This window comes from Shewanella sp. GutCb (genome assembly GCF_002836135.1).
Taxonomy (GTDB): domain Bacteria; phylum Pseudomonadota; class Gammaproteobacteria; order Enterobacterales; family Shewanellaceae; genus Shewanella.
The window spans coordinates 1-115,343 of sequence record NZ_PJBL01000028.1 but is presented as its reverse complement, the minus strand read 5'-3'; the positions used below and the strand labels follow the sequence as shown (position 1 = coordinate 115,343).

At 42.3% G+C, this 115,343-nt stretch carries 97 protein-coding genes, 2 other RNA genes and 1 pseudogene (1 of these 100 running past the window's edge); 51 read left to right on the top strand and 49 right to left on the bottom strand.

All coding sequences use genetic code 11. The features are described 5' to 3' along the window. The 3 genes from lon to CXF86_RS17605 all read left to right on the top strand — a co-directional run. A protein-coding gene (gene lon, locus CXF86_RS17615; RefSeq protein ID WP_101093594.1) for an endopeptidase La crosses the window boundary here: on the top strand, positions 1 to 398 show its 3' end. It extends 1,948 nt beyond the left edge of the window; 398 of the gene's 2,346 nt are visible here — the last part of the coding sequence; its start codon lies off the left edge, out of view; its stop codon occupies positions 396 to 398. 254 nt (positions 399 to 652) lie between these two features. Continuing rightward, on the top strand, positions 653 to 940 hold the full coding sequence (gene hupB / locus CXF86_RS17610; RefSeq protein ID WP_198553577.1) for a nucleoid-associated protein HU-beta: 288 nt from the start codon (positions 653 to 655) through the stop codon (positions 938 to 940). A 213-nt stretch (positions 941 to 1,153) separates the two neighbouring features. Then, positions 1,154 to 3,013, top strand: a complete 1,860-nt coding sequence (locus CXF86_RS17605) for a SurA N-terminal domain-containing protein (RefSeq protein ID WP_101093592.1) — start codon at positions 1,154 to 1,156, stop codon at positions 3,011 to 3,013. 300 nt (positions 3,014 to 3,313) lie between these two features. Here CXF86_RS17605 and fabV read toward each other — a convergent pair whose 3' ends face one another. The 7 genes from fabV to pspF all read right to left on the bottom strand — a co-directional run bounded on the left by fabV (position 3,314) and on the right by pspF (position 11,047). Further along, on the bottom strand, positions 3,314 to 4,516 hold the full coding sequence (fabV, locus tag CXF86_RS17600; RefSeq protein ID WP_102039649.1) for an enoyl-ACP reductase FabV: 1,203 nt from the start codon (positions 4,514 to 4,516) through the stop codon (positions 3,314 to 3,316). A gap of 104 nt (positions 4,517 to 4,620) precedes the next feature. Then, positions 4,621 to 5,406: an ATP-binding cassette domain-containing protein gene (locus CXF86_RS17595; RefSeq protein WP_101093590.1), complete on the bottom strand. Its 786-nt coding sequence runs from the start codon at positions 5,404 to 5,406 to the stop codon at positions 4,621 to 4,623. Continuing rightward, complete coding sequence (locus CXF86_RS17590; RefSeq protein ID WP_101093589.1) at positions 5,387 to 6,394, bottom strand: peptide ABC transporter ATP-binding protein; 1,008 nt, start codon at positions 6,392 to 6,394, stop codon at positions 5,387 to 5,389. Before CXF86_RS17590 ends, CXF86_RS17595 begins: the two co-directional genes overlap by 20 nt. 4 nt (positions 6,395 to 6,398) lie before the next feature. Continuing rightward, positions 6,399 to 7,289, bottom strand: coding sequence for an ABC transporter permease subunit (locus tag CXF86_RS17585; RefSeq protein ID WP_101093588.1), 891 nt, complete (start codon positions 7,287 to 7,289; stop codon positions 6,399 to 6,401). Beyond that, positions 7,276 to 8,307 (bottom strand): ABC transporter permease, encoded by a 1,032-nt coding sequence (locus CXF86_RS17580; protein WP_101093587.1) that lies wholly within the window; start codon positions 8,305 to 8,307, stop codon positions 7,276 to 7,278. Before CXF86_RS17580 ends, CXF86_RS17585 begins: the two co-directional genes overlap by 14 nt. After that, a complete protein-coding gene (locus CXF86_RS17575) occupies positions 8,307 to 9,935 on the bottom strand; it encodes an ABC transporter substrate-binding protein (RefSeq protein ID WP_101093586.1) in 1,629 nt (542 codons plus the stop codon). The genes CXF86_RS17580 and CXF86_RS17575 overlap by 1 nt, the downstream gene beginning before the upstream one ends. 65 nt (positions 9,936 to 10,000) lie before the next feature. Next, complete coding sequence (pspF, locus tag CXF86_RS17570) at positions 10,001 to 11,047, bottom strand: phage shock protein operon transcriptional activator (RefSeq protein WP_102039648.1); 1,047 nt, start codon at positions 11,045 to 11,047, stop codon at positions 10,001 to 10,003. Between the two features lie 177 nt (positions 11,048 to 11,224). On the opposite strand from pspF, the gene pspA reads away from it, so the two are divergent. The 6 genes from pspA (at position 11,225) to CXF86_RS17540 (ending at position 16,749) form a co-directional block, all read left to right on the top strand. Continuing rightward, complete coding sequence (gene pspA, locus CXF86_RS17565) at positions 11,225 to 11,908, top strand: phage shock protein PspA (RefSeq protein ID WP_101093584.1); 684 nt, start codon at positions 11,225 to 11,227, stop codon at positions 11,906 to 11,908. A 20-nt stretch (positions 11,909 to 11,928) separates the two neighbouring features. After that, positions 11,929 to 12,162: an envelope stress response membrane protein PspB gene (pspB, locus tag CXF86_RS17560; protein ID WP_101093583.1), complete on the top strand. Its 234-nt coding sequence runs from the start codon at positions 11,929 to 11,931 to the stop codon at positions 12,160 to 12,162. A gap of 66 nt (positions 12,163 to 12,228) precedes the next feature. Continuing rightward, complete coding sequence (gene pspC / locus CXF86_RS17555; RefSeq protein ID WP_101093582.1) at positions 12,229 to 12,624, top strand: envelope stress response membrane protein PspC; 396 nt, start codon at positions 12,229 to 12,231, stop codon at positions 12,622 to 12,624. A gap of 68 nt (positions 12,625 to 12,692) precedes the next feature. Then, positions 12,693 to 14,138 carry a YcjX family GTP-binding protein gene (locus tag CXF86_RS17550; protein WP_101093581.1) on the top strand — a complete coding sequence of 482 codons (1,446 nt, stop codon included), beginning with the start codon at positions 12,693 to 12,695 and terminating at the stop codon, positions 14,136 to 14,138. A 6-nt stretch (positions 14,139 to 14,144) separates the two neighbouring features. Further along, positions 14,145 to 15,245 carry a TIGR01620 family protein gene (locus tag CXF86_RS17545; protein WP_102039647.1) on the top strand — a complete coding sequence of 367 codons (1,101 nt, stop codon included), beginning with the start codon at positions 14,145 to 14,147 and terminating at the stop codon, positions 15,243 to 15,245. Between the two features lie 325 nt (positions 15,246 to 15,570). After that, a complete protein-coding gene (locus CXF86_RS17540; RefSeq protein WP_101093579.1) occupies positions 15,571 to 16,749 on the top strand; it encodes a trans-sulfuration enzyme family protein in 1,179 nt (392 codons plus the stop codon). A gap of 104 nt (positions 16,750 to 16,853) precedes the next feature. On the opposite strand, the gene CXF86_RS17535 is transcribed toward CXF86_RS17540, so the two are convergent. Then, positions 16,854 to 18,248 carry an SLC13 family permease gene (locus CXF86_RS17535; protein WP_101093578.1) on the bottom strand — a complete coding sequence of 465 codons (1,395 nt, stop codon included), beginning with the start codon at positions 18,246 to 18,248 and terminating at the stop codon, positions 16,854 to 16,856. Between the two features lie 386 nt (positions 18,249 to 18,634). On the opposite strand from CXF86_RS17535, the gene CXF86_RS17530 reads away from it, so the two are divergent. The 3 genes from CXF86_RS17530 (at position 18,635) to CXF86_RS17520 (ending at position 19,770) form a co-directional block, all read left to right on the top strand. Next, complete coding sequence (locus CXF86_RS17530; protein ID WP_101093577.1) at positions 18,635 to 18,946, top strand: ComEA family DNA-binding protein; 312 nt, start codon at positions 18,635 to 18,637, stop codon at positions 18,944 to 18,946. 193 nt (positions 18,947 to 19,139) lie between these two features. Further along, positions 19,140 to 19,236: signal recognition particle sRNA small type (ffs, locus tag CXF86_RS17525), an RNA gene on the top strand. Positions 19,237 to 19,338: 102 nt separating this feature from the next. Continuing rightward, positions 19,339 to 19,770 (top strand): DUF6538 domain-containing protein, encoded by a 432-nt coding sequence (locus CXF86_RS17520; protein WP_102039646.1) that lies wholly within the window; start codon positions 19,339 to 19,341, stop codon positions 19,768 to 19,770. 185 nt (positions 19,771 to 19,955) lie between these two features. On the opposite strand, the gene CXF86_RS17515 is transcribed toward CXF86_RS17520, so the two are convergent. From CXF86_RS17515 to CXF86_RS17510, 3 genes and pseudogenes are all read right to left on the bottom strand, one after another. Continuing rightward, a complete protein-coding gene (locus CXF86_RS17515; RefSeq protein ID WP_102039645.1) occupies positions 19,956 to 21,314 on the bottom strand; it encodes an EAL domain-containing protein in 1,359 nt (452 codons plus the stop codon). A gap of 423 nt (positions 21,315 to 21,737) precedes the next feature. Beyond that, positions 21,738 to 21,878: pseudogene (locus CXF86_RS23215) on the bottom strand (IS6 family transposase); the annotation flags it as partial. Between the two features lie 188 nt (positions 21,879 to 22,066). Continuing rightward, positions 22,067 to 22,495, bottom strand: a complete 429-nt coding sequence (locus CXF86_RS17510) for a hypothetical protein (protein ID WP_102039644.1) — start codon at positions 22,493 to 22,495, stop codon at positions 22,067 to 22,069. Between the two features lie 844 nt (positions 22,496 to 23,339). Between CXF86_RS17510 and CXF86_RS17505 the strand changes: the two genes are divergently transcribed. The 5 genes from CXF86_RS17505 to CXF86_RS23095 all read left to right on the top strand — a co-directional run bounded on the left by CXF86_RS17505 (position 23,340) and on the right by CXF86_RS23095 (position 28,705). After that, a complete protein-coding gene (locus CXF86_RS17505) occupies positions 23,340 to 25,112 on the top strand; it encodes an EAL domain-containing protein (protein ID WP_102039643.1) in 1,773 nt (590 codons plus the stop codon). A gap of 930 nt (positions 25,113 to 26,042) precedes the next feature. Beyond that, complete coding sequence (locus tag CXF86_RS17500; protein WP_102039642.1) at positions 26,043 to 26,798, top strand: putative porin; 756 nt, start codon at positions 26,043 to 26,045, stop codon at positions 26,796 to 26,798. 203 nt (positions 26,799 to 27,001) lie between these two features. Then, complete coding sequence (locus CXF86_RS17495) at positions 27,002 to 27,961, top strand: hypothetical protein (RefSeq protein WP_102039641.1); 960 nt, start codon at positions 27,002 to 27,004, stop codon at positions 27,959 to 27,961. A 32-nt stretch (positions 27,962 to 27,993) separates the two neighbouring features. After that, the gene (locus tag CXF86_RS17490) at positions 27,994 to 28,326 is read left to right on the top strand and encodes a hypothetical protein (RefSeq protein ID WP_102039640.1); all 333 of its coding nucleotides are present in this window, start codon (positions 27,994 to 27,996) and stop codon (positions 28,324 to 28,326) included. A 256-nt stretch (positions 28,327 to 28,582) separates the two neighbouring features. Then, entirely contained in the window at positions 28,583 to 28,705 is a 123-nt protein-coding gene (locus tag CXF86_RS23095; RefSeq protein WP_257985412.1) for a hypothetical protein, read from the top strand. A gap of 411 nt (positions 28,706 to 29,116) precedes the next feature. Here the strand turns inward: CXF86_RS23095 and CXF86_RS17485 are convergent, their stop codons facing one another. Both CXF86_RS17485 and CXF86_RS17480 read right to left on the bottom strand, forming a co-directional pair. Then, positions 29,117 to 29,548, bottom strand: coding sequence for a hypothetical protein (locus CXF86_RS17485; protein WP_102039639.1), 432 nt, complete (start codon positions 29,546 to 29,548; stop codon positions 29,117 to 29,119). 6 nt (positions 29,549 to 29,554) lie between these two features. Continuing rightward, the gene (locus tag CXF86_RS17480) at positions 29,555 to 29,806 is read right to left on the bottom strand and encodes a hypothetical protein (protein ID WP_102039638.1); all 252 of its coding nucleotides are present in this window, start codon (positions 29,804 to 29,806) and stop codon (positions 29,555 to 29,557) included. 230 nt (positions 29,807 to 30,036) lie between these two features. Here CXF86_RS17480 and ffs (CXF86_RS17475) point away from each other — a divergent pair. Then, an RNA gene (ffs, locus tag CXF86_RS17475) (signal recognition particle sRNA small type) lies at positions 30,037 to 30,133 on the top strand. A 421-nt stretch (positions 30,134 to 30,554) separates the two neighbouring features. After that, the gene (locus tag CXF86_RS17470) at positions 30,555 to 31,892 is read left to right on the top strand and encodes a coproporphyrinogen III oxidase family protein (protein WP_308303196.1); all 1,338 of its coding nucleotides are present in this window, start codon (positions 30,555 to 30,557) and stop codon (positions 31,890 to 31,892) included. Between the two features lie 262 nt (positions 31,893 to 32,154). On the opposite strand, the gene CXF86_RS17465 is transcribed toward CXF86_RS17470, so the two are convergent. The 6 genes from CXF86_RS17465 to dinG form a co-directional block, all read right to left on the bottom strand. After that, positions 32,155 to 32,421, bottom strand: a complete 267-nt coding sequence (locus CXF86_RS17465) for a late competence development ComFB family protein (RefSeq protein WP_101093575.1) — start codon at positions 32,419 to 32,421, stop codon at positions 32,155 to 32,157. 64 nt (positions 32,422 to 32,485) lie between these two features. After that, on the bottom strand, positions 32,486 to 33,394 hold the full coding sequence (locus CXF86_RS17460) for a histone deacetylase family protein (protein WP_101093574.1): 909 nt from the start codon (positions 33,392 to 33,394) through the stop codon (positions 32,486 to 32,488). A gap of 12 nt (positions 33,395 to 33,406) precedes the next feature. Continuing rightward, positions 33,407 to 34,105 carry a DUF2057 domain-containing protein gene (locus CXF86_RS17455; protein ID WP_101093573.1) on the bottom strand — a complete coding sequence of 233 codons (699 nt, stop codon included), beginning with the start codon at positions 34,103 to 34,105 and terminating at the stop codon, positions 33,407 to 33,409. 9 nt (positions 34,106 to 34,114) lie between these two features. Next, positions 34,115 to 34,777: a primosomal replication protein gene (locus CXF86_RS17450; RefSeq protein WP_102039636.1), complete on the bottom strand. Its 663-nt coding sequence runs from the start codon at positions 34,775 to 34,777 to the stop codon at positions 34,115 to 34,117. Further along, the gene (locus tag CXF86_RS17445; RefSeq protein WP_102039635.1) at positions 34,774 to 35,547 is read right to left on the bottom strand and encodes a sulfite exporter TauE/SafE family protein; all 774 of its coding nucleotides are present in this window, start codon (positions 35,545 to 35,547) and stop codon (positions 34,774 to 34,776) included. Before CXF86_RS17445 ends, CXF86_RS17450 begins: the two co-directional genes overlap by 4 nt. An 8-nt stretch (positions 35,548 to 35,555) precedes the next feature. Beyond that, positions 35,556 to 37,628, bottom strand: coding sequence for an ATP-dependent DNA helicase DinG (gene dinG, locus CXF86_RS17440; RefSeq protein ID WP_102039662.1), 2,073 nt, complete (start codon positions 37,626 to 37,628; stop codon positions 35,556 to 35,558). Between the two features lie 101 nt (positions 37,629 to 37,729). On the opposite strand from dinG, the gene CXF86_RS17435 reads away from it, so the two are divergent. The 9 genes from CXF86_RS17435 to CXF86_RS17385 all read left to right on the top strand — a co-directional run bounded on the left by CXF86_RS17435 (position 37,730) and on the right by CXF86_RS17385 (position 51,662). Beyond that, positions 37,730 to 40,114, top strand: a complete 2,385-nt coding sequence (locus tag CXF86_RS17435) for a DNA polymerase II (RefSeq protein ID WP_102039634.1) — start codon at positions 37,730 to 37,732, stop codon at positions 40,112 to 40,114. A 232-nt stretch (positions 40,115 to 40,346) separates the two neighbouring features. After that, positions 40,347 to 41,552 (top strand): porin, encoded by a 1,206-nt coding sequence (locus CXF86_RS17430; protein WP_102039633.1) that lies wholly within the window; start codon positions 40,347 to 40,349, stop codon positions 41,550 to 41,552. A 942-nt stretch (positions 41,553 to 42,494) separates the two neighbouring features. Beyond that, positions 42,495 to 45,389, top strand: coding sequence for a TonB-dependent receptor domain-containing protein (locus tag CXF86_RS17425; protein ID WP_102039632.1), 2,895 nt, complete (start codon positions 42,495 to 42,497; stop codon positions 45,387 to 45,389). Positions 45,390 to 46,710: 1,321 nt separating this feature from the next. Then, entirely contained in the window at positions 46,711 to 47,493 is a 783-nt protein-coding gene (locus tag CXF86_RS17410) for a DUF3450 domain-containing protein (protein WP_101093567.1), read from the top strand. Continuing rightward, positions 47,493 to 48,848: a MotA/TolQ/ExbB proton channel family protein gene (locus tag CXF86_RS17405; RefSeq protein ID WP_101093566.1), complete on the top strand. Its 1,356-nt coding sequence runs from the start codon at positions 47,493 to 47,495 to the stop codon at positions 48,846 to 48,848. Before CXF86_RS17410 ends, CXF86_RS17405 begins: the two co-directional genes overlap by 1 nt. Further along, a complete protein-coding gene (locus CXF86_RS17400) occupies positions 48,848 to 49,372 on the top strand; it encodes a MotA/TolQ/ExbB proton channel family protein (RefSeq protein ID WP_101093565.1) in 525 nt (174 codons plus the stop codon). Before CXF86_RS17405 ends, CXF86_RS17400 begins: the two co-directional genes overlap by 1 nt. Positions 49,373 to 49,385: 13 nt before the next feature. Further along, positions 49,386 to 49,790 carry an ExbD/TolR family protein gene (locus tag CXF86_RS17395; RefSeq protein WP_101093564.1) on the top strand — a complete coding sequence of 135 codons (405 nt, stop codon included), beginning with the start codon at positions 49,386 to 49,388 and terminating at the stop codon, positions 49,788 to 49,790. Position 49,791: 1 nt separating this feature from the next. After that, positions 49,792 to 50,412, top strand: coding sequence for an energy transducer TonB (locus CXF86_RS17390; RefSeq protein ID WP_102039630.1), 621 nt, complete (start codon positions 49,792 to 49,794; stop codon positions 50,410 to 50,412). Positions 50,413 to 50,414: 2 nt separating this feature from the next. After that, entirely contained in the window at positions 50,415 to 51,662 is a 1,248-nt protein-coding gene (locus tag CXF86_RS17385; RefSeq protein ID WP_102039629.1) for a tetratricopeptide repeat protein, read from the top strand. Between the two features lie 76 nt (positions 51,663 to 51,738). Here the strand turns inward: CXF86_RS17385 and CXF86_RS17380 are convergent, their stop codons facing one another. Further along, positions 51,739 to 52,251, bottom strand: coding sequence for a diguanylate cyclase domain-containing protein (locus CXF86_RS17380; protein WP_101093561.1), 513 nt, complete (start codon positions 52,249 to 52,251; stop codon positions 51,739 to 51,741). 75 nt (positions 52,252 to 52,326) lie between these two features. Here CXF86_RS17380 and CXF86_RS17375 point away from each other — a divergent pair, with 75 nt between their 5' ends. The 6 genes from CXF86_RS17375 to CXF86_RS17350 all read left to right on the top strand — a co-directional run bounded on the left by CXF86_RS17375 (position 52,327) and on the right by CXF86_RS17350 (position 57,922). Further along, on the top strand, positions 52,327 to 54,150 hold the full coding sequence (locus CXF86_RS17375) for a DUF885 domain-containing protein (protein ID WP_102039628.1): 1,824 nt from the start codon (positions 52,327 to 52,329) through the stop codon (positions 54,148 to 54,150). A 107-nt stretch (positions 54,151 to 54,257) separates the two neighbouring features. After that, positions 54,258 to 54,536, top strand: a complete 279-nt coding sequence (locus CXF86_RS17370) for a peptidylprolyl isomerase (RefSeq protein WP_101093559.1) — start codon at positions 54,258 to 54,260, stop codon at positions 54,534 to 54,536. A gap of 36 nt (positions 54,537 to 54,572) precedes the next feature. Beyond that, positions 54,573 to 55,106: a GNAT family N-acetyltransferase gene (locus tag CXF86_RS17365; protein ID WP_101093558.1), complete on the top strand. Its 534-nt coding sequence runs from the start codon at positions 54,573 to 54,575 to the stop codon at positions 55,104 to 55,106. Between the two features lie 79 nt (positions 55,107 to 55,185). Continuing rightward, on the top strand, positions 55,186 to 55,431 hold the full coding sequence (locus CXF86_RS17360; protein WP_180961101.1) for an RNA-binding S4 domain-containing protein: 246 nt from the start codon (positions 55,186 to 55,188) through the stop codon (positions 55,429 to 55,431). Positions 55,432 to 55,440: 9 nt separating this feature from the next. After that, the gene (locus CXF86_RS17355) at positions 55,441 to 55,827 is read left to right on the top strand and encodes a ribonuclease E inhibitor RraB (RefSeq protein ID WP_101093557.1); all 387 of its coding nucleotides are present in this window, start codon (positions 55,441 to 55,443) and stop codon (positions 55,825 to 55,827) included. A gap of 127 nt (positions 55,828 to 55,954) precedes the next feature. Next, positions 55,955 to 57,922, top strand: coding sequence for an NERD domain-containing protein kinase family protein (locus tag CXF86_RS17350; protein ID WP_102039627.1), 1,968 nt, complete (start codon positions 55,955 to 55,957; stop codon positions 57,920 to 57,922). Between the two features lie 27 nt (positions 57,923 to 57,949). Here the strand turns inward: CXF86_RS17350 and gcvA are convergent, their stop codons facing one another. Further along, positions 57,950 to 58,840, bottom strand: a complete 891-nt coding sequence (gcvA, locus tag CXF86_RS17345; RefSeq protein ID WP_101093555.1) for a transcriptional regulator GcvA — start codon at positions 58,838 to 58,840, stop codon at positions 57,950 to 57,952. A 150-nt stretch (positions 58,841 to 58,990) separates the two neighbouring features. Between gcvA and CXF86_RS17340 the strand changes: the two genes are divergently transcribed. The 3 genes from CXF86_RS17340 (at position 58,991) to CXF86_RS17330 (ending at position 61,086) form a co-directional block, all read left to right on the top strand. Next, the gene (locus CXF86_RS17340; RefSeq protein ID WP_101093554.1) at positions 58,991 to 59,770 is read left to right on the top strand and encodes a TSUP family transporter; all 780 of its coding nucleotides are present in this window, start codon (positions 58,991 to 58,993) and stop codon (positions 59,768 to 59,770) included. Between the two features lie 209 nt (positions 59,771 to 59,979). Further along, positions 59,980 to 60,186 (top strand): hypothetical protein, encoded by a 207-nt coding sequence (locus CXF86_RS17335; protein ID WP_102039661.1) that lies wholly within the window; start codon positions 59,980 to 59,982, stop codon positions 60,184 to 60,186. A gap of 507 nt (positions 60,187 to 60,693) precedes the next feature. Next, on the top strand, positions 60,694 to 61,086 hold the full coding sequence (locus tag CXF86_RS17330; RefSeq protein ID WP_180961100.1) for a DUF4844 domain-containing protein: 393 nt from the start codon (positions 60,694 to 60,696) through the stop codon (positions 61,084 to 61,086). A gap of 676 nt (positions 61,087 to 61,762) precedes the next feature. Here CXF86_RS17330 and CXF86_RS17325 read toward each other — a convergent pair. The 4 genes from CXF86_RS17325 to CXF86_RS17310 all read right to left on the bottom strand — a co-directional run bounded on the left by CXF86_RS17325 (position 61,763) and on the right by CXF86_RS17310 (position 65,887). Next, a complete protein-coding gene (locus tag CXF86_RS17325; RefSeq protein WP_102039625.1) occupies positions 61,763 to 63,025 on the bottom strand; it encodes a valine--pyruvate transaminase in 1,263 nt (420 codons plus the stop codon). Positions 63,026 to 63,238: 213 nt separating this feature from the next. Beyond that, a complete protein-coding gene (locus CXF86_RS17320) occupies positions 63,239 to 64,681 on the bottom strand; it encodes a HAMP domain-containing sensor histidine kinase (protein ID WP_102039624.1) in 1,443 nt (480 codons plus the stop codon). Then, positions 64,617 to 65,300, bottom strand: coding sequence for a winged helix-turn-helix domain-containing protein (locus CXF86_RS17315; protein ID WP_102039623.1), 684 nt, complete (start codon positions 65,298 to 65,300; stop codon positions 64,617 to 64,619). The genes CXF86_RS17320 and CXF86_RS17315 overlap by 65 nt, the downstream gene beginning before the upstream one ends. A gap of 47 nt (positions 65,301 to 65,347) precedes the next feature. Then, on the bottom strand, positions 65,348 to 65,887 hold the full coding sequence (locus tag CXF86_RS17310) for a PepSY domain-containing protein (RefSeq protein WP_102039622.1): 540 nt from the start codon (positions 65,885 to 65,887) through the stop codon (positions 65,348 to 65,350). 267 nt (positions 65,888 to 66,154) lie between these two features. Between CXF86_RS17310 and CXF86_RS17305 the strand changes: the two genes are divergently transcribed. The 3 genes from CXF86_RS17305 to CXF86_RS17295 all read left to right on the top strand — a co-directional run bounded on the left by CXF86_RS17305 (position 66,155) and on the right by CXF86_RS17295 (position 71,982). Continuing rightward, the gene (locus CXF86_RS17305) at positions 66,155 to 67,300 is read left to right on the top strand and encodes an exonuclease SbcCD subunit D (RefSeq protein WP_102039621.1); all 1,146 of its coding nucleotides are present in this window, start codon (positions 66,155 to 66,157) and stop codon (positions 67,298 to 67,300) included. Continuing rightward, positions 67,297 to 70,353 carry an AAA family ATPase gene (locus CXF86_RS17300; RefSeq protein ID WP_102039620.1) on the top strand — a complete coding sequence of 1,019 codons (3,057 nt, stop codon included), beginning with the start codon at positions 67,297 to 67,299 and terminating at the stop codon, positions 70,351 to 70,353. The genes CXF86_RS17305 and CXF86_RS17300 overlap by 4 nt, the downstream gene beginning before the upstream one ends. A gap of 342 nt (positions 70,354 to 70,695) precedes the next feature. Then, positions 70,696 to 71,982, top strand: coding sequence for a peptidoglycan DD-metalloendopeptidase family protein (locus tag CXF86_RS17295; RefSeq protein WP_180961099.1), 1,287 nt, complete (start codon positions 70,696 to 70,698; stop codon positions 71,980 to 71,982). A 133-nt stretch (positions 71,983 to 72,115) separates the two neighbouring features. On the opposite strand, the gene CXF86_RS17290 is transcribed toward CXF86_RS17295, so the two are convergent. The 3 genes from CXF86_RS17290 to CXF86_RS17280 form a co-directional block, all read right to left on the bottom strand. Further along, positions 72,116 to 72,529: a hypothetical protein gene (locus CXF86_RS17290; protein ID WP_102039619.1), complete on the bottom strand. Its 414-nt coding sequence runs from the start codon at positions 72,527 to 72,529 to the stop codon at positions 72,116 to 72,118. 72 nt (positions 72,530 to 72,601) lie between these two features. Continuing rightward, positions 72,602 to 73,108: a M48 metallopeptidase family protein gene (locus CXF86_RS17285; RefSeq protein ID WP_101089272.1), complete on the bottom strand. Its 507-nt coding sequence runs from the start codon at positions 73,106 to 73,108 to the stop codon at positions 72,602 to 72,604. Between the two features lie 373 nt (positions 73,109 to 73,481). Further along, on the bottom strand, positions 73,482 to 73,925 hold the full coding sequence (locus CXF86_RS17280; protein ID WP_101089271.1) for a DUF3010 family protein: 444 nt from the start codon (positions 73,923 to 73,925) through the stop codon (positions 73,482 to 73,484). Between the two features lie 213 nt (positions 73,926 to 74,138). On the opposite strand from CXF86_RS17280, the gene CXF86_RS17275 reads away from it, so the two are divergent. Continuing rightward, positions 74,139 to 74,615, top strand: coding sequence for a YHS domain-containing (seleno)protein (locus CXF86_RS17275; protein WP_257985411.1), 477 nt, complete (start codon positions 74,139 to 74,141; stop codon positions 74,613 to 74,615). Positions 74,616 to 74,701: 86 nt separating this feature from the next. Here the strand turns inward: CXF86_RS17275 and CXF86_RS17270 are convergent, their stop codons facing one another. Beyond that, positions 74,702 to 76,042: a DEAD/DEAH box helicase gene (locus CXF86_RS17270; RefSeq protein WP_101089270.1), complete on the bottom strand. Its 1,341-nt coding sequence runs from the start codon at positions 76,040 to 76,042 to the stop codon at positions 74,702 to 74,704. Positions 76,043 to 76,281: 239 nt separating this feature from the next. Here CXF86_RS17270 and rssA point away from each other — a divergent pair, with 239 nt between their 5' ends. Further along, complete coding sequence (rssA, locus tag CXF86_RS17265; protein ID WP_101089269.1) at positions 76,282 to 77,256, top strand: patatin-like phospholipase RssA; 975 nt, start codon at positions 76,282 to 76,284, stop codon at positions 77,254 to 77,256. A 101-nt stretch (positions 77,257 to 77,357) separates the two neighbouring features. On the opposite strand, the gene CXF86_RS17260 is transcribed toward rssA, so the two are convergent. Next, on the bottom strand, positions 77,358 to 78,356 hold the full coding sequence (locus tag CXF86_RS17260) for an NADP-dependent oxidoreductase (protein ID WP_102039618.1): 999 nt from the start codon (positions 78,354 to 78,356) through the stop codon (positions 77,358 to 77,360). Positions 78,357 to 78,535: 179 nt separating this feature from the next. On the opposite strand from CXF86_RS17260, the gene CXF86_RS17255 reads away from it, so the two are divergent. From CXF86_RS17255 to CXF86_RS17225, 7 genes are all read left to right on the top strand, one after another. Further along, positions 78,536 to 78,988 carry a MarR family winged helix-turn-helix transcriptional regulator gene (locus tag CXF86_RS17255; RefSeq protein ID WP_232775126.1) on the top strand — a complete coding sequence of 151 codons (453 nt, stop codon included), beginning with the start codon at positions 78,536 to 78,538 and terminating at the stop codon, positions 78,986 to 78,988. 80 nt (positions 78,989 to 79,068) lie between these two features. Beyond that, entirely contained in the window at positions 79,069 to 79,755 is a 687-nt protein-coding gene (locus CXF86_RS17250) for a hypothetical protein (protein ID WP_101089267.1), read from the top strand. A 456-nt stretch (positions 79,756 to 80,211) separates the two neighbouring features. After that, positions 80,212 to 82,329: an anaerobic ribonucleoside-triphosphate reductase gene (gene nrdD, locus CXF86_RS17245; RefSeq protein ID WP_101089266.1), complete on the top strand. Its 2,118-nt coding sequence runs from the start codon at positions 80,212 to 80,214 to the stop codon at positions 82,327 to 82,329. A gap of 66 nt (positions 82,330 to 82,395) precedes the next feature. Then, entirely contained in the window at positions 82,396 to 82,860 is a 465-nt protein-coding gene (gene nrdG / locus CXF86_RS17240) for an anaerobic ribonucleoside-triphosphate reductase-activating protein (RefSeq protein WP_102039616.1), read from the top strand. 135 nt (positions 82,861 to 82,995) lie between these two features. After that, positions 82,996 to 83,352, top strand: coding sequence for a YibL family ribosome-associated protein (locus tag CXF86_RS17235; RefSeq protein WP_101089264.1), 357 nt, complete (start codon positions 82,996 to 82,998; stop codon positions 83,350 to 83,352). 223 nt (positions 83,353 to 83,575) lie between these two features. Beyond that, positions 83,576 to 84,193: a GTP cyclohydrolase II gene (ribA, locus tag CXF86_RS17230; protein WP_101089263.1), complete on the top strand. Its 618-nt coding sequence runs from the start codon at positions 83,576 to 83,578 to the stop codon at positions 84,191 to 84,193. Between the two features lie 88 nt (positions 84,194 to 84,281). Next, positions 84,282 to 85,088: a hypothetical protein gene (locus tag CXF86_RS17225; RefSeq protein ID WP_101089262.1), complete on the top strand. Its 807-nt coding sequence runs from the start codon at positions 84,282 to 84,284 to the stop codon at positions 85,086 to 85,088. A 313-nt stretch (positions 85,089 to 85,401) separates the two neighbouring features. On the opposite strand, the gene CXF86_RS17220 is transcribed toward CXF86_RS17225, so the two are convergent. From CXF86_RS17220 to CXF86_RS17140, 17 genes are all read right to left on the bottom strand, one after another. Further along, positions 85,402 to 85,758: a VF530 family protein gene (locus tag CXF86_RS17220; RefSeq protein WP_101089261.1), complete on the bottom strand. Its 357-nt coding sequence runs from the start codon at positions 85,756 to 85,758 to the stop codon at positions 85,402 to 85,404. A 117-nt stretch (positions 85,759 to 85,875) separates the two neighbouring features. Then, the gene (locus tag CXF86_RS17215; RefSeq protein WP_101089260.1) at positions 85,876 to 88,308 is read right to left on the bottom strand and encodes a S8 family serine peptidase; all 2,433 of its coding nucleotides are present in this window, start codon (positions 88,306 to 88,308) and stop codon (positions 85,876 to 85,878) included. A 549-nt stretch (positions 88,309 to 88,857) separates the two neighbouring features. After that, positions 88,858 to 89,250: a rhodanese-like domain-containing protein gene (locus tag CXF86_RS17210; RefSeq protein ID WP_101089259.1), complete on the bottom strand. Its 393-nt coding sequence runs from the start codon at positions 89,248 to 89,250 to the stop codon at positions 88,858 to 88,860. A gap of 133 nt (positions 89,251 to 89,383) precedes the next feature. Beyond that, positions 89,384 to 89,596, bottom strand: coding sequence for a YgaP family membrane protein (locus tag CXF86_RS17205; protein WP_101089258.1), 213 nt, complete (start codon positions 89,594 to 89,596; stop codon positions 89,384 to 89,386). Positions 89,597 to 89,655: 59 nt separating this feature from the next. After that, positions 89,656 to 92,877 carry an efflux RND transporter permease subunit gene (locus CXF86_RS17200; protein ID WP_102039615.1) on the bottom strand — a complete coding sequence of 1,074 codons (3,222 nt, stop codon included), beginning with the start codon at positions 92,875 to 92,877 and terminating at the stop codon, positions 89,656 to 89,658. A 12-nt stretch (positions 92,878 to 92,889) separates the two neighbouring features. Next, positions 92,890 to 93,900: an efflux RND transporter periplasmic adaptor subunit gene (locus CXF86_RS17195; RefSeq protein ID WP_101089288.1), complete on the bottom strand. Its 1,011-nt coding sequence runs from the start codon at positions 93,898 to 93,900 to the stop codon at positions 92,890 to 92,892. A gap of 215 nt (positions 93,901 to 94,115) precedes the next feature. Further along, positions 94,116 to 94,832: an SIMPL domain-containing protein gene (locus CXF86_RS17190; protein ID WP_102039614.1), complete on the bottom strand. Its 717-nt coding sequence runs from the start codon at positions 94,830 to 94,832 to the stop codon at positions 94,116 to 94,118. 139 nt (positions 94,833 to 94,971) lie between these two features. Beyond that, positions 94,972 to 96,282 (bottom strand): OmpP1/FadL family transporter, encoded by a 1,311-nt coding sequence (locus CXF86_RS17185; RefSeq protein ID WP_102039613.1) that lies wholly within the window; start codon positions 96,280 to 96,282, stop codon positions 94,972 to 94,974. A gap of 352 nt (positions 96,283 to 96,634) precedes the next feature. Further along, complete coding sequence (putP, locus tag CXF86_RS17180; RefSeq protein WP_101089254.1) at positions 96,635 to 98,086, bottom strand: sodium/proline symporter PutP; 1,452 nt, start codon at positions 98,084 to 98,086, stop codon at positions 96,635 to 96,637. Between the two features lie 136 nt (positions 98,087 to 98,222). After that, positions 98,223 to 98,927, bottom strand: a complete 705-nt coding sequence (locus tag CXF86_RS17175) for a DUF3379 domain-containing protein (protein ID WP_101089253.1) — start codon at positions 98,925 to 98,927, stop codon at positions 98,223 to 98,225. Next, positions 98,920 to 99,483, bottom strand: coding sequence for a sigma-70 family RNA polymerase sigma factor (locus CXF86_RS17170; RefSeq protein WP_101089252.1), 564 nt, complete (start codon positions 99,481 to 99,483; stop codon positions 98,920 to 98,922). The genes CXF86_RS17175 and CXF86_RS17170 overlap by 8 nt, the downstream gene beginning before the upstream one ends. Positions 99,484 to 99,685: 202 nt before the next feature. Continuing rightward, positions 99,686 to 101,323, bottom strand: coding sequence for a BatD family protein (locus CXF86_RS17165; protein WP_102039612.1), 1,638 nt, complete (start codon positions 101,321 to 101,323; stop codon positions 99,686 to 99,688). Further along, positions 101,317 to 103,215: a VWA domain-containing protein gene (locus CXF86_RS17160; protein ID WP_102039611.1), complete on the bottom strand. Its 1,899-nt coding sequence runs from the start codon at positions 103,213 to 103,215 to the stop codon at positions 101,317 to 101,319. The genes CXF86_RS17165 and CXF86_RS17160 overlap by 7 nt, the downstream gene beginning before the upstream one ends. A gap of 2 nt (positions 103,216 to 103,217) precedes the next feature. After that, a complete protein-coding gene (locus CXF86_RS17155; protein ID WP_101089249.1) occupies positions 103,218 to 104,216 on the bottom strand; it encodes a vWA domain-containing protein in 999 nt (332 codons plus the stop codon). Beyond that, entirely contained in the window at positions 104,216 to 104,737 is a 522-nt protein-coding gene (locus CXF86_RS17150) for a DUF4381 domain-containing protein (protein ID WP_101089248.1), read from the bottom strand. The genes CXF86_RS17155 and CXF86_RS17150 overlap by 1 nt, the downstream gene beginning before the upstream one ends. Then, positions 104,738 to 105,667, bottom strand: coding sequence for a DUF58 domain-containing protein (locus CXF86_RS17145; RefSeq protein ID WP_101089247.1), 930 nt, complete (start codon positions 105,665 to 105,667; stop codon positions 104,738 to 104,740). Next, positions 105,667 to 106,623, bottom strand: a complete 957-nt coding sequence (locus tag CXF86_RS17140; protein ID WP_101089246.1) for an AAA family ATPase — start codon at positions 106,621 to 106,623, stop codon at positions 105,667 to 105,669. The genes CXF86_RS17145 and CXF86_RS17140 overlap by 1 nt, the downstream gene beginning before the upstream one ends. 236 nt (positions 106,624 to 106,859) lie before the next feature. Between CXF86_RS17140 and fadI the strand changes: the two genes are divergently transcribed. Both fadI and fadJ read left to right on the top strand, forming a co-directional pair. After that, positions 106,860 to 108,170, top strand: coding sequence for an acetyl-CoA C-acyltransferase FadI (gene fadI / locus CXF86_RS17135; protein ID WP_101089245.1), 1,311 nt, complete (start codon positions 106,860 to 106,862; stop codon positions 108,168 to 108,170). Between the two features lie 5 nt (positions 108,171 to 108,175). Next, positions 108,176 to 110,296 (top strand): fatty acid oxidation complex subunit alpha FadJ, encoded by a 2,121-nt coding sequence (gene fadJ / locus CXF86_RS17130; RefSeq protein ID WP_102039610.1) that lies wholly within the window; start codon positions 108,176 to 108,178, stop codon positions 110,294 to 110,296. A 747-nt stretch (positions 110,297 to 111,043) separates the two neighbouring features. Here the strand turns inward: fadJ and CXF86_RS17115 are convergent. Both CXF86_RS17115 and CXF86_RS17110 read right to left on the bottom strand, forming a co-directional pair. Beyond that, entirely contained in the window at positions 111,044 to 111,457 is a 414-nt protein-coding gene (locus tag CXF86_RS17115) for a hypothetical protein (protein ID WP_180961098.1), read from the bottom strand. 85 nt (positions 111,458 to 111,542) lie between these two features. After that, positions 111,543 to 115,202 carry an EAL domain-containing protein gene (locus CXF86_RS17110; RefSeq protein WP_102039609.1) on the bottom strand — a complete coding sequence of 1,220 codons (3,660 nt, stop codon included), beginning with the start codon at positions 115,200 to 115,202 and terminating at the stop codon, positions 111,543 to 111,545. Between the last annotated feature and the right edge of the window lie 141 nt (positions 115,203 to 115,343).

Below are 115,343 nucleotides of genomic sequence, written 5' to 3'. Positions count from 1 at the left end.
AGCAACTGGGCATTAATCCAGATTTTTATGAGAAGCGTGATATCCATGTGCACGTTCCAGAAGGTGCAACACCAAAAGATGGTCCTTCAGCGGGTGCTGCTATGTGCACTGCATTGGTCTCTAGTCTTACGGGAAATCCTGTTCGAGCCGATGTGGCGATGACAGGTGAAATAACCCTCCGTGGTGAAGTATTACCCATTGGTGGATTGAAAGAAAAACTACTCGCTGCGCACCGTGGTGGAACCAAAGTCGTTCTAATTCCAAAAGAAAATGAACGAGATTTGGAGGAAATTCCAGCTAATGTGATCGCTGACTTGAAAATTTATCCAGTGAGATGGGTTGAAGAGGTACTGAAACTGGCACTTGAACGACCAGTAGAAGGCTTCGAAGTAGTATAAAACGTGGACTAATGCAATAAATTACCGTATTGCACAAAAAAAAGTACAAAATGGGGCTTACCAAAGTGTCTAGCTGTGGTAGCCTAAGTCTGTGGAGAGTCAGTCGCTCCAGCCCTCGGCGCGACTGGTTTTGAGCAGTATCCTAAATTATTTCTTTGGTTTTCCTATAAGGCTTGAACTTTAGTTCTAAGCTTGTTATAAAAAGCCTCCGCAGACCGCTCTAGACATGGATTTGGTTGCGGTACAAAAATTACATTCAAGGGGATGACATGAACAAATCTGAACTAATCGAGAAAATCGCTTCTGGCGCTGACATTTCTAAAGCCGCTGCTGGCCGTGCATTAGATTCTTTCATTGGCGCTGTTACAGACAGCCTAAAAGAAGGCGATAAGATTGCTCTTGTTGGTTTTGGTACTTTCGAAGTGCGTCAGCGTGCAGAGCGCATTGGTCGTAACCCACAGACGGGTAAAGAAATCAAAATCGCTGCAGCAAATATTCCAGCATTCAAAGCTGGTAAAGCGCTTAAAGACGCTGTTAACTAAGATACTCGTTATCTGCAGCCTTTGTAAGGTTATTGTAGCAAGCACTGTTTAGACAGTGCTTTTTACGAGAAAAAGATTGTTATTAGGTTTTTACTTAGTCGCAGTCGACAAAAGTAAAGAGGTTAATTTCTCTTTACTATTAAATTACAAAAAGGCGCATCCAACGAGTGATGCGCCTTTTTATTTTATTAATCGCAACCAGCGAGAAGTCTGATGTTAGAAAAGATTCGTGAAGGATCACAAGGCCCAATTGCAAAAAGCATTTTAGTCCTAGTGATTCTTTCATTTGCATTTACGGGTGTGAGTAGTTATTTAGGTTCATCAACTGAGGTTGCAGCGGCTACCGTCAATGGTGAAGAGATCAGCAATTCAGCTTTAGAGCAAGCCTATGACAATGAGCGTGGTCGTCTTGAGCAACAATTAGGTGATATGTTCTCGACGCTATCAGCAGATGAAAATTATATGCAAAGCGTTAAGCAGAGCGTATTAGAGCGCTTAGTCGCTGAAAAGCTATTAGATCAAAATGCTGTTGAATTAGGACTACGAGTCTCTGACGAGCAGATCCGCGCAGCGATTATGGTCGAACCTGCATTTCAGACTGATGGCATATTTGATAACGATCGTTATCAAGCTATTTTGCGTCAACTCGGCTACCAAGCTAACTCTTTCAGAGACATGATGCGCACCGATATGACACGTCGTCAATTGGTGGCCACTTTAGTCGGTTCTGAGTTTGTATTAGCAGGTGAAGCTGAATACTTGGCTAATATCCAGGGACAAACGCGTGATATTAATTATTTGGTCATCGACTCAGCGCCTTTCATTGCCGCTGCAAGTGTTACAGATGAACAGATCCAAACTTACTACAACTCAAATCTTGCTCAGTTTGTAAGACCGGAACTGGTAAGCCTTAGCTACATCGAACTTGACGCAAAGCAGTTAGCGGATGGTGTTGTTGTTACTGAAGCCGATGCTAAAGCTTATTACGATGAGAATAAGGTGCAGTATCTGCAGCCAGAGAAGCGCTTAGCAGCTCATATTCTTATTGGACTTGATGACGATGATGCCGCAGCAAAGGCTGCAGCGATTTATCAGAAGCTACAAAATGGTGAAGATTTCGCCGCGGTTGCTAAAGCTGAATCTCAAGATACATTCAGTGGTGAGCAAGGTGGTCAACTTGATTGGTTTGAAGCCGGTGTAATGGAACCTGAGTTTGATACTGCATTATTCGCATTGGATAAAGGCAGTTATTCAAATGTGGTTAAGACTAACTTTGGTTATCACATTATTAAAGCACTAGACATCCAAGCGGGTGCTGAAGCTCCTTTTGCTGACGTAAAAGATAAAATCATTGCACAGTTGCAAGGGCAACAATCGGTTGATAAGTTCTACGAACTACAGCAGATCCTTGCCGATACAAGTTATGAAGTCCCTGACACTTTATCTGAAGCGGCAACCGAGCTCGGTGTTGAAGTTAAGACGACTCCTGAGTTTACGCGCAATAATGCTCCCGCTTTGTTCACCAAGCCAGCTATCTTGAAAGAAGCATTTTCTTCGAGTGTGTTGCTTGATGGTATGAACAGTGAAGTGCTTGAAGTTGAGTCAAACCACGTTGTTGTAATCCGAGCTAACTCTCATAAAGCTGCTGGTACTATGGCGCTTGAAGACGTTAGAAATGGAATTGCCGCACGTTTGAAGCAAGAACAAGCTAATGAGTCTGCGCGTCAACAAGCGCAAGATGCTATGACAGCTTTCAAAACTGACGGTGTTACTGCTGATTACCTAGCGAAAGAAAAACTTGCACGTTTCGAGCAAGATATTGATGGTGCAGTCGTCAATAAAGCCTTTGCTATGGCGCAGCCAACAGAAGGTCCAACTGTTGATACAGTTGCACTTGCTAACGGTTATGCAGTTGTTGTACTTGATAAAGTTAATACAGCAGAAGACGTTGATAGTAATCTTATCGATGCATTGAAGCAGCGTTTAAGCTCACAATACAGTGAGAATGATTATCGCGCAGTGATTGCTAGCCTAAAAGCTAAGGGTGAAGTGCTTTACCCTGTCGTTGAGTAAGTTACTGGCAGTACACGCTTAATAAGAAGCCGGCATTAGCCGGCTTTTTTGTGTCTGCTAGTTAGTAAAGAGTGGATTCGATTTTATTGTTAGTGTTACTAGATATCTGTCGATGCTGATGATTAATATTGGTGAATAAAGTGGTTTAAAGCTATTCAATCGCTCTGTAGACAACTATTTCTATTTTTTTGCTTCATAGGGGGAGCTTGGAGGGGGATAGGCGTTATATGTCGTTAAAGCATAAATTGAAGACATAAAAAAACGCCGCATAAAGCGGCGTTTCCCTAACGTTATCTCTATTTAGATAGATACAACGTCAAATTCGACATTTGGATTGACGTCTTGCTCATAATCTATGCCTTCAACGCCGAAACCAAAGAGCTTTAAGAACTCTTCTTTATATTCACGGTAATCAGTGAGCTCAGAAAGATTTTCTGATGTCACTAGTGGCCAAAGATCGCGGCAATGTTGTTGAATTTCTTCTCTTAATTCCCAATCATCTAAACGTAAACGATTGCAATCGTCAACGTCAGCAGCACTGCCGTCGGCTTTGTAAAGGCGTTCATTGAACATGCGAGAGATTTGTTCAATACAACCCTCATGAAGGCCTTCAGCACGCATCTTCTTAAATACCATCGCAATATAAAGTGGCATTACAGGTATTGCGGAGCTAGCTTGAGTCACAACACTCTTAAGTACAGCAACGTTAGCACTACCACCAGTTGCTGAAAGCTTAGCATCAAGTGCATGAGCGGCTCTGTCTAGGTCCATTTTTGCTTTACCTAAAGCGCCGTGCCAATAGATAGGCCAAGTCAGCTCGGTACCAATATAGCTATAAGCGACGGTTTTACAACCATCGGCTAATACACCCGCTTCAGAAAGTGCATCCATCCATAATTCCCAATCTTCGCCGCCCATAACGGTGACGGTATCGGCAATTTCTTGCTCTGTTGCAGGCTCAACATTGGCCTCTATGATGATATCTTTATTAGTGTCTACGGCTGTTGCTTTATAAGGTGCACCGATAGGCTTTAATGATGAACGGATAAGCTCACCACTATCAGGTAGCTTACGCACTGGCGATGCTAGTGAGTAGACCACCATATCGATTTCACCGAGATCTTGTTTAATCAGCTCAATCGCTTTTTGCTTCGCTGCGTGGCTAAAGGCATCACAGTTTATGCTTTTAGAATATAAGCCTTCAGCTTTAGCAAATTTGTCGAATGCGGCTGAGTTATACCAACCAGCAGTACCTGGTTTTGTTTCTGAACTTGGCTTTTCAAAAAATACACCTAAGGTGGCTGCATCACTGCCAAATGCTGCTGTGATACGAGAAGAAAGACCATAACCACTTGAAGAACCTACAACCAATACCTTTTTAGGACCATTAGCAATTTTGCTTTTAGCTTTAGTAATGTTGATCTGTTCAAGTACATTGGCTTCACAACCAACAGGGTGAGTCGTTGTACAAATAAAGCCACGCGTTCTAGGTTTGATAATCATATTTTCTATTTCTCTGAAAAAATTGTATCTAGGATAAATAAACTCACATCAAATGACACTCAATTTTCGCTAATTTGAGCATTTTTGTCAGTGGTTGGAGCAGTTTACTTTTTACGAGTAAACAAACTTTGCTCCTGTATTAGTCGCTGAGTGTATTCGTGTTGAGGTGAATTAAACAGTTGCTCAGTGGTTGCTTTCTCAATGAGTTGGCCTTTTTTTAACACCATTATTTTGTCACTAACGTGACGAATAATATTCATATTATGGGACACGAAGATGTAAGAAAGCCCCATCTCTTGCTGCAATTCAAGTAACAAATTTAGAATTTGTGCTCGTACCGATAGATCGAGCGCGGTGAGCGCTTCATCAGCAATGATAATTTTGGGGTCAAGCATCAGCGCGCGTGCAACGGCAACTCGCTGTTTTTGCCCTTCAGATATCATGTGTGGATAGAAGTCTACATGCTCTGACAATAAACCGACCTTTCTTAGCTTATCAACAACTAAGGCTCGCCTTTCTTTTTCTGTTAGGTCGGTGTTGAATTTAAGCGGTTCATCGAGTAGATCGCCAATTGTTAATCTTGGATTTAACGATGTATTCGGATCTTGAAATATCATGCGGATCATACGGCAGCGCTGTTTTAAATCATGTTTCTCTAATGACTCACCTTCAAAAAAAATCTCACCGCCACTTCTAATCTCCGCACCCACAAGAATGCGAGCTATCGTGCTTTTGCCTGATCCTGTTTCGCCGACGATCGCGAGCGTTTCACCAGTGTTTAATTCAAATGAAACAGGTGATAACGCTTGATTGTATTGACGTTTGAAACGCTTATAACCAGCATAGTAGCTTTTGCTTAGGTTAGTAACTTTAAGTAGAGGTGTCGTCATTACAAGACTCATTGTGGTATGGGAAGTGACACGCAAAATAGCGATCTTTCTTATGGCATAAACTCGGTTGACTGACGCACTTTTTTTGCGCTTGCGGACAGCGTGGGCCGAGTCGACAGCCAATGGGTAAGTGTTGCAATGCGGGCGCTGAACCAGGCAAGGTTTGCATCATTGATTTATGCGCTAATTCACCTGAGTAGTCTGGTGCGTTATCGATCAAGGCTTCAGTGTATGGATGAAAGGGGCGCTTGAGCAGTTCCGCCGTCGGGCCCGACTCCATAACTTGACCGCAATAAAGAACGGTCAATTGATCGCACCAGCCTGCCAGAGTATCGAGCTCATGACTAATCAACAAAATAGAGACGTTCTGCAATTGGTTTAGCTTACTCAGTAATCTAAAGATCTGTGCTTGAGTGCTGAGTTCCATCGAATCGGTGGGTTCGTCAGCAATGAGCAACCGAGGTTGATTGGCAACCGCCATGGCAATCATGACTTTTTGACATTCACCTTCAGACAGCTCCCACGCATAACTCTCCATGACTTTTTCTGTATTCTTAATGCCGACTTTGTGTAGCCATTTCTCAGCGGTTTTTTTCTTAAATCTGCCACGCTTCCAAAAAGGTAAACTTTTATTGGTGGGCATGGCCTCAATAATTTGGCTACCGACAGATATCGCAGGATCTAGACTACTTGTTGGGTCTTGAAATATCATTGCTATCTCACTCCCCATCAAGTTTCGTCGCTGCTTAGAGGACATCTCCATCAAGTTCTGTCCATCCCACATCATGCGATCGGCAGTGACAGTCCAATTGTGACCTGGAACACCTAATATGGCTCTTGCCAACAAACTGCGTCCAGAGCCTGACTCGCCAACTAAACCATGCAGTTCGCCAGGGTTGATGGTTAAGCATACTCGTTCAAGGGCCTTGACACGGCCGCGAGGAGTGTCAAGTTCGATGGTGAGATTTCTAATATCAAGAAGAGGCATATTGTTAGTTTCTTATCGGCGATAGCGCCGACCTTAATCCATCACCGACAAGGTTAATGGCAAGTACGCTGCACAAAATAGCAACACCGGGAATGGTGACAGTCCAGGGTGCTGTCAGTATGTTATCGAGCCCTTGGGACACCATAGCCCCCCATTCAGGACTAGGGGCTTGTGCACCGAGATTAAGAAACCCTAGCGCCGCGATATCTAAAATGGCTGCTGATATCGCCAGTGTTATTTGAATAATCACGGTTTCCCAGACATTGGGCATAATAACGTACCAAAATATTTGTATCGAATTTGCGCCATCAAGCTTAGCTGCCGTTACATAATCTTTTTGCAACTCTTCATGAACCGCTTGATGGATAGCTCGCACAAATTGAGGCGTTAGCGCTATCCCTACTGCCCAAAATACATTTCCCAATCCTGGCCCCATGACGGCGACAACTAAAATTGCCATCAGTAGTGACGGGATAGACAATAATGCATCAAGCAGGTGGCTCAAAATTGAAGATTTAAGACCTTTCATCATGCCTGATATCGAGCCGATGACAAAACCGACGCTAAGGGAGGCGGTCACTATCGCCAATGCCATGCCAAATGTTAGGTGTGCCCCATGAAGCAGCCGGCTAAAAATATCTCGGCCTAAATCATCGGTTCCTAAAAAGTGTTCAACGGTACCGCTAGCATCCCAAGACGGCGGTAAAAGTAATGCTAAAGGGTCTTGTTGCTCTGGTGAAAACGGCGCAATCCAAGGACCAAAAATAGCCAAGCCCAATAAGCAAATGACTGCCCATAGACCCATTAATGCAAAAGGGTTATCAGCAAAAGCTTGCCATAGCTTACGCATAGGCGAGGGGATATCATCTTCCTGATATATGCTAATTCGCGGCATAGATTTCTTTCCTGCTGATTGGGTTGAAGGCGTTATGTAATACTTCAATGAAAATACTGAAGAAGATAATAATTAATGCCACGCTTAATACTCCCCCTTGAATCACCGTGTAGTCGCGCTGATATATGCCTGAGACTAACCAACTCCCGACACCCGGCCAGGAGAAGATGACTTCGACTATCATGGCGTAACTTGCGAATGTTCCCAGCATTAATCCCATATTTTTTAGCACAGGGATAAAGGCATTCGGCAGGGCGTGGCGTAACACTATGGTCCCTGTGTGTAGTCCACGAGCTTCAGCTGCACGTATGTAAGGCTCATTCATAATATGGAGCATTGCTGAGCGGGTGATTCTAACCACGACCGTGAACGGCAATACTGCCAGTGTGATTGCGGGTAACACAATATGCTGCATCGCATCTAGAAATGCAGATATACGGTATATTGATTGAGATAAAAGGGTGTCTATCAGCATAAAGCCTGTCACTGGCTCAATCTCATAGAGCAAGTTGATCCGGCCTGAAATAGGCAACCAACCCAGCTCGACCCCAAACCAGAGTGATAACGTTAATCCTAGCCAAAATACCGGGATAGAGTAGCCGGTAAGCGTTATCGCCATAATAGTGTGCTGGGTAATTTTGTTCTTGCTCAGAGACGCTAAAATCCCCAAAGGCACCCCAAGACACATCGCCAATATACCCGCTACGATAGCAAGCTCGAACGATGCAGGAAGGACTTGAATCAATTCATCGATAACGGGCTTTTGTGATGTAATAGAAACACCAAGGTTGCCGCTAACTCTTTGCTCTGTATAGGCCAAAAACTGACGAAATTGATTACTGTCGAGCTTATATTCACTGCGGCTCAACGCGAGTTGCTCTGCTGTTGGAGACGCTATTCCTGTCAACGCATATTGTTGTTCAACGGGGAAATGGCTGGTAGCAATGAATAAAACACCGATAAGGACCAGTGATGTGGCGAGGAATAAGTTAAGCCTTCTTAATAAATAACGACCCATTAGTGCATGTCCTCAGGGGCTATTTTCATAGTGTTCTCGAATGAAATCCCACCAAAAGGAGTGAGCTGGGTTTGTTTGATGTTTTTTTGCTTGAAGGTGAGCTTAGTTGCATGGGCAAAAGGTAACATCGGTAGCTGCTCATTAAAGAGTTTTTCTGCTTGCTGATAGAGTTTTTTTCGGTCTGACTTAATTGTAGTCGCTTTTGCTTTGGCCAATATTGCGTCCATTTCTGGATTGCACCATTGAGCTCGATTACTCGAAGAACTTTGTGCATCACAGCTTAATATGGGAGAGAAAAAGTTATCAGGGTCACTATTATCGGCATTCCAGCCTATTAGCACAGAATCATAATCCCTGCGATTAAGCTTTTGATTAAATACACTCCAGTCGTAGGTCACGATATTGACACTGACGCCAATATTGGCTAAATCGGCCTGGATCAATTCTGCCGTTTTTAATGTATTAGGATTATAAATACGTGCAACGGGCATTGCCCATACATCAATATTGAGTTTTTCGATGCCAGCTTCTTTTAGTAACGCTTTAGCTTTTTGTGGGTTGTAATCATAATGACTGCGGTTGTATCGATAAGCCCAAGATTGTGGTGGTAACATGCCAGTAGCTTCAATAGCTGTTTCTTGGTATACAGCTCGCAAAATATTTTGTTTATCAACGGCATAAGCGAGTGCTTTTCTCACTCTAACATCGTTAAAGGGGACTTTTTGGGTATTAAATGCCCAAAAAGCGACGTTAAAACCGAGTTGGGTGTCGAGCTCTAAGTGATCATGCTGCTTGATAACGGGAAGCTCACCTGCTTTAGGTAGCGCTGACACATTACAGTCGCCGGTAATCAGCTTGGTTAATCTGGCCGTACTTTTTGGTGTTATGTCAAAAACCAGATGTTCAAATTCGGGAAGTTTGCGCCAAAACTGCTCATTTCGGTGATAACGAATATATTCATTCTTGACATATTTTGTCAGTTTAAAAGGTCCGGTACCAATGGGGGAGCTATCCAATTGCTCCGGATTATGTTGCGCGAGCAGTGTATCGGCATACTCTTTGGACAAAATAACCGAGAAACCGGTCGCGAGATTGGATAGAAAGGAGGCATCGCTAACGTTTAAATGAAACACAATTTCGTCTTCAGCGACTTTTTCAATCTGCTTAATCGTTTGACTTAACCCAATACTTTGAAAGAACGGATAACCGTTTGCTGAAACACTATGGTAAGGGTTTTCGGTATCAATAATGCGGTTAAAAGAGAATAAAACATCATCGGCATTAAAGTCTCTGGTTGGAGTGAAATAATCTGTGTGGTGAAACTGGACGCCGCTGCGGAGTTTAAATCGATAAGTCAGGCCATCGTCACTGCCTTGCCAAGATATGGCTAAAGCGGGGACAATAGAGCTTGTTACTGGGTCGTAATCAACGAGCGTGTCGTACAATTGTTGTGAGGTGGCATCAATGGTGGTCCCCGATGTCACTGTTTGCGGATTAAAGCTTTCAGGATTGCCTTCTGAGCAATAGACTAAGCCTGTGGGGATCTTTTGAGGTCCACAGGCAACAAGTAACAAGTTTATCACCGATAAACAGGTTACAAGACCTATTCGCTTTAGCTGCTGTTTCATTAAGCAATCATTTTATGATCTGAACGTTAATAGGCATTTTAACAGTGCCAAGAGCTTAACAGCAATTATTTATCCAGTAAGTTGTATTTCTTTAAGATCCCGCGAAGTTGATGGTAGCTTAAACCAAGCAGTTCAGCGGTTTTTTTCTGGTTAAACTGTCCAGCTTCTAACGCTTGTGTTAGCAGACTGACTTCATTCTGTTCGCAATGGATTTTAAAATCTATTGGGAAGTTGATAGTGTCAGTTTTAACTGGCTCAGCGACAACGCTCGCTACTGGCGTATCGTGTATTTGTTGTCTCTCTTTGGTTTTAACCCGGGTTGTTGGACGATAAGGTGATGCAAACGGATCAATAGTGATATGAGTGATTGCAGTCCCTGATTCAGCGTTGCGATAAACGCTGCGTTCAACAACGTTCTTGAGTTCTCGAATATTACCTGGCCAGCGATACTCCATTAACTGCTTTACTGCGCTGGGGCTAAAGCCTTCAAATAGCTCTAACTTGAGTTGCCTGGCCATGCCAACGGCAAAATATTCTGCAAGCGTCATGATATCGTCTGGGCGATGACGTAACGGCGGCAGTGTAATAACATCAAATGCTAATCGGTCTAGTAAATCAGGTCTAAACTCCCCAGCTTCAGCTAAAGAGGGTAAATCCTCATTGGCAGCACACACTAAGCGAACATCGGTGTGAACGGTTTTGTTGCCACCGACACGTTCAAATTCGCCGTATTCAATCACTCTTAATAGCTTTTCCTGAATAAGGCCTGAGGTATTGGCCAGTTCATCTAGGAATAGTGTACCGCCGTTGGCACGCTCAAATCGACCTTCGTGTTTTTTATTGGCACCAGTAAATGCACCTGCATCATGGCCAAATAGTTCACTCTCTAATAAGTTCTCACTTAATGAGGAGCAATTTAATTTAACAAAGCTTTGATCCCAACGCTTTGATAGGTAATGTAAACGCTCGGCAATTAACTCCTTGCCTGTGCCACGCTCACCAATGATCAGTACAGGCTTAGAGAGAGGGGCTACCTGCGAAATATGTTCAAGGACCTCTAACAATGCATTAGATTGTCCAATAAGATTGTCTTGCTGAAATTGATTGCTCACAGTAAGTTTTAGTCTTTAACGCTAATAATTGGTGAAAATAATAATATGATGCCCTGTTTATAAATGGAAGTAAAAGTTAAGTTTTTGGTTAAGTCATTGTATAATAGCTAAAATGTAAAGTTGGCACGAATACTGGATAGTATTTATCGAAACCAACGTTAATTAGAGGTAAATATTATGGGAATTTTTTCACGCTTTGCAGACATCATAAATTCTAACATCAGCGCATTACTTGATAAGGCTGAAGATCCAGAAAAAATGGTACGTCTGATCATCCAAGAGATGGAAGATACGCTGGTCGAGGTTCGCTCTACATCTGCAAAAGTACTTGCAGAAAAGAAAGAGATTATTCGCCGCGTCGCTAAAGTACAGCAGCAAGTACAGGACTGGGAAAGTAAAGCTGAACTGGCATTGTCTAAAGATCGTGAAGATCTTGCCAAAGCCGCTTTGATTGAAAAGCAAAAAGCGAATGAACTTGCTGAAAGCTTGGCTGCAGAATTGGTTGTAGTAGAGGAACATATTCTTCGTTTAAAAGAGGAAGTTGGTCAGCTACAAGAAAAGTTAGCTGATGCAAAAGTACGTCAAAAAACTATTATTATGCGTAAGCAAACTGCCTCTTCTCGTCTTGAGGTGAAAAAGCAGCTTGATTCAAGCAAAATTGATAACGCGATGAGTAAGTTCGAGCAATATGAGCGTCGAGTTGAAGGGTTAGAGTCACAAGTTGAAGCTTACGACCTAGGTAAAAAGAATACCTTAAGTGATGAGTTTGCAGCACTTGAAGCAGAAGACTCTGTTAATGATGAGCTCGAAGCGCTTAAAGCTAAAATGAAAGCTAGCAAGACTAAAGCAAAAGCTAAATAACAACGGATTGGAGGTGTTTTATGAACCCGGAAATTTTAATCGCACCAATTATTATTTTCTTAATTATTGTTGCGCCAATATGGCTAATACTGCACTACAGAAGTAAGCGTCAGGTTGGCCAAGGATTGACTGAAGAAGAGTTCGGTCAATTAAATGAGCTCATAAGCAAGGCTGACAAGATGTCACAACGAATTGAGACGCTTGAGGCCATCTTGGACAGCGAGGCACCACAATGGAGGGGGCGAGATGAATAAATCATCAGACTTTTCCAGCGAGGCAAATAATTTCAATTTAATCATAAAGTAAAGGGGGAAGTAGAAATGAGTGAAGGCAAAAGCAGAACTTTATATCGAATTCCTCAAACAGGTAAAATTGCTGGTGTATGTGCAGGGATTGCAGATTACTTTAATTTTGAAGTATGGCTAGTCAGAGTGGTTGCCGCCTCAATATTTTTACTTGGCGGCACAGGGATTGTGTTTATTATCTATGTATTACTTTGGATGATATTAGACATCAAACCGGGCACTGACAAAAATAAGCTTAACCACAAAGACATTGAAGTTAAGAAGAAGGTTTGGCAATCCGGTGAGCCCGCTAAGATGGCATTAAGTGATGTAAATACTCAGTTTAGAACGCTAGAGATTAGATTACAGAATTTAGAGCGACACGTAACATCTGACAACTACGATCTTAAAGATCAAATCAATAACCTATAGTTCGAACCAGGGCAGCATATACACGTATACTGCCCTAGAACTCCCTTCAACAGGTTCAATTTCTGCCTATGGCAAGTATCAAACGTTCTCTTAAACAGTTCGGTAAAAAGACCCAAGCCGTAGCGCTTCGTACTACAGACAAGCATCTACGTCTTGCTGTTACTGGCCTTGCTGGCGCAGGTAAAACGGCTTTTATCACAGGTCTGGTTAATCAACTGCTGCATTCTGGCGTCATTGAGGGCAATACACTGTTGCCGCTATGGCAAGTGGCGAGAGAGAGTCGCCTTTACGGCGTGAAGCGAGATCTGCAACCTAATTTGACTATTCCGAGTTTTAATTATGAAGGGGCAGTTAATGCCATTCTCACAGAGCCGTCATCATGGCCAACATCAACGCGTAATATCAGTGAATTAAGACTTGCGATACGCTATCGTCCAGCGAAGGGCTTATTGTCAAAATTTACTGATAGTGCCACGCTTTATCTCGACATTGTTGACTACCCCGGCGAGTGGCTACTTGACCTGCCAATGCTTAAGCAAAGCTTCCAGCAGTGGTCTGTATCGCAGGTAGCACGTACTTCAGTATTCAAGCATTCAAGTTATTACACTGGGTTTACTCAAGCGATTAATAGTATTGACCTTGCGGCAACGGCAGATGAAGCAAAGTTGCAGCAAATTACCGATTGCTATCAATTATTGCTGCAAGATTGTGTTGAACAGCATGGATTTTACTATGCCCAACCAGGGCGGTTATTGTTACCCGGCGAACTTGCTGGAACACCTGTGCTGGCACTTTTCCCCTTAATCAATGTGACGGAAGAGCAGTTCGTGATACTCGATAAAAGTGCTTCAAACAGCTTTTACCATACGTTAAAGCAGCGATACTCAGAGTATATATCGCGTGTAGTGAAGCCTTTTTACCATGATTATTTTGCCAAATTCGATCGTCAGTTGGTGTTAGTCGACTGCTTTACCCCATTAAACCGTGGAAAAGAGCAGTTTGAAGATATGAAAACCGCACTTCAGGCTGTGATGGAAAGTTTTCAATTTGGTCAATCTAGTTTATTAAAACGTTTATTTTCGCCAAAAATAGACAAGCTCCTTTTTGCTGCGAGTAAAGTTGACCATGTCACACGAGATCAACAAGGTCATGTTCTCTCTTTGCTAAGCCAACTGGTACATCAAAGTCAGCAGCAGGCTAAGTTCGAAGGCTGTGAGGTCGAGACGATGGCAATCAGTGCAATAAAGTCGACGACTCATGGCATGGTGAAACAAAATGGCCGTGACATCGAGGTGGTAAAAGGCTTAGACCTTGCAAGTCATGAGCCGGTCACCTTATTCCCTGGAGAGGTGCCTAAGGCGTTACCCTCTGCAGGTTTCTGGCAGGATCAAGGGTTTGATTTTGTCAGTTTTGCCCCCAGAGCCGCGGTTGATAAACAACTCAACAATGCCGATTTTGACCATATTCGCCTCGACCATGTATTGCAGTACTTAGTCGGTGACAAATTAAAGTGATTTCTTATGGCTACTGATAATATTTCAATAAAGAAACAACAACGTTTTGACCATATTGAAGACGATAGAGAAGCAATAATCGCGCCTTCTGCGACATTCTCTGCTGATGACGACTTTGTCGAAATTGAAGCGCTTTCTGAACAGCAATTTGAGACTAAATTGGATGAGAAATTTAACCATGTTGCGACGCTTAAGAGCGACTTGTCGTCGAAAAAATCGGGTAAACGTGCTTGGTTAGGCAAAGCGTGTTTATTGGGTGTGCTACTGATTGCTGTCGTTGAAACCGTGTTGGGTCTATATGATGCTTTTATCCAAAGTTCGTGGTTGTTTTCGCTATACGCTTTGGTCGTCACGCTAGTGGTGTCTTGGACGGTAAAAGTAAGTTTTCTGGAATGGCGTAAGCTTAAAATGCTTAAAAATGTCGAAGACACACAGGCGATAGGCATGCGACTGCTCAGCAGTATGCAGATGGGGGAGGCTGATCCATTTATTGACAAGTTGCTAAGCCAGTTGCCTAAAAATATACAAAATGAACGCTACTTGCAACAGGTGAGTGTTGAGCATAATGATGCTGAAAAGCTGACATTATTCGAAGCGACCGTATTAACCGAGCGAGATATAGTGGCAAAGAAAATCGTTAGACGTTTTGCGCAGGAGTCCGCTTTACTGCTCGCAGCAAGTCCTTTGGCGGTGCTTGATATGGCGATTATTCTGTGGCGTAATCAAAGTATGATTAATCAGTTAGCTAAGTGCTACGGGATCGAGCTTGGCTATTGGAGTCGGGTTAAACTGATCCGTGGCATTATCAGTAATATTATTTACGCAGGTACCAGTGAGATAGTGACAGATTTAGGGACTCAGCTATTGTCTGTTGAGATGTCCGGTAAGGTGTCTGCTCGACTAGGACAAGGCCTTGGCGGTGGGTTACTGACCGCCCGATTAGGCTATCAAGCCATGGCGTTGTGTCGACCACTTGAGTTTAATCAACAATCGAAACCGACGCTAAAAGGGATCCATAAAGAGCTGTTATTAGATCTAAAAGAGCTCACTTCAATGGTGCTCACTAAAACGAGTAAAGCGGAAAAGCAAACCGTATCCGGCAAATAAATGACCTTGTACAATCTATTCGTTGATGCCTATTTGCCTTACAAACTCAGCACGTAACATTTATTTTACAAGCAATATCTTATAAATCTTTTCTAAATATTTTGTAATTACCTTGGACTAGTTCAAGGTAATTGTCTTAACCATATCCCCGCTAAGACTTGTATCTTGAGACCCAATAAAATGGGCTGGTCATGGCGAGTACATCGTTGCCAACTATGTCGTTTCAAATTTGAATTTCTGAATTGGTTGGCCCTATACAGACGAAAACAACAACAACTATTATTTTATTGCGTCTGTGTCACAAGCATGAAATAGGGAAAGAGATATGCGAGATAGTTGGCAATTGGCAACACAAGTTATCCATGCTGGACGAGAGCCAAATGAATCTGGCGCACTGGTATCACCTTTGTGTCAAAGTGCGACTTTTGTATTTGATAGTGCAGAGCAGGGTGGTGCGAGGTTTGCGGGTGAAGAAGCGGGTTATATTTATACGCGCTTAGGTAATCCTACTACCGCAGAGTTAGAGCGTAAAATTGCAGTGCTTGAAGGCAGTGATTGCGCCGCTGCAACAGCATCGGGTATGGCTGCCGTCTCCGCTGCACTATTAGCCAACCTTCAAATGGGCGATCACCTTGTTGCCTCAAATGCAGTCTATGGTTGTACGTTTGCGCTGATGAATTCGCAGCTGAAAAAGTTCGGTATCGAAGTGACCCTGGTCGATTTTTGTAACCTAGCGGAGATTGAAGCGGCAATTAAACCGAATACCAAAGTTATTTTTTGTGAGACGCCAGTTAACCCTCATCTTGAGGTGTTCGATTTGGATGCTATAGCTCGTATTGCCAAACAGTACCATTTAGTCAGTGTTGTCGATAACACCTTTATGACCCCGTTACTGCAGCAACCTATTAAGCACGGTATTGATATTGTGATCCACAGTGCCACCAAATACTTAAATGGTCATGGTGACGTTATCGCCGGTATTGTGTGTGCCAGTAGTGCGCAAATGGATGTCATTAAGTATGAAGTACTCAAAGACATTGGTGGCGTGATCTCTCCTCATGATGCTTGGCTTATTTTAAGAGGGCTTAAAACCCTGGATGTTAGAATTAACCGACATTGTGATAGTGCAGAGGTTGTTGCTCAATTTTTGGAAGACCATCCTAAAGTCTCCAAAGTGTATTATCCAGGATTGAAGAGCCATCGCGGTAATGCATTAATAGGCCGTCAAATGAAGCGCGCTGGCGGGGTGATAGCGTTTGAGCTGGACGCTGATTTACAAACATCCATCGGCTTTATTAATCAATTGGAACTGTTTTCGATTGCAGTCAGTTTGGGGGATGCAGAGTCGCTTATCCAGCATCCAGCCTCAATGACTCATTCCCCCTATACCGAAGAGCAGAGAGCCAAAGCCGGCATCACTGACAATTTACTGAGGATCTCAGTAGGCTTAGAAGCGGTAGAAGATATTATAACGGCGTTAGACGAAGGTTTAGCGGCTTTATAATTTAGATTTTTTGGACAATATAAAAGCGCTGTGAGCAAACACTTACAGCGCTTTTTGTTTATTTACAATTGAACATCACCGTTATAGTGGGACGATGTGTAGCGTTAGATATTCCAGAAAGTGTGCGCAATGATATAAAGCGCAAACATACTGATAAAGTTTATGATAACGCCTGCTCGCATCATCTCTGACTGTTTAATATAACCAGAGCCATACACGATGGCATTGGGGGGGGTCGCAACAGGAAGCATAAATGCACAAGAGGCAGCGATACCAATCAGTACAGACAGCATTACCGGTGATAGGCCAAGTGCTTCAGCGATAGCTGCAAACACTGGCACCAATAGCGCTGCGCTGGCAGTATTACTGGCAAACTCGGTTAGCATGACAACAAAGGCGATAACGGCAAAGGTAAACAATGCCATGTGCGTATTACCGAATATATCGGTTACCCAATGGGCTAGGAAAACACTGGTACCCGTTTCCTTAAGCACTGCACTTAGCGTCAAACCACCGCCAAACAATATCAATACCCCCCAATCAGTGGTTGTTTCTATCTTCTTCCACTTCACTAAGCCAAGACCTGCAAGAGTGACAACGGCAGTGAGTGCGACGACAGTATCGAACTGGCCAATGCCCCCAAGAGCTTGTGAAATAGGTTTACTGAAAATCCAGCAGCAGACTGTGGTGATGAAAATTAATAAAGTCAATTTACCTTGGAAGGTGAGTGATTGCTTTTCAGTTTTTATCTCACAAATCATAGATAGGTCGGGTTTTAAATATAAGTAAAGACCCACTAACATCAGCGGTAACATAATCGCCACCGTAATAAGCCCGAACTCAAGCCAGTCACTAAATGATAAGCCAACTTGCGCAGCCGCTATCGCGTTTGGGGGGCTACCTACCAGCGTACCAATACCACCAATGTTTGCTGAATAGGCAATACCGAGAAGCAAGAACAAGTAAGTACTTCTGTGTTTTTTGATATCTATTTGATGCAAAATCCCCAGTGCTAGCGGTAACATCATTGCAGTGGTTGCGGTGTTACTAATCCACATAGATAGCCCCGCAGTGATCCCAAATAGCATGACACAGGCTACAGATAAGCGTCCTTTTGATGCCGTTAATACCTTCTGGGCTATTAACTTATCAATTCCTTGATGATTCAAAGCGGCAGCTAAAACAAAACCACCAAAGAAAAGGTAAATAATGGGGTTGGCAAAATGACTCATCGCAGCTTTGGTTTCAAATACCCCAAAAAGTACCGCGAGGATCGGGATCATAATGGCTGTAATACTGATATGGATAGCTTCTGTCAGCCACAATATCGCCGCGAAGGTCAATAGTGCAAGACCTGTATTAACTCCTTGTTCAAATGGAAGAAAATTATACATTAGCAGCAGTAATATAATATCAGCGGCCAGTATTAACAGATTCTTTTGCTGTCCGGTTATTTTACCGCTGATCTTGTTGGGAACTTCAGTAGAGTCTATTGACATTTTAATGTCCATTATTATGGTCGATGACAACACTCTAGATGAGTAACGATTAACTTCAAAATAACTCCGGCTGTAACTCCATGACAGAATCGTACTGCTATTTAGGTGATGTAGTTCGCGATAGTGATTATATATTTGATGTTGAACGGCTATAAACGTCTGCTGCTTACGAAATAATCTATCAAAGTTAACCTTATCAAATAGCTCGGTGACTAAATTGAAAGTTTAGTGTCGTGCAGATTCTGTGATCAAGATCGCGCCGTAGAACTTTAGCGTGAGATGTTGGTCTCCTATTGGCTAATATCGTGGCTGTGATCTACATTTTGCAGGTAGCTAAGGAAAGGGATGAAGGCTACAACCTAAAGGATCACATAAGGAAATAAATCATGTATAAAAAACTACTATCCGTTTTATTGCTATCAAACTTAATGTTTTTACCTGCTGTTCAGGCGGCAATCGAAAAAGTAGAGCCAGAGAGTGTTACTCAGAGTACTCAAGATCATATTCAAGTTGTGAATATCAATTCAGCTAGTGTTGAGCAGTTATCGTTATTGCGGGGCATTGGCGATTCAAAAGCTAAAGCGATTGTTGATTATCGGAAAACACATGGGAAATTTGATTCGATTAATCAATTGTCGAATGTAAAGGGCATTGGTGACAAGCTAATTGAACAAAATAAAGCCGTTCTTAGCCTGTAAGCAAGTGTGTTTTGAATTTATGTAGGTAGATAAAGCACAAATAGGCCCTCAAATGAGGGCTTTTGTTTATAGAAACAGCAATTGAACCAATACTCAGGCTTCTAATGCGATAATGACTTGATTGGAATGCATTCATAGTAGATAATGCTGCCGTTCTTGAGAGTATCTGCTCTCAACGAAATCAATGGTGACCCTAGGGTCCCCTCGCAATGATAACTTGTGAACTCGGCCAGACCTGGAAGGGAGCAACCGCAGCAAGTGACTCATGTGCCGAGGTGTGGCTCTGGGGAAACCTCCAATCTCCCAGTAAACCATTCTTTTATTACACTAATCCCTGTAAATCAAAGCTTAGCTCAGAATAACCTCAGGTGATACACTTGGTGGTACACTCTATGAGTAAAAGTAAATCTGTTTCATCCCCTTATTTGTTCCAATCTCGTCATGGCATCTGGTATGCGCGAATAGTCGTACCTGAAGAGCAACGCTCAATTCTAGGTAAGCGCGAAATTAGAAAGTCATTAGCTACCAAAGATAGATTGGAAGCTGCACGTAAGTCATGGAAAGTGCTGACTCAATTAAGAAGTGTTGCCGATGATAATGCTGATGTCCAAGTCATTGATTCTACTATTACTACTAATATAGTCGATACTCCTCATAAATCCCCCGGTCTAACCCAAGTTATAGAAGAGTTTTGCCAAGAGAAATTGGAACAAGGTGCTTGGTCACCACACACTGAGCAAGTAAATCGTCAGGTGTTTAAAGCTATGATTAAATTGACTGGTGACCTTAGGCTTATACCTCCCTGTATACCTGATAGATACTGATGGAAGCATTATGCTTCGCAGTAGAGCTGCTTGAAGATACTGATGGAAGCATTATGCTTCGCAGTAGAGCTGCTTGATAAGATTAAAAGCTGTAACTATTTAAGGCCAAGAGATTATGGGCAACAAAGGCTACATTAAGCCAGTAGAGTCCCATCACTAGTCCTGCAGAACTTAACAAGGGTGGTTTAGTCTTTGCCCCCCATATTTAGTTGGTCATAAGGTACAGGTTTAGAAAAATAATAACCTTGCAGTAAATCGACACCTTTCTCTGATAAGAAGTCGACCTGAGCTTGAGTCTCAACACCTTCTGCAATTATGGTTAGCTCAAGTGATTTTGCCATATCAATGATGGCATTAAGGACGCTAATTTTTAAATCCGCTTGGCCGATAATATCGATGAACATTTTGTCTATTTTGATGCTATCAATATTAAAGTGAAGGAAGTAGTTAAACCCACCATAACCGGTACCAGCATCGTCTAGTTTAATTTGATATCCACATGATTGAAGTCGTCCTAGGTTATGCTTAGCGGCTTCTTCATCATTAAACTTTTGACGTTCTGTTATCTCGAACGCTGCAACAAACCCTTGGTATCCAGTAAAGATTAACAACAGTTTATCAATAAATTCATTACTTTCGATTTGTGATGCTGTGAGATTAAAAGCACAAAAAAACGAGGGAGATAATTGATGAGTGCTTTGGCTATGGTGAGTAAAATCGTCTTTGGCTTTTTGAATCATTCCTAATGTCATTTTATCAATCACCCCCAATCTTTCGGCGGAATTAATAAACATGTTGGGAGTGAGTATTGCTCCTGAGTTATCTTTCCATCGCATTAATGCTTCAACGCCCTTAAGCTCCCCTTCAGGACTGACAATAGGTTGATAAAAAGGAATGAATTGCTGTTTGTTAGCGGCTTGAATCAATAGCGCTTCAACACTCTGGCTTCTATTGCGAAATAAGTTATAAGTAGTGATACATAAGCTGAAAATCACGAAATATATCAAAAAATAAATCCAGAAGTACTCTTTATTAACCTGCGATTTTAGTTCGTTAGAAACAATGATATAACCTCTGGCCAGGCCATAGTCATGCTCAATAACAAACCATGTTGAATCTTGTCGAAGAGGAGGTGCTTCGTCTATAAGCTTGAGCTGATAGGACATACATGACTGGCAATTAAAAGAGAAATAGTCTCTTAGTCTTACTTTATTCAAAAAAACAATATACTTGTTGCTAGTTCCTTTTATCATGATTGCAATTTCTTCCTGACCTGTTACTTCTGAAACGTAGCGTATCAAAGGATATGTAGTCGGGTTTAGTTTAGAATTATGAGAAACAATACCATTACTTGTACATAAGGTTTGCTTATCAAGCACCACACCTACAAACTTGAGTTCAGGCTCAGAATAATCAATTTTTCTTAAAGCTTGGCGGACATCATTAGAGCAGTTGTTAGACAACACTAAACCCGAAAGGAGCTGGTTTACACGCGCGAAGTTGAGTTTTTTTCTAGCTATGTATTGTGCTGAATCTCGTTCCATCCAAAAATTAACCACTGCAAGGGACAGCCGAGTTGCTGAAAACTGTGTTATAGCAAAGCTAGCAATGGTAATGAATATAAGCCAGATAATGTTACGCTTTAAGTTGCTGATTGTCCTTTCCTCTACACAGGGACTAAAAAATATAACTATAGTATTCTATTGAAATAATTGCTTGTTCGACATTTTATATACAGCCCCTTGGTACTAAAAAGGTTCTGTCGCAAAATGAGATGTCTCATTAAGAATAGAGGGAGCGGACTCTAATACAACTATAGCGCTAAAGAATAACATTGGTCCCACTAAGTAAATATTTTATGTTAAGTTTATCTGACTTAGCTTAATCATGGGTCAAAGTTTAATACCGACAAGAGAAGGCTCCGCTTCTTCACATAAATACCAGTTTAAGCATTGAGGCTGAACTCTCTTTCCGTTAACTTTACGGTGGCTTAACTCTAGGATGTTAAGCAGATATTTTACCGATAATACTTCTATTATACACAGCAAATATCCGGATAACCAAAGACGAGAATTGGCAGTTTCTAATGCCGCACCATCGGCCCCGCTCTAATAAATCACTACAGACCCATTATCACTTAGAAACAAAGTCAAATTGTAGGGTGGAGATAAACATTAGAATTACCTTTCTTAATGTGATTAAAATGTGTTATTCAGCATTTTTAGCCCATAAGACTCAGGACAGTCCACTGAACTCTATGAAGTGTCTACAAAACTAGGGTTACCAACTACTGAACCTATATTTGCTCAGCATCTCTGGCGTTACTTTTATTTAATATGTTCACAGTCTTCTCTTTTATAAATTGCTTTAGCGTAAGAAGGGAGAAAGGTTTTAATATTAATGAATCATCTGTTATAGGTATTATAGGCAATCCTTTCAACTGTTGTTCTGTTGATGTCAATAATAATGAAGATGACTGGCCTGCACATATATTTTCTATTAAAAAAATCATTGCCTCAAATTGTTGCACTGCAGACTTTGTAGTTGAGTCCATATCATAAAAAATAACATCAGCACTTTCTAGTAACAATGTTGATTGAGAATGCCTCAATTGACTATGACTTAACCTTACAACATTCACTCGATCTGTTCCGAGGATATCTAGAAATACTTTTTTTTGACAGCTCGCTATAAGGTCATACTCACTAACAATTATTATTTTCATTCAAACAACAAACTTCATACAGCCATACCCCTGTTAGTTCCCTTATGCATTCATAAACTTGAACACGGTGTTTGTGAAACCTTTAAATGCTTAAAACCACCATACTGAATGCATCTCTAACTGCCAACACTGTTTGGATGGCTACATTATAATAAATAATCCTATAACCAAGACAGCCGTTACATCGTAAAACTTAATTACTTAATTAAGCCAGAAGGTTAGCGATTTCAATTAATGTCTCTATTAAACCTAACTACACCCAACGACTAAAGTCCTAACTTGGATAAGTTAGGACTTTTTAAGATAAACAGCACTTTATTGCTATTACTTCTGATCAGATTTCCATTCCCGACACAGATGCCGATGACTTTGCACTTCCCTATCATGTTTTTCGATTACACTATTAAAATACTCGACTTAAAGCACTTCAATCAAGCCGAATACCTTACCCGTAAACAAGAGCTAGAACTTCTACTGTCACGAATCGATAAAAACTGGTATAGCACAAAATTAATTTGAATTTGAGATATATAAAGTACGATCAAGAGGTGTAGAGGGCAAAATCAATCTGTGATGGCAATAGCAGCTGCCCTTATTGACTAAAATAACACCAGTTATCAACTGCCTGGATGTGAGGCGTTCTGACTAATTCTATGCATTTTACTCGCAGCATCAACCATCTTACGCCTAGATTTGGACGTAGGTTAACTTAGAAACGCAAAACCTGTGAACTTTGGTTATTCCTAGTTACGATATGATTAACTCTAGAACGGAAAAAATTTGGGTGTTAATATAATATAGTACCTAAATTGTTTTATAGCTTTATTGTAACAAGAGAACGAACATGTATTACGAAATAACTTCTATCAACAATGTGAAATTTACAGTTGGAATTGATCAAGATTCAATACAATTATTTAACACCGAAGGCAAAGGTGTTTCCTTTGTTTCGCTGTCTAGTGAAGAGTATAATGTATTGAGGATTATTCATCAATTTGGTAATCCGTACGATCCTGTGTCAATAAGGAACATTGATAAGGAGTTTTCTCAAGTAACAAGCCAAAATGAAATCCGCTTCAATTTTGTTAAAAATACGCTAGCTTCTATACGAAAAAAATATAAGTATTTACTTGGCAACGTTAGTTTTATTGTAATTGAAAACGATGGAAGTATAATTAAAAATATTCACAATAATGGTTACTATATAAACCTTAAAAAAGTTAAATCTAAAAACATGTCCCCTGCTGAGTTGGCTAGTAAAATAAGTTCATCCCAACCTCCATTGGTTGGGATGCTACTTGTTCTTTTTAGTTTTTTTCACAAAAGTATTTTTATATCTGCAACTAAATCATTTGTTGTAGCATCAGGCGTGTTGTTATTTATCTACAGCTTACAAAGTGTTAATATTTTAAGTAATGCCAGTTACTTCAGTAAAAACATCAAAGAAAGCATAATAAATACTTCAATAAATTACAGTGAATGTTCTAATAACCAGTTACTGCGCGACATCCTTAGCGAAAGTATTACCATAGACTCTATTAGTATCGATAATAAAGAAACCGTGTGTCTAATTTCTCGTGATACTGTTCAGGACCTTAAGCATGGAACTGATGAATATCGTGACTGGTCAACAAATTTTGATAGCTTTGTTTATGTAAATATTGAACTTAATAAGAAGGATGTCAAAGTTAGATTGCCAAAAAATATTATTAAAACTAGATATTCAAATCTTATAATTGGCCCTTTTATCGACAAAGTCGAGTCAAGAGTCCCTGGGATGGCGCCACTTTCTGTTGGCAAAAATAATTCCACAAAAGTGTTCAGTTATACTCTTGAAAGCGGAATAATGATTTCGTTGTATAGTGAGTGGTTACTCACTGAACTGCTTGTTTTTACTATTTTAATATTTGCAATGATAAATCATAAAGTCTTGATTAGCACTACAATATATATCAAGTCATACATTAATTTTTCTATTGATTTGGTACCAGTGGTAGACACTAGGTACAAATCATTTATATATTTAGAGGCTCTTAGTCGGTTTAAGGGAGGCAATGTACAGTCGGTCATTAATAATCTAAGGGGATGCAACCTACTAATCTTTCATACTATTATAATTATCAACATGATAGCCAAAAAAAATCATTACAATGTTAAGATCGGAGTCAACTTATGCCCGACATGCTTAGATGGAGAAGGGTTTAATCAGCTTTACAAGCTTCTTTCTCAGACAGCTAGTGACAACATAGTCTTTGAGTTAACTGAAAATTCTGGCGTTGAATATACAAGTCAAGTTATTGATAGAATAATTAAAATTCAATTGCTTGGCTACGACATTGCGATTGATGACTTTGGTGTAGGAAATAATAACATTAGTCTTCTAGACTCCATATCACCTCGATTCGTTAAAATTGACAGGTTGTTCGTTACGGATATTGAAAATAGTGAGCGGCAAGTTTCTATGGCTCGCAACCTAATTGATATAGCGAAATCACACTCATCTATAATAATCTTTGAAGGTGTAGAAAGAATATCCCAAAAAGATGCCTTAACTGATATAGGAGGGCTCATTCAGCAAGGACACCTTTACCATTTAAGTGAAGATAACAAGTCATGAGTGAGATGCTTTGATGACGCACCATGTAATGTGACGCATACTAATGGTGATGATTACTCATCGGATTTTAGATATCTTTCACATTGTCTGGCTCGCTACTTTATCCAGAGCCATAGGGTCATTTGATGATACAGATGATTTACTCTTCTTCGCGCTGAACAGCGCTTCATACGACTTCAGGTCTCACGGACACAAACGAGTTAACATCTTCTCAAAGTGGTTCCAATGACCTGTAGTCTGCACATGTGGAAGATACTGCTGAGGCTCACTTTACGCCATATATGAACAAAATTATCCTGCAATAAAGTCTAATCGTTTACATCAAAGTGAGTTACTTTTACTGGTCTAAACGCGAGTAGGTCGTGACTCATTTCCATTTAGCCGTTGATAACGGTTATTTCGCAAGCTGTGGCAATCAGGAATACCAAAAGCAGTGCTACAAGTAGAATGTATGCGTAATAAATAAAGAATGCTCACTAGAGTAATTGGTGATGCCGTTCAAGTCGCTCAGAGACAAAGCATTATTAAAGGCTCCCGTTGCGTGAATAAAATGGTTTCAGATTTTTAAATATGCGGGGAATAAGCCTATATCACCAACATTAGTCTTATTTGACTGTAACGTTTGTTGGTTTTTTTTACATTTAGTTTATTTTCATAGAAAACTATCGAGTAACACTGCCTTCATATTTTACATTAGGTCAAGCTATAACAGCCTTTCAGCATTAACAGCCCTCATACTATAAGCGTAACATCTGCTTAACATGTTGTTTTTGTATGGTTTTTATATTCACAATGTCGATTAGTTATGTTTATATTGCTTTACCGAACACCTTGTTTGACCATAGATAGAGTCAACTAGTACGTACGGTTCAATACTTTTTAGTTAGCTCAACTTTAGTCAGCTAATAACGTAATATATCAAGGACAGATATGAAATTATTTCCCCCTACCACATTGGCAATAGCCTTATTAAGCGTAAATGCAATGGCCGCTGAGGATAACGCTTTTCAACATGAAGCTACCGTTGGTTACCTTACCAATTCAGATGAAATAAGTGACGGCATTCTCGGTGTTAGCTACCGATATTATGCAAGTCCTGTTGAGCAAAACTCCAGCCCTTATGCACTCAACGGGTTTCTTTCCCAAGAGTCGAATATCGGTGCAATCTATTCAGATTTTGACGTGTTTGACATTAACACCGTCGGTGTTGATGGCACTTATGTTTTCGATTCCAATTGGTTTGTGGGACTAAATTACCAACGTACTGGTATTGGTAATGTTGACTTCAACACCTACGGTATTGAGTTAGGTTATTATGTTAATGAGAACACCTCATTGTCAGCTTTTTTTGATGATGGCACAGCTGACAATGCTGAAGAACGCTACGGCTTAGCCATTCGTCGATATTTAGCGTTAGACTCAACGCCCGGTATTGATTTGTCGGCTAACTGGTTGCATGCGGATTCTGAAAACTACTACATTTTAGGTGCTGACTGGTACGTATCTAACTCATGGTCAGTTGGCTCAGGCTATACGCGTGATGCTGATAACGGTGATTTCGACCTAAGAACCGCGTATTGGTGGCGTATTTCCGATGATTTTTCGGCTAATGTTTCTGTTTCAAAAATCATAAATGAAGATATTGACGGTGTGGACCTGGGTATTACGCTTACAGGTCGTTTTTAATCTAGTGGCTATTCAAGCTTGACTAATGCTTGCAGCATCTGGGTGACCAGTTTGAATAAAGGCAACTTAGATGCTGTAGAGAGTAATGCTATAACTGAAAACGTAAATGTGTGCAATAGCTTGCTTTAAGTGCGCTGATGCTTAAGCAGTAATGGCTTTTGCATCACGTTCTATCTTAGGTTCTTAAGTAAAAGGACATTCCAATGCTCAAAAAAATTATTATCCTTATCTTTATATTCAATACCTCTACGGTGTTTGCTTATTACCCTACCTATGTAAGTCAAACAAAGCACTTAACAACGATTGGCTACAAACATAATAATAATTGGAGAGATATTATTGTTGATAGCACCAGTATGGGAAAGCCGATCCATGATGAAGTGAAAGAAATACTTAGCACCATTAATAATAAATTATTTGAGGTAGTTGAGGCAGAAGCTAGAGAAGAGATTAATGATACCCCCACTCTAAGGTTTAGAGAATTAAAAAGAGCTCAATTAATAGGACCTTTAAATACGAAGATAATCACACAAAGTAATGGTGTAGTTACCGTTGAGCTTAGCGGCTTTACATTCGATGCAGAAGTAAAGGTTGATTGGCTTGGGATCACTCTATATGGAGATGTTGATACATCTACTCTCAGGTTTGCTGCCGACTATAACGTGAGTACTGGAAGGGTTTACAATCTTCGAGATATTGGCAATTTGCAGGTGGATATAGACATTGACGGTAATGGCATTATAAACAGTATAGTGGCTGAAACTTTAGATGTATTACAATATATTTTCTTCCCGGATTCGGTACAAGATGCTGTAGATGAAGCTATCAATGAACTCAACGATAATGAGTATTACGTAAAGGCTTTTGATAACGTAATTCTTCCGCAAACTTGGATTGTAGATGGTATCGATATAGGCCTTGAAATAAAGGATGCGATAAAAGGAATTAATCCTGGGGAGTATATTTCAATCAGCTTATCTGAATGGGATGAACGTTATTACGAAGGCTCAAAGTATCGTTATTACTATAAGAATAGAGCCGTCATTGATATCTCGAATGAATATAAGTTTGATTATGGTAACGAACCGGTTTATGCGACAGGGGATTGGATTAACCCTTGTGCGGGCCCCGGTGGAAGTACCAGTGGCTGTTACGAACCTTAGAAATTAAAACGTCATTAATAAAGGGGATATTTATGAATAAAATTATAATAGTTATTTTTTTATTAAACACACTGGCCTTTTCTGGCTGTACATCATTAAACGACGTACAGCCCAATAGTGATGTTCCAATTGCGAATCAAATTAATATCGGTGATACCGTAGTGATAACGATGCTAACTGGTGAGGCTATCGAGTTTTCAGTAGAAACAATCACGAAAAATAAAATTTCAGGCGAAGGACAAAATGTAGATGTAAAAAAAATAGAAAAAATAGAAAAAAGAGAGTTTAGTGGCGCTAAAACTAGTCTTTTGGCTATTTCAATTGCGTACCTTGTTGGGGTTAGCTTTTGGGGGGTCCTTTTTTAAGATGGGTTCTTCGTTTTTTGAAACGATAAAGTCCGCGGTAAAAGTGGGCTTTATTTTTGGGGAAGCTATGTTAGGTGTTCTTTTGTGAAAGTGTGGCTATTCTTTCTCTACTAGTCTACTAGCCAGGGATTAACTAATCTTTTTTTGTGGTTTTTCGCAGGCAGTAAGCCCCTTTTAGTATTCAAGGCGGGATCAAGTCGATAGAGGCCGACTGCTCTGATGACTTAGAGGTTATTCGGGTGGCTGCACAGGGCTTATGATGGTGACGACCTCTTGTCATGACCCTCGTGCTATAGCTGATGGCATCATCTTCCAATCGAAGCATGCGAGTGCAGTTGCGGCAATGCTGGACAATATGATGACAGAAGTTTCTGGTTAGTTACCAGACTTTTGGTTCTTCTCAAATCTGGGGCTAGGTCTTTTAGGGTATCTACCCATTAATATGGGTGGGTCCACACCAATTTTATCCCTTGAATAACAGCACCTCATATTGTTGGGCTTTTAAATCGAGAAGATAGTGCTAATAACAGTTCTTTAGTATTATTAATGGCAATGGATAATTAGTTGATAACAGCTAACAATCTCTTATGGTGGATTCATCTAACGATGGTTTTTTGAGCCGTAGTGGTACTTGAGACATACCTACAAGAACTCTAGTTCTGCAAGGACGGTAAACAAAATAAATGTCCTCTAAGCCAAAACTAGAAGGGGACGGGGGAAATAAGCTAAGGACTCCTTATTGAAAAGACCTCAAACAATTTTCTGATATTTTGGACCTGTAAGCTTGTTCTTAAGTTGCTTTCCAATTTAATAGTTGTTCTGAGAACCATTCGCTAAATCTGTATCTTGGAGCTGTACCTGAACCTCCGGCACTCGAAAGTCTAACAATACAGTTTTTACTCGACATTAATTTGAGGATATTGATTAACTCGTTATGCTCTTCTTCATAGTAGATGTAACCCTCATGAAAGCCACCATAGGAATACTTTTTGCTGGCAACGGAAAAGTCACGCTGAAAAACCTCTTTAGGGTCTTCTAAGTCTGTCTTCATTTCCTTCAAGAGTGTCGGGTGGTCTATGCAAAGACTTTTAAAAACTTCGTTTTGGTTAACTCGATGTTCTTTGAGTTTTCTGTTATCTGTGTATTTAGCTGCAAAATAATTGCCACAAGCACCTGTTGCAGTACCGATTAAAAATCCGACCCCTGTACTCAATATGTCCATATGAGGTTAACCTGAAAACTTTTCTGAGACGATTGACAACAGCTCATCGCAACAACCTGCAAATTCAAGCTTTAGGTCTTCTAAATCATCACCATGAATAATTATTTGGGGCGACTCCTTATGTATAGGGCAAGAAAGGATTCCGACAGTTTCTCTTACTTGTTCTTCGATTGAGTTAAAAATGCTTTGCCTTAACGCATTACCTACGGAGTTTACTTTTACTTCTTTACCATCGACTTTGAATGAAATCTTTAACATTGGTTTACGCTATTAAATTTGTGAAATGTCATAGGGTTTTCATTGAGGCATTACGTATGATTTGCAAGAGTAGTGCTGGGTAAATATATGAATATCGTAGAAAGAAAAGGTTAAACTTTAGATTTAACTCTTAGTTGCTTGTTGAGAGTTTAAATGAGTGGTACAAATAGTGCGACATTAACGAATTAACTCAACTTGGGTCATTTCTGAATTAGTAAATGGGTGCTTACCTCGCATCCCCTCGCAATGATAACTTGTGAACTCGGCCAGACCTGGAAGGGAGCAACCGCAGCAAGTGACTCATGTGCCGAGGTGTGGCTCTGGGGAAACCTCCAATCTCCCAGTAAACCATTCTTTTATTACACTAATCCCTGTAAATCAAAAGCTTAGCTCAGAATAACCTCAAGTGATACACTTGGTGGTACACTCTATGAGTAAAAGTAAATCTGTTTCATCCCCTTATTTGTTCCAATCTCGTCATGGCATCTGGTATGCGCGAATAGTTGTACCTGAAGAGCAACGAAGTTCCTTGATAGACGATAACCAAAGGGCCGTTGACTTGACATTAAAGGTTATTTTACTGCCTATATGTGACTATTAACAAAGACAAAACAATGTGCGTCAAGCGACAAATATCAATAAATATCAATAGATAATCATCTATATTGTTTCTATACGACAGTTTATCCGTTCCAGTTTGATTACCCTAAACTCTTCTTATCTCTATCAACACCATATAGCCCTCATTATGTTTCATCAAGGCAGTTGGTATTGCTTTTTAAGGTATTCAAAGATGATGTATTCTATTTCAAAGACTCGCCTGTACCTGGCTACTGATAGTCTGGATTGGATGATAAACCGCAGCATTAAACAATCTCTCTCGCTGCAAGATGCCGTGCCTTTAGCTGCTGGGGAAGACAGCGTTCCCAATAACCCCGTAGAAACCTTATATATTCATATTCCCTTCTGCCACACTCTGTGTCGTTTTTGCTCATTTCATAAGGTTAAGTTTCAAGAGACTCTCGCCAGAGAGTATTTTAAGGCATTGAGGCAGGAGATACGCGAGGTCATCAGCAGAGGCTACCGCTTTAACCGTGTGTATATCGGTGGCGGCACCACTACGATCCTCGAAGATGAACTGATTAAGACGATAGAGCTTATCAAGAGCTTGACGACAATCCGTGAAGTCTCTTGTGAAAGCGACCCCATCTATTTCAGCGAAGGAAATCCTAGTCAGCTGAAGGGCTTAGTAGATCGTATGTCGATCGGAGTACAGAGCTTTGATGATGTCATACTCAAAAGCACGGGGAGATTTGAAAAGTTTGGCTCAGGTCTGCAACAGGCTGAGTATGTCAGTCGTGCTATCGAATTATTTCCTACTGTCAATGTCGATATGATGTACGGCTTTAAGGTACAGACTGCAGACTCGGTACGACAAGACCTGCTACAGACCATGGCGCTGAACCCAGATCAAATCACAACGTATCCCTTGACGGTTGGGATTGGAAAGAACCGCAAGAAAGCCGGATGTTTGGCAGGAGACCCTCATGAACTTTGGCCTCAGTTTTTGGCGGTGAAGCAAACATTGGCACAGCGCTATGAAATGGATTTCCCCTGGACCTTCAGTCGTAATTTTGGGCAGCCAGTGAAAAACAAATATGTACTCGACGGCGAAGATTGCCTGGGCGTCGGCTCTGGAGCGTTTGGCCGTTTTGGCGAACAATTTCGTATCTCAAGCTTCGATATTGCAGATTACATCCGCTTAATGAACCAAACCCAATCCGGTACTTGTTACACTAAACCGCTAGAAAGTAAAGCGGTGATGCAGCACCACTTAATGATTATGATGGGACACGGACATCTGGATAATAAAGTGTTTAAGGATCATACCGGCCGTTCTCTGTGGCAGGCTTTTCCGCTGGAAATGAGTTTTTTACTGGCATCAGGGGCAGTTGTAAAGCAGGGTGATGATTATCACACCACTGAGCAAGGGCAATTTATCGCCCTGAAGATGTTTGTTGGTTTCCTTAGTGGCATGGATCACCTCAGAGAGCAGGCGAGGGATCTGCCATTAACCAGCATTTAGTCATTAATGACTACACGCTGGGGTTTCTATTTGAAGTTAGCCTAATACTCATATACTTCAACATAAAAGGCCTCACAGCGATGTGAGGCCTTTTATTTTTCTGCTAGAGCGTATGTTCAGAGCCTAAACTCTTATCGATATGGTTAAGCGTCAGATCTAAAGGTAGATGAGGCGGTTACACAAATTGACTTACAGATAGTAGCTGATCAGGCTGAAGCAATAGGGGGAAGCTTGCAATCAAATTGTTTGCTCCCCCTTTTGTTTAACCTTCTTTCTTTTGATTTGCTTTTAAATATGCTCTGGACTTTTCGAGTGCTTCTTGGATCTCGGATTTCATTTGTTGAAGTTCGGCGTAATTTTCAAAAAAATAGGTATCAACCAAATGCCTTATGTATCGAGTGGGTAGTTGATTGAGAGTAATACAGCATAGATCAGCAAGGTAGTCTTCAGGTAACTCGTCTAACAAACCTTCATCTGAAAGCAGCTCAAGTAAAAGAACTTCATAGTAATTTCTAATTTCTAGTTGCATACACCTCTCCCTGAATCGTCTCTGTATATGACGTGGTCAATCTAATGAGACTGGATTTTTAAGCTTATTCGGACCACACAGTATTGGCGGCTAAAAACAGTTGGCTATGTCGAATGTTCAGCAAGTCCTTATCGTTACTGTATCCCCCTCCAATGACACAAGCAATGGGTATTTCGGCTGACTTTGCTTGTTGTATTACGTCCTCATCTCGCGCAAATATCCCCGTGGTACTGATATCAAGATAACCCAGATTGTCATCAGCGTGAATATCGACGCCAGCATCGTAAATGATAAGATCGGGTTGGTGCAGGCGAATAAGATAAGCGAGGGCTTGTTGCACCGTTTCTAAGTACTGTTTATCAGTGGTTCCCCGCGGCAGTTCAATATCATAATTCGATTGCTGCTTTCGGGCGGGAAAATTTTGTTGGCAATGGATAGAGCAAGTAATGATATCGTCAAAAACAGTCGTTATTGTCGCGGTACCATCACCTTGATGTACGTCGCAATCGAAAATTAAAACAGTTTCAATATTAGGCTGCTTTAATGCTTGCAGCGCAGCGTAGCTCATATCATTAAAGATACAAAAACCACTACCAAATTCATGGTGAGCGTGATGATAGCCACCACTCAAGTGAATAGCACAACCGTACTCAATGGCTTTTAAACACGTCAGTTCAGTCCCCGCAACAGAGTAGAGTGTTCTTTCAACTAGAGTCTCACTCCAAGGAAAGCCAATCCGACGCATTGATTTAGTATCAAGTGTCCCTGTAATAAATCCGCGGACATAATTGGGACAGTGAATACTGGCTAATTGGTTTTGAGTGACTTTTTCTGATGCAAAAAATTGCGATTGTGAAGCTATTTTTTGTTCGAGTAAGTATTGGTATAAATAGCGGTATTTTGTCGACGGAAAGCGGTGTTTGGAAGGTAACGCCAGCTTGGAATAGCTGGCGTGATAGATCAGCGGGATCATACTCTAAGAGACTTAAAGTTGTTTTATTGCCCAGCCCATGAATTCTTTACGTGTTTTCTCATCTGCGTGTAGCCACCAGTACTGCAACATCTGTTCAGCTTTTGCGGCATCAGCAGCAGTTGTTGTTACTGTTTGAGTCGCTGTAACGGCAGTCGCTGCGACAATAGGAGAAGGTTTACTTACTGGAGCCGTAGGTACAGCTGAAGCTGCCGCTACGCCGCCAGTAGCAACAGCAGCTTCTACATCAACATCTGTTGCAGTGTTGCCGCTAAATAGACGCGAGACAAAAGATTCCTCAGCGATATTAGTCTGAGTAACTTGGTAATTAACGACCTTATTATCTTGTCGAGTGATGACGACTTGAGGAGCCTTGGCAAACTTAGCGGGATGCTTTACAAAATCACCGTCAGCGGGCTTCATGTGATACTCATAATCACCATCCACTTTTAGAGTGATGATAAAAGGCGAAGACTTAATATTGGTTTCGCTATCACTAAAATCATCTTCGACAAGATCATTGTATCGAACGGCGATCTTGTGGGTACCATTGCTGAGTTCGAGTTCAGACTTATGGTTAAATAAACTGGTTTCAACTTCTTGTCCATCAAGCGCGATATATTCAAATGACATTGGAATATTCAAATTTGCAGCAAATGCTGCAGAGGAACCACATAAAGCGAGAATAGCGGTTATTGGTAGTAGCGGTTTCATTATTGCTCCTTAACGATTTTGGCCCTTGAAAGGTCGCTCGAATAATTGGATACGATCTTCAATGTAGCTGGTGGCTTGTCGACACTTGCCGAGGCGAGAGTGTTGAGCAAGGATCTCATTCTGTAGCTTTATTTTGTCAGCACTATGACAGTTATCAAGAGAAGATTGCAAATTTTCAATTTTTTGTTCAATAATCTTAGCCCAGTTCAAATGTTTGTTAAGTTCTTCATACAGTTGATGGCTATTTTGCATAACATTTGATGCGATCCAGCTAAAGCCGCTTTGCTGGTGAGCTCGAACTCCACGCTTTATTGCATGCGCGCGTCGAGTGCGTTTTTGCTGTTCTAACGACTTAATATTAATACCGGTTGTAGCAAGTGCTCGGCGAACGGCACTAAAGCGGTCTTGTATTTTTTCACAGCTAGATATAATGGTGTAAGGAGAGCGTTTAGCATTGATGAGTTGTTGTAGCTGAGCTATATTTTTTGAAAGCTGATCGATACAAGGTTTAAGTTGAGCGCCTTCTTGCACAAATAATTCATTATTAAAACGCTCAACGTCTTGCATCATTTTTCGTTGTCCAGCGGGCAAGTGGGCATCGTGTTGCAATACCTCTTGTTCTAGCTGCTTTAGCTGGTATTTAAGTCGATTGATGAGTTCGCTGGTTGTCATGCCCATGCACTCCAGGCCAATTGTGCTGCGATTAATAGAATCATGGTAACGAAAATAGGGCGAATGAACGGCAGTCCAAACTTAATGGCTGAATGTGCGCCAATATAAGAACCAATCATCATACAAATCCCCATAGCGAGCCCTATGGTCAAATGAACTTGACCCATGACCAAAAATATAATGAGCGATGTTAAATTGCTGGTAAAGGTCATTGCACGAGCAAGCCCTAAGCTATAAAGCAAAGGCAACTTATGCATACCTGTACTGGTGACTGTCCAGAATGCACCAATGCCTGGCCCTGCAAAGCCGTCGTAAAACCCAAGAGGTAAGCCTTGCAACCATTGCATTCTTTTACGCTTAGGTTTTACCGGTATTTCACAGTTTTTACAGCCCATGGCATTAGGCTGGAATAGAGTATAAATAGCGATGGTGATAATAATTAACGGTAGCCATTTTTCCAGCCACTGGTTATCGATAATCGAAACCACAAATGTGCCGATAACTGCGCCGATGAAAGTGGCGATAAAAGTGTGATACCACAAGCTAGGGGAGAATAATCTTTGCTTATAATAAGTAAATGCCGCCATAGATGAGCCAAAACAGGCTGCCAATTTATTGGTGGCAAGTGCCATGTGGGGAGGGATCCCCATGGCTAATAATGCAGGGATAGAAAGCAGTCCACCGCCGCCAGCTACAGCGTCGATAAAGCCTGCAATTAAGCCTATCAATGCTAACAAAGCCCAGCTACTTGGCTCTAGTAATAAATCCAATCGTTGTCCTATTCAATAACGCGTCGAAAAGGCGGTAGGGCATCTAATAATGATTTTCCATAGCGCTTGGTGACTAAGCGTCTATCTAAGATGGAAATCCGGCCATAATCCTGTTCTTTTCGAAGTAATCTACCACAACTCTGTACCAATTTGCGCGAAGCATCTGGGATTGTCAGTTGTAAAAAGGGGTTTCCACCCTTTATTTTAATATATTCTGAATGAGCTTGCTCAACCGGTGACGTTGGCACTGCAAAAGGTAACTTAGTAATGATGAGGTTAGTTAAATAATCACCTGGTAAGTCGAGGCCTTCTGAAAAACTGCCTGTACCAAAAATAATACTGGGTTTGCCATCATCGCAGCGTTGTTTATGTTGCTTTAGGATCTCTTGTCTTGGCAACACGCCTTGGACCAGTAATCCTGTTTTTATTTTACTTTCAACAAGGTCTACGACTTTTTCCATTTGCCAATAAGAGGCAAATAACACCAAACTGGCCATTTCATCTTCAACGAGTGCGATGATTTGCTTAGCGAGCTCATCGGTATAGTTGTCATGTGTTGGCTCTGTATCCATATGGGGTAAGAATAACGTCGCATTTTGCTCAAAATCAAACGGTGAGTCGAGCGCAAGATAGCGACTGCCATCGTTTATGGATAAGCCCACTTGATGAGTAAAGTGATTAAAGTTATTGAGCGCTCTGAGTGTTGCACTACAAAGCACCACACCAGCCGCCTTTTCCCAGAGTAAATTCTCTAACATAAAGCCGACTTCGATCGGTGAGACACTGAATAAGTAATCAGCCTGCTTACCTGTGAGTTGTTCAATCCAGCGTGCCATTGGCGCACCTTTAGGGCTATCTTGCTTAGCCATCATTTTCCACAGCTTTTGCAAGTTTTCAATGCGCTGCAGCATAAAGCCTGTTTCTGACAGTAGCGCTTCAGATTGGTGCTTGGGAATATCACCATCTTTTATCGCTTCATTGAGCAAGGCCAACATTTTGTTGAACTGTTTCAATGCCACATTGGAAGCTGTAGCGAGGTTTTCGGCAAGAATAAGCAGTGCTGGTGGTAATTTACCGTGTTCGAAACGAAAGCGGTTTTCTGGATTATCAAATTGGTTAGCTTGAGCATCACAAAAGTGAGTAACTTGATTGAGTAATCCGCTAATATCGCCAACATGGTCGAGCATTGCCTGTGCAGGCGCAATGATATAATTGCTCTTAATCTGGTTTTGAAGCTTTGAGGTTGTTTTGGTGAGTTTTTCAAGCCAATCGGTCGCGCCACGGATGGTGGATTGAGCGCTACTAAAGTCACGAGCAACAATGGGCAGGTGGTGTGCTTCATCGATGACATAATAAAGATCTGCAGGATCGGGCAGAATGACTCCACCGCCCAATTCCAAGTCGGCAAATAGCAGACTATGGTTGGCGATTAATACATCCCAGGTATCGAGATCTTCTCGGGCTTTATGAAAAGGGCAATTTCGATGACTTGCCAATTGCTTATGACAGCTATGCTTATCACAGGCAATCTGTTGCCATAAGTGATCCGGCAGAGGTTGAGTTAATGTATCGCGCTCACCATTCCAGCGAGACTCTTTATAGTCCTTTAGCAGTCCCTCTAACATATCAACCTGGCTTTGATCTGGCTTTGATTGCCACATCGCCATTTGATTACTGTCATCAGGACCAACAAGCATCTCTAACTTAGATAAACACACATAGCGTTGTCGTCCTTTGACTAAGCCAAAGGTAAAGTCTAGATCGGAGTGTTGCAGAAAAAAGGGTAAATCTTTATGCAGTAATTGCTCTTGCAATGCGACGGTTGCAGTCGCGATACAGACCTTTTTTTTATTTGCTAACGCTAAAGGAATTGTCCCCAAAATATAGGCCAGTGATTTACCGATACCAGTACCAGCTTCGACCACGATGATGCGTCGCTGCTTGTCATATTCCCCCGCAAGGGTTTTTGATATTTCCGCAACAATATAATTTTGCTCCCGGCGAGAGCGAAAATTGGGCAGAGCTAAAGCAATACCTTTATATATAGTACGGATCTGAGTTTTAACGTCTGCGGATAACATGAATGCACTGGTCCAGTAAATAATGCTGTACATAATAACAGTGATTACATAGCCTAAGAAGTGTTAAGTGATTATTCGTGAATTTATTTGAGTAAACAGCCATGACCTCAACAACCAATGTGCTTCAGACAATAAAGGGGCGAGTGCTAACCCGCCATGCAATACATCGGCAAGATGGACTGTGCCTACAGTACTTTATTGCCACACAATCTGGGCCGGTGACCGTTGAGCTTCCACAGCAAGAACATGTGTGTTTTATTCGTACGATTGATGAAAATATTATTAATCAACATCAAGAGTTAAAGCACATTCGTCGTAAGCGGCTAACGCTTAAAAGTTTCCAGCATGAAGACGTCACTGCGCTGTATACCCGAGATCTGAGACATCAGCGCAACCTAATACGGATTGCGAAAGACCAAGGTATTGAACTCTTTGAAAGTGATATTAAAGCTGAACATCGATTTTTAATCGAACGCTTTATTGCTCTTGATGCTGAATTTAGTGGTCATTTCGAACCTGCTGTACAGGGAGCCCAGCCACGTTTTATCGCTCATAAAGCCAGACGAGCAGAGGCTGTACAATCGCTTAAAGCCATTTCATTCGATTTTGAATGCAGTTTTAGTGGGGAACTCTATTCTGTTGGTTTATACGGTCAGACAGAAACGGGTGTGGTGTTTGAAAAAGTCATTATGGTTGGCGCGCCACAACCGGTTGAGGTTGATTATATTCAGTGGGTTGCAAACGAACCTGCACTCATTCACCAGTTGATTGCTTGGTTTGCAGATTACGACCCCGACATTATCATTGGTTGGGCGGTGGTGACTTTTGATTTAGCCCTATTATATCGGCGCGCGAAACACCATGGTATTCCGCTTACTATTGGGCGCAGCAACCAAAATTTGAGCTGGAAAGTTGATGATAAATATAGGCCAGAGACACTGCGATTACCAGGAAGAGTGGTACTCGATGGTGTTGATTGGTTGAAAGCGGCATTTTATCAGTTTGATCGTTATTCACTTGAGTTTGTGTCGAGAGCATTGTTGGATGAAGGCAAAGCTATCGACAATGTGGGTAACAGAATGGATGAAATTAATGATCTGTTTGCCAACGACAAGCCCGCGTTGGCACATTACAACCTCACTGATAGTCGTCTAGTCTGGGATATATTTGAAAAAACACAGCTGTTTGAATTTGCGATAGAGCGGGCAAAGTTGACGGGGCTTGAGCTTGGACGTGTGGGAGCATCGGTTGCTGCATTTATGAATTTGTATTTACCGCACTTGCACCGAAGTGGTTACATCGCTCCGAGTGCACCCGCCAGCGATGGCATTGAGAGCCCCGGTGGCTATGTGATGGACTCCGTTCCTGGCTTGTATCGACATATTTTGGTGTTAGATTTTAAGAGTCTTTACCCATCCATCATTCGAACGTTTCTAATTGATCCTAAAGGGTTAGTTGAATCATTACATCAACAAGAGTCTGACACCGTAGAGGGCTATTTAGGGGCAAGGTTTAGTCGGAAGGAGCCCATTTTACCTCGCTTAATTAAGCACCTTTCTGAACAACGAGAGTTGGCTAAAATTAACCACAATGCACCGCTTTCTCAAGCGATAAAAATTATCATGAATTCGCTATATGGTGTGCTTGGCTCTCGAGGTTGTGTTTTTCATGACGCTAAGCTCGCGAGCTCAATTACTATGCGTGGCCATGAAATAATGAAGCAAACACGCAGCTGGATAGAGGAGGAGGGCTTTGAAGTTATTTATGGCGACACCGATTCAACCTTTGTCTGGTTAGGTAATGATTTTGATGAAAGTAAAGTGCAGGCCACTGGTAAGGAACTTGCTTCAAAAATAAATCAACTATGGCTACAGCGGCTCACTGATAAATTCGGTATTGATAGTTTCTTAGAGCTAGAGTTTGAGACTCACTTTGAACAGTTTTTTATGCCAACGCTCCGCGGTTCTGCCGAAGGTTCAAAAAAACGTTACGTCGGCACAAAGAAGGATGGGCTTGGAAAAACAACATTAGTGTTCAAAGGAATGGAACAAGTACGCAGTGATTGGTCGCCGCTGGCGAGAAGAGTACAGTATGAACTCTATGAGCGGTTATTTAACCAGCAAGATATCGAAGCGTATATCAAGCTCACTATCGATCAGTTAAACAGTGGTGCTTTGACGGAAGAATTGGTCTTCGTTAAAAATTTACGTCGCAACCTTGAAGATTATACTGCAAAGTCATCTCCTCATTTAAAAGCGGCAAGAATACTCTTTGAAGCAACCGGTGATCAAAGTGTCACCAAAAAAGGGGCAAGGATCGAGTACGTAATGACAACGTCTGGCGCCGAACCGCTATCTCATCAAAAATCCCCCATTGATATTGATTACTACATCGACCGCCAATTAGGGCCTATTGCTGAGCCCATACTTTCAATAATGAATAAAAGTTTCAGTAAAGTTACATCAAATCAAATGACGTTAATTTAAGCAGGGCCATATTAACGCCTTGCTATCTTTATGTTAACAATTGGTTCGATCCCTCGGCTGTTATAGGCTTGCGAGTTAAATTGGTGCAAAATATGGCTATTTTTGTGATGTTCGTCTTTGAGTGATTGCTAATCTTTTGCTAACCTCGTCTGCAAATAGGATAGAAAGAAAACAACGGAATGGAAATATATTGAATGAAGCAGATTGAACATAATTAAAGGTTAGGCATTAGATGAAAAAGACTTTAGTAGCATCGGCATTAGCCGCAGTAATTTTTGTACCCTCAGTATCAGCAATCGAAGTTTATAAAGATGATAAAAACGCAGTAGAAATTGGTGGTTGGATTGATGCTCGAGTGATCAATACACAGGGTGCTACAGAAGTCGAGAATGGTTCGTCGCGTATTAATTTCGGTTTTACCCGCAACATGGGCGATGGCTGGAAAACATTTGCAAAGATAGAGTGGGGCGTTAACTTAGTTGGTAATAGCTCAATTACAAACTCTAGCGGTACTTATGCTAATGAATTCACATCAGAGAGCAACGATTTCTTAAGCACTCGTTTAGGTTACGTTGGACTTGCTCATGATACTTATGGTTCATTAACTATTGGTAAGCAATGGGGCGCTTGGTATGACGTGGTTTATAATACTAACCTCGTAAATACTTGGGATGGTAATACCTCTGGTACTTATACTCTCAATAAAGCGGACGGCGCTATTAATGGCACCGGTCGTGGTGACAAAACAGTTCAGTACCGTAATGCATTCGGTGATTTTAGCTTCGCAGTTCAAGCACAGCTAAAGCAAGATAGCTTCGATTTGTATGAAAGTGATAACTTCCCAGGATTAATTGACGCTGCTGCAGTTGCCAACAACAACCCTATTGCAACGGTTCAGTACGACAACACTTACGGTGCTTCTGCAACTTATAATGTGTCAGATGACCTAGTCATCACCGCGGGTGCTAACGTAGGTCAGTTTGATGCTGATTACCAGTCAGGAAAGTCTGTCAGTGAAACTGATTTGATCTTTGGCGCGGGTGCGACTTGGGGTGAGTTCAATGGCAAAGGCTTTTACGGTGCAGTCAACGTTAACAAGCAAGAGTTCCACGATACTGATAACTTGAACCGTTATATCCCTGAAGCATTGGGTATGGAATCTCTGTTCTCTTATAAGTTTGATAATGGTCTTCGTCCTCTTGTTGGCTACAACATTTTAGAAGCCGGTGATGAATACGGCGATGCTTACAATGGCGATGTGTTCAAACGTCAGTTCTTGCTTGTTGGTTTACATTACGTTTGGGATGACAACACTATGTTGTATCTTGAAGGTCGTAAAGACTTCAGTGATTTCACCAGTTCAGATAAAGCACAACAAGCAGCGATGGAATTCTCGGAAGATGACGGTATCTCTATCGGTATTAGATATTACATGTAATATTTAGTCGGTCATTACCTTAGGTAATGATGATTTAAAAAGCCAGTAGCTTAACGCTGCTGGCTTTTTTTGTTTAAAACCGACCCGTTATCAAATAGTTCTGATAAGAGTCTCAATTTAGATGTTTAATGCCACTCCTCTCCCTTATCATCTCAAAACTAAAGTTCTTCACTAAACTAGTGGTCTGAAAAATAGTTCTTCTAATAAAGTCACAAATGGCTCTTTTGATGCAGGGGTGATTCAATTGTGAGATTTTCATTGTAAAGGCGTAAGTGTATTGATTGAAAATCAATCAAGATCTATTTTTTATTGATTATTTGAATATTTATCTTACACAGAGATATCCAACTTTGTTTTTATACATTTAATACAGGGGCTTATCGTTTATCTATGTGTGGTGTCTATTACTATGTAGTTGTAAAAATAAACTTACAGCATAGGTCTTCATGATCAACTTTCTTTAGATTAACTCATGACTTTAAGGGCATATGATCGATAAATATCTGACGTTTTATTGTCTATAATTATAATTATGAGCCGCTATTCGTATGAGTACAATTCAGTTTAAACCCTAAATGACAATACGTCTTTGAAATCAAGTTGGTATTAAATACCCATTATTAACAGTGCCTTAAAGTACTGGTCGTATTATTTCCTGATTGTTAATATTTGATTGTGATTTTTTGCTAGCTCCTCCTCCCTTGCACATTGTTCAACATTATTTTCAGAGGATTTCCATTAAAAAATATCTAATGAGCCACAACTCCTTGTTGTAAGCATTGATGGCTGAATTGTAGCTAATCAGTGTCACAATTGTTGTAAAATTGTTTCCATTGTGTTTTTATTCGTGTGCAAATGAAGCTAAATGTAAATATCGTGTTTCATTTTTGTTGATTCAGATAAAACAATAAAACAATAAAAGAAAGTTCAGGGAGATTTACAATGTATAAGAATAACTTACTTGCTAACTCAGTGCGTTTAGCACTTGTTAGTGGTGCAATGACTGCCGCGTTTACTGCTCCAGCAGTGTTCGCAGCAGACGAAGAAACGGTTGAACGTATCGAAGTTACGGGTTCTCGCATTAAAAGAACTGATATGGAAGGGGCTAACCCAGTAACGACAATTGATGCTGCCGCAATTGAAAAAATGAGCGTTAATAACGTTGGTGACCTTCTACAAAATTTAACATCATCAGCAGGTGCTGCAACTAACACTCAAACTAACAACGGTGGTGATTCAAGTACTCGCTTCTCGCTTCGCGGTATTGGTTCTGAGCGAACGCTGGTATTAATTAACGGACGCCGTGTTGTTGCCGGTGGTGGAGGTGCTAACTCTTCTGTTGATTTAAACACTATTCCTACAGCTATCGTTAAACGAGTTGAAATTTTAAAAGACGGTGCATCTGCGACTTATGGTTCTGATGCAATTGCTGGTGTTGTTAACATTATTACAAAAGATGACTTTGAAGGCTTTGAAGTTAAGTTAAATTACGGCGGCAGCGACAAAGGTGATGCGATAAGCAAAGGTGTTGATGTTACCTTCGGTGCTGCTAGCGATCGAGGCAACGTAGTGGTAGCACTTGGTTATAGCGACCAAGGTGATGCATTCATGGGAGATCGTTCTTTTTCTGAATTTGAACTTCGTGCCTATGAAGACGGTACAACACAGGAAGGTGGTTCTTCAGCGCCACCATGGGTAAATGCTAACACAGCAGATGGTCGTGTAACTCGTGGTCCAGAGTATGGGGATTGGAGAGCATACGATGGGGGTACTGACTCATATAACTATAATCCTGTTAACTATCTACAAACACCAAGTAAGCGTCGTTATGCATCAGTATTTGCAAACTACACATTAGGTGAGTTTGGTTTCTTAGGTGAAGTTAATTCTTTTGCTGAAGCAAGTTATGTTCAAACAACGGGTAACCGAGTATTAGCTCCCGAGCCACTAGCGCCGCTGATCTTCTTTGGTTCACCTGCTCCGTACTCGCCAAATAACTATTACAATCAAAAAATGGGTCCAAAAGATTCTAACGGTAATGCTTATGTGATTGATGATTGGCGTCGTCGTATGGTTGAAACTGGTGGCCGAGCTAACGAGCGAGATTATAAAACATTCAGAACTGCCGTTGGTTTCAATGGTGCTTTGGAAAATGGTTGGGATTGGGAACTATCTTATGTTTGGGGTCAAAGTGACTCTGTCGAAAAAGCAGCAGGTTATTTCAATTTAGATCGTGTTGCTGAAGCTGCAGGACCAACTGGTTGGTTAGATGCGAATGGTAACTTAATTGTAGATGGAAATGGTGATGCGGTAGTTGATGCAAGTGGATCGCAACTAGTATGTCTAAATGAAGAAGGCGCAGCAATTGATGGTTGTGTACCGTTAAATATTTTCGGAACGCCAGGCTCGGCTGACCAAGTTTCTCCTGAAATGCTTCAATACATTTCTGGTGATTATAACACCACTGAAACTGGCCAGAATAAGCAAGAAGTATTATCAGCAATTATTTCAGGTGACTTGTTTGAATTACCAGCTGGTTCAGTAGGTTTTGCAGCCGGTTGGGAACAAAGAAAAGAATCAGGTTCTTACACTCCAGATTCGCTAATTCTACAAGGAATTACTACAGCTGGTTCAGCCGTTGGAACTAGCGGTGGATATGATGTACAAGAATTCTTTGGTGAATTAATTGTTCCAATTCTATCTAATGCGCCAATGGCTCACATGCTTGATTTTGAAGCCGCTATTCGCTATTCGGATTACAGCACGTTCGGTACGAACACTAGTGGTAAATTGGGCATTAAGTGGATGCCAGTTGAATCACTAATGGTCCGAGCGACTTTATCTGAAGCATTCAGAGCACCTACAACATCTGATTTATACGGTGGCGCGTCAGTTGGTTTCCCTGAAGCGACGGATCCATGTGATGGCAATTTCTATACTGATGCAGAATATACAGCACTTAAAGCATCGCCAAACTGGGCTAACTGTACTGGTACTGGCGTACCTGCTAATGGTTATGATTCAGGCGGAGTAGAACAGATCCCTACCAACGGTGGTGGCTCTGAAAACTGGGCTGGAGCAACTGAACTCACTCCTGAAACTGCAGATGTACTAACGGTTGGTTTCGTGTTTAACCCAGACTTCATAGAAAACTTCTCTATGAGTGTTGATTACTGGAAAATTGAGCTAGAAAATGCAATTTCTACAGTAGGAACTCAAACTCGTTTAGATGGTTGCTTTAATTCAACTGAATATTGCGACACCATCACTCGTTTCGGTGCAGATAGCGCAGCAGCTGGTGGCATCATTACGGTTGATAACTATACAGTGAACGTGGGTGGTATTAATACTTCTGGTATTGACTATGATTTCCGTTATACGTTTGAGACAGGCTTTGGTGATTGGGGACTAGGTTTAGACGGTACGTATCTATTAGAGTACGACAAGCTTCTTGCTGATGGTTCTGTTATTGACCATGTTGGGCGTTTTGAAGTCAATCATGATGGTATGTTTGCTGAACTAAAGACTAACTTTACAATTAATTGGTCAATATCTGATTTTGATACTGCATTAATTACTCGATATATTAGTGGTGTCACTGAAACTGAAGCAGGTTGGTGGACTGATCCATTTGATAGAGATGTAGAGTCAAATATAGTTGTGGACTTTCAAACTAACTACGCTGTTTCTGAGCACTTAACGCTTACTGCTGGTGTTGATAACTTGTTTGATGAACAGCCACCGTTTGTATATTCAGCATTTGGAGCTAATACAGATGTTTCAACTTACGATGTTATAGGTCGTTCTATATACCTTCGTGCAGGAATCCGATTCTAAACTAGAGATAAGTCAAAGGGCGCATTTTGCGCCCTTTTTGCTTTAAGTTGGCGAGGTTATGAAATATATAGCAATAGTTTTATTGGCGCTACTTACAGGTTGTGAGTCCTCACAGGATATGTTCAAAAACTACCGGTATTAGATGTGAAATGCTTGCGAGAACAGGTGCGAATAGAACAACAAAGGTTTGTAGAACTGCTTATTCCTCACTAAATAGAAAGCAAAGAACAGGCTATACAATACTTAAAGAAAGTGGCTTACCTAAAGTAACTTAAGGAAAAACAATGCGAATTTTTTTACTTCTAATCATCTTGGTTCTGTGTGGGTGTGAGTCCTCGCAGGATATGTTCAGAACACAGAGTAATGAAGGCGAGGTAGTAGACCTCGGAATTAGATGTGAAATGGTGGCAAGGACTGGTAGTAACAGAAAAACCAAAGTCTGCAGAACTGCAGAACAGCTTGCTAATGATGAAGCCGTTGCTGAGCGCTCGATGGAACGCATGCAGAAAACAGGAGTTACAGTTGGTAATTGAGTTTACTCATTAAGTAGAACACAGAGGTCGTTAGTGCAGTGTGTTCTACTATTCTAATATCTAAATTAATCCAATTCCCCATTATATCTGCTCGTTAAGACACTTCTACTCAACCACTCCAAGTTTAACAATGAAAAATATCACACATCTATATTATATAATTATTTCAGGTGGATATGAATAATTGATATCGAATGCATTAGATATATGCAGGTCTTTCAGAGTGTGATCTTGATTTATATTATGGACAGCGGTCGTAATGAATGGTTAAGCATGATCTATGACGATGACAGTGAAGAAGATAAGATTAAAGTTAGTAAATTGAGTCATATCTATTACGTTTTGTCATAAATTTATAGAGAGTAAATGAATTATTTTACTCTTAAGATTTTGAATGGTTAATGAAATGTTAAATCTGCGGGTTGATGGTTTTTGTAATTTTACTTATAGATATCAATTACTAATAAATACTTGTTGTATGTTTCAGTATAAAGCATGTTACGCGACACTATACATATTTGTTCGAAAAAGTCCCTTCTGCTTGTTTTCTATCCTCAAAGCTCGGTTTGTAGCAGTTTTAGGACATTTCAAATGTTGACATAGGTCAACATTTTGTGGAATGATGCTAGCGGGTCTACACCCTCGAAGGTGTAGTAAAGGGAAGATAATAATTAACAATCACAATAGAAAGACGAGCTTAGGCACTGGGAACTAAAGTAAAATAAGCAGACGCACCCTGTTGTCGATAAGTTAAAGCTTTTTTAATCACTTCAAATTGGTTGGGAACTATGTCCAAGGTAAGCAATAAAACAAAAATCGCTACAGCGCTCATTGGCGCATTAGCCTTAGCAGGCAGCAACTTAGTGATTGCAGATCCTCTTTCTGACGCTCAGAAAGCAGACAGTAAAATTCACACTGAAGCTGCAACGTCTCAGAAAAAAGTTGATAAGTATTTTGACCAAGCTCAGGACATGTTGTTCGAGTACGGTTCAGTTGCTGATGAACGTGAATCACTAAAATCTTATAACGATTATGTAGCGGGCTTGGTTGCGGACCAAGAAGCTACCATGAAATCTATTCAAGGTGACATCAACGGCGTTGATTCATTACGTCAGGGCGTAGTGCCATTGATGTTCAAAATGGTTGATGCACTAGAGCAATTTGTTGCTCTCGATCTACCGTTTAATCTGGAAACACGTGTAGCACGAGTGAACAATCTTAAGACGCTACTTAATAGCGCTGAAGTCACATTGGCTGAAAAGTATCGCCTCATTCTTGATGCATACTCAATTGAACGTGAGTACGGTACTTCTCTTGCGGTTAAAACAGGTCAACTTAAGCTAGACGGTAAAGAGGTACTAGTAGACTTTTTCAACTTCGGTCGTGTATCACTATACGCAATGAGCTTGGATCAGAAGTCTGCGTGGATGTTTAACGGAGAAACCAAAGGTTGGGACCAGTTAGAAGATAGTAATCTTCGCGAGCTCACCAAAGGTATCCGTATTGCTCGTAAACAGGGCGCACCAGATCTATTCTCGTTACCAATTCCTGCTGCGGAGGCTGCACAATAATGAAGAAGTTAATTACTACAGCAATCGTTGCTGCAAGCCTGTTATTTACCGCTGGTTTCGCAAGTGCTGCAGATGCACCTAAAACAATTGACCAACTGCTTAATCAAGTAAAGGTTGATCGTGCTAATGCATCTAAGACAAACGCGAAGCGTGAGCAAGAGTTTAAGAATGAGCGTGGCGATAAAGCTGCATTGCTAAAGCGTGAAAAAAACGCACTAGCAACAGAGCGTCAACGTGGTAAAGATTTGAATCAAGCGTTTTTGGATAACGAGCGTAAAATCGGTCAGTTAGAAGAAGACTTAAAAACAGCTCAGGGTGACTTGGGTGAAATGTTTGGTGTTGTTAAAGGTGATGCTGGTGATTTCGCTGGTAAGCTAGCTGGATCTAACATTTCTGCACAGTATCCTGGTCGCGAAGTATTCATCGCTGATCTTGGTGCTCGTAAGCAACTTCCAAAAATTGATGAGCTAGAACGTTTCTGGGAAGAGCAGCTGTTTGAAATGGCTGAGTCTGGAAAAGTTGTTAATTTTGAAGGTTCTGTTACTGCCATTGATGGTAGCGTGCATAACACAATGATTACTCGTATTGGTGCATACAACCTTCTAGCTGATGGCAAGTACGTTGTATTTAACTCTGATCTAAGCCTAATCCAAGAGCTTTCACAGCAACCTGGTGGTTATCAAGTTAAATCAGCAGCTGCTTTTCAAGAAGCGACTTCTGGTACTGCTAACCTTTATATTGACCCTGTTCGCGGTGTTCTATTAAACATCTTTACCCAAAAAGCAACTATAGAAGAGCGTATTGAAGCGGGTGGAACCATTGGTTACATCATTATCGCGCTACTTATACTTGGTGGCATGATCTCTATCGAGCGTCTTATTACGCTAGGTATTGTTGGCGCTAAAGTTAAGGCTCAACGCAAGAATATAGATAACCCAGGTAATAACGCATTAGGTCGTGTACTTAAAGCATACCAGGACAACAAAGATGTTGATGTTGAAACGCTAGAGCTGAAACTTGATGAAGCAATTCTAAAAGAAACGCCAGCGCTTGAAACACGTATCTCTATCATCAAGGTTCTAGCAGCTATTGCTCCTATGATGGGTCTACTGGGTACAGTAACCGGTATGATTGCAACCTTCCAAAGCATTCAATTGTTTGGTACGGGCGATCCTAAGTTAATGGCTGGTGGTATCTCTATGGCATTGATGACAACGGTTCAAGGTCTAGTTGCGGCGCTACCGCTGATGCTTATGCATGCGATTGTTATTGCACGTAGTAAGTCAATCGTACAAGTTCTAGAAGAGCAAAGTGCGGGTATTGTTGCTTCACACGCAGAGAAGAGGAAAGCCTAATGTTATTCCTGATGGATATCTGGGATTCCGTCAGGGGCTTCATGGCCGCCGGAGGAGACATCCTCTGGTTAGTGGCAGGTGTATTGTTTGTCATGTGGGTATTGATGCTTGAGCGCTACTGGTATCTCAATTGGATATCACCAAAAGAGCACTCAGCAATCATTAGCGCATGGGAAGCACGAGAGGATTCAACCTCTTGGTATGCACACCGCATCCGTGAAGCTTGGGTATCCCAAGCGAAGCAAGATTTAACGGCACGTATGCTGCTTATCAAAACCTTAGTTGCAATCTGTCCTATGATAGGTCTGCTAGGTACCGTAACCGGTATGATATCAGTATTCGATGTGATGGCAGTTCATGGAACGAGTAATGCTCGTATGATGGCAGCTGGTATTTCAATGGCAACCATGCCGACAATGGCAGGAATGGTTGCAGCGTTATCGGGAGTCTTTTTTAGTACTCGCCTTGACGCAAAAATGAAAATCAGTTTAGCGAAGCTAAAAGACAGCATGCCGCACCACTAGAGAGAGATTGAACATGGCACGTAGAAAGCATTCAAGCGTAGACGAAGAAGCAGAGATTGATATGACACCGATGCTCGACATCGTGTTTATCATGCTGATCTTCTTTATTGTAACAACCTCGTTTGTAAAGCCATCAGGTCTTGACTATAACAAGCCTGAAGCGTCACAAGCGACTAAGAAGCCTTCTGCTAACATCTTTATTGGTGTGAGCAAGACAGGTGTCATCATGATGGAAAACCGTCAAGTTGATATCGAACGTGTAACTGCAAACGTTGAACGTATGCTTGCAGAAGCACCAGAGGCAGCGGTATTAATTCAAGCAGACCAAGACGCTAAACATGGTTTAGTGGTTAAGGTTCTGGATAACGTTAAAGCTGCGGGTATCGATAAGATATCTGTGTCGGCGGGGAAAGACTAGTATGCTGAGAGGAATAGTATCATTCATTATTGGTGGTGCTGTGACTTTTGCTTTGTTTGTCTTCATGGCCTTTTTGGTAGGTGGCGGTCCAACCCGCCACGATGCCTCGACAGAATCACCTGTCATTGAAATAACCATGAACAAAGACGATGCATCAGCGCAGAAAAAGCCAAGGGTTAAGCCTAAACCGCCTACGCCCCCAGAGCAGCCGCCAAAGCCGGACGTAACACCGCCCGATAACTCATCTGACATCGACACTAACATGTCATTTAACATGGGTGGAGTTGATGCCGGTGGTGCTAACACTGGATTTAAACTAGGTAATATGATGACGCGCGATGGTGATGCTACGCCAATCGTACGAATCGAACCTCAGTATCCAATAGCAGCAGCACGTGATGGCAAAGAGGGTTGGGTTCAGCTTAGCTTTACCATTAACACATTAGGTGGTGTTGAAGACGTTAAAGTCATCAAGTCTAACCCTAAGCGTATTTTCGATAAAGCAGCTCGTAGGGCCCTGAAAAAGTGGAAATACAAGCCTAGAATTATCGATGGTAAAGCGCAACGTGTTCCAGGCCAAACGGTTCAATTGGATTTCACTTTTGATAAGGGAGGAAAGTAGGTATGAGTAAAGTAACTTCTATCGCTGCTGCCTTAATGCTTTGTCTTGGGGGAAGTCTGGTTATTGTTCCTGCTGTTTCTGCAGCAGAAAAATGCCCGATTGAACAGCGTAAATCTAAGGCCGTAGGCCAAAGTGCGGCTAAAAAAGTACAGAAGTCATTCAAAGCATATACTGAAGGCGATATAGACGAAGCTATAGCGATATTGTTGGAAGTAAATGCTAAAAATAGTTTCGATAAAGCTTATGTTGCTCGTATGCTAGGTAACTTCTACGCCGAAAAAGGGCAAATGAAAACGGCGGTTAAGTATTTAAAAGCAGCCGTTGAGTCGAATATTCTCGGTGGTGTTGATCATGCTCAAACTCTAAGACTTTATGCTGATCTCTTAATTCAAGAGAAAAACTTTAAAGAATCTATTCCAGCTTATTACAGCTGGATGGAGTTTACTTGTAAGGAAGATGCAGGCGTATATCGTCGTATAGGTATTGCGTATTCTGAACAAAAGCAGTGGGACAAAGTTCTTGAAGTTGCAGATAAAGGTCTAGGAATCGTTGACAAGCCCGATAAAGGTTTGTATCAAATGAAGCTGACGGCTTACTTTAACCAAAAGAAATACAAAGAAGCCGTAAAAGTCCTCGAGACAATGGTGCCTTTGTTCCAAGACGATAAACGTCTATGGGTTCAGCTCGCTCAGTTCTATTTGATGACAGAGGAGTTTACAAAATCCTTGGCCACTTATGACTTAGCGTATATGAATGGATTCTTGGAGACTCCGGGTAACATTCAACGTTTAACGCAGTTGTTGGCACAAAATGGTTCGCCATACCGTGCTGCTCAAATCTATGCTAAGCATTTGAAGTCTGGTTTAGTGAAGGAAGATCAAAAAACCCTCGCTATCTTGGCAGGTTTCTATCATAACTCGAAAGAGTTTAAAGAAGCTGCTGCGACTTACGGCAAAGCGGCCGCGATAAACAATGACGGTAAGCTTTACCTTCGTCAAGGACGTGTCTTGTCTTTGGATGGTAAAAGTAAGCCTGCAATCGCAGCCCTTAAAAAAGCACTTGATGCTGGCGTAAAGAACCCAGGAGAAGCTCAGTTTGAGCTTGCTTTATCTTATCTCAACCTGAAGCAGTATAAGAGCGCATATAAGTATGCGAATCTTGCAGCTAAAGATAAGAAAACAGCAAGAGCGGCTAAGAGTTACCTGTCATATATCAAAGAAAAAGCGCGCGTTCATAACGTAACACTTTAATTTTTTGATATCGAAAAAGCCTCTTTTTAAGAGGCTTTTTTTATGGGTGCTAAACAAGCATAGTGATAGTTTTAAATTAGCTTCGTAGATGAATCAGTGTTTCGTTAAAGGCACTGTTACTGCGCATTTTCATTGTTTGTTGTTCGACAGTCTCAAACAATGTTTCAAGGTAAACGTTCGCGCTCGGATAACAGATACAACCCGTTAGTTCATACGATATCTCAGAGTGGCTATTGGCTTGAAATGCTTGATTGAAATCGGCAATTTTATGTTCTAATCTATCGATTACAATTTTTGTACCCATCTCGTCAGTTTCAAAAATCCCCAACGCAAAAGACTGATTATCAAGTCTTGCTAGCAGATCACTGGTACGCATAAGTGCATCTTGGACTTGCTTCATGAATAATTCTAACAATTGAGGCTGGGAAATAGTTTCATGAATGTGCGGGCATAGATACAATAAGGCAAGACTTTGGTGGTCACGTATATGGCGATGCCATTCTCGATTGAATACTTCCATAAAATAGGTTTGGTTATACACACCTGTTTCAGGATCTCTAAAACCAGAATTACTAAAAGAGTAAATCATGAGCCACTCCTAATGAGACTTGTGGTTAAGTATAGAAAAGATCGCTCACTTACAGTGAATAAAAGGAAGATTAGAATGAAAAAGGCGATAGTCGCACTATCTATTAGCATGGTACTCGGTATGACGGGTTGCGGTGATAAAGCGAATACTCAATTAAATGAATCAGATGTAGATAAGAGCACGCAATTAAGCCAACAACAAACAGTGAAACAAGCTTATTTAGTATTGGTAGATAATTATTTTAAAGAGTATTTAGCGCTTGAACCTATTTATGCAACGTTCGTAGGCGTTAATGATTATAACGATAAATTTGGTGATGGGTTGTCTGACGAATACCTGACACAACGTCATAATTTGAATAAGCGTTATCTGAGTGACGTAAAAAAAATCGACCGTAGTAAACTGTCTAATGACTTAAAGCTAAGTTATGACATGTTTACCTACGACCGCAATGTCGCTATGGCGGATGAGACTTTTCCTAACCATTTTATGCCAATGAATCAGTTTTACAGCACCGTCATTAGCATGGTGCAGCTTGGTAGTGGCGAAAGTGCTCAACCTTTTCAAACCGTAGAAGATTACCGTAATTGGGAGAAACGTTTAAAAGGGTTCATCGAGTGGATGAAGATGGCGCAAGTGCGTATGAATGAAGGGATTGAGAGTAAGGTGGTGTTACCGAGAGTGTTAGTCGATCGCATCATTCCTCAATTGACGGCTCAATTAGTTTCAACCCCTGAAGATAGTCTGTTTTACACGCCAATAAGCTTAATGCCTGAGTCTTTCTCTGTCGCAGACAAAACAGCACTCACGATTGAATATAAGCAACTCATTACAGACGAGCTTTTACCTGGTTTAACAGGACTACGTGATTATTTCCAAAACACTTATCTAAAATCCGCTCGTGCAACTGACGGTTGGTGGGGCTTACCCAATGGCAAAATGTGGTACCAACACCTTGCTAACACTCATACTACAACGACGATGCCGGTAGATGAGATCCATAAAATTGGTTTAGACGAAGTTGCCCGTATATTGTCGGAGATGGATAAAGTACGCAAAGAAGTGGGTTTTAAAGGCGACTTAAAGGCTTTCTTTGCCTCACTTTCTTCAGAACCACAGTATTTCTTTGATGACCGTCAGGGGCTTATTGATGGTTATATGCAGCTTAAAGACAACATTAATGCTGTGTTGCCTAAGTACTTTAATATCATGCCAAAGGCAGATTATATCGTTAAGCCGGTCGAAAGTTTCAGAGAACAATCGGCAGCGGGTGCGTCGTACGAATCTCCAGCGGTTGACGGTTCACGGCCAGGGGTGTTTTACGTTAATACCTATAACCTTAAGGCGCAGCCAAAGTGGGGCATGACTACTTTATCACTGCATGAAGCCGCACCTGGTCATCACTTTCAGATTTCGATTAAGCAAGAGTTGACCGGAGTGCCTGAGTTCCAGCGCTTTGGTAACTACACTGCATTCGAAGAGGGTTGGGCATTATACGCTGAAAACTTAGGTATCGAGATGGGGCTATTTACTGATCCGTATCAGTACTTTGGAAAGTTATCAGACGAAATGTTACGTGCGATGCGTTTGGTGGTGGATACAGGGCTACACGCAAAAGGTTGGACTCGTGAGCAAGCAATACAATATATGAAAGATAACTCGCCCATGGCTGAGTCTGACATTATTGCTGAAGTCGAACGTTATATGGCGATACCAGGACAAGCCTTGTCTTATAAAATTGGTCAGTTAAAAATATTGTCATTGCGTGCACAAGCTGAAAAAGCGCTAGGTGATAAGTTTGACTTACGCGCTTTCCATGATCAAATATTGACGTCAGGCTCACTGCCTATGGAAGTGATGGAACTGAAAATTAATGACTGGATAGCGTCACAACAATAGAATATGTAACTGATAAACCCGCTGGAATGTCCGCTAATATTTGGGATATACTAGCGGGGTTTAATTTTGCCAAACAGGCAATTATTTTAATTTATAGGAGTTAATCCATGGTACAAGCAACAGCAAGACATCTACTAGTAGATACAGAGCAGCAGTGTGAAGAGCTAAAACAACAGATCCTTGGTGGTGCTGATTTTGGTGATGTCGCTAAAGCAAACTCGTCTTGCCCATCTTCTGCCCAAGGTGGTGATTTAGGTTCATTTGGACCCGGTATGATGGTTAAAGAGTTTGATGAAGTGGTATTTAACGCGCCTTTGAACGAAGTTCAAGGTCCTGTTAAAACACAGTTCGGTTACCACTTGTTAGAGGTGACGAGCAGAGGCTAATCCGCCTGCTGTTTAGTTGTCTATAAAGGATAAGGCATGCTCGAGCTGTATACCGATAGACTTAGGTTAAGAACCGTTATCGCCAGCGATTGGGATGATTTTTTATACACTAATTCATGTGAAATATTGAATCAATACGTTCGTATTCCTCAGTCTGAATCGGTAATACGTCAAAAGTTCGAGCGTGTACTCATCCCCAATAACTTTAAAGAAGACCAACAGTTATCTTTAGTTATTGAAGCCGTACACAGTAAACGTTTTGTTGGTTTTGTGAGCTTACATAATGTAAGCCAAATTCTTGGGCAGTTAGAAGTAGGCTATATGCTGCATGATAACGCGCAAGGAAAAGGTTATGCCACTGAAGCTTTGCAAGGGTTGATTGATTGGGCATGTATTTCATTTATGCCACATAAATTTATCGCCCATTGTGCTGATCTTAATATAGCGTCAACAAAAGTACTCGAAAAGTGCCATTTTCTACAAGAAGGTTTGTTACGTCATAACTGGAAAGTGGGTGATGAATGGCTAGATGAACGATTTTATGGCCTACTTGTGGCAGAAAGAGTTTAGTCACGCTATAAAGCGTGCGCTCGCTTGATGATTTGAGTGTTATAATGCCAGTAGTTTAGTAAATTTAAGGCGAATTAAAGTGAGTTCAGATACTCCAACGCTGACATTAAAGTCAGGCGAAGAATATATCGAGTTATACAAAGTATTAAAAGTCCAAGGAATGATAAGCGGTGGCGGAGAAGCTAAGCATATTATTTCGGAAGGAAAAGTGACGGTTAACGGTGAAGTTGAGACCCGTAAACGTAAAAAAGTCATTGCGGGTGAAGTTGTCAGCTTTAATGACGAATCAGTTCAGATTATTGCAGCGTCCGAAGAAAGCGAGTAGAGGATTAATATGCAGTTTCCAGATGATGATAACGGCAAAATGCTACAAGCAATGGCCGATGCAGGTATCGATCTATCGGTTGCACTTGATGTCGACTTCTTTTTGGTTTTTGAAGACCAACGTGATGCTGAGACAGCAACTGAAGAGTTAGGCAAGTCAGATCTAGAAGGCGAAATTGAGCTTCTCTTAAATGATGAATCAGGTAAGTGGGAACTTATCGTATGCCTCAATATGGTTCCTGACTACAACACCATTGTAGAGCAAGAACTTAGCTTGCATGAGTTTGCTCAAGAGTTTGGCGGCGTAACTGACGGGTGGGGCGTAATGCAGAACCAAGAAGGTGACGACGACTTTGCTGATGAAGACCATGAATGCAGTGATGATTGTAAACACTAATGAGTGTTAAACATCAGCTCTGAAAATGAGTTTTGAAATAAGCCACTTTATTAGTGGCTTTTTTGTGTCCAGACGTTGAGAATGTTAAAAGGAAAAATAAAAATAATTGCCACAGAGGGAGAAAAGAATGGCAAGAATGATAAGTTTTGGAACGCCGGTAAATGATGCTGAACGTTGGGCATTTTCATTGCTCGCTGATGAACTTCCAGAAGATTATATTTTACTCACCAATGTTGAGATCCCCACTAAATCTGGTCAGGCAATGGAAGTTGATGCACTCGTTATTGGCGAGTGGGGCGTTTACGTTGTTGACGTTAAAGGCTATATCGGCCGATTAGACGCTGGTCTGCACGCTTGGTCTCTTGATGGACGTGAAGTCGACAATAGCCTAGCTAAGGCTAACTACGTTGCTCGTGTCTTAGCGGGTAACGTCAAGCATAAGATCCCTGTTGGTGTTTATGCCCCTTGGTGCCAAGGCATGGTGTTTATTACTGGCCGTAAAGGGGAAGAGATTGAACTTGAAAAGCAGCAAGGCTCTTTGAGTATCTATACTCCAAAACAGATTGTCGCAGCGCTAACCACAGAGTGGGGACTGACTGCACCTAGAAAGCATCAAGTGACGAATACCCAAAAAGAGCTGGTGCTTGAAACCATTGGCCAAGTCGCCATCGTAGAGCAACGTAATAACAAAATCCAAGATTTCACCAAACTCAAATGTCTATTTATTCAAAGTGGATTAGAAGTCTGGCAGGCGGAGTATAATCCGGGTGAGTGGACCGCTCCTTGGCTGTTAAAAGTATTAATCCCGACTCAGTTTGACGATAGCAGCCAATCTGAAACCCATGAAGCCCAACTTAGAACTGAATTTCAACGCCTACAAGCGTTGTCTGGCTGCAGTGGTGTGCCCTATTGTGCGCCATTAATACAAGACGGCGAGCAACTCGTTTTGCCTATTCGTATGCCGCGTGGTGTGCCGCTTAATGTGCTTGAGTCGGAGCTGATGACCACTTATCAGCTGCTAGAAATACTGCGTCGCAGTGTGTCAGGCTTACAACAGATCCATCGCCGCGGCTTTACCGTCAGTGGCTGGACGAGCAACTGTATTTTTGTATCAGACATGGGTGATGTCGAATTCATCGATATCAAAGACACACTGAGTGTTAACAACGATATCAAAGCCTATGCACAAGGGTTCTTAGCGATCGCTGAGCAGACTAAGCAACCTCGAGTCTATCAATGGTATCGCGCCGCTGTTGCGGGTGAAACCAATGACTTAGATGCATTGCGCTGCGATCTCTCTGCATTGATCGACCAAGGTGTTTGCGATACGGTGCCTGAAAAAATTGAGATCACTAAAGGCGCCGTTATTGATCATCATTTTGAGTTGGAGCAATTTATTGCAGCCACTAAGACAAGTCAATTCTGGCGGGCAAAACACCTGCAGGGACAATATCAGTGCGGTATATCAATCTATAGCAGTGTCGAAGCCAATTGGTCTATGCTCAGTAACACTTATCGGAGTTTAGCTAAACTTTTTCACCCCCATATAGAAAAAGTCCTCGCCTTCGGCCAACTGCCGCAAAGTGAAGAGCTGTTTATTGCTCGAGCGTGGGAGTATGGCGTCTCCATAGATGAGTTACCGGCAATTGAGTTGGGTCAGCCTATTAAATGGTTTACCCAGCTGCTTACGGGCTTGCAGTATATGCATCAAATGGATATCTACCATGGGGCTATTTGTCCTAAAAATATCATCTGTAACCCCAATAAAGCGATTCTGGTGAACTTTGGTATTGGCCTAGATATCGCCGCGAGTCATTACGCAAGCCAATATGCGGATCCCACGCTGTGGGATGTTGAAGGGCAAGCTGAGAAAGATCTTTATGGACTGGTGGCCAGCTTTGTTGATGCATTGGCTCCCGATAATGTAAAAGGTGATTTGGGGCAAGCAGGTATTATCCAAGCCCTAGAAGCCTTCGATAGACAATGGTTTGGAGAGGCTCTTTTTGATGCCTGTCTTAAAGTGTTGCGCTTTGAGATCGCTGTCGAGCCTGGTCTCAGTTACTTAGAACTGTTCGACATCGCAGAGTTACAGTGATAACACATTGGTAAAATAGCCAATTTGTTACGTCTCTCTATAGGGGCTAAAGAGTTCGAGTAACCAATCAATAAAGGCTTGTACTTTTAATGATAGGTTGCTCGATTTAGGCGTTAAGAGGTAGTAGCTGTATGGGCTCGTGAATTTCGCCACAAAAGGGATCACTAGCGTGCCACTTTTAAGCTCATCTTCAATAAAAAAACGTGGAATAAGGGCCACGCCCATACCACTTACAGCCGCTTGGCTGAGCATGTAAAAGTGTTCTACACCAAACTTGTTTTTTGTTGTTAGCTTAATCCCCACATCTTCAGCCCAAAGCTGCCAAAGATCAGGCCGGGTGGTATGTTTAAGCAGTGTCATCTGGTTGATTGACTCCAGAGATGTTAACTGTTGGCTTAATTCTGGTGAACACACAAGGCAAAGATCTTCATCCATTAACTTCATCACATTGACCCCTTTCGGAATAGAAGTGGCGCTCCGTACTGCAATGTCATATTTAGCGCTACTGAAATCAACATCAAAGTCACCAATTGAGAGATCAACATAAAGATGTGGAAATCGAGATTTAAAATCCTCCATGCGTGGGATAAGCCAACTAATGGTTAAGCTAGGTAGCACGTTAATGGCCAAGGTTTGAGTGCGTAACGGATGATCAATTAGGTCGGCAGTAGCGTTATTAATCGTCTGTAATGCTGATTGAACATTAACAAAGTACCTCTCACCCTCATCGGTGAGTTTTAGGCTACGGTGCTGCCGAATAAACAATGGGGTACCCACATACTCCTCTAATATTCTAACCTGCTTACTGATAGCACCATGAGTCACAAATAGTTCTTTACTAGCAATTGTAAAGCTGAGTAATCGAGCTGCAGCTTCAAAGGCGCGTAGCGAGTTAAGTGGTGGAAGATGAGAGTACATTCGTTATGCCTTGTTTTACTTTGTATGAGTTCTTGCATGAGTTCTCGTGTGAGTTTAACTCACACTAACAATACGATAACTCCTTTGTGTTTTAACTGCAAACCTCGTTTAATAGCGGCACTTTACTCATTAACTTAACCTGAAGCCCAAATGACAATTGAACTCACCATAGAGCTTATTGCTCTGCTATTTTTTGTGGCAGTCGTTGCCGGCTTTATCGATGCAATAGCAGGTGGCGGCGGTTTGTTAACCATTCCTGCGCTTATGTGGGCAGGTTTACCACCAACAGTCGCATTAGCCACCAATAAATTACAAGCCTGTGGTGGTAGTTTCTTTGCCAGTATGTACTTTGTCCGTAAAGGTCTTATTAATTTGGCAGATATGAAGCTGAGTATCCTCTGTGCCTTTATTGGGGCAGCAATAGGTACCATTGCCGTGCAGATGATAGACACCGCTTTTCTTGAGGTTATGTTGCCGTTTCTGATTCTAAGTATTGGTGGTTATTTTCTATTTTCGAAAAAAATTACTGAAGAGGAAAAACACCAAGTACTGACACCGGCAGTATTTGCCTTTACGGCCGCATTAGGTGTGGGTTTTTATGATGGATTTTTTGGTCCCGGTACCGGCAGTTTCTTTGCCTTGGCATTTGTCTCCTTGGCGGGCTACGGCCTTGCGAAAGCGACAGCACACGCTAAAATTCTTAACTTTTCTACTAACATTGCCTCGTTGATCTTTTTTGCCATCGGCGGCAAAGTGTTTTGGATGCTTGGTGGTGTCATGCTGGTAGGGCAGGCAATCGGCGCGACACTCGGCTCGCGCTTGGTGCTAACTAAAGGCACTAAAATTATCAAGCCATTAGTAGTGACGATGTCGATAGCCATGAGCCTCAAACTATTGTCTGAACAATATGATCTTTTTTTCTGGATTTAGGCACCTTTGAATTGAAGTGAGTCTTGCAATGAAGGCGAGTGACATTGTCTGTTGAATTTAAGCTTTACAGTGACATGTATATCAACAAAGCTCTACCGTTGGACATTTTACATCTTTGATAGTGGTTGACTTTAAATGGCCCGCTAACACTAAATTCGCTTATTGGCAGCACGTTATATGGCAATCAACATCAAACAGGTGGTACCCCAATGGATAGTGCATCAATTCTGGTTTGGAGTGTGTTGTTTGGCAGTATTGGCATGGGCTACTTTATGTATGGCCGCAGGCAAAAAGCGATAGTGCCATTATGTATAGGTTTATCGCTTTTTGTATTCCCATACTTTATGTCTAGTGTGACTATGTTGCTTATTGTTGGTGTGATTTTAGTGGCAATTCCATATTTTATTAGAATATAAACTTTTAGCTAAGGTTACTTATTTTTAATGCACTTCATTCCTGGAGGTCAGAAGCCATCGTTGAGCTTACACGGACCCTTTCTTTTATAAAGAGCTTCGGCGAGTCTCAGTTGCGTCTGTACATACGCTTGCCATAGGCCATTGGAATTTATCGGCCTGAAGTTAACTCACTTATGCCCCATTGTGAGTTACAGTCGATAAGCAGCACAGATAAATAACAAGCCAGTTGACCTACTATTACTAATCCATAAAGGGCACTTACTGATTGTTTTCGGTAAGACATCTATATCAATGCGTACCTTTTTCGATTATGTGTGCTCGTTATTTCAACATTACTTTGCTAGAGTGCTTATTAATCAATGGCTTTGCTAAAGCGAGGCTTAAATAATAGGTTTATTAAATGTGCATGCGCATTTACCAAATATACACGCATGCGCACTATACAAATGTAAGTGTTCAGGAGTTGGCTGGAAGATGCATCTTAGAAATTTATGGTTTGTAGTGCTGATGTACCTTCTCACTTCCTGCTCCTTTGGTGAGGAACAGGTACTGAAAATAAATGAGCAAGTAGTATCTAAACTAGAAGTCTTACTTGCTGAAAAGAAGTTTATTGAAGACCCCGTCATCATGTACCCTGGTGCGCCTGACGAAGCGACAAGGATAAGCGCTGAAGTAATAGTAAATGACCTTACTTCTCGAATAATACTTGGGATCGTAGAAAAGCCGACCAAGGATTATGTGCTCAGCCAGTTCAAGTTAACACTCGGTCAATTTGGCAGTTTTGACTCTGAAGATGCTGATAGAGCATTACGATACATGGAGAGGATAATGGATATTCTTGGTATTGAAAGCTCAGATGGTCTTTTCAACGAATGGCGTTACGGTTTTGAACCTGCTTAAAACACTAACAAGCCTCTGAATTAAGATTCGCCAAGGCTGTCACGCCCTTTGTTGAGCAAATCGCTCGCCAGCACATGGTTCACTTATTAGAGAGGCGTTACCGTATATCCGATTGCAATACTTTCTCTAATGCCAGTAGTCATTTCCAGTGCTTTAGCACTAACATATTTCTGTCCAGAAATGAGCTAGACGCTACTTTGAACTCGCTGGAAGATCATCTGCTGTGGAACGTGCAAGCTTCTGAAAAAGGGATTTTTCAGCAGAGCCTACATGGAGGTATTCACGGCGGCTTGCAAAGGAACATAGTGGATGAGCTGCTTTCCATCATAAGTAGATGTTTTAGGTAATGGCACTAGATCCCAGCCCAGAAGCCTTGCCGAGATGGCTCCCAATTATTCCCAAGTTGTTCTGCTAAGCTATCTCATTTCTGTCCAAAAGTGAGTTTACAGAGGTATGTCCTAAAACAAGTGATTAACAGCAAAATTCGAATCTAATCTTCCAACACGTGAACGTAAACACGGCAGTGAGCTTCTGTGACAAAGCTACGTCAATTCACCGTGTCACAGAGGTGTTGGATTAGTTCAAACCGAATTCAGTCGCAGCCTTGTCAGACTCGTGGACAAGGTATTTCCATTTTTTGAAAAAACCACCTTGAACTTGAAGAACACCGACTGAATTAACCGTTGCTATAAGCCTTGGTGACCTCTTGTGCAATGATAGCGATGCCATCGCGCATCTTGGCTTCATCCTGCACGTAGTTCATTCGCAAACATTGATGAGCGTGATCCCACTTTCCTTCAGACTGGTCTTTCTGTCCGAAGAAAAAGTACTCTCCGGGTACAATCAATACACCGCGTGCCTTTAATCGGTCATAGAGTTCCATAGTGCTAATCGGTAACTCGTCGAACCACAGCCAAAGAAACATCGCGCCTTCAGGTTTATGGATTTTAAATCTGCTATCGGTGATAGATTGCTGCAATAATTTCAGAGCAAACTCTGATTTTTGTTTATAAAAAGGCTTAATCACCGTTTCACTTAGGCTCAATAGATCACCCGAGTCAATCATGTGCTTGGCGATGGCGGGCCCAAATCCTCCAGGGGCAAGGCTGATGATGCCATTAAGGTTCGTAAGTGCCTGAGTGATCTCTTCACTTGCGATAACGATGCCACAACGTACGCCGGGTAATCCAAGCTTAGACAGACTCATACAGAGTATGGTGTTGCTGTTCCAAAACGGGGTCACTTCTTCGAAGATTATATTTGGAAACGGGGTGCCATACGCGTTATCGATGATAAGGGGAATGCCATTTTCGCGGGCTAAGATGTCTAACTTGGATATTTCAGTGTCAGTCAGCACATTACCGGTGGGATTGGTGGGGCGAGAAACACATATGGCGGCCACAGATCTGTCGACTTCTAATTGCTCAAAATCCACATGGTACTTAAACATGCGGTTACCTAGCATCTCGATTTCGGGGCGGTAAGAGACAAATATATCGTCATCAAGCCCAGCATCATTGTAACCGATATATTCAGGGGCCAATGGCAACAGAATTTTCTTATGGCTGCCATCAACTTGCTTGCCTGCAAGCAGGTTAAACAGGTAGAAGAAGGCACTTTGGCTGCCATTGGTCAGACTGATATTCTTCTCGCTGATCTCCCAGCCGTAGGTATCTCGTAACAAGTCAGCCAAGGCTTTTAAAAATGTGTCTTTACCTTGCGGTCCATCATAGTTGCCTAATGCCGCGACCAGTTCTCCATTTGCCAGCATCTCGCTTGCTGCTTGGTGAAAGTAATCTTGCATCGCGGGAATGGTTGCAGGGTTTCCTCCGCCCAGCATAATGGCCCCCGGAGTACGCAGCCCTTCATTGAGGTCATTCATCAGCTGATTAATGCCGGAGTTACGATTAAATTTTTCACCAAATTTTGAATACTGCATGACAGCTACACCTGAAGATACCGAAAGGACTTAAAGAGTGCCTGTAGTAACAATATTTAGCGGCAAACGCACTTATTATTTAATTTTTTAGTGACTAATTTGGAATACATCATGTTTTGTTGGGGAAATCGTAAATTATTTGCACACTTGTCCGTTATTCTACAAAGCAGGGCTGGTGGCTTTGATTCAAGTTGAGTCGTGTTTTAAGCGACACTAAGCATCAGTGGTATTGGCATTGCTGCTATCATCCGATGCCGTTTTCTTAGGCTTTATAAATTCAACATTTACGATTAATCCTGGCTTATTATCGAGTAATTCAATTTTTCCGTTATGCAGTTGAATAATCGCTTTTACCAAGGTTAAACCTAAGCCAAAGCCTACAATCTGCCGGCTCTTTTCGATGCGATATAAGCGCTGGAAAACTTTCTCTTTTTCGACATCACAAATACCTGGACCATTATCGCTAACGGTAAAACCACGGGGTGTTAATTGAACACTAATTTGTGCATTATCTCCTGCGTACTTACTGGCATTTTCTAACAGGTTGTATATGGCTCTAAACAACAGCGTTGCATCACCTTGAATAGACAATGGCTCAGCGCTTCCTATACTGACAAGTTGTTGTTTCTCTTCTGCAAGCGGCTCAATTAAATCCACGGCATCGACAATTATTTGCTGTAAATTAACGGTTTTAAAGTGTTGGCTGTTGCTCTCTTTTTGTTGCTGAAGCCTTGTTAACTCAAGCATTGCACTAAAGGTGAATAATATTTCGTCTAGCTTATCCAGCATCGATTGTAGCTGTTCACTAGGGTGATTCAGTTGTTGTTTACTTAATATCTCCGATTCAATTTGCTGCCTTAAATGGCTCAGTGGCGTACGCAAATCATGAGCTATAGCATCGGTAATTCCAGAAATCGTTTCAAAGGAGTGCTGCAATTGATTGAGCATGGTATTGATATGTAGCGCCATATGATCATATTCATCATTTTGCTTAGAGACTGCGACACGTGCGCTCAATTGGCCTGATTCAACTCGTAAGGCGACTTGGTTAAAGTTGTTAATGCGCTTTAATACCCGCATTGAGAAAACTAACCCGGTTATAACGCCAAGCAATACGGCCAGTAATAATGCAATTGCTGACGCACTAATAAATTGTCCCTTGAGTTCATACAATGATTCATCGTCGACAGCAACAATTAGCGTCCCAGAGGCCAAAGGCTGAGAGCAACCAGAGACCAGTCTGATTTCATCAAATTGGTCTAGCCAAATGGGAAAACGCGATAAGCTCGGGCATTGCGATAACGTTGTCGGGGGAGCGCTAAGCCTACCAATAATTTTTTGCTTTATTTGATAACTTAGAATGTATTGACGTGAACTCTGAGCCTGTAGTTCAAATTGTTCAATAAATTGCTCATGACTTAATTGCTCAGCAAGTAATGTTTGCTGAGCAATAATATTAGCCATTTGTAACTGTTGCTGACGGTTCATTTGGCCAATACTCAATTGGTACAATACTACCAGTAGGATGGCTACCACTGATAATAATAAGCCAGTATACAAACGGGTTAAACGCCACACCGAGTGGGCTGTTTTAACGCTGTTCCACCATTCTGTAACCGACGCCGCGTACTGTTTCCAGTAAAGGGGTAAGACCATCAAATTCTACCTTTTTACGCAATCTTGCCATATGAACATCAATAACATTCGTTTGTGGATCAAATTGATAATCCCAAACGGCTTCAAACAGTAACGATCGAGATACTACTTGTCCGTTATGTTCCATCAAATAACGTAACAGTTTAAACTCTTTTGGCTGCAGAGATATTTCTGCTGAACCTCGGAACACCTTATGAGAAAGCAGGTCCATTTTTAGATCGGCAACATGTAAAACGGTGGTTAGCTTTTCGTTGTGAGTCCCTTTGCGCTGAATGAGGATCTCTATACGCACGAGTAGCTCAGAAAGCGCAAAAGGTTTGATGAGGTAATCGTCACCGCCTTCACGCAGCCCTTTTACACGTTCAGATACACTATCTAATGCACTTAAAATCAGAACGGGTGTTTGTTTGCCAGCATTTCTTAAGGTTGTTAATACCGTTAAGCCATCTAATTTAGGCAGCATCCGATCAAGCACAATTAATTGGTAGTCGCCTTCCAGCGCTAAGAATAAACCATCTTGGCCATTATCCGCGAGGTCAATCTCATAGCCCTGTTCTTGAAGGGCTTTTTGTAAATATTGACGAGTCGTCTGGTTATCTTCAATAACAAGAATTCGCAAAAAAGTTTCCCTAGGGGAGTGCTACTCCCCTATAAATATTGACGGAGTTAGCGCTTCATTACCGGAATAGCTTTGCCTGTGGTTACATCTACAATGACACGTGTAAGGCCTTGATCACCCATCAGCTTAAACTTGTAGAAAGTAATGCCTTTTTTATTCTTTAATTCAAATTCAAAAACATCAGCAGAATATTTTAGCTGTAATTGGGCAATAGTAGCGCCTAAGTTAAATTTTGATGCTTGTAACTCCTGTAACGCTAACAGGTCATCATCATCTAATCGGCTTAAGCTATTTTGGGTTTTATGTTTTAAAATCGCGCCATCTGCAAGGCTTAATTCAATGTTATGCTTCTCTTTTGTTTCCAGATTGATCGCTTCAATATCATAGGTAGCTTGATTATCATGATCATCAATTTCAAATTCGACAATGTGCTTAGCGTAATCTGTACTTACTTTTTCAATAGCCTGTTCTAAGGTGTAATTAGCGCGTTGCAATGCGAGTGCTGCCAGTGCGTCGTCTTCTTGACCCGCAAATGCTGATATTGATGTGAAGGCCAGTGCAGCACAGATTAATTTAGTACATCTCATTTTGTTATCCTAGTGGTTGTTTGTTGAGAACTGAATTGTACGTGTTGTCCCTTTCATCAACGTGGATGAATCATTACAAAAAGTTAATCTTCGAACTTGGTATTAACGGCGTATCACTGGGGTCAACTAAATGAGCTCAACTCAAAAATACTAACATATCTTTAGCTGTATAAGTGTTTGCAACAACGGTTATCACGCTTGTGAAACGTCGATAGTTTTCTTACTATAGAACTCTCTCTCATCTCCTTCATTTTTAAACGAGAATGCATGAAATTTATCCACACCTCTGACTGGCATATCGGCAGGCAGCTTCATAATCAGAGCCTGCTCGATGATCAGCGCTTCGTGTTAAACCAGATTGTTGAACTGGCGACTGAGCATAATGTCGATGCGGTGATTGTTGCTGGCGATATCTATGATCGTTCCATTCCGCCAGCTAACGCGATAGCGCTGTTAAACGAAGTGGTTAATCGTCTGGTGAATGAACTAAAAATCGCGGTAATTATGATTGCTGGCAACCATGATGGCCATGAACGTTTAGGCTTTGCCTCGAAGCAGATGAGTGACAGTGGGCTACATATCGTTGGGCCGTTGACCAATAAAGTGAGTGCCATCAAGCTTAAAGGCAAGCAGGGCAGTGCGGTATTTTACGGTCTGCCCTATGCCGATCCTGCCACCGTACGGCATGTGTTTGATTGCGAAGTGAGCACCCACGAAGCAGCGATGGATAAATTGCTTGAACAAGTGCATGAACATGACAGCCAAGGTTTGCCCAAAGTGGTGATCAGTCACTGTTTCATTGATGGGGGCAGTGAATCTGAATCAGAGCGCCCTCTGAGTATTGGCGGCGCCGATAAAATTTCAGCAAAATTGTTTATGCCCTTTAACTATACGGCGCTCGGTCATCTGCATGGGCCACAGTATAAAGGCGCTGAAAATGTTCGATATTCAGGCTCTATGCTCAAGTATTCGTTCAGTGAGCAGCACCAGAATAAGTCAGTGACCTTGGTTGAGTTAGATGCAGAGGGTAAAGCTGATTTTGAGTTGCTGCCATTGTCTGCCATGAGAGATGTGCGGATTATTGAAGGCAACCTCGTTGAGTTGCTCGAGCAAGGTAAAACAGATGTTAACCGTGACGATTATCTCATGGTGAGATTGAGTGATAAAACCGCCATTTTAGATGCTATGGGTAAGCTCAGAAGCGTGTATCCAAATGTGCTGCATTTAGAGCGTACCGGCTTGATGCGCGATAACGGCAAGGTAGAGTTAAGCCGAGACCATATCAAGAAAGGCGAGATGGATATGTTTAGTGATTTCTTTGCGCAAGTGTCCGGTGACGCAATGACTGAGGCGCAGCAACACGCGATGACAACAGCCATCGATGAGCTACATAAAGTGGAGCGCACATCATGAGACCGCTTATTTTAGAGATGTCAGCATTTGGTCCATTTGCATCGGTTCAAACAACCGATTTTTCAGCCTTAGGCTCTAATCCGCTGTTCTTGATCAATGGCCCGACTGGCGCGGGTAAAACGACCTTGCTCGATGCCATCTGTTTTGCACTCTATGGCAAGACCACAGGCGATGAGCGTGAGGGCAGTCAGATGCGCTGTGACTTAGCGGCTGACAGCGTGTTAACCGAAGTGACCTTCAGCTTTGCGCTTGGTGACAAGCAATATCGCATTCGCCGGGTCCCAGAGCAACAGCGAGCGAAGAAAAGTGGTGATGGTTACACGGTGCAAAAACCGGAAGCGCAGCTTTACCACATCGATACTGATGGCACCGAGCATTTGCTGGTGGCCAGCAAGGTGTCGGAAGCGACCGCTGAGATTGAACTGCTCACCGGACTGGATGCGGATCAGTTCCGCCAAGTGATGGTGTTACCTCAGGGCAAGTTCCGTGAACTGCTGATGGCAGATTCAAAAGACAGAGAGAAGATTTTTAGCCAACTGTTTCAAACGCAGATATACCGCCGCATTGAAGACAAATTAAAGTTTCAGGCCTCAGCCATTAAGGCCGAAGTCAGGGACCAGCGTAACAAACGTGATGGCATTTTACATAATATCGTCCTTGATTCTGATGATGCATTAACGAGCGAACTTACAGAGCTGACGCCAACACTGGCTCAAGCGTCGGAGGCTAAAGAGACGGCCAAACTAGCCCTTATCAATGCCAATAAGCTGTTTGAATCGGCTAAGTTACTGGTTAAGGATTTTGATGCTCAAGATAAATTGCAACAGAGTGCAGTATTATTAGCAGAGCAAAAAGACAGTATGGCTCAGCGTCAATCTAAGCTCGATAATGGCCAAAAAGCACTGCAACTTAAGCCAGTGTTAGAGGGATCATTAGCGCGTGAAGTTGAGCGGACTCAAGCGCAAGCTGCTGTTAGCCAGGTTCAATCCACCAAGCTGGCGAGCGAGCAGGCGCTCACTGTAAGTCAAAGCAAGTTTGATACCTTGACTGAGTTGGATCTTAAATGCCAACAGGCTCAGAACGACGAGCAAAAACTGACACAATTAGTACCACAGCTGCAGGGATTAGAGAGCTTACAAACAGCGCTGAGTCTTGCAACCAATGAACGTGATCAAGCTAAAAATAGCGGGATTAAAGGTAAGGCTACATTGGATGCTTTATTGGCAGACAAGCAAGCAGCAGAGCAACAGGTACCTCAGTTAGAACTGGTTGCGAGTCAGCAAGTTGATGCCCAGCAAGCGTTAACGGCACAAAGCGAATTGATTGAGCGTTACCAGCAGTGGCAGGTGGCGGCTCACCATGCGGGAAACACCGAGCAGGCGTTGCAACTGGCGGAAGACAAAGGGAAGCAGTGTCGTCTTGATGCCAAAGCTAAAGGGGAGGCTTATGATCAACTTCAGCTGATCTGGCACCGTGGCCAAGCAAGTCTATTGGCACAAAAACTCAACCCCGGGCAACCCTGTCCAGTGTGTGGCAGCGCTGAGCACCCTAATCCTGCTCAAAGTGAACAGCGATTACCGACAGAAGATGATTTAGAGTCAAGCAGACTGACGAGTGAAACCGCCAAAGATGCACTGAGCCAAGCTATCGCCGATTATAAAGGCTTGAAAGCTCAACTTCAGGAGCAAGTGAAGTTTAGGGATGAATATCAGCAAAAGCTGGGTGAGTGGGTTTCTCATTCACTTGAATCATTGCAAGCTCATCTTCAACAAGTACAGCAGCAAGTTCATCACGCTAATACTGCCGCTCAAGCGTTAACTAAACTCAGGCAACAGATAAAAGTTTGGCAGTCAAAGGAGAAGGAGTTACAGACGCAGCTTGAAGGTGAGCGTGATATTTTTCATGATCTACAGAAGAGCGTATCAAGTATCCAAGGACAATTTGATCAAGCTTCTGCTTCTATACCTGAACTATACCGTAGCTTGGATGTACTTACCGCAGCGATAAACGAAGCGACGTCTTACTTGACAGATCTACAACAAACGATAAACCACATCCGTCAGTCCCATACCCAAGCGCTGGAGCAAGATGCGGCTAAAGCGGCGGCATTAACAGCCGCTCAGTCAAGCTTACTTCAAGCACAAGAGCAAGCGGATAAGGCTCAAGCGGAACTTGACTCACAATTATCAACATCAGGTTTCAGTGACAAGCAAGCGTTAAGCCAAGCCTTGTTATCGAGTGATGGGCTGCAGACGTTAACCGATGAGATTGCCAAGTATCAACAGGACTGTATCGCTAATCAAGCGACGCTCACTCCAATAAGCGATAAGTTAGCAGGGCAAGTCAAACCACAGCTGGCAGAGAGCGAGCTGAGTTTAGCGAGTATTCAGACAGAGCAACAACTGGCAGAGCAAAGCTGGCAGCGAGTACAGAGTCGAGTTACTCAACTGACTCAAACTCAGCAACAGCTGAAAGAGGCTGATGCTAACGCTAAGAAGCTAGAAGATGAATATGCCATCATAGGGACATTATCCGAAGTGGCTAATGGTCAAACGGGTAACAAGGTGAGCTTACAGCGCTTTGTGCTTAGTGTACTGCTCGATGATGTGCTGCTTGAGGCCAGTCATCGACTGCAATTGATGAGTAAAGGTCGATATCGCTTAATCCGCAAGGAGGAACGCGCTAAAGGCAATAAAGCTTCTGGGCTTGAGCTTGAAGTTGAAGATGCCTACACCTCAAAAGTACGCCCTGTGGCAACGCTCAGTGGCGGTGAGAGCTTTATGGCTGCACTCTCTATGGCATTGGGTTTATCTGATGTCGTGCAAGCGTATGCGGGCGGTATTAAGCTCGACACCCTATTTATCGACGAAGGCTTTGGCAGTTTAGACCAAGACTCGCTTGATTTAGCGATCCGTACCTTAATGGATCTTCAATCTGCTGGGCGCATGATAGGAGTTATCTCCCATGTGTCGGAAATGAAAGAGCAGATCGGTACTCGAATCGATATCAATAAGAGTGTACTCGGAAGCGAGATCTCAATCGTACTACCGTAGAACATACCGTTACTTTTTATGTCCTGATATAAACGGCTTAGCGTGATTGTTTAAGCCGTTTTTGTGTGATGAAGCAAGCAACGCTACTCTTTTAGCATTGCTGTCTGATATCTTCTGATTTAACGGGTCATAAGCGACGATCGCGCTTTTTAATCTACCCATGTTACTCATTTTATCGGTTAGCAATCTCATTCTGCGTTTTTTCATGCAATAAAATTGCAAATTTGTGCACTGAAAGAGTTCATATAAATCCAATTATTTGGTATAAATTGACATCAGCCTTCAATAATAGGAGGCATTTGGCGTGAATGAAAAAAATAATAATTCAAGGTTGGGATTAGGTTGCAGTCAGGTAAATTTTCTTTTTTAAAATTGTCGATTATTCGTTTCGCAGCTTTGCCTTCTCTGCACCGAAAAATCTTAATTGGTTCCGTGTTGTTGTTTGGTGCATCATTTTTGGTCCCCAAAACTCAACCGTTACTATCGCAACGCATTGCCGTTAAATTGGATATCGAAGCGCTGTCTTCGCAGTCATCCCCTCCACCTGTGGCAAGTGTTCTGCTCGACACTCCTAAGTTTGAAAAAGTGATTGTTAAAGGTGACACACTAAGTGGCTTATTTGAGCAAGGTAGCGTCGATCAGCAAACCATGTATCGCGTATTAGAAGCCGATTTAAACGTACTGGCACTCGATACTTTAATGCCTGGTAACCAGATCCAATTTTGGCTCGATGATGCTGGCGAACTAGAAAAACTCTCGCTCTATTTTAGTGCGGCAAGGCAAGTGACCTATAGCCGTTTTGATGACGGCTCATTTAAAGTCGATGAGATCCACATCGAAGGCATATGGCGTAATCGCAGTGTAGTGGGTGAGATTAATGGCTCATTTTACCTTTCAGCGAAGAAAATGGGCCTAAATGCGGCCGAGATCCAGCGCGTTGAATCGCTATTAAAAGAAAAGCTCAATTTTGCTCGTGACCTTCGCGCCGGAGACAAGTTCTCGGTACTGATGAACGATCAATTTATTGATGGCGTTGCGACCGGTAGCAGTAACATTTTAGGTGTCACAATTGACCGTGGACGCAGTAGCATTAATGCCTATCAGTTTAGTGATGGTAATTTCTATGATGAACAGGGCAGAAGCTTAGCAAGAGCCTTTCAACGTATTCCTCTTCAGCGGAATTACCGTATTAGCTCAAGCTTTAACCCTAATCGTCATCACCCTGTCACTGGCCGCAACTCTCCCCACAACGGCACTGATTTTGCTACCCCTATCGGCACGAAAGTTATAGCACCTGGAGACGGTATAGTTTCTTTGGTAACAGATCATCGTTTTGCAGGTAAATATGTGGTTATTGATCACGGTAATAAATACCGTACGCGCTATTTGCACTTATCAAAAGCGCTAGTCCACAAAGGTCAGCGAGTCTCTCGTGGGCAGGTGATTGCACTATCGGGCAATACTGGGCGGATCACTGGGCCACATTTGCATTATGAATTCCATATCAATGGCCGACCTGTAAACCCAATGAAAGCTAAGATCCCGATGGCAAATCAACTATCCAAGAAACAAATGGGTGCTTTTGAACAATTAGTTAAAGTGCGAAAAATAATGATGGGCCAAGTCTAACCGGGTTATCGGCTTAGCTTGTTAGAATAGCCAGTAGCGCTCAGCAAAAAACCATCATTAGATGGTTTTTTCGTTTTGATAGTTCAATGATTAGCATTGTTAAGGTGATAACTCATCGCAAACAATCGCGGTGTTATAATGCTTGTTGTCGCTGCTGTTGCTTAATCGCACACAGGCAATCTTTACCTCTTAAAGCAGGGCAACTCTTACAAGGGTTTGCTTTATAGGGACGGTAAAATACATTAGTGCTGTTAAGGCTTAGCTTGTCTATTAACCTGAGTGATGTAAAAGCACCATTATCATTGGCACTATGCAGTTTGGTATAGGCAATCGCAGTTTGTGTTACAGCACTGATGTTGGCTAGCTTCGCTTGGTATTTGAGTGTTTTTAGTTGGTATTTGTTGATTTTGACTGAGCGCTTATCCATGGAAATCTTATGTTTAATGCAATCTATTTTAGTTAAAGACAGATAGAAACTCAGCTTATGCTGCGACTTAGCCAGCTTATATTGGTATTTTTGCTGATAACTGCAGTGCTTCTCGCCCATAACAACTCGCTCTTTAAATCAAGTGTTTGCATTGTAAGTGAAAATCATTATCAATTAAAGAGTTTCGTTAAACTAGCGGTAAGGGTTTTGCTCTGCATCAATTAAGGTCAGTAGCAGCCTCAATTCAAATTCTAATTGATGGTAGTCACCATCCATGTGGCAGCATAGCTGGTAGAAGGCTTTGTTATGATCTTTCTCTTTCAAGTGTGCAAGTTCATGTACCACGACCATTCTAAGTAAACCTTCCGGAACCTTTTTCAAACGAGAGGAAATACGTATCTCATTTTTGGCCTTTATCTTGGCACCTTGCTTACGGGCAACGTAAGAGTGGAGACCCAATGCTTGATGACTAAGCGAGATTTTGTCGTCAAAAATAACTTTGGATAATGGTTGTGACTTGCGCAAATACTGGTTTTTGATGGCGATAGTGTATTCATACAGTGCTTTATCTGTTCTCACAGTGTGTATTTCAGGATGTCTTTTGAGTAAAAAGTCTCCCAATTTACCCTGAGATAATAAAGTTTGTACTTGCTGCTGGATCTCGGCTTGGTAGCCATTTAGGTAGGTTAATGTTTGCATAATGACTATAAGTTTTTAGGGACAGCTGCTTTTAAAGCAGCTTATCTTCATTTTCTGAAGATTAATGTCCCTAGGGGCTGTTGATTTTTCGAGCTTAGTTTTTGTTCGAATTCAATGATTTTAGTACAAGGCTTGAGCGATGATGCTTAATAAATTAAACAAGACTCGTAACGCACTCTTGTAACAAAAAAAACTAAAAGCATTGAAACGAACCCTAAGGGCCGCGCTTCTTGGCTATTTTTACGGTGTTGTAGGCTATTTGTGGAGAATGACTAAACGACATAACCTCCGCCTTGTCAAAATAGCCAATAAACTGCGGCAAAAACAACCGTGATAGATCAACAGCCCCTAGTACTATTTCCTCAACGACTGATTAGTCTTCTTCTCTTTTGAAGATGGTGCAGTTGTGAGATGCGTAAGCAGCATCAAAAGCATTTCGTTGAAAACGCTTTAGGTCTAGCCCTTCAAAGTCAACTTGTGGCGGGTTACGCTTTAGTTGTGCTTTAATCGTGACTGGAGAAATAAACGTTACCGGAACGCCAATCACTTGAATCACAGCTTCGAGCTTAAAGCTTGTGACGCTACCAGCGCCTTTACCTTTTTGCTCACGCTCAATGATGACAACTTCATCTACACGGTAGTCTTCTAAAAGTTTACTAAATGCAAAGTGAAACTCACGAATAGCGTCAGTTTGTGCTGAGTTTGAAATAGCGAATGATTTCTGACGGCAATCAGGCACATTGTAAGTTTCGCCTTCATAACTTAATAAACTGATGATGGCTTCGCCACCTTTTAACTCTACGCCACAAACTTTCATGATAAACCTTCGAAATAACAATATTGCGCATATTGTAGCGTTATTTTTGTCACTGGTCAGCGTTTAGCGTTAGCAATTGAAAATAAATTTCCTATTGTTGTATGACATTCAAACAAAATTAATCTGAAGTCAGTGCTAATGAAATACACCGAGCGGGAATTCGGTCTTATACAAAAGACACAGTGACTCCCTTAGGGGAAAGAGGACATTGCTATGAAGCTAGGTTTTATGAAAACAGATTTTCTCAGCCCCTTTTTTAAATTGACGGCACTATTATTGAGTTTTGTCTTAGTGGGGTGCACAAGCTTAGGTGGAGAGCTGACGTTTCAGGATAAAGGCGTGGCGGTGAATGGTTACGATGTCGTCGCTTATTTTTCCGAGCAACAGCCTGTTACAGGCAAAGTAGAATATAGTAGTCAGTACAACAATGTAGAGTGGCTCTTTAGCAGCGAGCAAAATAAAATAATGTTCGAGCAAGATCAGCAGTACTACGTGCCACAATATGGTGGCTATTGCGCTTATGGTATGTCTAAAGGGTTTGTGGTGGATACCGATCCAAATGCGTTTACTATTTTGAATAATAAGCTGTATCTAAACTATAGTCTTGGGGTCAGAGAAACTTGGCTTAACGATACGGCGGTTTATATAGAACGTGCAGATAAAAACTGGCAAGAGAAAACCGCTAAGTAATGTTATCGATGAAGCACAGAAAATAAAAAACGCTGGGATAGATAACCATCACAGCGTTTAATCAACAGCCTTAACTTAGGCTAAATCTAATCTTCAGGAGTATCTTGCAGTTTAGATTTAGGCTTTTTAAGCATTGGTGCGTCACCAACATCAACACCGGTTGCAAAACGTCTATCACGGTTAGCAGATGCTTTTGCTGCGGTTCTTTTCTTGGCTGTTACTGCTTTTTTCTTAGCTGCTGGTTTCGCTTTACTCTTGCTCACAGGTTTTGCTTTTAAACCTGCGAACTTACCTTTCAAGCCTTCAAGCTCACTAAAGCCAAACTTCTTGTTTAAGAATGTTTGTACCTGGGTAAAGTTTACCCAGTCTTTAGGGCCGACGAGTGAAACTGCATCACCTTTAGCGCCAGCACGGCCTGTACGACCAATGCGGTGTACATATTCCTCAGCAAATTTTGGCATATCAAAGTTGATCACTAACGATACGTTGAGTAGATCTAGACCACGAGAGGCCACATCGGTAGTGACCAATATCTGCTGCAAACCACGGCTAAACTCATCCATGATTTGATTACGAGCGGTTTGCTTTAACTCACCACTGAGTGATGCCGTTTTAAAACCTTCTTCAGCAAGCTTTATAGCGAGGCGTTCTGTATCGGATCTTGTGGCTGTAAAGATGATGATCTGCTTTTGCTGCTCATCTTTTAAGATCCGCGATAGTAGCGCTTCTTTATGATCAAGATGATCACATAGGAATATACGTTGAGTAATGTCTTTGTGCTCTAAATTACCGGCACCAATAGAGACATGCTCCGGTGTTTTAAGCAGCTCTGCAGCTATTTCATTGACATCGCCATGATCAAGCGTGGCAGAAAACATCAATGTTTGACGACGTTTATGATCTGCTGCATTGTTAATTTGCTTAAGTTGTTCAGCAAAGCCTAAATCTAACATACGATCGGCTTCATCTAATATGAGCAACTCAAGCCCATTAAGGTGCAAGTGATGTTGCTTAAGATGGTCTGCTAAACGACCTGGGGTTGCCACAACAAAATGCGGGTCACGAGCAAGTGCTTTTGCTTGGTCGTTAAAGTTTTCACCGCCTAGAATTTTGGTGGCTTTATATTGGGTGTTGGCGACTAGTAAACGCAGTTGGCTATAGACTTGGGTAGCAAGCTCTCGAGTCGGTAGCAAAATAACAACGCGTGGATCGCGCTTACTCAATGCTCTACACGAAATCATCCTTTGCATCGCAGGTAGCAAGAACGCCAAGGTTTTGCCTGAACCTGTTTTAGATGATGCCATTATATCTTTGCCCGCAAGGGCAATAGGGATGGCTTGTTCCTGGATCTCAGTTGGGGTGTCTATACCCATGTGCTTTAACGTTTGTAAAAGACGTTGATCCAGTGAAAAATCGGTGAATGGCAAAGGTGAACTCCTTAAATAATCTGACCGAGTATTATAGCCTAGATAGATAGAGCAGGGCTATGATTAGCCATTAAGTTTATGTCAAAGCTGTCGAAATAGGCGGGTGGCAAGCTGAATATGGATGCACAACACGATAGCGTGATTAAATTAGGTTAAAATTAGCGGCCGTAATGCCGTAACATAGCGCTGTATTGCAAAAGAGTAACTCGATCTTAATTAGCTTGTAGGAGTCGCAACGCGTGTCGGACAATAATAATTCAGTTAAAATTGGACTCGCTTTAGGTAGCGGTGCCGCTAAAGGCTGGGCGCATATTGGTGTGCTCAATGGGCTAGCCAAAATGGGCGTTTATCCTGATAAAATAGCTGGCTGCTCTATCGGCGCAGTCGTGGGGGCTGCCTATGCTAATGATCATCTTGATGAGCTAGAAACCTGGGTGAGAAGTTTTAGCAGCTGGGACGTATTAGGTTTGATGGATCTGAGCTGGCGAAAAGGCGGGCTGATTGGCGGCGAAAAAGTGTTTGATGTGTTGCAAAAACGGATGGGCGACATGCAGATCGAGGATCTTAAAAAACCCTTCACCGCGGTAGCAACTGATCTATATTCTGGTCAAGAAATTTGGTTTACCGAAGGTGATCTACGCCATGCAGTGCGTGCTTCATGTTCTATGCCTGGTATTTTACCGCCAGTCAAAGTGGCCGATCGCTGGCTGGTGGATGGCGCGGTGGTGAATCCTGTTCCAGTATCAGTAAGCCGAGCAATGGGTGTTGATATTGTTATTGCGGTTGACCTTCACGGGCTTCGCCGTGGGCGTATGCAAGTGTTGCCAGTCAACATGAAAAGTAATAAGCCGACAAACCAAGAAGTTGCGGAAGCAGAGAAGCATCAAGAATTGGGCTTTACCGATCTGCTTGCGCGCGGAAGAGATTATATTACCGGCTTAACGGATAAGTTTTCTCCTAGTAACAAAACTGGCGGTCATATTAATCCCAATCCCGGTATGCTGGCGGTGATGTCACAGTCGATGGAAATACTAGAACAGCGCCATAAGCGGGCGAGACTAATGGGCGATCCACCAGATATTTGTATCGTGCCAGATCTTGGTGATATCGGTACTATGGAGTTTCATCGCGCGGAGGAAGCTATTGCGGCAGGTGAAGCGGCAGTAGAGCAAGTAGCACACCTTATTGAAGCTGCATTGGCACCATACCGTTAAATAATCTTAACTTGATTGTAATAAAAGGGCCAAAAGGCCCTTTTATGTCACTGTTTTTCAGTGTGATATTAACGCATGAAGTATGCTGGTTTCTTAACGAATTAAGCCAGTTTTACAATCATCTTGCCGCGGTTTTTACCTTCAAATAGACCGATAAAGGCATCAGGTGCGTTTGATAACCCTTCATAAATAGTCTGCTCTGCAGTGACTTTTCCTTCAGCTAACCATTGGCCCATTTGCTTAGCGAACTCAGGGTAATGAGCCCAATGTTCAAATACAATGAAACCTTCAATCTTTAACTTCTTCATGATGATCATGGCTAAATTACTCGGTCCAGGTGTCGGCACTGTATCGTTGTATTGTGAAATCATGCCGCACACGGCGATACGGCCATGGTCATTCATATTGTTCAATGCGGCCGTTAAGTGATCGCCACCGACATTTTCAAAATAGACATCAACACCTTCTGGCGCCGCAGCTGCTAATGCAGCGCTTAAATCACCACAAGTCTTGTAGTTGATCACGGCATCAACACCAAGTGATTTAATATGCTCAGCTTTCTCATCAGAGCCTACGGATGCAATAACGCGGGCACCCATTAACTTTCCAATCTGTACAGCTACACTGCCAACTGCACCGGATGCTGCTGAAACGAACAGTGTTTCGCCCGCCTTTAATTCTGCAATGCGGTTGAGGCCTGTCCAAGCCGTCATACCCGGCATACCGAGTACACCGAGAAAGTGTGATTCGTTGATAGGAGTTTGCGGTAGGCGAGTTATTTCGGTGCCATCACTAACATAATGACTGCGCCAGCCGTGCATGCTGTTAACCTTGCTGCCCACAGGAAATTCAACATTGTTTGATTCTGTGACTTCACCAATAGCGCCGCCTTCAAGCACTGCACCAATCTGAAAAGGAGCAATGTAGCTTTTCCTATCAATCATGCGGCCACGCATGTACGGGTCAACCGACATCCATAAATTTTTGACGAGAAATTCACCCTCTTTAATGGCAGGTAAAGTCACTTCTGCTTCGGTAAAGTTACTGGCGTTAGGTAATCCTTCAGGACGAGATTTTAGTTGAATTTGTTTAGCGTTCATAATGAGCCTTTATTTTTGTTTGTGCGCAAATTAATTGTTTGCATCATAACTAACCGCCAAAATTTATGCAAATACTTTGCGCGCAAAATAACTCTGCGCAAAATAAAATACGATCAGCTAGTTTTGTTAAAGGGAGTCAGGTAAAATTGCAGTACTTAATAAAGGTAGTGAAGGTCGTAGTGAAAAACAAAGTGTCAAATAACGATACCGAAGCATGTCTGTCGGATAATGTTTGTTTTGCTCTGTATACCGCAGGGAATGCACTTATGCGCGCTTACCGCCCTTTATTGGATCAGTATGAACTCACTTATCCACAGTATCTGGTGATGCAAGCATTGTGGCTACAAGATAGAGCAAGCATGACCCAGTTGTCTCGCGCGACTCGTCTGGATATGGGCACATTGACGCCCATCGTTAAACGTTTAGAGAGCAAGTTATTTTTACAACGCTTGGCTGATGAAACCGATGAACGTAAAAAAGTTATCGCACTCACCAAAGCGGGCTTCGCTCTGCAAGCCGATGCGCTTGCACAAAAAAGTACCTTGCTTGAAAAAGTCAGCATGACTGAGCATGATATTGAATCATTGCGCACACTTTGCTTGACCTTAACCGCAGAATTGAACCAAAAGTAAGCAGTCAATTTTATCATCAAAAAAACGGCACGTTTCCTGCTTAGTTAGGCTATGACTAAATCAGTGCCGAATTTTTGACGATGAACCCACTTAGTAGTATCAATAACCCTGTAAATAGCGGCGCAGTGCTGGCAGATGCATATGGTGTGTCAGGCACTAAAGCGGGAGTCGGCAGCGCTACAGGCATCCAAGGCATTAATGCTGACGCATCAGCTTCATCAACAAATACCGTCACTAAAGATGATCATGGCTTAGTGTTATCTGGCCGCGCTGAGCGAGCGCAGAAAATAGAAGCCATGGCGAAGGACTTTTTTCAAGATGGCAGTTTCAGCTCTGAAAAATTACCCAGTCTTATTCAGCGGCTCTATAAAGATGGTATTTTGTCCGATGGGCAACTGAACCGTCTAACGAATAGTGGCTTTGATATTCCGCCCACTGAAGCGCAGTCATTAGCTGATTTTATTGACGAGCAGCGCGCGACGCTAACCAATAGTGATGAAGATAGAGAGCTGGCAGGGACGTTAGATGAAGCAAAATGGGTTATGCGCACGATGGATTCAATCCAGTCTCCTGCCATTGCACAAAAAGCAAATCGCGTTGCCACTGACATTACTGCTTTGCTAGGGTCTGAACGCCCACTCACTGATCAACAGAAGCATCAATATCAGGGCATAAAATCTTTAATGCAGTTAGCCTCAATGACAGGTGAACATCAACAAGCATCGGGTCAGCTGAACAGTTATTTGGCGCTCGCAAAACAGCATTAATGTCGTTGGTTTTTAGTTAACCCCCTAGCAGGTTATTTTGATGGCTTCACTGGTTAAAAATTGAGGCCGTTATCTGTAACGTTAACCCCATGAACGGTAACATCCGCTCGTTAAAACCGCATAAATCGGTTGTCGTTTACTCATCTTAATCAAATTCCAGCAGCCTCAACAGAGCGTTAAAAATAGCCAGTGAAAGTGCTTGTCTATTTATCCACAATTTATCCCTATTTTATACTGGCACTAGCTCGCTTATAGGCCATCGTCAAGGGCATAATTTTAGATAAGCGTGATCGTTCCCAGTTATTTTTTCTTATTATCTTCGTTGTTTAAAATAATGATCTGGATCAAAGTACTTCTCGTCTTTTTATAGCTTAATGCGCTACATATTGTGATTTAGAATAAAAGTGCCACTATATGTAGTGTTGCTTGTCGATGATGTAGAAGAGGAATTATACAATGCCAGTGGTTATTAAACGGGATGGTTACCGTACGCCTTTTGACGAAACAAGGATTAGAGACGCAGTGATAGCAGCTGCTAACTCGGCAGGTATTGATGACACCGCTTATGCAGAATCTGTCGCGAGACAAGCAGCCGATTCGGTGGCGACATTAGATGAGATAAATATCCACGATCTTCAAGATGCCGTGGAAAACTTGTTGATGGAAGGACCATATAAATCATTAGCGCGGGTTTACATTGAATATCGCCATGATAGAGATGTGAATCGGGAAGTCAGTAGCAGACTCAATCAAGAGATCCGTGGCTTAGTTGAGCAGAGCAATGCGGCGCTATTGAACGAAAATGCTAACAAAGATTCAAAAGTGATCCCCACTCAACGTGATCTGTTGGCGGGTATTGTTGCTAAGCATTATGCCAAATGTCACATCTTGCCAAAAGATGTCGTTGCTGCCCACGAGTCAGGTGAGATCCACTACCATGATTTAGACTACGCGCCATTCTTCCCTATGTTTAATTGTATGTTGATTGATCTTAGTGGCATGTTGACCGAAGGCTTCAAAATGGGCAATGCGGAGATTGAAACGCCTAAATCAATTTCGACAGCGACTGCAGTGACAGCACAGATCATTGCGCAGGTTGCCAGCCACATTTATGGCGGTACCACGATTAACCGTATTGATGAAGTACTGGCGCCATTTGTCACCAAAAGTTATAACAAACATTACCAAGTCGCGCTGACGTGGGGGATTACAGATGCCAAAGCATTTGCGATCTCATTGACTGAAAAAGAGTGTCATGACGCATTTCAGTCGCTTGAATATGAAGTCAATACACTGCATACCGCTAATGGCCAAACACCGTTTGTGACTTTTGGTTTTGGTTTAGGCACCTCTTGGGAATCTCGGCTGATTCAACAGTCAATGATGCAAGTGCGTATTGCTGGTTTAGGTAAAAACCGTAAGACAGCGGTTTTCCCTAAGTTAGTTTTTGCTATTCGTGATGGTATTAACCATAAAACGGGTGATTGTAACTACGACATTAAACAGCTTGCATTGAAGTGTGCAACAACACGTATGTACCCTGATATTCTTAACTATGAGCAGGTTGAAAAGGTGACCGGTTCGTTCAAAACGCCAATGGGTTGCCGTAGCTTCCTCGGGACATTTGAGGAAAATGGAGAATTGGTACATGAAGGGCGTAATAACCTTGGTGTCGTAAGTTTGAACTTGCCGCGCGTTGCACTTGAAGCCAATGGCGATGAAGCTGAATTTTACCGTATCTTAGATGAGCGTTTACTCATTGCCCGTAAAGCATTAGATACTCGTATCGCTCGTTTAGACGGCGTTAAAGCCCGTGTTGCACCTATCCTGTATATGGAAGGTGCATGTGGCGTACGACTACGTGCAGATGATGATGTCTCTGAGATCTTTAAGAATGGCCGCGCGTCAATTTCTCTCGGATACATTGGTTTGCATGAAACCATCAATGCACTTTACGGCAGCGAAACACATGTTTACGACAGTGCTCAACTGCGCGAAAAAGCGGTAACAGTGATCAAATACCTAAAAGCTGCCACCGACGCATGGAAAGAAGAGACGGGTTACGGCTTTAGCCTTTACAGCACGCCAAGTGAAAACTTGTGTAGCCGTTTTTGCAATTTAGATGCAAAAGCCTTCGGGGTTGTTGAGGGCGTGACATCTAAAGGTTATTACACCAATAGTTTCCATTTAGATGTTGAAAAGCAAGTTAACCCATACGATAAGATTGATTTCGAGCAACCTTATCCAGAAATCGCCAATGGCGGGTTTATCTGTTACGGCGAGTTTCCTAACATGCAAAACAATGTTGAAGCATTGGAAGATGTTTGGGATTATAGCTATTCAAGAGTGCCTTATTACGGCACCAATACGCCGATAGATGAGTGTTATGACTGCGGCTTTACTGGTGAATTTGGTTGTACGAGTAAAGGGTTTACTTGCCCTAAATGCGGTAACCACGAACCCAGCCGAGTGTCGGTAACCCGACGTGTGTGTGGCTACTTAGGTAGCCCAGATGCAAGACCATTTAACTATGGTAAGCAAGAAGAGGTTAAGCGCCGAATTAAGCACCTTTAATTTAAGGCCAGCGAGAACGAAACGAGGTGCCATCATTGGCACCTTTTTGTTAAGGAAGAGTTTATTATGCATTATCATCAATATTATCAGACCGATGTGCTTAACGGCCCTGGGACTCGAGCAACACTGTTTGTCTCAGGTTGTGAGCATCAATGCCGTGGCTGTTATAATCAATCGACGTGGAATCCGTGTTCTGGCCATCAGTTTGATGAGCCAATGATGCAGACCATTATTGATGACCTAAATGATACTCGTATAAAAAGACGAGGGCTTTCCCTGTCTGGTGGTGATCCACTGTTCCCTGGCAATGTCGCTGAGATATTCAAACTGGTTAAACGGGTGAAATCTCAATGCCCTGGCAAAGATATTTGGCTGTGGACGGGCTATTTACTCGAACAATTAACCATAGAACAACAAGCGGTGGTTGATCTGGTCAATGTGGTTGTTGATGGCAAATTCGAACAATCATTTGCTGATCCAAGTTTAGTTTTTCGAGGCAGTAGTAACCAAGTGATCCATTATCTAAGATAAGCTAAGCATAAACCTAGGTAATATTACGCTATATGCTGTTATAATGAGGCAATAATGACAAACAGCATCAATACTTTTTTTGAAGCTGTTTTTGTTTCTAAATATGTTATTTAGATTTGAATTTAAGGTTTGTAAATGAATTTAAAGCAGGAGCTGCAAACGCTCAACGATAAGCTCGATAAATTTGGTCGTAAGTTGGCAGCAGCTGAAAAGCGCGAAGATCCAGGGATCGTTATCCAGTTTAAACGTGAGATTGCCACTTTGACTAAGCGTATTGCTAACGTTAAAAAGCAGCAAAATCGTGAGCTAGGCAAAGAAGGATCAACGGTTAAAGATCTTAAATTTAGTCGTGTACTGACTAAAGAAGAGCAAGCTGACATGGGCAAACTGAAGAAGTCAGTTAAAGGATTAGTGGTTATTCACCCTATGACTGCACTTGGTCGTGAAATGGGTATAAAGCAAGTTACTGGTTTTGCAGCGAAAGAATTTTAAGCAAACAGTAAGCTAATTTATTCATTTAGTGAGCCGCTTCAAGTTTATGTGTGAGCGCGCAGCTTATGCTGCGCTATACCGCTCGTATATTTGCTAATTGATCAGCTAGTAATGGTTGATGTTTACGCTTTGCGGCGCTCGACGTTAGTTTTCATCCACATTAATATCTTTATCAGGATTCTCTGCAGTCTCAGGGAATGAGAGTAGTCGTTAAGGTTTTATCATGTCGATTAAATATATCGCGTCTTCAAAATTGCCAACACCTTGGGGTGTTTTTGAAATGCACGGCTTTGAAGATAGCGAGACAGGTAAAGAGCACGTTGCGCTTACATTGGGCGTATTTGATGCCGAAAGTCCTATTTTAGGTCGTATTCATTCCGAGTGTTTAACCGGTGATGCGCTTTTCAGTTTACGTTGTGATTGTGGTTTTCAGCTGCAAACAGCGATGCAAAATATTGCTGAAGTAGGTCAGGGCTTTATCCTCTATCTGCGCCAAGAAGGGCGGGGTATTGGGTTGCTGAATAAAATCAGAGCTTATGAGTTACAAGATGGAGGAGCAAATACTGTAGAGGCTAATGAGCGTCTAGGTTTTGCTGCTGATATGCGTAAATATGACATGATTATTCCAATGATGGAACAGATCGGTGTCAGCAAGGTTAGACTTATGACCAATAACCCGAGAAAAGTAAAAGCGATGGAAAGCTTTGGCTTAGAGGTTGTTGAGCGTGTGCCGCTTCAAGTCGGTAAGAACCGTTATAATGAAGCTTACCTTAAGACTAAGTCGACTGAATTAGGTCATATGATGTCAGAGTATCATTTTACCGAGGAAGATAAAGACTAGGCAGCAATTATTAACCGTGGATTTTCCTTGGTTATACCGCTATATTCAGGGCTATCAATTAGAGACCAGTTAAGTTGACATTTAATTTATGGCCCTTTCGCGTTACCTTTCAATTCTACTGATTTTTTTTGTCCTGCCAGCCAATGCTGAAAAGGACTACAGCCATTATGCATTTGCCAATTATTTAGGAAGCGGTGTTTACCGAACCTCTGGGCAAAATGCGACGGTTATTAATATCCCTTTAAGCTTCGACCTTCAGCGAACAGATACAGAATCCTTAGTGCTACGCACGCCATTATCACTCGGCTTTTATAACTTTACTTGGAGTGATATTCCTGACGGTGACTTTCCAAGCAGTGTTGGCACCGCCACTTTTACCCCCGGTATAGAATATCGAATAAAGACCTCTGAGACCCATGAGTTTCAGTCATATGTAGATTTAGGCGTTGGTACTAATACCACTAATGGCAATGATGTGATTATCTACTCAGCAGGGATGTCGAGCCTGCTTGATTTTGAGCTTAAGGATACAAAGCCCGTTTGGGTCAATCGTATATTCTTTGCAGGCTATCGCAGTCTTGATGACGCCCCGAATGAAACCTATTCAGCGATTCAATCTGGCGTGGATATTGGCACTAATTATCATTTTCAAGTCGCTGACATTGGCATTGAGCCAAGACTATTTGTGGCAGGTTATTGGTACTTTGACAAACTTAGGTTTGTGACGCCTTTTGAGGAAGATGTTTTGGTGACAAACAGTTTTGAAGCTGGGATAACCTTGGCTTTTTCAAAACCGGTCGGATGGGATCTGTTTAATATGAGCCGGTTTGGAGTGAGTTATCGTACTGGTGATGGGATACAGGTTTGGCGGCTTATATTTGATTTTCCGATGTAGCGGGAAATCTCACACCATTAAAAAAGGCTTAACAATCAAAGCTGTTAAGCCTTTTTTAATGGTGTGAACGATACCAATATTACTTAACCTGAACTCGGGATAATGAGTGTTTAGATGTTCTGAAGTATCTTTTAAAATCATTAGCTTAATCATTTTGTATTTCTCATATATCTAACAGTTTTGCTCGATACCAAAATTATTGCCTATATCAAGGCGAGGTTTCGTACGTAATAGCAGGCTATTACTAGAAAGCTCAACACAGATAGGGGCGATAATAGGGGTATTGAGCTGCACTGCTTATCCCGAGTTCAGGTTACTTACCCCAGATGTTGGCATTTAACTGAGTGTCATCATTCGAGTCTTTGCTTGGTTTATCAATCGCTCTGTTATTCGCAGTACGAAGTGTTTTATCACTGGCTTGATAACCGTCATCCCTTGGCTTTCTTGCTGGCAAAGGTAATTTATTCATCTTAAGGTAAAGATATTCAACTTTCTCTCTTGCCCAGAGGGTTTTACGCAAAAACCTCAAGCTAGATTTGATACTCGGGTCGTGGTTAAAGCAGCGGACATCGATACGAGTTCCCAACTCTTCCCAACCGTAGTGGTCGACAAGATCTTTGAGTAAATCTTCGAGCTTAATACCGTGTAAAGGATTGTTTGCTTGGGTCATGATTACGTTCATTGCAGATACTATTAAAGTAATTATACCAGTTAAATCGCTCAATGCAGAGCAAAAAAAAGAGAGCCCTTAAGGCTCTCCTAAAACACGCTTAAAATGAGTAGAGGATTATTGGAAACTCAACTCCCAAGAATTAATCGTGCCTGTATCACGTCGAGCACTGTCAACGGCTTTCAATTCCCAATTACCCACTGAATCAGCGCCAGACATATCGACGGTGTAAGTCTTAACAATGTCGTTAGCACTGCCGCCAGTATTATCATGTAATATCGCCACTTGACCTGTAGGGCTATGTAGCTCTACTTGTAAGTCGCCGATGTAAGTATGGCTAATGTTAACCTTGATGGTTACAGTGCCTGAATCACCCGTTCGAGCTGCTGCAATGACACTGGTGATACCGGTGCTGCTATTATCAGGGATACTGTAGCTACTGTTGTTAGTGTATGTTGCTGGACCGCCTGTTTCGCCGCCAGTTCCCCCACCGGTATCTTCGGTAAAGTTCGCAACAAGGTTTACACCACTAAAGGCGCTATAGCCTTGGACCATTACGTAGTATGTGCCAGTTTGTGCTGTAGTGATTGGGCATGATTCAGCATTTCCGCCTTTCCATGGACGACAATCATAACCTCCCGTAGCGGTAGTGGGGGCCGCGCCATAATTGACATAAAGGTCAGCATCACCCGTACCACCACTCATGGTAAAGCTTAAATCGGTCGCACCAGCAGGCACATCGATAGAGTAATGTAACTCATCACTCGCTGCACCCGTAAGGTTTGATTGTACTACACCATTGACCAATACATTGTCGCCACCACCTGTATCTGGGTCGGTTGGGCCTGTGCATGATTGATCTAGGTACGCTTTCGCCGCAACCGCATCAATTAAGCCATAACCGGTGTTATTGTCACGCCCTGCAGTTTCTAAATCTTCTGCTGTCGCGTTGAGTGCTGAACGAATTTGCGCTGCACTACACTCTGTATGATGACTCCAGACTAATGTTGCGACACCAGAAACGTGCGGTGTTGCCATCGAGGTACCATTGTAATACTCGTAATCTTCATTATCGGTATTTGCTACGGTAACGGATGCCCCAACTTGATTACGTAAGGCAAGTCCCGTTGCACGGTCAACAGAGACCGATACAATAGGCGCCTCATTATTACTGTCTACCAAAAATGGGTTTTGTAGCCCTGGTAGTGTGCTATTACTGTAAACGATGGTTGCACTAGCACCCGCCGCTTCACAGGCTTTTACAGCGTCTATTTCAGGGTAAGTCGCACCTTGATTACCAACACGCTCCACTAAACACACTTTGTTGCTCATGTTGCCACAGTTGAAGTTACTGCCGCTGACTGAACACTCTGCTAATGTACCTGTAACGCTACCAATGAGTGGAGAGCCCACGTGAGTCGTGCCAGATTGTACAAAACGATTATGAGGTACAACACCATTATCAAAGTATGATTGACCAGCAATAGTAATGTCAGCTAAGCGTCCTTCACCACGCGTTACCGTTGAAAGAATAGCTTCACCGGGTCCTGAAATTTCAACCTGATCCGTGAACTGTGAGAATGCCGCGTGATCTTTGTTGCTATCAACAGCAGCAACAGACATTACAGCGTCATATGATGCAGGGTAACTGTGAGTGTTGTTACCATCATTACCTGCAGCAGCAATCAATAAAATACCGTTAGCTTCGTGAGCCGCTAAGGCATTTTTCTCGGTGTTATTTGAGCTTGCTCCCCCTAAACTCATAGTCACAACATTAGCGCCATTACTAACACAAGTATCAACTGCAGAGACTAAAGATGAAGAGTAACCCCAACCTGCAGCATTAAAGACTTTGATAACATGAATATTGGCATTTTGATTTGGCATCACGCCAACAACACCTTCATTATTTGCTATTGCTGCAATTGTTCCAGCTACGTGAGTACCATGAGCATTACCTGCTCCAGGTTCAAACCAATTACCCGTACCTGAGTTATTTGTACCTGTGACATTGTTGGCATTGAGATCGTTATGGCCACGGTCATAGCCCGAGTCAATAATACAAATAGTACGATTTCCTGCTTGGCTATCGCTTAGTGTGGTTGCACCAACGTAGGTTTGACCCCAAGGTGTGGTTTCGCTGAGTAGTCGACGGGGGGCATCTTCTTCAACATAGTCTACATCTGCACGGAATCGAAGCGCTTGCAGATCTTTACCGTCTAACTTAACCGTATAACTGTTACTGCGACCGATACGCTTCATCTCTTTTGCTGAGACGCTGTTAAGTGCGCGGAAGTGAGAAAAGACTTCGTTAGCTCTAGGTTCATATTGAGCATCATCAATGGCGTTAGTCGCGATTGAAAAGCCTGAGGCGGCCGCAGCCGTTTTGAACTTTACAATATAACGCTTTGGTAGCGGACTTTCGTTATTCAATGGTGATGCGTTGCTGTGTAAACCAGAGTTGAAAGAAGGTGCTGCGCCGACACTTGCAGAGATCGAAAGTGCAAGTACAGACAGGCTAAGTGCTGCTGTTACTTTATTTTTTGTCATAACTGTCTTCCATGTTATTCAGGATATTATGTTGTTTCTTATAATGTTTACAGCAGACAATTATGTTTTGCCTTGCTGTGTGAACGAATGTATCTGCAGTTATTACAAATGTAAAACAAATGTTAATGGGGCGGTGGGTTGACATAAGAGTGTGGATAGATTTCGTTACTTGAATGGATATGCTTATTACTTAACCCATGCTGACTAGTGATGCTTTTTATGTGACTTTATATTCTATTGCGGGAGATGGTGCAAATAATGGTATCTTGTATTCAATATGAGGGCCGGGAGTTACTTCAATCTTAACTGCCTGAAATAAATAAAATTAAATACCAATGCAACTTTAGTAATAACTTATACTTATTTGGAATTAGCCTGTCTAGTTTAATCGTCTGTTAAGATGCTTTGCGCGGGGTGTATATCCAAAAACATGTGTTTTTTTAGTTTAAAGATCTGATTGTGTTGTTGGGAAAGGTAAATGTAGCAGGAGCAGACGCTTATCAAACATAAAAGGCCGCAAATATGCAGCCGTACCATAGATTATTGAAGTTATTTTTGTTGCTGAATTAACGTCTGATAACCGCCACCATTATAGGTATTGGAATAACCAGCACTAATTAAAGCATCATTCGCAATGCCGCTACGACGGCCACTGCGGCAATAAAGGACTACAGCCTGATCTGTATCGATATTTTTGTCGGCAAATACAGTCACTATTTGCTCGAAGGGAATATTGATTGCGTTGGGTAAATGGCCCTCGGCAAACTCTTCAGCCGTTCTAACATCAACCACTAAGGCACCAGCCTCTATATTCTGCCAAGCCTGTTGTGCATTTTGATCTGCGGCAAGTGCTAGGTTATTAACCATAAGTAATAAAGCACTGAATGTCATAAATTTAATGATGTTTGACAATTTATATTGCAACTTAAGCGAGTGACTCATCAACATTCCTTAATATTGTTATTATTTGATGTGTATTGATGGTGTTTTAAATTGTTATAGAGGAGATTAATGAGCCGATGATTCAAATCAGCTCACTATATTTCACTTGTTAATCAAAATAAAAAACACCACGTTATTCATTTCTTGCCAATTGCGCCTCTGATTTGAAGCCCAATTTTCGCAGCACAATTGCAGCAGGGCAAAAACCAGTATAGGCACTTTGTAATAAATTTGCGCCTACAAATGCAGTAAGCCAGACGAAGTTGTGATTGACCCACAAGGTTAGTGCTAACGATAACAAGATCATCACACCGGCAAAAGCCATAATGGCACGTTCTGTAGACATATCGATTCCTCACTAGTTAAAAGGCAAGCTCGCGTTAGCGGCCTGCGCGGTTTTGAATATTAATGTTGATACCGGTTTTTCATCACTGCGTAATACAGGACGGGAATAACCACCAAGGTGAGCAGGGTGGAAACCAAAATTCCAAAAATAAGGCTAATGGCCAAGCCATTAAAAATAGGGTCATCTAAGATGAAAAGCGCGCCTATCATGGCCGCCAAGGCCGTTAGCATAATGGGTTTTGCACGCACTGCACCAGAATGAATAACGGCTTGTTCAAACGGCACACCTGCCGCGATTTCTTGATGGATAAAATCCACTAATAAAATGGAGTTGCGCACAATGATCCCTGCGAGCGCTATCATGCCTATCATCGATGTGGCGGTGAATTGCGCCCCAAGCAATGCATGACCGGGCATGACACCGATGATCGTTAGCGGGATGGGAGCCATGATAATGAGCGGAACGCTATAAGACTTAAATTGGGCTACGACTAACAGGTAAATCGCTATCATGCCTACGGCGTAAGCGATACCCATGTCCCTAAACGTTTCATAGGTGACTTTCCATTCTCCATCCCAGAGTATGGCGATACTGTCGAGGCCTGAAGGTTGGTTGATGTAGTGTTGGTCGAAGCCCAAGCCATCTTCTGCATTGATTTGGCTGACCATGTCAAACATGCCGTACAGAGGACTGTCCAGAGGGCCAGCCATATCAGCCACGACCATGATCATTGGGATCATGTTCTTATGGATGATTGGCGTGTCGATAACGCCCTTGTCTATCTGTAATAGCTCAGACATCGCAATGGCTTGACCCTTACTATTCTTTATAGTGAGGTTTAGCACCTGCTCTAAATTGAACTTGTCTTCCTCTTTTAGCTGGATGCGGATGGGAACAGGGTGCTTTTGGTTAGGCGCATGAAGGTAGCTAATATCTTTACCCCCTATGCTGGTGGCGACCAAATCGACTATTTGACTATATTGAATGCCCAGTAGACTGGCTTTACTGCGGTCGATATTGACCTGCCATTTGGCTTGGTTAGCGGGTAGATAGATATCGATATCGACAACGTCTGTCGTTTGCTTAAAAAGGGCTTCAAGCGCTGTTGCAGCTTGCTCGCGAATAGCGGCACTTGGACCATAAACTTCAGCCAAAATGGGCGACCACACTGGTGGGCCTGGAGGCACTTCTACGATTTTTACATTGGCATTATATTGTTTTGCTATCTCCTGCAACGGCGCTCTTACCGCGATAGCAATACTGTGGCTATCACGTTCTCTATGTTGTTTATCGACGAGGTTAACTTGAATATCGCCTAACTCTTGGGTTTGTCGCAGAAAGTAGTGACGAAGCAAACCATTAAAGTTCATTGGCGCACTGGTGCCTGCATAGATCTGATAATTATCGACCTCTTCAACTTGGTTAAGATGTTGAGCTAATGCTTTTAATGTGCGTTGAGTTTGTTCAACCGGTGTTCCCTCAGGCAGGTCGACCAAAATCTGAAACTCTGACTTATTGTCAAACGGAAGCATTTTTAGCACCACCAGTTTTCCGATAGGCAGTGCCACCGCGATAGCGATGAGTACAAAAATTGCCGCAGCTAATCCAAAGCGTGCCTTTCTGGCAGCTTTACCGATGACAAATGGCCCAATTAACCGTGTGAAAACCCGCAGCATTAGACCGTCGGTATGCGGTTGTTGTGTATTGTTAGCCTCACTTTCGGCAGCTGTTTTAGTGCTGTCATGTTTTAACAGTTTACGGCTCAACCAAGGAGTGACCATAAAAGCGACGGCTAAAGAGATCAACATCCCCATGCTGGCATTGATAGGAATAGGGCTCATATAAGGCCCCATTAATCCTGATACAAAAGCCATTGGTAGCAAGGCTGCGATAACAGTAAAGGTGGCTAAAATGGTAGGGCCGCCCACTTCATCAACGGCTATAGGTATAAGCTCTGTGAATGTGCGCTTACCCATCGCCATATGCCGATGAATGTTCTCCACAACCACAATGGCATCATCGACCAAAATGCCAATCGAGAAGATTAGGGCAAATAAAGAGATACGATTTAAGGTAAATCCCCATGCCCAAGAGGCAAAGAGGGTGAGGGCAAGTGTTATGACAATGGCGATACCAACAACAAGTGCTTCTCTAAATCCCATGGTCAGTAACACGAGAATGACCACCGCCGAGGTAGCAAACATCAATTTTAAAATCAAAGTATTGGCTTTATTACCCGCAGTTTCACCATAGTTACGTGACACTGAAATATTTACTCCGTCTGGCAATAATATATTGTCGACTTTATCTACGCGCTCAAGTATTGCATCAGCAATATCGACGGCGTTTACGCCTGGTTGTTTGCCTATAGCAATCGTTACAGCGGGATAGATTTTCTCTTTGTCGCCATGCCAAGCGCTCTGAACAGGGATGTCGGCTTTAAGGGTGATATCGGCAATGTCGGCAAGGAATACGGGTGCAGTATGCTTATCGCTATCCTCCCTAATCGCAACCACCAGTTGTTTTACATCGTCTATATTGGTTAGGAACTCACCTGTTTGAACCTTGATTTCTTGGTTTTGTTGTACTAATGAAGCTGGCATAGAGACGTAGTTATTACTGCTTAAACTATTATGGATTTCGTTATATGAGATCCCATAGTAGTTCATTTTTACAGGATCTATTCTGACATTGAGAGTGAGTTGGTGCGCACCCACTGAGTTGATTTCACGGGTGCCTGGAATCCGTTTAATCTCAGTTTCCAAACTATTGGCAACATGGGTGAGTTGCTCAGCTGAGACACTAGACTCTTTTGACCACAAGGTTAAGCTGACTATCGGTACATCATCAATGCCGCGAGGTTTAATAAGAGGCTGACCGACGCCAGCATTGAGTGGCAGTTTATCTAAGTTAGCGTAGATCTGATTATAGAGTTTTACGATGGCGTCGTTACGTGCAATGCCCACTTCAAAAATAACAATAAAGAGGGCGCCATCCGGCTGTGAAAATGAGTATAGGGTGTCAATTCCTTTAAGTTCAGAGATGATTTGTTCAGTGGGTAAGGTCACTAAACTCTCTACTTCAGCAGGCGATGCTCCTGCAAAAGGGATATAAACATCAGCAAAAGTGACGTCTATTTGAGGCTCTTCCTCTTTTGGGGTCACCAATACTGCAAATAAGCCGAGTAAAAGGCCGAGTAATGCGAGTAAAGGGGTAATAGCACTAAGCTGGAAAGCAGCGGCAATGCGTCCTGAAATCCCTAATTTTTGTCTGTTTGTCATCTTGTCAGCTCCTTAAGGTTTAGACTGCTTTTGTAAACGCAATAAGGTCTGATAAGCATCTCTTGCGATGACATCACCATTAGATAATCCTGATAACACTTCAATTGTATCGCTGTCCTGCTGGCCAACTCTGACTTGATTAAGCACCCACTTGTTATTCTGCTGTAGATAAACGGCATTTAACTCGTTCATGGTGATAAGGGCTGTTTGAGGAATGAACATTGTTTGGCGTTGACCGCTAATAAACCGGGCTTTAATAAGGCTGCCAGGGATGAGACCCGATATTTCAGTGGGCAGTTCGATACGCACTTTATAACTGTGACTGGCTTGGTCGACAAAGCCAAATACATTGAGCTTGTCGCTGAAAATGTGTTTGCCATCGGCTAATGTGAGTTTGAACTTAGGCTGCAGCTTTAAGGCGCTGATATAACGTTGTGGTACGTGGGTGACCGCGCGCATCTGGGTTAAAGAGTAGCCAGAATATAATGCTTGCCCAGGGCTGACGGTCTCACCTTGTTCAACGTGCCTTTGGGTCACCACCCCCGCAAAGGGCGCGCTTACCGCGGTATATTTTAAAGATTCAGTGGCTTGCACTATGCCTGCATTTGCTGCACTGACTGCTTGCTGAGTTGATTTAGCATTAGCTTGTGCTTCATCCATTGAGCCTTCAGAAATAGCGCCTTGAGGAAAAAGCTTTTTATAACGTTGCAACTGCGCTTGGGCTTCGACATTTTGTGCATTTGCTCTTGCATATTCAGCTTCGGCTGCAGCTAATAGCGCACCTTGCTCTTTACTGGTAATTTCTAATAGTGATGCATTTTTAGCGACAATATCATTCACATCATAATTGAGTTTTATAATACGTCCCGATGTCTGCGCCGACACCGTAGCCGCTTTTGTGGGCTCGATAACCGCATCTAGTACAACCCAATTGGGGTAGGAGGTGTATTCAACCGTTATGGTTGGAACGCTATCAACCGTCGATGCAGCATAGGCCAATGTAGGTAAAGCTAGGCTAGACATTAGCGATAATAAGAGCAGTGCAAAGGGGGGAGCGTAAGTTGCCATCGTTGATTACCTAAAATACATCCATGAGATTATTCTAATGGATGTATTTCAAAGGCGCAATCATTATTCATTAGTAAAATACGATGAATATGCTTTTATGCGCAATTGCAGCACCTGTCGACCGTGTCATTACGCGTTTAATGCTAAAGCGTTAAAGGTGTTTTGGCGGGTTAATCATTAAGGTAATAGGTCAATGTAGAGACGATACGGACTTTCTTTATATACGGCGTATTACTATCTCGGTCATTAATGCTAAATTGACCTTGAGCGGCCTTTTTAATTTTTCCCAATTTTGAGTCAGAATCCTTCGCAAATTTCTCGGCAACTTGGCGTGCATTTTGAGTTGCGGATTGGATCATCTCCGGCTTAACGTCGTTGAGCTTGGTAAACAAGAACTGTGCTTTGCTGTCGTAATCTTGATCTGAGATAGCAATGCCTTCTTTAGCAAGTGACAGCATATTACTGCGGGCTGAAAGTAGTAGGTCGATCTTATCGGTATAGAGTGAGAGAGACACTCTTGCTGCGTAGCGAAACTTCACATTAGGATCCGCATAACCTTGGGCTAATCGGTCATCGATAGCGGGAAGTGAGATAGTTATTTCTGACTTATCAAAACCTTGTTGCTTTAGAAACGTGGCCACTTTTTCTGTTTTAGTTTGCACATTTGCATAAAGGCTGTCGAGATCGTTATCGACTTCGGTAAAGCGAATGGGCCAAATGGCGACATTGGCGCGCACCTCTTTCTCGGCTAAACCTTTAACCGTGACGGTACGTTCCATTGATTTCATTTTTATCAGCTTATCGCCAACGGTATTGGCCATCAGCACTAATCCAAGGCAAATAAACCCTCCTAGGATAATCGCGGCTAGAGTATTATTTTTTTGCATAAGTTCAGTTTCAAAATGAGGTGTAATAAGCTCACGTTAGCAAGGTTTATCGATTGAGTACAATGAAATAGGGTTAATGGAATGTGGGCAATAAAAAAGCCGCAATGAATGCGGCTTTTTCGTTTATGTAAATACAGCGTTAAAACTTGTAGTTGTACTGCATTGAATAGTAAGTTGCATTTGATAGTGTTGTCGCGTGCACAGTACCAAGATCATTTCCTAGTGTTGGCATCTGCTGACCAACTTGATCTAAAACAGAGCTATGTTCAGTTAGCTGTGTTTCTTCACCTCGAATAAAGGCGATACCAAAGTCGATGCTCGTATGCTTAGACACGTTGTAAGTGGCACCCATTGTGTACCACTGACGGTCTGAATCAGGAATAGAGATTGAGCTTACTTCGCCAACAACACCTTGGTCGAACATGTAACCTGCGCGCACAGTCCAGTTTTCAGTCAGTGAGTAAGTACCACCAACACTGAATAACCAAGAGTCATCCCAAGCGTACTTTTTAAGTTGTGCTTCGGCTGGATCCGTTACTGTTATTTCATGGAAGTCACCCCAAGTTGTCATTTGCGCAGTGTAATGCAATGCAAACTTGTCTGTTAACTGGTGGAAACCAGCAACTTGGAAAATATCAGGGATGGGGATGTTGATCTCTTGATAATCGGTTCCGCCAAACTTTACGGTACCGTCAGCAGTAAATTCTGGGCTGAAACGGTAGCTTACGCCTAAACGATGGTTAGCATTAATTTCATAAACGGCGCCCACAATACCACCAAAGGCGACACCATCAGCATCAACGTCTACAAGATCCACTGGCACATATGAACCATCTGGGGCTAGAGGCAGTTCACCTGAACGAGTCAGTGTGCCTTGACCATAAATAACATCTAAACCGGCACCAACACTGAATTGGTCATTAATACGGTAAGACGCGCTTAGGTTGAAGTTAATGGTAGTTACTTCAGTTTTACCGAGTAAATCGACGGGTGCAGGAATTGTCGCTTTACCGCCTAAGATGGATTTTGGTTGTGACAAATCACCAGTGTCGGTACCAGTACCGAAGTTACTAAACATAGCAACACCGTAAGCGAACTTGTCGTTGATTGGGCTAATATAGTAAAAGTTTGGGATAATTTTAGCTTCGGCTGCGTCTGGAACATTGCCGTAGTGAATTTGCCCAACGTTCGAATTAATATACACATCACTGACTTCAACCTCTACGTCTGCATACGTTAAGCCCATTGAGAGTTGCTTCTCGTCAAACATGGCCATTGCTGCAGGGTTACGAGATAAAACGGATGCGTTATCGGCGATGACAGCATCACCCGCAAATGCGCGACCGATCCCCGTTGCTGATTGGCTGTTAAGTTGGAAGCCTGCGGCCATTGATTGTGTGCTGACTAAAGCTACAGATACTGCGATAAGAGTCTTGTTGAAATACTTCATTATTATCATCTCTATTATTATTGGTCTTACTTATATGAGTGTTAAATTTAAATTAACTGTAAGATCCACTTGTTAGACCAGTGCATATTAGGTAGGTAATAGTAAGCTGACAACTCCGACCAGTGCTAAAATATTGTTAAATATTAGTTAATTAAATATTTTTCATGTCCCGAAAAATATCTATTCGATTGAATATTCAAAAAGAAGCCATATAGCATAGAGGCTTGAGAGATGCTCTAAGTTTAACTTATGGTTAATAGTATGTAACGGCTGGTTGTTCAAGGGCTTAATAGAGAGATATAAAAAAAGCGTACACCTGTACGCTTTTTAGTGACAGTGCCAAATTACAAGTTTATAGCTTTGCTTCAAACTCATTAAATTGCGCTTTAACTGCGTCTGAAGGTGCTTTTAATTTGCTAACAAGCACACCGGCTATTGTTGCAAAAAGGAAGCCAGGTAAGATTTCGTAAAGATCAAAAATCCCTCCGCTTAGTTGCTTCCAAATAACCACAGTAACGGCACCAACAACGATAGTGGTAACAGCGCCATCGCGGCTATAGTCACGCCAGAAGAGCGACATTAATACGACTGGACCAAATGCGGCACCAAAACCTGCCCACGCATAGCTAACGAGTCCAAGTACGCTGCTTTCAGGATTCAATGCAACGATCCCTGCGATGATTGCAATGGCAAGTACGCCGATGCGACCAACGAGCATGAGTTCTTTGCTTTGCGCTTGTGGGCGTAACCACTTCTTATAAAAGTCTTCAGTAATGACGCTTGAACAAACTAGTAGTTGTGAATCAATCGTACTCATAATTGCCGACAATATGGCCGCGATAAGTAATCCGCCTATCCATGGATTGAAGGCGGCATGTGCTAGATGAATAAACACGGTTTCAGGATTTTCTAGTGGACTCGCGGCAAAGTATAATGTTCCTGCGATACCGGTCGCCAACGCGCCCAATAATGCGATGAGCATCCAGCTCATTGCAATGCGGCGCGAAACAGGAATATCGTCGGCTGAACCAATCGCCATAAAACGCGACAGGATATGCGGTTGACCGAAATAGCCGAGCCCCCAAGCAAGTAGCGATATGAGGCCAATAAAGGTGGTGTTTTCGCTGAATAATGACAGCATAGCAGGATCGAGTGCTTCAAACCCTTGTTGTGTTTCTGGTTGACTAAAAATGGCGATGGGCACAATGAGTAACGCCACTAACATTAAGCAACCTTGGAAGAAATCGGTCCAACTTACCGCAAAGAAGCCACCGACAAAGGTGTAACCCACTATGATGCTCGAGCCAATAATCAATGCGAGTGTGTAATCAAGGCCAAAGACTTTCTCAAACAAAATAGCGCCGCCTACCATGCCAGACGACGCATAGAAGGTAAAAAACACTAATATGGTGACAGCAGAGACTAACTTGAGTATGCCTTTATTATCTTCAAATCGTTTTTCGAAAAAGTCGGGAAGGGTCAGTGCGTTATCGGTAAACTCGGTGTAGATCCGTAATCGCTTGGCGACAAACAGCCAGTTTAACCAGGCACCAAAGACCAATCCGAAACCAATCCAAGCTTCACCTAAACCCCCTAAATAGACGGCGCCAGGTAAACCAAGCAGCAGCCAGCCAGACATATCAGAAGCGCCAACACTTAGTGCCGTTACCGCTGGCCCCATGCCGCGGCCACCTAAAATGTAATCTTCTACAGAATCAGTTGCCTTGTAAGCCCAAAGGCCAATGCCCATCATTAAGGCAAGATAGCCAATGAAGGTAATTAAAATGGGTAATTCAATGGTCATGAGATATATACGCTTTTATCATTTTTTAGTTGTGGCGCTATGCTAGCAGATATTCGAGCATGGGCTCAATAAATGATGGAATTGTGATGTAGATCTAACCAATGGCGCGTAAATAGCACCATTGGTTGTCAAAGGACTAGATGAATGTTTGCTTAATTTCGTTTCTAACGTAATTAAGGTCTTGGATCTCTTCACCAACGAGCAACATATATGCGTTGTCAGTTTCAAATCCCATACCTTTATATTTATTATCGGCAAAAGCTTCTTCTAATACCATTCTGTCTTCTAGCGGTACGATAAATAGGGTGACTTTTCCGTGTTCACCTTGCATCACTAAATGCAGGCTTTTTACCCCTTGAAAATCACAATAGGTACTGTAAAACACTTTACCTGGCTGCTCGGTAAATTGCATATCTCCAATATTACCAAGCGAAGCTAGTTGAAAGTTAACGTCTTGGTATTGGACATTTTTATCAAGATGAAGCGCTTTATCTTCATGATAAACATGTGCCAAAGCATGTTGTCCTAGATCAACAGGCCCCATACGCATTAACGTAAAGGTAATACCCGCTAAGAAGGCCACTGACGCGACCATCGCAAACGCAAATCCTGTTTTACGACGTTGTGCATGGTGATGTTGCAACTGTTGACGTAATAACAACTTAGCCACCAGATCATCTGGTACATCAATGCTCAGTGCTTTTTCAATTTTGTTATCTAAGCCTTTAAGAGTATTTAAAAAGGCTTCTCTTTCTGCCGATTCCATTGCTGCGTGAAGGAACTCGGGATCTTGGTTATTTGGCTCACCATAAGCTTGGCGGCGAAATTTAAGCTCATCCATTGGATTGACCTCTGATAGTCGGTTGTTCGAGTGCATCCTTCAGTTGGTTTCTTGCTCTAAATAAACGAGTCATAACAGTATTTCGATTAAGATCTAATATCTTTGCTATTTCTTCGCCACTAAAACCACCAATTACTTGCAGTAATAACGGTTCTCGGTATTCAAGTTCCAACTTTGAAATTTGTCTCTGTAATAAATGTTGTTCAGCATGGTCTTCGGTACTGCTTGAAAACGTGTCTTCAATAAACTCTTGTTCAACATCAGAGTAATTAAATTGTTTACGCTCAAAACGTCGTGCATTTTCACGGCGGAGAATGGTAATCAGCCATGCTTTTGCGGCTTTTTCATCTTTTAATGAATCAAGTGAACGCCATGCGCGCAGAAACGTTTCCTGGGTGATATCTTCAGCGATATGTTTATCGCCGCATAGCCAATAGGCATAACGGTATATATCGGTATGAAGTGCCCTGACAAGGCTATCGTATCGTCTTTGTTTGCTAACCATGTCTGAAGAGACCGTGGTGCTCGACTTTTTATTTCGCCAACTATCAAACATTTTTTATTTTTTCTAACTGGATCAATAAAACACAGCTTAACCTTGTTCATCGTCGAATACCAATATGTGGAATCACTAAACAAAGCCAAGAACAAAATAGTGTAAACAGATAGGCTCAAAATAGCGGTAGATTCTGTTACTGATATAAAAATGACGCTCTTAGTGAGCGTCATTTTTTAAATGATGTATTACTCCGTAATCGTTATATCTGCGGGTTGAGTGAATTAAGGGCAGAGGTATTACTCTGTTTATCGTTCATTTTTGTCGCCAAAACGATGTTGAGTAATTGCTTGTAGTCAATATCTGTGGTGTTTTTGCTATAAGCAGATTGCTGCAATGAGGCGATTTCGATAGAAAGCTCCACTGATATATTGGCTATATCTCGCAATGTGATTGGTTGTCCTAAAAGCTCAGAGTAGTAAGCTATTAGTGCGTTGATGACTTTTGTTGGCTCTTTTGCAGCACAACTTTGCTCAAGTAGTTTTCGGGCACTGTTATTGATAGTCACTGGATTTCTGTCGTCGCTTTTAGTAGTGCTTACTGCCTGTTTTTTTCTGGCATTGAGCCAAAGCATTAGCGTTAATAACCATAACAACGCAAAACCAGCAGTTAACCAAGGCCAGTAACCTGCAGTGGTTGTTTGAATCGTGTTTGGTGGTTGATGGATGTTCACTGACTCGGCAATTTCCCCTCTCGTGACGACAACCGTACGGGCGGGAAGGGTGGCGTATTGCTGCTGTTTGAGGTGGGGGTTCCACCAAGGGACTTTTATTTCAGGTAGCGTGTAAGTGCCGGCTTTTGTCGCCACTATTGCGGTGGTTTGCGTGAGTTGTGACACCATTTGTTTATCTCGAACAAACGACTTTCGTTGTGCCTTTTCTGGATAAGTTTTTAGCTCAGCAGGTGTTGATAATCGGATGTCGGGCAAACTGGTCTCATCAGCATTAGACGCTAATAAGCTTATCGTACGAGTAATTGGGTCGCCGACTTTATACTCGACGGGTGTTGTCGGCCAATCTTCTTTTAACACAACTAAATCAGATACTAACCACTGACCTTGATACTCGACAGGTTCAGGGTTGATCAATACGATTGATTTTGGCGCTTGAGTTTGAGTCGGCCGACTTTCATTGAATGAAAACATACCGCCATTGCGTTTGGTTTGTACCAGTACATCTCCAGAAAAACTGGCACCATTGATGGTCAGTTCACCGGGTTGGTCGGCGATAATGGCATAAGCGCGTTCAATGACACGGTAACGCTTGCCATTAACGATTTCATTGCTGTCTTTATCTTCACCCAGTTGCTTGATTTGAGCGCCGTCTAGCACTGGTGCACTAAGCACGCCGCGTTGTAATTCTAGTGCCAGATAAAGCTTCACTCTGTAGGTTAACATTTGGCCGACATAAGCTTCTTCTGAGGATAAGCTCGATCGCATAAAGATATCTTGCATCTGTTGCGGTTGCGACTTTCTATCTACTACCGCAAGGGTAATGGGCGCAGAACTCACGCCTTTAATATTGAAGGCGGGGATGGTGATGTTTCCGCCAAATTTTGGCGATAAAAGCACTTGCCAACGAGTCTCATTTCTCGCATCAAAATTCATGATCTGTTTACTGCGACTGATGCTTGTTCTACCAACGATAAAGTCCTTTAGCAGTGATGAGGTGTTGAGCTCACCACTGTTGAGATCGTCATCAGCAACAACCGTTAGCACCAGAGATTCACCTTCAATTACAGGATTACGGTCAACCGATGCTTGCAAGCTGGTGATTGCATAGGCGGGTGTCGCAGCGGTTAAGGCTACAATTAAGAACGCACATAGATGTCGAATTACCACTGTTGGTTTTCCTTGGTATTAATGCCTTGGCGGCGTCGTTTCTGATATTCAAGCTGCATTTTATTACGGAGTAGTACCTGCGGGTCGTCTGCAATCGCTCTTAATGCTCTTTCCATTTCTGGCGGAAGAGGTTCATCTGAAGGGGTTGTTGGAGCCATTGAGCCTTGTTGTTCATTTTCTTGAACATCACTTTCAGCTGCGGATTGTTGCGCTTTGGCTTGCTGGCTTTGCTGAGATTCATCTTTCGAATCATCTTTTGAATCTTCGGCTTCCATCGCAGCATCATTATCATTGGGCTGCTCTTTATCTGAGTTTTGCTCAGCGTCCTGCGCAGCATCTTCATTTTTCTGAGATTCAGCGGATTCATCGCCAGAATCATCTGCAGAATTGGCATCATCAGATTGTTCTTTGTTCTGTTCACTTTGGCCATCTTTAGACTCAGAGCTGCTGTCTTGTGATTGTTTATCACTAGACTCTGAATCGTCAGACTGCTGTTGCTCATCTGACTTTTGGCTGTCATCTCCTTCGCCATTTTGTTTTTGCTGCTCTTGTTGCTGTTGCAGCTCTTTTGCTAGGGCTAAATTTTGCTTAGCGGCGTCCATCTCTGGCGCTTGGTCGAGTGCCTGTTGATAGCGCTTTTCGGCTTTATCATACTGGCCGAGCTGCATGAGCGCATTGCCTTGGTTATAGAGTCCACTAGCAGAGGTATCTTGCTCAAAGCCTGTAAGAGCTTCATCAAATTGACCCGCCTTATAACGGGCGCTGGCTTGCCATTGAGTTTGTTCAAATTGCTCTGCCGCAGCTTGATACTGCTGAGCTTGATAGGCGTTTGATGCTTGTTGATTTTGAGTTTGCCAAAGGTTATCCCAACTATCGGCATAAACGGGCTGGATTGGCTGCATAATGACCATTAACGCAAAGGCACCGATAATGCCGTGTCTGAAGCTAAGCAGAGCGGGGAGTAGCAATAATAGTGCGATGTAGCCGCCCAGATCTTGCCAAACTTCACCCTCTAAATCACTCTCTTTAGTGTCTTTTGTGCTGGCAAGCCATTGCACGAGTTGGGTTACATCTTGACCATCAGCACGAATAGGGATCACAGTACCATTGGCTGACGATGCCAATGTTTGTAGCAATCCATAATCTGTTTTGGCGATGACGACTTGATTACCGTTATCACGCAATAGTTGACCATTGGGCAGTTGAATAGGAGCACCTTGTTCACTGCCAAAAGCCAGAATACCTAAGCGGTAGGAACTGCCTTTTAAGACGGATTGTGCTCGATTAAGTTGCGAGCTGGAAATACCATCGGTAAAAAGCACAATATCACCACGAACATGCCCTCCCTGAATTAACAATGACTTGGCATGCTCTAGCGCGACTTCAACATTAGAGCCTTTAACGGGCATGATACTTGGCGTTAACGTCGGCAATAGGTTCAATAAGGTAGCTTTATCACGTGTTAATGGACTAATGGTAAAGGCATCACCGGCATAAGCGATTAGGCCAGTTTCACCTTCTACTACCGTCTCAATCAGATCTGTGGCTCGGTATTTTGATTGGGTTAGTCGATTCGGTGATAGGTCGTTAGCATACATAGATAACGACATATCCATAACTATGACTCGACCTTGAGCCGATTCATAGACTGGTAGCGCCGTTTTTTCCAATGCGGGACCCGATAGGGCAAGCACTGCAATTAACCAAGCAAATGCAAGATAGAAAACATTACGACTTTGCTTTTTCTCAGTACTGCCTAGTAATACGTTGGCAAGGTGAGGTGCAATATATTGGTTCCAACTGGAACTTGCACCTTGTTTTTTCTTAATAAAAAGCAGCAGAATGACAAGTGGAATGATCGCCAAAAACCACTCAGGGCGTAAAAAATGCATGGCTAATGGCCTCCCGATGGCTGTTTAGGCTTAAGACTAAAAATAGATAATTGGCCAATACTTTTAAATATTGAAAGTAATAATGCCAAGCCCAAAGGCCAGTAGAAAAGCTCCGATTGTGGGCGATAACTTAATTGCTCTCGGCTAATGGGTTCTAGGTTGTCAATCTCTTGATAGATACGTTCAAGTTCTTCGGCATTTCGCGCGCGAAAATAGGTACCGCCCGTTTTAGCGGCAATCTGTTTAAGCTGCGGCTCATCTAAATCCATCGAAGGGTTAACACGTTCTTTACCAAAAAGAGTGCGACGCTCCATCACTTCAGCTCCTACGCCAATGGTATAGATAGTGATCCCTCTTTTAGCGGCTATTTCAGTTGCTTTTTCTGGCGATATTGTACCGGCATTATTAGCGCCATCAGTAAGTAAGATAAGCACTCTATTACTCTCGTCTACTTGATCGAATCGTTTAACCCCTAGAGCAATCGCTTCACCAATGGCGGTTTGCCTGCCGACTAAGCCAATTTCCGCTTCATTCAGATACTGCGCTACAGTGCGTCTATCTTGGGTGAGAGGGGATTGCAGGTAAGCATGATCCGCAAACAAGATAAGCCCTATGCGATCCCCTTTTCGACGTTCAATAAACTGGCTAACCACATGTTGGATAAGTGTGAATCTGTCGGTGGCTCTGCCGTCGATGACCATATCTTCTATCTGCATGCTGCCAGATAAGTCAACGGACAACATTAAGTCACGCCCTTTACTGGGCAGCTCTATCGGTTCACCCATCCATAATGGCCTTGCAACGGCGATAACCAATAATACCCACAAGATCCAATAACCTTTCTTTGTACTCGGCGTTATTTTAACAGGTAGGTTTTGGGACTCGATATCACTTCCTGGAAGATAAAGGTGACCCCCCAGCTTAACTTGTTGCTGCTGTTTTCTAAAAAGAAGTGGCAGTGGTAATAATAGTAATAACCATGGCAGCGCTAGTGTTAACATTATTTAGCCTCCATATTGACGGCTAAGGCAGCGTCAAGCCGTTTCGAATCAAGCGGAAGAGCGCTTTTTAGCCAATGTTCTGCACTTTGTTTTAATGCTATCGCTTGTGATTGAGTCAGCTCTGTACGCTGATAACTCAATTTAAGCAGTTCACATAATTCAACCGGGGGGGAGTTCACTTGCGCTGTAAGCCAAGCATACCAATGAGTGCCCGATAAGCCTGCAACCAATGAACGGTCGCAATAGCTCATTGCTGCCCGTTTTAATATTTCACTGACATTGGTGATGTATTGTGCCGTGCTCGGATCCAGCTTTGCGAGCTCCACTAATGCTGCTCTTTTAGCTGCGGTGTGCTGCCGGCGTTTTCTGAGGTAAATAAAAGCTGCAGCGACAGATATCAACACGACAAGTAGCAAGAGCCAGTATCCATAAGCCAGCGGCCAAAGCCCAATTTCTGTCGGGGTTTGAATATCTTGTAGTGATGCTAAAGCAGGATTTGCTGCTGGAGTTTGCACAGCCATTTATCGTAATGCTCCCAATTGTTGATTTAGGCGTTGTCCAGCATCAATAACACGGGTTTCAACATTAATTTTTTGCATCATGTCAGTGAATACCGATTTAATTTGCTGTTGATTCTTGAGCCAATGCTCATAGCTGTGTCTATCGATGATGCGCTCTTTACTGCCGTCCTTTACGGGGAGCTGAAAGTGTTTCGGCAAGGTCAAATTACCTTCTCGTAAAGGATCTGTAATGAGAAAAGCGCCCATATCACAATGACGTTTCAGGTCGGACAGCATCGCCAAACAGGCTGGGGTAAAATGGCTTCCGTCTGAGACTATCCAGATAAGAGAGCCTGGCTTGGCGAGACGCCGCAGTCGTTGGCATGCTTTTAACATGTGATCGGGTTCAGAACCCTGAACCGACAGGGCATCTAATTGACGTTGATGCAGGTGTTTAATGGCTGAGACAAGTTGCAAAATACCCTGCTGTCGGCTTCTTGGTTTCAACTCTATGTGTTCTTGCTCTGTCGCGATAACTGCACCGAGTCGGTCGCCATGTAAAATGGCATTCCACCCGAGCGTGGTGGCGACGTGCGCCGCTTGCACCGATTGCAGTAGCAAGCTTGAGCCAAAGTACAGGCTATGGCTTAAGTCGAGCAATATCAGGATAGGGCGCTCACGCTCTTCGACAAATAATTTCGTATGAGTTTTGCCTGTTCTGGCGGTTACGCGCCAGTCGATAGTGCGTACGTCATCACCGCTTTGGTATTGACGAACTTCAGCAAACTCCATCCCACGGCCTTTGATCGCGCTCGCTCGATGTCCGGCTAAGTTTGCTCTTGCCTTGGACCGTTTCTCAGGCAACGCCCGCGCAATACGTTGACAAGCAAGTAGCTCTTTTTCGTTGATGTTGATGCCATCCGCAAAAAGAGGCAGCTCTGAATTGACCATTAAGGAACCGCAACTTGAGAAAGAATATGGTTGATCACATCGTCGGCAGACACGCCGTCAGCTTGCGCTTGGTAGCTTAGCAATAATCTATGGCGCAATACATTGGGTGCCACAGCTTGAATATCTTCAGGTGAGACAAAATCACGTTCATATAAATAAGCACGGGCTCTGGCGCAACGCTCAATCGAAATGGTTGCGCGCGGGCTAACACCATACTCAAGCCAACTTGCTAGCTCAGGGCTATAAGCGGCTGGCTGGCGAGTTGCCATTACAATGTCGACAATATATTTTTCTAGCGGTTCAGCAAGATAGATCTGTAAAGCCTGCTCTCGCGCTGCAAAAATATCGGCTTGAATAATCGGCGTCACTTTCGGCACTTCTTTCTTTAGTGCTTCATTACGGGAAAGACGTAAAATTTCAAACTCAGTTTCAGCACTTGGATAATCAAGATTTAAGTGCATTAAGAAACGGTCTAATTGCGCTTCTGGTAGTGGGTAAGTCCCTTCGTTTTCAAGAGGGTTTTGGGTTGCCATCACCAGAAACAGTTCGGGCAGTGGATAGCTATTTTTACCGACAGTGACTTGGCTTTCGGCCATTGCTTCAAGCAACGCTGACTGCACTTTTGCGGGGGCGCGGTTTATTTCATCAGCGAGAATTAAATTATGGAATATGGGACCCGCTTCAAATTCGAAGGTTGCCGTTTGGGCGCGATATATATCCGTGCCTGTAAGATCGGCGGGCAGTAAATCTGGGGTAAATTGAATCCGATGAAAATCTCCCTCTACACCCTCACACAATGCTTTGACTGCGCGGGTCTTTGCAAGGCCAGGAGGACCCTCTACAAGCAGGTGTCCATCGGCAATGAGCGCGATGAGTAAATTCTCAGTTAGTGTCGGCTGTCCGAGAATAACGGTATTTAGGTATTCGCGTAGTGCGTGAAATCGGCTCAAAGGCATGATGGTACTCAATTTATTATGTATAGATACTATGGACAATCTCTATGGTAAATAATTCCATTGGGTTTTGGCTAGTGTTAAAAAACAAACAAGTGTTTAAAACTTTTCATTTAAAAGTTAGAATCAGATCACACTTTAATGGTCAGACCTGTTTGTCGAATATTAGACAGGTTTCTCAGGGATATAATAAAGCGAGCAACTTCAATGGTTAGCGACGCAGAACAAGAGGGTGGAAAATGAGTAAAAGACAGCAAGTCACTAACGCTAGAGGCGAACGAATCGCGATTGTATCGGGATTACGGACGCCATTTGCTAAACAAGCCACCGCATTTCATGGCGTATCAGCGTTAGATATGGGCAAAATGGTTGTTAATGAACTAATTTCACGTTCAGAACTTGATCCCAAGTTAATTGAACAACTGGTATATGGTCAGGTTGTGTTAATGCCAGCTGCGCCCAATATCGCACGTGAAATCGTTTTAGGCACTGGCATGGATGTGAGTACCGATGCCTATAGTGTGACTCGCGCCTGTGCGACCAGCTTTCAGTCAACGGTCAACGTTGCCGAGTCAATCATGACTGGCAATATGGAGATCGGTATTGCTGGTGGAGCAGACTCCTCTTCTGTTGTACCCATTGGTGTTTCGAGAAAGCTCGCACATGCACTCGTGGACCTTAATAAAGCGCGTACCTTTAGTCAGAAACTGTCTATTTTTCGCCGTTTAGGCTTGAAAGATTTGCTTCCTGTACCGCCTGCTGTCGCAGAATTTTCGACGGGATTGTCAATGGGGCAAACGGCTGAGCAGATGGCGAAAACCTATAACATTAGCCGTGCAGATCAAGACGCATTGGCACATCGCTCGCATACATTAGCGACCGAAACGTGGAACGCTGGCAAACTGGCCCAAGAGGTTATGACTGCCCATGTGCCTCCTTATAAAGGATTTATTGACCGCGATAATAATATCCGCGAAAACTCTACGCTTGAGTCTTACGCAAAATTACGTCCAGCATTTGACCGTAAACACGGCTCAGTGACGGCAGCAACGAGCACGCCATTAACTGATGGTGCATCTGCAGTATTGCTTATGAGCGAAGGCAGAGCCAAGGCCTTGGGTTATACGCCTATTGGTTACATAAAGAGTTATGCGTTTACTGCAATTGATGTGTGGGAAGACATGTTAATGGGCCCATCTTACGCGACGCCAATGGCGTTACAGCGTGCAGGAATGGAGCTAGAAGACCTTACACTTATTGAGATGCATGAAGCATTTGCTGCCCAAACATTAGCCAATATGCAGATGTTCGGTTCGAAGAAATTCGCCGCAGAAAAGCTAGGTCGTAACCGTGCTATTGGTGACATTGATATGAGTAAATTTAATGTATTGGGTGGTTCTTTAGCTTATGGACATCCCTTTGCAGCAACAGGTACGCGACTTATTACCCAAGTTTGTCATGAACTTAAACGCCGTGGTGGCGGAACGGGTCTCGCAACAGCATGTGCTGCGGGTGGTTTAGGTGCTGCAATGATAGTTGAAGTGGAGTAACTCAAATGGAAAAGACATTTAATTTAGATCGTCGAGAAGACGGTATTGCCATTCTGACGATGGATGTGCCAGGCGAGACAATGAACACGCTACGTAGTGAATTTGGCCCAGAGATCAGCGAAATACTTGCTGAGATTAAAGCTGACAAAAGTATCAAGGGCTTAGTACTTGTCTCAGGCAAAAAAGACTCTTTTGTGGCGGGTGCCGATATCTCTATGTTGGCTGCGTGTGAAACGGCGATGGATGCGAAGTTGCTCTCTCAGCAAGGGCATGTGGTCTTTAATGAGCTAGAAAATTTAAATATACCCGTTGTTGCAGCAATAAACGGTGCTTGTTTGGGCGGTGGTTTAGAGCTTGCGCTAGCATGTCATCAACGAGTCTGTAGCCTCAATGGCAAAACGATGATGGGCGTACCTGAAGTACAGCTTGGTTTGCTTCCTGGGGGCGGTGGTACTCAGCGATTACCGCGTTTAGTCGGGATCACTACCGCCTTGGATATGATGCTTACAGGCAAGCAAATTCGACCTAAGCAGGCATTGAAAATGGGCTTGGTTGATGATGTTGTTCCTGAGTCAATTTTGATGCGCACTGCAATTGAGATGGCATTAGCGGGCAAACGCTCTGCGAAAAAGAAAAAGCAGTCATTGATTAATAAAGTGCTTGAAGGCACTAGCGTTGGTCGTAATATTATTTTTGACCAAGCTGGCAAGCAAGTCGCTAAGAAGACACAAGGTAATTATCCTGCGCCTGCAAAGATCATTGATTGTGTTCGTCAAGGTATGACTAAAGGTTTAATCAAGGGACTAGAGGTGGAAGCAAGTCACTTTTCAGATCTGGTTATGTCTAAAGAGTCTGCAGCGCTTAGAAGTATTTTCTTTGCCACTACTGAGATGAAAAAAGAGACCGGCGCGGGTGATGTTAAACCACGTAAAGTAAAAAAAGCGATGATACTGGGTGGCGGTCTAATGGGTGGCGGTATTGCTTCGGTTACAACAACCAAAGCAAAAATTCCAGCTCGAGTAAAAGATATCAGCGAAACCGGTTTGAGCAATGCATTGTCTTATGCTTATAAATTGCTGGATAAAGGGGTTAAGCGTCGTCATATGACACCAGCTGCTCGCGACAGCTTAATGGCATTGATGACCACCACGACTGAATATAAAGGTATTAAAGATGCCGATATCGTTGTTGAGGCCGTATTTGAAGATCTTGCTCTTAAACATCAGATGGTGAAAGATGTTGAACGAGAGTGCGGTGAAAACACTATTTTCGCTTCCAATACCTCATCTTTGCCTATTGCTCAAATTGCGGAAGCTGCAAGTCGACCTGAGAATGTTATCGGTCTGCACTATTTCTCTCCGGTAGAAAAAATGCCATTAGTCGAAGTGATTGCACATAAGAAGACTTCTGCTGAGACGATAGCAACCACCGTTGCGTTTGCGCGTAAACAGGGTAAAACTCCCATTGTTGTGCAAGACGGCGCTGGCTTTTACGTCAACCGAATATTGGCGCTTTACATGAATGAAGCTGCGCAGCTGCTATTAGAAGGGCAGAGTGTAGAGCATTTAGATAAGGCTCTGGTTAAGTTCGGTTTTCCCGTCGGTCCAATGACGTTACTCGATGAAGTCGGTATTGATGTTGGCGCTAAGATCTCTCCTATATTGGAAGCTGAACTCGGCGAGCGCTTTAAAGCACCAGCCGCGTTTGATAAGTTATTAGCCGATGATAGAAAGGGCCGTAAAAATGGCAAAGGTTTCTATCAATACGGTAGTAAAAAGAAATCTAAAGAGGTCGACAGTAGCGTATATACCGTGCTTGGTTTAACGCCAGCTCAAAATAATGATGCTAATGAAGTGGCGCAACGATGCGTCGTGCAGATGCTGAACGAAGCGGTTAGGTGTTTAGATGAAGGGATAATCGCTTCAGCTCGAGATGGCGATATAGGCGCTATATTTGGGATCGGTTTTCCACCATTCTTAGGCGGTCCTTTCCATTATATTGACACACTAGGTCCTGCTAAACTCGTTGAAATTCTATCGGCTTACCAATCTAGATTTGGCGACCGATTTGAACCAGCAGAGAGACTGAAACAGATGGCAAGCGAACAGAGTTTCTTTTTCAAGTAAGTTTTAAAAAGCGTCAAAAAATTAACAAGGCGGCTACATTTGGCCGCTTTGTTTTACTTTAGTGACAATAAATTGACTAAAAAACACTCACCCCTCTGCTGGTTTGACTATATAATAGGTGCCGAAATAGATATTCAGGTATGGACGCTGACTTATTTGATGTGGGGTGTAGGTAAGTGGTATTCACAATCGTATTGGTATTAGTTTTTTCAGGTTTGTTGTTAGGCTATACAGCGTTTAAAGCCGGGTTACCTGTCAAACGATGGGCTTTTGCTGGGGTTTTGTTTGGCCCTGCCGCTTATCCTTTGTTTAATTCGCATAAGCAACTGGCATACAAAAAAGCCATGGGGAAACAATCTTTTTGGTTAGAGATTTGAATTTTTAGAATCTGTATCTTATACAGAGAAACTAAAAAGGAGCATAAGCTCCTTTTTTTGTCTGTGTAATTTTAGATTCTTGTATCTAAAACTAGCTCCACCAACCTTTTGCGGTAACGATTTCCAAATGCAGTAGCCCTTCAGGAAGCTGTATTTTTTTACGTGAAGGCTTTTTTAGCCCTAACATCTGCATCAAAGAAATAAGCATGGTCGTTCTCCTTAGGCGTTAAACGGGGTGTACTAGTTCCACCAACCTTTAGCTGGAATGACTTCAAGATGATTTAACCCTTCTGGAAGTTTAACTTTCTTACGAACAGGTTTGCCCAATCCAAGTGCTTGCATTAATAAATCAAACATAATTATTCTCCTTTTATGCCGCAGCTTGGTTAATGAACTTAATATGTGGAACGCCAGCTGTTAGTAGTGGCTTAAACTTCACGTTTGGGATACCAGCTGTTTGCAGCGGCTTAAACTTCACGTTCGGAATACCAGCTGTTTGCAGCGGCTTAAACTTCACGTTTGGAATACCAGCTGTTTGCAGCGGCTTAAACTTCACGTTTGGAATACCAGCTGTTTGCAGCGGCTTAAACTTCACGTTTGGAATACCAGCTGTTTGTAGCGGCTTAAATTTGACGTTTGGAATACCAGCAAGATTTATAGCTTGCTCTTGATATAGGAGGTCATCCTTGTCGTAGTCGGCTACTATGGTGTGGCTTGACGCCATCACTGGGAATGAACATGCAAACGCTACAGAGGCAACTAATCCATTAATTATCTTTTTCATTTTAAACCTTTTCGAAGTTTCAGTCTTTTTGACTATTGAAAAGGTTATTGCAGATGTCGTGCCAATGTTCTAATTGTTGTTGAGTTTAAGTATTATTTAGGGATATGGCTTTTAATGGGTTTGAGTTTGTATCATTTCGTAGCAGGGTTGTGAATTCAGATTCTGTTACTGCTTTACTAAATATGTAACCTTGGATCTCTTCACACTTGAGTGCTCGGAGAATATTCAGTTGAGATGCTTCTTCAACCCCTTCCCCTACCACTGAAAGCCCCATGTTATGGGCGATAGTGATGATTGAATCGACCATCTTTAAATCGCGGTCAGATTTGTCGATATCATCGACAAATGCTTTATCAATTTTCAAGGTATTAATCGGGAATCGTTTTAAATATGATAGTGATGAGTAGCCTGTACCAAAATCATCTAAGGCTAAACTAACACCCATTTTTGATAACTGTTGCATTACTTTTATTGCTTTTTCTGGCTCACTAATTACGGTGCCTTCCGTTATTTCAAGCTCCAAATTGGCAGCGGGGAGTTGAGTGAGACGTAAAATTGACTCTATACGTTGTTGAAGATCGGGTAATGCGAACTGTTTCGAGGATAAATTAACGGCTACGCGACCATTAAATAGTCCTAATGAGCGCCATTTTTGCGCAGCAAAACAAGCTTTCTTTAATACAATATCACCAATCTCAACGATAAGGCCGTTCTCTTCAGCTAATGGAATAAAGCTGTTTGGTGGTATTAGTCCATGTTGTGGATGATTTAGTCTAACAAGGGCTTCCATACCTGCCATATGACCAGTCTTTAAATCGACTTTAGGCTGGTAGTAGACTTCAAATAAATCATCTTTTATAGCTTCACGGATCAGGTTTTCAACTTCGAGTTGTCTAATAGCATTCTTGTTTAGTGATTCTGAATAGAACTGGTAACGGTTTCCGCCGCCTGATTTTGCGTGATACATAGCAATATCCGCTTTTCGAAGTAATGCTTGCTCGTTTTGATCATCTTCAGGGTACAACACAATGCCGATACTGACGCCAACCACGACTTTTTCTGCTGACAGTTGAAACGAAGTTTCAAATGCGTGGATGACTGTCTTGGCGATAACAGCACTTACACCTATATCGGGATTCTTATCTATCAATATAGCGAATTCGTCACCGCCTAAACGGTAAATACTGGTGTGGTCGGGTACAGCGGCTTGTATTCGCTCGGAAACTAATATGAGTAGTTCGTCCCCAACTTGATGACCCAATGAATCGTTAATCTTTTTAAAATTATCCAGATCCAAAACCATCAAAGTATGGTGGGAATCTCTTTTAACTAAGTTACCCAGCGTGACCATCAGGTTGGAGCGGTTCGGAAGGTTAGTCAACAGATCGTTATTGGTCAGTTTTCTGAGCTCTTCCTCTTGTTGTTTTCTGCGACTGACATCTGAGAATACACCGACATAATGCGATAGCTCACCTTGTTCGTCATATATCGCATCAACGGTCAGTTCCATCAAGAAGCTAGTACCGTTGCCTCTGGCTGATTCGACTTCGTTACTCCAACGACCCTGTTGTTTTAAGATAGAGCGGATTTGCTCTGAGTAACTGTCGGGGTATAAGTCAAAGTTGAATAGGGTACCAATAAAGTCCTTCTTGCTTAGCATTGATAGATCGCAGCAAGCTTCGTTAACCTCTACGAAATTGAATTCACTATCTAAGATGAACATACCTTCAGAGATATTTTGAATCGCTCGTTCAAATAAGCGAAGTTGTTCTTCAGCTTGTTTGAAGTTATTAATATTCTTAATCGTTCCTGTCATTCGCAGTGCATTATCATTCTCATCGCGTTCAACAATCTTAGCGCGGTCTAAAATCCATACCCAGTCGTCAGATTTACCTTTGACGCGATATGCTGCCTCAAAATGATCAGTTTCACCATAGAAGTGTTTGTTTAGCGCATCACGGACGCGAGTTTGATCCATAGGATGGATATTACTCTCTTCCCCCTTTTGTCCTGAGCGTTGTCCATCTCTTGGGAACTCTAGCGATCCCCAGATATTAGAGCGATAGATTTGACCCGTTTCAATATCCCAATCCCACATCTCATCGCCACTGCCCCAGAGTGATAGTTTTAAGCGCTCTTCACTTTTGGCTATCTGTCTTTGAATCTCACGTCGTTTTAGGGATATTTTAATTATGGTTATCGACATTAATAGGGCAAAAGTAAAATAGATTATCTTTGCTGGGAGTGATAGCCACCAAGGAGGGGTTATCTCAATAAGTAAGTTTTTCTCTTCGCCTTTTTTACCAGAGATAGGATCAATAGCATAAACTGAAAACTCATAATCACCGGGAGATAAATTTGTATAAGTCGCTGAATTTATACCTTCTGAGTTAATCAATGAATCAGACAAACCTCGCATTTGGTAGATGTAATTAATATCTTGCTGATGGACCTTAGGGCTATTAAATAATAACGTGAATGGGTAGTCTGAATATTTTAGTTTTATTTTTTTAGTTTTGTTTAATTGATTTATTAACACTTCCCCACTAGGTGTTACTGGGATGTTGAATATTAAGAGTTGATTTAATGTTACACTGGCCGGCTCGCGGTTAGTTAAATAATCATCTAGTTCTTCCAATGATATCAAGCTAATCCCTGTGATTCCACCTATGTATATTTTATTCTTCCCCTTTAGGATTGCGTGAGTATTGTATTCACCTTGGACACCTACCTGTTTATTTAATATGTATCTCGAACCATTGTTTTTATTCTTGACGAAAATTTCATTTACCGAAGTTGCTATAATGAACTTATCACTTTGGATAATAGAAAAAATAGGTTTATTATTATTGTATATCTCTTCTATAATCTCTGTCTCATAACTGATTTTTTCAAGACTTGTACTTGTTCCAAATAGTATGTGGTCATCGAATATATCAACGCTAAGCACCATCTTTGTTGCGTAAAGAGTGCTTACCATATCATTAGCGAGTTTAAATAGTCCTCCCTGAGTAGCGATTAGCAGAGCATTATTATACTGTTTTATATCAAAGATAGGATTGCCAGGGTCAACTGAATATGTTTGTGTGAAGTCAGTTTCTATAAAGTATTGTAACAATTGACCTGACGTTGAGCCGATGAATATACTGCCGCCATTTTTGCTTGCTCTTATAACAAAAAATTGCCCATCAATAATCTTTTCAATTTCCCGATTGTCAGTGTTTAACGAGATAAGACCTTTTAAACTTGCAATGTATAAAAAATGACCGAGTTTGACTACTGATTTAGGTCCTTTTACTTTTGAATTGTATTGATTGTATATATTAAGTTTTGAATCATAAATACTAATCATGGGGTCGTCAGCACTAACAATAATGTTTGATTTATTGCTTGAAGAAATGGACCAAACGTTACCACCCTCTACTACTTTCGTTTTAACCAAATCACTATTGTCATTTATAATTAAAAAACCATTGTTTTGATTTGATATAAAGGTTTTAGTGCGTCCTCTGAACACTCTAGGGTGTTCTAGGTTTTTTTCAGGTATATTTATATTACCTATTAATACTGGTCGTTCAATGTCATCTATGTTGAAAAGTGAGTTTTTGTTTAAACCTAAATTATAATTATTTTTTGTCGAAACACTCGAGTAAGCTGGAGTGATAAACTGACTTGTTAAACCGTCATTATACTTTAATACCCCTTTGCTATTGAAAATTAATAATTCATCATTAATAACTTTCATTGAAATAGTGTCTTTAGTGACTTCGATTATTTTTTTAGTAACTGAATATATAGTTCCATGATAATTTCTAATGAACATTTCATTTTTGAAAAATAAAATATCTTTTACAAGTCCAAAATCCCCAGAATACTAATTCCGAAT

Excerpts from the sequence above, each read along its gene's own strand:
- CXF86_RS17605 (WP_101093592.1), top strand. The coding sequence starts at position 1,154 with ATGTTAGAAAAGATTCGTGAAGGATCACAAGGCCCAATTGCAAAAAGC.
- fabV (WP_102039649.1), bottom strand. The coding sequence starts at position 4,516 with ATGATTATCAAACCTAGAACGCGTGGCTTTATTTGTACAACGACTCAC.
- CXF86_RS17595 (WP_101093590.1), bottom strand. The coding sequence starts at position 5,406 with ATGACGACACCTCTACTTAAAGTTACTAACCTAAGCAAAAGCTACTAT.
- CXF86_RS17590 (WP_101093589.1), bottom strand. The coding sequence starts at position 6,394 with ATGCCTCTTCTTGATATTAGAAATCTCACCATCGAACTTGACACTCCT.
- CXF86_RS17585 (WP_101093588.1), bottom strand. The coding sequence starts at position 7,289 with ATGCCGCGAATTAGCATATATCAGGAAGATGATATCCCCTCGCCTATG.
- CXF86_RS17580 (WP_101093587.1), bottom strand. The coding sequence starts at position 8,307 with ATGGGTCGTTATTTATTAAGAAGGCTTAACTTATTCCTCGCCACATCA.
- CXF86_RS17575 (WP_101093586.1), bottom strand. The coding sequence starts at position 9,935 with ATGAAACAGCAGCTAAAGCGAATAGGTCTTGTAACCTGTTTATCGGTG.
- pspA (WP_101093584.1), top strand. The coding sequence starts at position 11,225 with ATGGGAATTTTTTCACGCTTTGCAGACATCATAAATTCTAACATCAGC.
- pspB (WP_101093583.1), top strand. The coding sequence starts at position 11,929 with ATGAACCCGGAAATTTTAATCGCACCAATTATTATTTTCTTAATTATT.
- pspC (WP_101093582.1), top strand. The coding sequence starts at position 12,229 with ATGAGTGAAGGCAAAAGCAGAACTTTATATCGAATTCCTCAAACAGGT.
- CXF86_RS17550 (WP_101093581.1), top strand. The coding sequence starts at position 12,693 with ATGGCAAGTATCAAACGTTCTCTTAAACAGTTCGGTAAAAAGACCCAA.
- CXF86_RS17545 (WP_102039647.1), top strand. The coding sequence starts at position 14,145 with ATGGCTACTGATAATATTTCAATAAAGAAACAACAACGTTTTGACCAT.
- CXF86_RS17540 (WP_101093579.1), top strand. The coding sequence starts at position 15,571 with ATGCGAGATAGTTGGCAATTGGCAACACAAGTTATCCATGCTGGACGA.
- CXF86_RS17535 (WP_101093578.1), bottom strand. The coding sequence starts at position 18,248 with ATGTCAATAGACTCTACTGAAGTTCCCAACAAGATCAGCGGTAAAATA.
- CXF86_RS17530 (WP_101093577.1), top strand. The coding sequence starts at position 18,635 with ATGTATAAAAAACTACTATCCGTTTTATTGCTATCAAACTTAATGTTT.
- CXF86_RS17520 (WP_102039646.1), top strand. The coding sequence starts at position 19,339 with ATGAGTAAAAGTAAATCTGTTTCATCCCCTTATTTGTTCCAATCTCGT.
- CXF86_RS17515 (WP_102039645.1), bottom strand. The coding sequence starts at position 21,314 with ATGGAACGAGATTCAGCACAATACATAGCTAGAAAAAAACTCAACTTC.
- CXF86_RS17510 (WP_102039644.1), bottom strand. The coding sequence starts at position 22,495 with ATGAAAATAATAATTGTTAGTGAGTATGACCTTATAGCGAGCTGTCAA.
- CXF86_RS17505 (WP_102039643.1), top strand. The coding sequence starts at position 23,340 with ATGTATTACGAAATAACTTCTATCAACAATGTGAAATTTACAGTTGGA.
- CXF86_RS17500 (WP_102039642.1), top strand. The coding sequence starts at position 26,043 with ATGAAATTATTTCCCCCTACCACATTGGCAATAGCCTTATTAAGCGTA.
- CXF86_RS17495 (WP_102039641.1), top strand. The coding sequence starts at position 27,002 with ATGCTCAAAAAAATTATTATCCTTATCTTTATATTCAATACCTCTACG.
- CXF86_RS17490 (WP_102039640.1), top strand. The coding sequence starts at position 27,994 with ATGAATAAAATTATAATAGTTATTTTTTTATTAAACACACTGGCCTTT.
- CXF86_RS23095 (WP_257985412.1), top strand. The coding sequence starts at position 28,583 with ATGATGGTGACGACCTCTTGTCATGACCCTCGTGCTATAGCTGATGGC.
- CXF86_RS17485 (WP_102039639.1), bottom strand. The coding sequence starts at position 29,548 with ATGGACATATTGAGTACAGGGGTCGGATTTTTAATCGGTACTGCAACA.
- CXF86_RS17480 (WP_102039638.1), bottom strand. The coding sequence starts at position 29,806 with ATGTTAAAGATTTCATTCAAAGTCGATGGTAAAGAAGTAAAAGTAAAC.
- CXF86_RS17470 (WP_308303196.1), top strand. The coding sequence starts at position 30,555 with ATGTTTCATCAAGGCAGTTGGTATTGCTTTTTAAGGTATTCAAAGATG.
- CXF86_RS17465 (WP_101093575.1), bottom strand. The coding sequence starts at position 32,421 with ATGCAACTAGAAATTAGAAATTACTATGAAGTTCTTTTACTTGAGCTG.
- CXF86_RS17460 (WP_101093574.1), bottom strand. The coding sequence starts at position 33,394 with ATGATCCCGCTGATCTATCACGCCAGCTATTCCAAGCTGGCGTTACCT.
- CXF86_RS17455 (WP_101093573.1), bottom strand. The coding sequence starts at position 34,105 with ATGAAACCGCTACTACCAATAACCGCTATTCTCGCTTTATGTGGTTCC.
- CXF86_RS17450 (WP_102039636.1), bottom strand. The coding sequence starts at position 34,777 with ATGACAACCAGCGAACTCATCAATCGACTTAAATACCAGCTAAAGCAG.
- dinG (WP_102039662.1), bottom strand. The coding sequence starts at position 37,628 with ATGTTATCCGCAGACGTTAAAACTCAGATCCGTACTATATATAAAGGT.
- CXF86_RS17435 (WP_102039634.1), top strand. The coding sequence starts at position 37,730 with ATGACCTCAACAACCAATGTGCTTCAGACAATAAAGGGGCGAGTGCTA.
- CXF86_RS17430 (WP_102039633.1), top strand. The coding sequence starts at position 40,347 with ATGAAAAAGACTTTAGTAGCATCGGCATTAGCCGCAGTAATTTTTGTA.
- CXF86_RS17425 (WP_102039632.1), top strand. The coding sequence starts at position 42,495 with ATGTATAAGAATAACTTACTTGCTAACTCAGTGCGTTTAGCACTTGTT.
- CXF86_RS17410 (WP_101093567.1), top strand. The coding sequence starts at position 46,711 with ATGTCCAAGGTAAGCAATAAAACAAAAATCGCTACAGCGCTCATTGGC.
- CXF86_RS17405 (WP_101093566.1), top strand. The coding sequence starts at position 47,493 with ATGAAGAAGTTAATTACTACAGCAATCGTTGCTGCAAGCCTGTTATTT.
- CXF86_RS17400 (WP_101093565.1), top strand. The coding sequence starts at position 48,848 with ATGTTATTCCTGATGGATATCTGGGATTCCGTCAGGGGCTTCATGGCC.
- CXF86_RS17395 (WP_101093564.1), top strand. The coding sequence starts at position 49,386 with ATGGCACGTAGAAAGCATTCAAGCGTAGACGAAGAAGCAGAGATTGAT.
- CXF86_RS17390 (WP_102039630.1), top strand. The coding sequence starts at position 49,792 with ATGCTGAGAGGAATAGTATCATTCATTATTGGTGGTGCTGTGACTTTT.
- CXF86_RS17385 (WP_102039629.1), top strand. The coding sequence starts at position 50,415 with ATGAGTAAAGTAACTTCTATCGCTGCTGCCTTAATGCTTTGTCTTGGG.
- CXF86_RS17380 (WP_101093561.1), bottom strand. The coding sequence starts at position 52,251 with ATGATTTACTCTTTTAGTAATTCTGGTTTTAGAGATCCTGAAACAGGT.
- CXF86_RS17375 (WP_102039628.1), top strand. The coding sequence starts at position 52,327 with ATGAAAAAGGCGATAGTCGCACTATCTATTAGCATGGTACTCGGTATG.
- CXF86_RS17370 (WP_101093559.1), top strand. The coding sequence starts at position 54,258 with ATGGTACAAGCAACAGCAAGACATCTACTAGTAGATACAGAGCAGCAG.
- CXF86_RS17365 (WP_101093558.1), top strand. The coding sequence starts at position 54,573 with ATGCTCGAGCTGTATACCGATAGACTTAGGTTAAGAACCGTTATCGCC.
- CXF86_RS17355 (WP_101093557.1), top strand. The coding sequence starts at position 55,441 with ATGCAGTTTCCAGATGATGATAACGGCAAAATGCTACAAGCAATGGCC.
- CXF86_RS17350 (WP_102039627.1), top strand. The coding sequence starts at position 55,955 with ATGGCAAGAATGATAAGTTTTGGAACGCCGGTAAATGATGCTGAACGT.
- gcvA (WP_101093555.1), bottom strand. The coding sequence starts at position 58,840 with ATGTACTCTCATCTTCCACCACTTAACTCGCTACGCGCCTTTGAAGCT.
- CXF86_RS17340 (WP_101093554.1), top strand. The coding sequence starts at position 58,991 with ATGACAATTGAACTCACCATAGAGCTTATTGCTCTGCTATTTTTTGTG.
- CXF86_RS17335 (WP_102039661.1), top strand. The coding sequence starts at position 59,980 with ATGGATAGTGCATCAATTCTGGTTTGGAGTGTGTTGTTTGGCAGTATT.
- CXF86_RS17330 (WP_180961100.1), top strand. The coding sequence starts at position 60,694 with ATGTACCTTCTCACTTCCTGCTCCTTTGGTGAGGAACAGGTACTGAAA.
- CXF86_RS17325 (WP_102039625.1), bottom strand. The coding sequence starts at position 63,025 with ATGCAGTATTCAAAATTTGGTGAAAAATTTAATCGTAACTCCGGCATT.
- CXF86_RS17320 (WP_102039624.1), bottom strand. The coding sequence starts at position 64,681 with ATGGTCTTACCCCTTTACTGGAAACAGTACGCGGCGTCGGTTACAGAA.
- CXF86_RS17310 (WP_102039622.1), bottom strand. The coding sequence starts at position 65,887 with ATGAGATGTACTAAATTAATCTGTGCTGCACTGGCCTTCACATCAATA.
- CXF86_RS17305 (WP_102039621.1), top strand. The coding sequence starts at position 66,155 with ATGAAATTTATCCACACCTCTGACTGGCATATCGGCAGGCAGCTTCAT.
- CXF86_RS17300 (WP_102039620.1), top strand. The coding sequence starts at position 67,297 with ATGAGACCGCTTATTTTAGAGATGTCAGCATTTGGTCCATTTGCATCG.
- CXF86_RS17290 (WP_102039619.1), bottom strand. The coding sequence starts at position 72,529 with ATGGGCGAGAAGCACTGCAGTTATCAGCAAAAATACCAATATAAGCTG.
- CXF86_RS17285 (WP_101089272.1), bottom strand. The coding sequence starts at position 73,108 with ATGCAAACATTAACCTACCTAAATGGCTACCAAGCCGAGATCCAGCAG.
- CXF86_RS17280 (WP_101089271.1), bottom strand. The coding sequence starts at position 73,925 with ATGAAAGTTTGTGGCGTAGAGTTAAAAGGTGGCGAAGCCATCATCAGT.
- CXF86_RS17275 (WP_257985411.1), top strand. The coding sequence starts at position 74,139 with ATGAAGCTAGGTTTTATGAAAACAGATTTTCTCAGCCCCTTTTTTAAA.
- CXF86_RS17260 (WP_102039618.1), bottom strand. The coding sequence starts at position 78,356 with ATGAACGCTAAACAAATTCAACTAAAATCTCGTCCTGAAGGATTACCT.
- CXF86_RS17250 (WP_101089267.1), top strand. The coding sequence starts at position 79,069 with ATGAACCCACTTAGTAGTATCAATAACCCTGTAAATAGCGGCGCAGTG.
- nrdD (WP_101089266.1), top strand. The coding sequence starts at position 80,212 with ATGCCAGTGGTTATTAAACGGGATGGTTACCGTACGCCTTTTGACGAA.
- nrdG (WP_102039616.1), top strand. The coding sequence starts at position 82,396 with ATGCATTATCATCAATATTATCAGACCGATGTGCTTAACGGCCCTGGG.
- CXF86_RS17235 (WP_101089264.1), top strand. The coding sequence starts at position 82,996 with ATGAATTTAAAGCAGGAGCTGCAAACGCTCAACGATAAGCTCGATAAA.
- ribA (WP_101089263.1), top strand. The coding sequence starts at position 83,576 with ATGTCGATTAAATATATCGCGTCTTCAAAATTGCCAACACCTTGGGGT.
- CXF86_RS17225 (WP_101089262.1), top strand. The coding sequence starts at position 84,282 with ATGGCCCTTTCGCGTTACCTTTCAATTCTACTGATTTTTTTTGTCCTG.
- CXF86_RS17220 (WP_101089261.1), bottom strand. The coding sequence starts at position 85,758 with ATGACCCAAGCAAACAATCCTTTACACGGTATTAAGCTCGAAGATTTA.
- CXF86_RS17215 (WP_101089260.1), bottom strand. The coding sequence starts at position 88,308 with ATGACAAAAAATAAAGTAACAGCAGCACTTAGCCTGTCTGTACTTGCA.
- CXF86_RS17210 (WP_101089259.1), bottom strand. The coding sequence starts at position 89,250 with ATGAGTCACTCGCTTAAGTTGCAATATAAATTGTCAAACATCATTAAA.
- CXF86_RS17205 (WP_101089258.1), bottom strand. The coding sequence starts at position 89,596 with ATGTCTACAGAACGTGCCATTATGGCTTTTGCCGGTGTGATGATCTTG.
- CXF86_RS17200 (WP_102039615.1), bottom strand. The coding sequence starts at position 92,877 with ATGACAAACAGACAAAAATTAGGGATTTCAGGACGCATTGCCGCTGCT.
- CXF86_RS17195 (WP_101089288.1), bottom strand. The coding sequence starts at position 93,900 with ATGTCTAGCCTAGCTTTACCTACATTGGCCTATGCTGCATCGACGGTT.
- CXF86_RS17190 (WP_102039614.1), bottom strand. The coding sequence starts at position 94,832 with ATGCAAAAAAATAATACTCTAGCCGCGATTATCCTAGGAGGGTTTATT.
- CXF86_RS17185 (WP_102039613.1), bottom strand. The coding sequence starts at position 96,282 with ATGAAGTATTTCAACAAGACTCTTATCGCAGTATCTGTAGCTTTAGTC.
- putP (WP_101089254.1), bottom strand. The coding sequence starts at position 98,086 with ATGACCATTGAATTACCCATTTTAATTACCTTCATTGGCTATCTTGCC.
- CXF86_RS17175 (WP_101089253.1), bottom strand. The coding sequence starts at position 98,927 with ATGGATGAGCTTAAATTTCGCCGCCAAGCTTATGGTGAGCCAAATAAC.
- CXF86_RS17170 (WP_101089252.1), bottom strand. The coding sequence starts at position 99,483 with ATGTTTGATAGTTGGCGAAATAAAAAGTCGAGCACCACGGTCTCTTCA.
- CXF86_RS17160 (WP_102039611.1), bottom strand. The coding sequence starts at position 103,215 with ATGCATTTTTTACGCCCTGAGTGGTTTTTGGCGATCATTCCACTTGTC.
- CXF86_RS17155 (WP_101089249.1), bottom strand. The coding sequence starts at position 104,216 with ATGTTAACACTAGCGCTGCCATGGTTATTACTATTATTACCACTGCCA.
- CXF86_RS17150 (WP_101089248.1), bottom strand. The coding sequence starts at position 104,737 with ATGGCTGTGCAAACTCCAGCAGCAAATCCTGCTTTAGCATCACTACAA.
- CXF86_RS17145 (WP_101089247.1), bottom strand. The coding sequence starts at position 105,667 with ATGGTCAATTCAGAGCTGCCTCTTTTTGCGGATGGCATCAACATCAAC.
- CXF86_RS17140 (WP_101089246.1), bottom strand. The coding sequence starts at position 106,623 with ATGCCTTTGAGCCGATTTCACGCACTACGCGAATACCTAAATACCGTT.
- fadI (WP_101089245.1), top strand. The coding sequence starts at position 106,860 with ATGAGTAAAAGACAGCAAGTCACTAACGCTAGAGGCGAACGAATCGCG.
- fadJ (WP_102039610.1), top strand. The coding sequence starts at position 108,176 with ATGGAAAAGACATTTAATTTAGATCGTCGAGAAGACGGTATTGCCATT.
- CXF86_RS17115 (WP_180961098.1), bottom strand. The coding sequence starts at position 111,457 with ATGAAAAAGATAATTAATGGATTAGTTGCCTCTGTAGCGTTTGCATGT.
- CXF86_RS17110 (WP_102039609.1), bottom strand. The coding sequence starts at position 115,202 with ATGAAAGTTATTAATGATGAATTATTAATTTTCAATAGCAAAGGGGTA.